Raw genomic sequence first — 113349 nt, 5'->3', positions numbered from 1 at the left:
GCGGAGGAGGCGCCGGTCGTCGCCTGACGCTTTCCCTGTCCCCGGGCCCTGCCGGAACCGCGCGCGAGCCGCTATGCTGGCGGGATTCGTTCCCGACGTGAACCGACCCGGACCCTTCGACGTGCGCCTGACCCAGATCACCCACCACGACCTCGACGGCTACGGCGCCGCGACCCTCGTCGCCTCCTATGCCGAGCCCGCCCGGATCGTGCACGTGCCGCGCTACGGCGATGTCGGTCCCGTCGTCGACGACGAGTTGAAGCGGCTGACCAAGACCAAGGCGGCCGAGATGGTGCTGATCACCGATCTCGGCATCGAGGAGCCGACGATCGCCTTCCTGCGCCGCTTCGCGGCCATGAACCGCAAGCGCGAGCCGGAGGCCCAGCACCGGCTGATCGTCCTCGACCACCACACCTCCTCGATCGACCAGATGCGGCGCCAGAACCTGGAGCCGAAGCCCGACGCCGACAATCCGCGCCTGTCGCGGTTCGACCTCGGCGATCCGTCGGTCACGGTGCTGATCGACGAGAATTCCAGCGCGACCAGGATGGTCGACACCCACCGCGCCCTGTTCGCCACCCGCGAGGCCGATCCGGCCCGGGCCGAGGATCTGGCGCTGCTGGTGGCCTCCGTCGACGCCCTCGACCTCTGGCGCAAGGAGGATCCGCATTTCCCCGGCGGCTTCGCCCTCGACGAGATCTTCTGGGACAATGTCGGCACCCTGGTGCCGGTCGGGCATCCCGCGCACGACCCCTTCGTCGCCCGCCTGCTGCTCGAGGCGACCGCCAAGCTCCGCGCCGGCGCGACCCCGGCCGAGCTGGAACGCGCCGTGCCGGCGATCCGCGGCGCGATCGTCGACGACCTGATGCGCGACGCGCCCGACGACGATGCCCGCCTGACCACCCGGCAGCGGATGGCCCGGGCGCTCGCCCGCTCCGACGCCCTGTTCCACGCGCTGCCCGACGGCACCCTCCTGTCCTTCGCCCTCGATGCCGGCACCTTCCAGCGGGTCTCCGACCTGGTGATGGCGAGCGGGCGGGCCAAGCGCCTCGTCAACGTGCAGCGCGCCGGCACCCTGTCGTTCCGCTCGATCGACGGCACCGCCCTCGACGGCGCCCGCCTGTTCCGCGGCGGCGGCCACCAGGACGCCGCCGGCGGCAAGCTGCCGAGCGGCACCGCCTTCTCGCTCGGCGATGCCGTGGCCCAGGTCGAGCCGGTGCTCAACCCGCCGAAGAGCGCCGCCGCCAACAGCCCGTTCGCGGCGCTGAAGAACTGGAAGGGCTGAAACCCTGCCTCAGCGCAGGGCCGTCAGCAGGCGGCCCTGCACCGGCGACCAGGTGAAGGTGCCGCCCGTCGCGACCAGGTCCTCGGCGTGGACGAGCCCGACCTGGTCGTGGCGGCTGTCGAGGCTGTTGTCCCGGTTGTCGCCGAGCACGAACACCGCGCCGGGCGGGATCGTCCGCGGCGGCAGGTCCCGCACGCCGGCGGCCTCGTCGAGCCGGGCGATGCGGTAGCCGGGGCTGCCCGGCAGCCGTTCGACGACAACGCGTGCCGTCTGGCCGCTCCCGACCGTGATGCTCCCCTCCGCCTCCTCCGGCACAGGCCGGCCGTTCAGGATCAGGGACCCGTTCGTCATCGCGACGGTGTCACCGGGCAGGGCGACCGCGCGCTTGACGTAGACCTTGTCGGGGGACGCCTTCGGCCTGAACATCACGATGTCGCCCCGGGCCGGAAAGGGGCGGTCCGGGCGGGCATCCGACAGGAACACGTCGCCCACCACCAGGCCGGGATTCATCGAGGCGGAGGGAATGGAGAACGAGCGCCAGCCGAACGGCAGCGTGGAATCCAGCCCGGCCTGGAGCGGGACGACCACGAGGGCCGCGAGCCAGGCCGAGCGCCACCAGGGCGGCCGGGGCCGCGTGGCGGACGACCGGGCCCGCCGCATCGCATCGAGGGCGGTGCCGATCCAGACCAGGATGGCGAGCGCGAGCAGGACCAGCCACGCCGTCACCACCGGCGGCGTCGGCGGCCACAGGGCGGTGATCCCGCACAGGACCACCGTCGCGACGGTCCAGACGACCACCAGGGCCGCGCCGAGCGGCCAGGCCCGCGCGCGGACATGGCCGAGCCCGGGGCAGATCAGCGAGAGCAGGCCGGCGAGGGCCATGCCGCCCCAGCGGCGCAGGCGGTTCGGTGGCGGCGCGGTCGGATCGGTCATCGGTCTCCTGTCGGCGGGAGGGCCGGGCGGTCCCGCCGTCGCCAAGCGCCCTCGCGATCTTGGGAGAGGATGATGAACGGGCCGTATCGCGCTTAGGATCCCGCGCGTGCCGCCCCCCCGATCGCCGCACCGGCCGGATGGGAGACACCGCCGGGTGCGCGAAGCAGGGATTTCGAAACCCGAACGCGGGCACATCTGCGCGATGCGCCCGTTCGATGCCCGCCACGCCGCCCGCTATCCCGTCCTGATCGGCTGCGACGAGGTCGGCCGCGGCGCGCTCTGCGGCCCGGTGATCGTCGCGGCGGTGCATTTCGATCCCGCCCTCCTGCCGGGGGACCTGCTGGAGGCCCTCGACGACAGCAAGCGCCTCGACGCCGCCACCCGCGAGCGCCTGGCGCCGCGGATCATGGCGGAAGGGCGCGTGGCGCTGGCCGGCGCCTCCCGCGACCTGATCGACCGGATCAACGTGCGCGCCGCCACCCTCGACGCCATGCGCCGCGCGGTGGCGCGCCTCGGCATCGCCGCGGAGGTGGCGGTGGATGGGCGCGACGTGCCGCCCGGCCTGCCCCTGCCCTGCCGGGCCTTCATCGGCGGCGACCGGCTGGTGCCCCAGATCGCCGCGAGCTCGATCGTCGCCAAGGTGGCGCGCGACCGGCTGATGCGGGCGCTGGCGCGGCGCCACCCGGCCTATGCCTGGGAGCGCAACGTCGGCTACGGCACCGCGGCGCACCGGGCCGCGATGGCGAGCCTCGGCCTCACCCGGCATCACCGGCTGAGCTTCAAGTCCAAGAGCCTGTGATTAAGAGCCTGTAACGATGCCCGCGTGACGGCTCCCGGCGAGGCGCCTCACCCCGGCAGGACCGGCGTCTTGCCCGTCGGCAGGCCCGCCAGCACCGATTCGTCGATGGCGAGATGCGCCCGCACCAGGGCGTGCGGGGTGAGCGCCATCCACTGGTTCAGCGACACGTCGGCGTAGACCGGGCTGCGGAACAGTTCGAGGAAGCGCAGCGGCGTCGTGCCGGTATTCTCGATGTAATGCCCCATGGCGAAGGGCACGTAGCCGACGTCGCCGGCCTGGTAATCGAAGGTGCGGGCCTTCGATTCGGAGCCGAACACCGTCATCCGGCCCTGACCCGAGAGGTAGTATTGCCACTCGTCGCCGTTCGGGTGCCAGTGCAGCTCGCGCAACGCGCCCGGCTCCAGCTCGACGAGGGCCGCCGCGATGGTCTTCGAGGCCGGGAAGTTCCTGGAATCGGTGATGCGGACGGTGCCGCCCTTCGTCCGGATCGGCTCCTGGGCCAGCATCCGATGGCTGAAGGCATCCGGCACCGGCCCGGCGCCGCCGGTGCGGTCGCCGGCGAGCGGCCCCGGCATCGGCGCCGGGAAGATGTACTTCTCCTTTTCCGGCAGGTGGGCGAGGGCCGATTCCGGCACCCCGAAATTCTTCGCCAGGATGTCGCGCGGGGTGTGGGCGAGCCAGTCGGTGATCAGGAATGTCGAATCTTCGGAGAAATGGCCGTCGTCGAAGACGAGCAGGAATTCGCAGCCGTCGACATCGCCCGACAATCCCTGGATCGAGTGCGGGATGCCGGACGGGAAGTACCAGAGGTCGCCCTCAGCCACATCGTCCACGAAGGTGCGGCCGGCCTGGTCGACGGCAGTGATGCGGGCGCGGCCCTTGAGCATGTAGGCCCACTCGGCCTCCTTGTGCCAATGCATCTCCCGGGCGACGCCGGCCTTGAGCCGCATGTTGACGCCCGCCATGGCGGTCGAGATCGGCAATTCGCGCACCGTGGTCTGGCGCGCCCAGCCGCCCTCCTCCAGCCGCATGTGGCTGTCGGCGAACGACCATTTCAGGTTCGGCATCGTGCCGTGATCGGTCCTGGGCGGGAGCGTGGTGAACGGCTCCTCGGCCTGGCGCGCCGGGTTGGTGGGCCCGAGGATGTCCGCCCCGTCCTTGCCGCGCACGGGCTGGGCGGCGGTCTGCGCCTGCGCGCCGGCGGCGGTGCCGACGAGACCGGCCGCCGCGGCGGCCAGGGTGTCGCGGCGGGAGATGAGCGTCATGGGTGGCCTCCACCGGTGGGCGGGGCGAGGATGCGCGGCCCCGGACGACGCCCGACAATGCGTCGCCCGGCCATGGGTTCCGCAGCAGGGATGCGGCCTGACGCAGGGCTGGATGGCAGGGCGGCAGGTGTTTCGCGCGGACGATGTCGGTAGTGCGAAGTCTCGGGGCCGATTTGCTCTAGAACACCGACTTGAAACCCACCGCGTCATCCCGGGGCCGCGAAAGCGGAACCCGGGATCCATACCCGCTGACGATACAGGATGAGGCGGGATGCAGTCCGCCGAGTCCTTCGCCGTCAGCGGTTATGGATCCCGGGTTCTCGGCTACGCCGAGCCCCGGGATGTTGGGGTGGACGGCCCCCGCCGGCATCATAAGTGCCAGGTTGAGGTCGTCTGACACCCAACCGAGGAGACCGTCCGTGACGCAGATTAGCATCATCGGCCTGGACATCGCCAAGTCCGTCTTCCAGTTCGAGGCTCAGGACGCGCAGGGCGCCGTGGTCCGCACCGAGCGCCTCTCGCGCGACAAGCTGCTGCCGGCGATCAAGACGATCCCCGCCACCGTGGTGGCGATGGAAGCCTGCGCCACCGCCCATTACTGGGCGCGCCAGATCCGCGATCTCGGCCACGAGGTCCGCCTGCTGCCGCCGGCCTACGTCAAGCCGTTCGTCCAGCGCAACAAGACCGATGCCCGCGACGCCCATGCCATTGCGGTGGCCGCGACCCGCCCCGACATGCCGCGGGTGCCGGTCAAGAGCGTCGCGCAGCAAGGCGCGCGCGGCCTGCACACGGCGCGAGACCTCCTGGTGGGCCAGCGCACCCAGCTGATCAACGCCCTGCGCGGTCACCTGGCCGAGTTCGGGCTGGTGGGGGCCCGGGGCGATGCCGGCGCCAAGGCGGTGATCGGGTTCGTGGAGGCGGGCCACCCCGACATCCCGCGGACGCTCCTGGCGGCCCTGCGGGTGCTGGTCAGGCATTGGCACGAGAAGGTCGAGGCGATCGCCGAGATCGAGGCGCAGATCAAGGCCGAGGCCAAGGCGGACGCGGTGGCCCAGCGGCTGATGACGATCCCGTTCGTCGGGCCGATGATCGCCCATGCGACGCGCGCGGCGATTGGCGAGGGTCAGCAGTTCGACAGCGCGCGCGACTACGCGGCATGGCTGGGGCTGACGCCACGCACCTCCGCCAGCGGGCAGACGCGGCGCACGGGGCGGATCAGCAAGGCGGGCGACCAGCGGCTGCGCCGGCTCTACGTGCTGGGGGCGACGGCGGCGCTGGCCAAGGCCAAGCGTCACCCCGACGACATGGACCCGTGGCTGGCCGAGTTGCTGAAGCGGCGCCCGGCCCGGGTGGCGGCGGTGGCGCTGGCGGCCAAGCTGGCGCGCACCGTCTGGGCGATCCTGACCACCGGCGAGGCGTACGACGCGACGCGCCGGCGCGGTCAGGCAGGTCGGCTTCGTCCCGCCGCCGCTTGAGGAGCGGCGGGACGAAACCTTCGGTGAGCAAGGAGCTGTAAGCACGGCCAAGGCCAGAGCAGGATGAGGGACCCTGGGACCGGGACACTCCGCCACGTCATTGCGCGCAACAGCGCGTCGGAATGTTGGGAGCCTGGTCCTCGCAAGGAACGCTTGTGCGAACCCCTTGGTGGCCCGCCATCGTCCTCGTCCCTTCACGGGGGCGACACGATGGCATCAGAGGCCGGATACATGACTGCTCCTGAACCGACTGGCTCAAACCGATGCTCACAAACCCTTGCGAAACGGGGGCCGTCCATACATGACGAAGAGGGTGTAAAGACTGTCGATTCGGCCCAACAGGCCCTCAAACACCATCACCCGCCCGGTACCGCTCCGGCCGGCTGCCATCCTCGTCGGTGAAGCCGTAGGCCCGCGCCAGGTCGGCGGCGTGCAGCACCCGTCCCGCCTGGGACGCGACCGCGGGATCGCCCGCCAGCGCCGCCAGCGCCCGCCCGGCATAGAGCGGGCTCTCCCCGGCCTCCTCGCCCATCCCGGCCTCCAGCACCCGCTCGGTCCGCACCAGGCCGGGCGCGAGCGCCAGGGCCGTGACGCCGTAGGGCGCCAGTTCCTGCGCCATCGCGAAGGCCAGGCGGTTGGTGGCGGCCTTGGCGAGGTCGTAGAACAGGTCGCCGAGGTAGTCGTCGGTGCCGAACGAGACCAGGGCGAGGAGCCCGCCCTTGGCCGAGACCATGGCGGGGGCGACGGCCCGGGCGAGGATCAGCCCGGCGAGCGGGCCGGTCTCGAGGTTGTGGCGCAAGGGGGCAAGACCGCGGCGCCAGAAGGCGGTGCCCCAGGTGGCGCCGTCGGGGTAGCGCACCCCGTCATAGCCCTCGTTGCCACCCCAGATGCTCGACACCGCGACGTCGATGCGGCCGAAGCGGCGCAGCACCCAATGCACCATCGCGTCCACCTCGGGCTCGCGGGTATGGTCGCAGAGGTAGTGGTGGCCGCGCCCGCCGGCGAGGTCGACCTCCCGGGCGGTGTCCTCCAGGGCCTCCGCCCGCTGGTCGGTGCGGGCCCCGGTCTCGCTGGAGCGGGCGGTGACCACCACGGTGGCACCGGCCTCGCCCAAGGCCCGGGCGATGCCGCGGCCGACCCCGCGCGAGGCGCCGGCGACGAGGCAGACCTTTCCCGACAGGTCCGGGACGCCCGGGGGCCTCACCGGGTGCCGCGGGACAGGAAGCGCTGGAACGCGGCTTGCGCCTCGGGCGAGCGGAGCGCCGCGTCGAAGGCCTGGGCCTCCGCATCCATCGCGGCGCGCACGGCCTCGTGGTCGCCGCGGATCAGCCGGCGGGCGGCGGCGAGCGCCTGGCGGGGCTTCGCCGCGAGCTTGGCGCCCTGCGCCAGGGCGTGTTCGAGGAGCCCGTCGGCCGGCACGACCGCGTTGGCGAGCCCGAGCCGCACCGCCTCGTCGGCGCCGTAGGCCTCGCCGAGGAGCAGCAATTCGGTCGCCTTCACCAGCCCGATCCGGCGCGGCACCAGGTAGCTGGAGGCAGCCTCCGGCACGAGGCCGAGATCGACAAAGGGCATCCGGAAGGTCGCGGCGGGCGCCACGTAGACGAGGTCGCAATGATAGGTCAGCGTCGTGCCGACCCCGACCGCGAGCCCGTCCACCGCCGCCACCATCGGCGTGCGGGTCACGGCGAGCTGGCGGATGAAGCGCAGCGACGGCGCCTCGCCGAAGGATTTCTCCGCCCGGGCGACGAAATCGGCGATGTCGTTGCCGGCGGTGAACACGCCCTCGGTGCCGGCGAAGACCACGGCGCCGACGCCCGACCCTTCACGGTCCGCGCCTTCGAGCGCCTCCCGCATGGCGTCGTACATCGCGCCCGTGAGGGCGTTCTTCTTCTCGGGGCGCACGAGCTGGACGAGGCGGACGCCGCCGGGCTGGTCGGTGATGCGGACGTGGTCGGTCATGGGAAGCTCACCAGTAGATGCTCGGACGGGCGACGATGGGCCCAATCAACGGAATGACACCCACCATGTCATTCCGGGGCCGCGTAGCGGAGCCCGGAATCCAGACACTCAGTTTTCTCAGGAGATGCCGGGACGGTCTCCTCCGCATTCTGAGCCAACTGCGGTTCTGGATCCCGGGCTCCGCTTCGCGGCCCCGGGATGACGCGGAGGGTTCGAAACAGGGGATTTGAACTCTCTTTCGAGAGAGTCCCTCACCCCGCCAGCGCCAGCCCCCCATCCTGCAGGAAGCCGCCGCCGCCGATCACCGTCTCCTCCAGCCCCCGGCTCGCCGTGGCGAGGTTCTCGGCGAAGAAGCGCGCGAGCGCGATGCGGGCCGGGTGCGCCGGATCGCCGTCGCCGGCCTTCGACGCCGCGTTGGCGGCGAGCGCGCTTTGCGCCAGGCAGGTGCCGCCCTGGGCGAGGCCGAACAGGCGGAGATACGGGGTCGCGCCGGCAAGCGCCTCGTCGGGCCGGTTCGAGCCCAGCGCCTTCAGGAGATAGCTTGTTGCCCGGTCCAGCGCCTCGATCGTCTCGCGCAGGCGCGGGGCGGTGTGGCCGAAGGCGGGACCGCCCTCCTTCAGCACCCGCTCGGCGACGAGCCGCATCGCGCCGATCTGGCCGCGCACCACCGCGCCGTTCTCCAGCGGCAGCTTGCGGGTGACGAGGTCGATCGCCTGGATGCCGTTGGTGCCCTCGTAGATCGCGGCGATGCGGGCATCGCGCAGGTGCTGGGCGGCGCCGGTCTCCTCGACGAAGCCCATGCCGCCATGGACCTGGATGCCGAGCGAGGCGACCTCGATGCCGATATCGGTCGAGAAGGCCTTGGCCACCGGGGTCAACAGGGAGGCCCGGGCCTGCGCGCTTCTCCGCGCCGCCTCGTCCGGCGCCCGGTGGGCGCGGTCGATCGCCTCCGCCGTCAGGTAGCAGATGCCGCGGGAGGCCCCCGTCAGGGCCTTCATGGTGAGCAGCATCCGCTGCACGTCGGGATGATCGATGATCGCGCTCGCCCCGTCGGCGGCGGTGCTCGCCCGGCCCTGGCGGCGGTCGCGGGCATACGACAGCGCCTGCTGGTAGGCCCGCTCGGCGATGGCGACGCCCTGGAGGCCGACGCCGAGGCGGGCATTGTTCATCATCGTGAACATGCAGGCCAGGCCGCGGTTGGCCTCGCCGACGAGCCAGCCGGTCGCGCCGTCATACACCATGGTGCAGGTCGGCGAGCCGTGGATGCCGAGCTTGTGCTCGATGCCGGCGCATTTGAGCGTGTTGCGCGACCCGTCCGGCCGCACCTTCGGCACCAGGAACAGCGAGATGCCGCGGGTGCCGGGAGGCGCGTCGGGCAGCCGGGCGAGCACCAGATGCACGATGTTGTCGGTCAGGTCGTGCTCGCCCCAGGTGATGTAGATCTTCTCGCCCGAGATCCGGTACGAGCCGTCGCCGACGGGCTCGGCCCGGGTGCGCATCACCGAGAGGTCCGAGCCGGCCTGCGGCTCGGTGAGGTTCATGGTGGCGGTCCACTCGCCCGAGACGAGCTTCTCGAGGTAGCGCGACCGCAGCTCCTCGCTGCCGTGGCGGCTCAGCGCCTCGACGCCGCCGGCGGTGAGGAGCGGCCCGAGGCCGAAGGCCATGGCGGCGGAGTTCCACATCTCGATGCAGGCGGCGTTGAGCAGGATCGGCAGGCCCTGGCCGCCATACTCGACCGGGCCCGGGAGCGCGTTCCAGCCGCCCTCGGTCCAGGCGCGGTAGGCCTCGCGGTAGCCCGGCGGCATCGTCACCACGCCGTCCTCGAGCGGGGTGCCGTGGCGGTCGCCGACCTTGTTCAGGGGCGCCACCACGTCGTTGGCGAAGCGCCCAGCCTCCTCGAGGATCGTGTCGACGAGGTCGTCCGAGAGGTCGCCGTGCAGGCCCTCCGCGATGGCGCGGTCGAGCCCGGCGACGTGCCGGAGGGTGAAGGCCATCTCGGCCACGGGCGCGCGATAGGTCATCGAGGGCTCCTCCCGGGAGCGGGTCGGCCTCGCCGCGGGAACCGCCGCACGGGTCCCCGGAAAACCGCCCTTTGGATTTGACGTGTGGCTGCCGCCGACGCTACGGCCGGCGGCATGGCGACCGACAGTTTAGACGTGAACGATCCCGCGGGGTCAATGCCGACACGGCGGCTGACCGCCGATGCCGCGGGCATCCTGGAGGCCAGCGCCCTGCTGCGCGCCGGCAAGCTCGTGGCGATCCCGACCGAGACGGTCTACGGGCTCGGCGCCGATGCGGGCGACCCGGCGGCGGTGGCGGGCATCTACGCCGCCAAGGAGCGGCCGCGATTCAACCCGCTGATCGCCCACCTGCCCGACCTTGAGACGGCGCGGCGCGAGGGGGTGTTCGGCGAGGATGCCCTGGCCCTGGCGCAGGCGTTCTGGCCCGGCCCGCTGACCCTGGTGGTGCCGGTCGCCGAGACGGCCCGCGTCTGCGACCTCGCCCGGGCGGGCCTGGGAAGCGTGGCCTTGCGGGTGCCGGCCAGTCCCGTGGCCCGCGCGGTGCTGGCGGCGGCCGGCTGCCCGGTGGCGGCGCCCTCGGCCAACCGCTCGGGGCGGGTGAGCCCGACGGACATCGACCACGTCCTCGGCGATCTCGACGGGCGGATCGCGGCGGTCCTCGACGGCGGCCCCTGCCCGGTCGGCGTCGAATCGACCATCGTCGCGTGCCTCGACGGGCCGCCGGCGCTGCTGCGCCCGGGCGGGGTGTCGCGCGAGGCGATCGAGGCGGTTCTGGGCCGGACGCTGGCGCTGCCGGGTGCGCCGGCGGGGGCGGCTCCGGTCTCCCCGGGGCTCCTCGCCTCGCATTACGCGCCCCGCGCCGCGGTGCGGCTCGACGCCGCGGAGATCCGGCCCGGCGAGGCGGCGCTGCTGTACGGCCCGGTCCCACCGGACGGGCTCGATCGGGCCGCGCTCTCCCTCAATCTCAGCCCGGCCGGCGACCTCGCCGAGGCGGCGGCCCACCTCTTCGCCTTTCTGCGCCGGCTCGACGCGAGCGGCGCGGCGACGATCGCGGTGGCGCCGATCCCGGAGAACGACCTCGGCGAGGCGATCCGCGACCGGCTGGCGCGAGCGGCGGCACCGCGGTGAGCGACCTCATCCTGAATGCCTGTCCGAGGTGACCGATCGAATTGAAACCCGGGATGACGTTTCGAGGGGGCGATGTGGGCGCCAGATCGCACGGCGTGACCGCTCGGACACTTTCCGAGCCGCCGCCCCAAAAAAATTTGCGAAACCCACGGAACCGATCCCGCAGGCCTCGCGTTGATGGGTCCTAGAAGGTCACCTAAGCCCCCATCGACCTTCCGCCTCAGAGGCCCGGATTCGCGTCCGGGCTTTTTTCTTGCGCGGACCGTCAGCCGGCGAGCTTCGCCGCGATGCCGGCGACGTGACGGCCCTGGAAGCGGGCGCCGTCCAGTTCCACCGCGCTCGGCTGGCGGCTGCCGTCGCCGCCTGCAATGGTCGAGGCACCGTAGGGCGAGTTCCCCATCACCTCGGCCGTGCCGAGCTGGCCCTGGAAGCTGTAGGGCAGGCCGACCACCACCATGCCCTGATGCAAGAGCACGGTGTGGAAGCTCAGGATCGTCGATTCCTGGCCGCCATGCTGCGAGGCGGTCGAGGTGAAGACCGCGCCCGCCTTGCCGACCAGCGCGCCCTTCGCCCACAGGCCGCCGGTCTGGTCGATGAAGTTCTTCATCTGCGCGGCCATGTTGCCGTAGCGGGTCGGCGTGCCGAAGATGATCGCGTCGTAGGTGGGCAATTCATCGACCGTAGCGACCGGCGCCTTCTGGTCGAGCTTGTAATGCGATTGCCGGGCGATCTCCTCCGGCACCAGCTCGGGCACCCGCTTGACCACCGCCTCGGCCCCCGCCTCGCGGACGCCCTCGGCCACCGCGTAGGCCATCTGCTCGATATGGCCGTAGGTCGAGTAGTAGAGGACCAGAACCTTCGCCATCGCTTGGATCTCCCGGAGGGTTGCTCGGCGCGGACCATCGCGGATCGCGGGCGCGGGGGAAATGGCCTATGGTGCAAGCCCGCGCTTGCAGGCGCGCAAGGTCGGGAGTTCGATCGCGTGACCGCCGCCCTCGCCTGGGACGATTTCCGGCTGGTGAAGGCCATCTCCGACCAGCGCGGCCTGACCCAGGCGGCCGAGCGGCTCGGCATCAACCATTCCACCGCCTTCCGGCGCCTCGGCCAGATCGAGGCGGCCCTGCGCACGCCGCTCTTCGAGCGCCACCGCACCGGCTACGTGCCGACGCCGGCCGCCGAGGAGATGGTGCGCATCGCCGCCCGGATGGAGGAGGACGTGCTGGCCTTCACCCGGCGGATCGAGGGCCAGGGTCTGAGCCCGGCGGGAGAGCTGCGCATCACCACCGCGGCCTCGCTGCTGAACGGCCTCCTGACCCCGATCCTCGCCGCGTTCTGCGCCCGCTGCCCGGAGGTCCGCCTCGACGTCGTTGTGTCGGAACAGGCGCTCAACCTCGCCAAGCGCGACGCCGACGTGGCGCTTCGCGCCACCAACGACCCGCCCGACACCCTGGTGGGACGGCGCCTCGCCACCATCGCCTGGGCGCTCTACGCCCGGGCCGACCTCGACCCGGAGATGCCGCCCGGCGAGCGGCGCTGGGTCTCGCCGGCACCGCGCCTCGGGGCCGCGGCGGCGGCGCGCTACGTCCAGGAAAGGACCGTGCCTGAGCAGCTGGTCCTGCGCCTCGACACCGTGCAGGGGCTGGCGGATGCGGTGGAGGCCGGAATCGGCATCGGTCCCCTGCCCTGCATGATCGGCGACCGTCGCCCGGACCTCGTGCGGCTGTCGGGACCGGAACCCGAGCTTGCCGCCGGTCTCTGGCTCCTCACCCATCCGGACCTGCGCCGCGCCGCCCGGGTGCGGGCCTTCCTCGACTTCGTCGGCGACGCGATCACCCGCGAGCGCGACCTGATCGAGGGGCGGGCGCCTCAGCGGACCGAGACGATCTCGACCTCGTGACCCGCCACCGTGACGGCGTCGCCCGCCTGCTTGCCGGTGAGCGCGCGGGCGAGCGGCGCCACGTAGGACAGCGTGCCCCTGGCCGGATCGGCCTCGTCCTCGCCGACGATGCGGAAGGTCTGCTCGGTCCCGTCCTCGCGGGCGATCGCGACGGTGGAGCCGAAATGGATCGTGTCGCCGGGCGGCTGCTCCACCACCTGGGCGGAGTTGCGCCGGGCGGTCCAGTAGCGCAGGTCGCGGTTGACCCGGGCCATGTCGGCCTTGTCGTCGGGCGACAGGCCGGCATGCTCGGCGTGCAGCCGGTCCAATTCGGCGTCGATGAGGGCGAGGCCCTCCGGCGTGACGAAGTTCGGGTGCGGGGAGACGGGACGGTCGGGAAGATCCTCGAAGGCCTCCCCGCCCTCCTTCTCGCGAACGAAGGCAATGCTCATGAAACGGGCAATGCGCGGGACGTCGCCAGGGTTCCGCGCATCGCGTCCGCTTACGCGATCGTCACCACGGTGCGCCCGCGGGTGCGCCCGGCCAGGATCTCCGGCCCGCGCTCGATCACCCCGGCGAGCGGCACGGTGGTGGTCATCGCCGAGAGCGCGGAGGGGTCGAGGTCGCGGGCGAGCCGCGCCCAGGCCTCCCGGCGCAAGGGCAGCGGCGCCATCACGCTCTCGATCCCGTAGAGCGCCACCCCGCGCAGGATGAACGGCGCCACGGAGGTCGGCAGGTCCATGCCGCCGGCGAGCCCGCAGGCCGCGACCGCGCCGCCGTACCGGGTCATCGCCAGGGCGTTGGCGAGCGTCGTCGCGCCGACCGCGTCGATCGTCGCGGCCCAGCGCTCCTTGCCGAGGGGCTTGCCCGGGGCGCTCAGCTCGGCGCGGTCGATGATCTCGGCGGCGCCCAGGCCGCGCAGGTAGTCGGCCTCCTCCTCGGCCCGCCCGGTCGAGGCGATGACGTGCCAGCCGGCCCGCGCCAGGAGCGAGACGGCGACCGAGCCGACGCCGCCGGCCGCGCCGGTCACCAGGGCCGGGCCGGCCTCGGGGGTGAGGCCGTGGCGCTCCAGGGCCAGCAGGGCCAGCATCGCGGTATAGCCGGCGGTACCGATCGCCATCGCCTGTTCGGGGGTGAAATTGGCCGGCAGCGCCACCAGCCAGTCGCCCTTGACCCGCGACTTCTCCGCATAGGCGCCGAGATGGGTCTCGCCGGTGCCCCAGCCGTTGAGCACCACGGCGTCGCCGGGCTTCCAGTCCGGGTGGGACGAGGTCTCGACCACGCCGGAAAAGTCGATGCCGGGGATCATCGGCCAGCGCCGCACCACCGGGGCCTGGCCGGTGAGCGCCAGCCCGTCCTTGTAGTTGAGGGTGGAATGGGTGACCCGGACGGTGACGTCGCCGTCCATCAGCTCGGATTCGTCGACGTCCTTGAGCGCGACGCGCTGCCCGCCCTCGCCCTTCTCGATCACCACCGCCTTGAAGGTACCCACGTCGTCGCCTCCCAGCCCGCGCGCGGCGTTCCGGCCGCGTTCGCTCGACGGGGTTTCTGGGGCGCAGCCCCCATGGTGGCAAGGACTCTCGGCAAGGACCCGCCGACGAGACGGCCCGGGGGAACCCGGGCCGTCATGCGGCCAAGCGGACTTGCGCTGGCAGGCCAACGCAAGTCCGCTTGGTTTATTGTTGTCTCGCAGATTTTTGCCGCAAAACCGGCGGCCACTTTTGCGAAATCTGCTCAGTAACCGTCGTAGATGCTGCCGCCGCCGAAGACGAGGCCGGTACCGGCGCCCACGGCCGCCGCGCCGAGCCCGATGCCGGCGCCCGCCAGACCCAGGCCCGCGCCGACGATCCCGCCCGGGGCCGGGCCGGCGGCGTAGCCGCCATTGGCCGGCACCCAGCCGGAGCGGGCGGGCTGGACCAGGACGCGGCGGTTGTAGGAGGCGTAGGCCGGCGGGATCACCTCCGGCACCACCTGGGCCGGGCGCACCAGCACCCGGCGGGTCTGGGTGGCGTAGCGGGCCGGGATCGTGACCCAGCAGCCGACGGTCTGGCCGTAGGCGTCGATCGAGGTCTGCCACACCCGGCGGGCCGGCGCGACCAGCACCTGCTCGGAGACGGTGTCGTAGACCGGCGGGACGACATGGTTCACCCGGCGCGGCGGGCGCACCATCACCTGCTCGGACACCGTGCCGTAGACCGGCGGGGTCGAGACCTGGCGGTAGCAATCGGTGGTGCAGCCATAGCCGCCGGCGACGGCCGGAGCGGCGAAGAGCAGGCCGGCCGCGAGGGCGGTCGCGGCAGTGGCACGGGTGACCCGGGCGGTCATGATTCAGGCTTTCTCGGAGGGTGGCGGGGAAAGGGTCCGCGCAGCACTCTCCAGCGCCACGCTTGTCCGTGAGAGAAGCCGTTCGGGCGCCATCCAGGCAAGCCGATTCCCGGAAGAGGGTAAAATTGCCCTCGGGATTTACTACGTATTTCGGTCGATTACGGAGGGGATCGCGCAAGCCTGAGAGTCGATCGGCGGGCAGGACTCGGGAACCCTCGACTTGTCTTGGCCCGATAGTGTCGCCGTAAACCGTGCCCGCCGATTTTCCGGGGGAAGACGGGCATCCGGAGCCTTGGACAGGCGCGAAGGGCTGCCGATGCCGGAACGCCGATTCACGAAAAAGCCCTCCGGGTTGTCCCGGAGGGCGGCGTCGATCCACGTCTTTGTCGCGTGCTCGGGGCGGCACTTGTCCTGGTGTGACGTGCAGGTTCTAATGGCACAGGCGGGATCGCCCGGAATTTCTTGGGATTTCGCGAGTTCGCCTTATGGCACTGAGGGTTGGCGACCTTGAGGCGGCTGCCGGCATCGGGGTGGCGCGCAGGTTCTAATACCAACGGCCCTAAAGTTTGACCTGTGCCCAGTCCCGCGCGGTGATGGAGGTGACGAGGTCTGGGTCGTTGGCGAAGAAGTTCCAGGCGTCGCAGCAGGCGTCGACGATCTGCTGGTAGGTGCGGTAGACCCGGTGGGCGAGCTTGTTCTGGCGCAGGTACTGCCAGACCAACTCGATCGGGTTCAGCTCTGGAGACGAGGCCGGCAAGTGTAGCAACGTGATGTTGTCCGGCACCACCAGGCCGCGCGGGCGAGGCTTCTTGGCGGTGCCATGATAGCCAGCCCCGTCCAGCACCAGGATCGCGTGCGCGCCGGGCGCCACCTGCCGGCTGATCTCGGCCAGATGCAGCGACATCATCGCGGTGTTGACCGTCGGCAGCACCAGAGCCGCGCTGGTGCCCCGCGCCGGGCAGGCCGCTCCGAACAGGTATGTCCACTTGTAGCGCTGGTCGCGCGGCGCTCGCGGGCGTGTCCCCTTGCGCGCCCAGACCCGCGTCAGCGTGCCCTGCTGGCCGACGCGGGCCTCGTCCTGGAACCAGATCTCGAGCGGCTTGCCGTGGGCGGTCTCGGGGAGGAGTTCCGTCACCCGCGAGGCGAAGGTTTTTTAAAAGCCTCCTGTGCCGCCTCGTCGGCCTTGGGATGCTGCGGGCGCACCGAGAGCCGCACGAAGCCGAGCTTGGCCAAGTGCTTGCCGACCGTACGCTCGTGCATCTCGACCCCGAACAGCTCCCTGATGCGCGCCTGCAGGTCGACCCGGCGCCAGCGCACCACGCCATCCGTGTCCACGTCCGGCCCCGCCTCGACCAGGGCGGCGAGTTGCTGCATCTGCTCGGGCGTCAGCTTGGCGGCGCGGCCCGGCGCCTTACGGTCGCGCAGACCCGCCAGACCCTCGGCGTTGTAGCGATGCACCCAGTCGCGCAGGGTCTGGCGGTCCATCCCACAGGAGCGGGCCGCTCTGGTGCGGTCGGCGCCCTCCAGCACCAGAGCGAGCGCCAGCATCCGACGGGCCGCCGGAATGCTCGGTGCCTTGGAGGAGGCCGCGCGCAACTCCTCGGCGGTCAAATCCGTGCGGGTGATAGCGATCCCGGCCATGGCGATCTCTCCTGATCCGGCAACCGAATCAGAAGCCAAGCCGCGGAGCAACACGCCGAGTCACACTCACCGGCCGTTGGTATAATAAGTGGGATGCTGAGGTCGTACCTGCGGAGGTGGTTCGACATCGCTTTGGATGGCCGGCACCTCCCCGTGGACAGCGAGGATCACCGGCTCAGTCTGCTCGCTGCCGCCGCCCTCGGGCGACTGCTTGGCCACCACAACACCAGCGCTTGTTACGGCCAGCCGTTCTCAGAGCCGTAGCGCCGCCCCTTCATCCATCGTTTCCCGGGCGACCTCCGCCTCAAGCTTGCTGCCGCGCTTGCGAAACGGCTGAACTGTAAATCTGCTCCGCCTGCACGCTACCATGGCGCTCCTCACCACTCCGACGGACGACAGGTTGTAATGAGAACAAAAAAGAACAAGCGCCTGTGTGTCGCGGTCGATTACGGGGATGCCTCAGCGGATTGATTTATTAGGGGTCGTGTCCCTTGGAGTGGTGTAGCTGACCGAGAGCGGGAGATCCCGCCTGCGCGCCCTCCACAGCGCTGTAGCAGGCGGATCTCTCGCGGGGGTGGCCATCGGCGGTGACGGGTTAGGATCGGGTTGCTGACACCAACCCCGAACCCGGGAGACCTCCGATGACCGATGCCGTTATGAGCCTGCGGGCGCTGGCTGAGAAGAGCGCGGACGCGGACGTGCTGCGCGAGATGATCGGCTTTGCCGCGCAGCGCCTGATGGAACTGGAGGTGGGCGGCCTGACCGGCGCGGCCCACGGCGAGAAGAACCCGGAGCGGCTGGCCCAGCGCAACGGGTACCGTGACCGGGACTGGCAGACGCGGGCCGGCACCGTCGAGCTGCGCATCCCGAAGCTGCGGACGGGGAGCGACTTCCCGAGCTTCCTGGAGCCGCGCCGGATGACCGAGAAGGCGCTCACGGCAGTGATCCAAGAGGCCTACATCCAGGGCATCTCGACCCGCGCGGTCGACGATCTGGTCCAGGCGCTGGGCGGGACGGGCATCTCCAAGAGCCAGGTCAGCCGGCTGTGCCAGGAGATCGACGAGCGGGTGAACGCCTTCCTGGAACGGCCGATCGAAGGCGAGTGGCCCTACCTGTGGATCGACGCCACCTGCGTGAAGGTGCGCCAGAACCACCGCATCGTCTCGGTCGCCGTCATCGTGGCGGTGGGCGTCAACACGGACGGGCGGCGCGAGGGGGCACCCATCGTGGCCTGCCACGATGGGAACCCGTGCTGGGCCTCGACATCGGTCCGTCCGAGGCCGAGACCTTCTGGACCGAGTTCCTGCGCAAGTTGGCCCGGCGCGGCCTGCGCGGGGTCAAGCTGGTGATCTCCGACGCCCACGAGGGCATCAAGGCGTCCGTCGCCAAGGTGATGACCGCCTCCTGGCAGCGGTGCCGGGTGCACGTCATGCGCAACGTCCTGGCCCATGCCGGCCGCTCGGGCCGACGCGTCGTCTCGGCCTTCATCGCCACCGCCTTCGCCCAGGAGGACGCCGAAGCTGCCCGCCAGCAATGGCGGCGGGTGGCCGATCAACTCCGGCCCAAGGTGCCCAAGCTGGCTGCCCTCATGGACACAGCCGAGACCGACGTCCTGGCCTCCATGGGCTTCCCGGCCGCCCACCGTGCCAAGCTGCACTCGACAAACCCGCTCGAGCGCCTCAACGGCGAGATCAAGCGCCGCACCGAGGTCGTCGGCATCTTCCCCGACGAGCCCTCGATCCGCAGGCTCGTCGGCGCGATCCTGCTGGAGCAGAACGACGAGTGGGCCGTGCAGCGTTGCCGATACATGACCCTGGAAAGCATCGCCCCGATCGGCGATGATCCCCTCGTCAGCCTGCCAAATCTCGCAGTCTGATCAGTCCGGCCCTGCCGGTCAGCGTGGTGGACTACCATCAGCTACACCACGCCCTGGGACACGATCTCCGTGCGCTGGTACTTCTTGCCTGCCTCGGGCTCGTACCGGGAAAGGAACCCCACCTCGACGAGGACCGCGAGGGCGCCGCGCACCCGGGCTTCCGTGAGCCCAAGGGCCTCGTGCTGGGCCAGGGCCCGCCGGTCGACCGGGATCGCACATAGGAGCCGCCTGGGGCTGCTCCAGAACCGAGCCAGGAACACCGCGAGGGCGAAGGCTGCATCTCGGTTCTTCCGGCCTTCCAAGGCAGTGGACAGCCGATCGCGAACACCGGCCGGCAGCCTGTACGGGCCAGCACTGTCGGGGCACTAGGCGGCCCGGTTGGACACCACCTCATGCCGTTGGTGCGGCTCATCAAATCTCCTTGGGGCAGGCATTTCGCCACCACCTCGAGCATAGGCGTGCGTCATCGTTCGGCCCTCGTCGGGCCGCGGGTCAGCATTCGGCGCCGCCGGTCGGGCGGTCCGTCACAGGCAAGCCGAGCCCGTCTCCGCAAGCGTGGCTTTCAGATTGACTCGCATAGCGATTTCGGGGGATGATCCGAGTTGCAACACGTCGGATCGGCCCCCTCGGGGCTCTAGACCCTGGTGGCCCTGGCAGGCCTCCGGGGTCTTGCTTTTTCAGGTGGCTGCTGTCGCGGCGGTGATCCTGGTAGCGACTCGCGGGATGCGAGCCGCCTTAATCAGCCATTCGGCACGAACGGCAACGGTTCGTCAAACTTTGGCGGGGTTGGCGACCTCAGAGGCCGCGGGATAGATGTCCCGATGGCTGTTCACCCGCTTGGCGGTGAACCAGGCGAGGCCGCGGTTGAGGGACATCCCAGAGGACAAGCGCCGACTTGCCGATGCGCTGCGGATCAGTGCTATGGCCGAGCGCGACCGTCTCGCGGCCTTCGTCCTTGACGAGGCGACGGCGTTCGCGGCCAACCCCTTCCCGTCCACGACGGCCGGCGTTGCCCGCCAGCGCTGGGGCCTGCGCGAGATTGAGTTCGAGGCGATGGAGATTGCTGCGGCAGGACTACCGTGCCTCCTGGCAGCACTGGCCTGCCTACCGTCTGCGGAACCCCTGCGACAGGAGATCCTGCGGACACCGGCCCACGTCCTCTACCTGCTGCATCGGGCAGAGGGCGGGCAGATCGTCGGAGCGGTGCTGCACGGGAAGCCTCGTCTAGCCTTGCCGCTCTTCGTCCAGCCTGATCCTGCTCCTCGCCTCGTAGCTCGGCGACAACGGCGCCGGCAGGTGAGCGCACAGCAACTCGACCTGTTCGCGATCGACGTCCCCTAAGCGGGCTGCCGGATATCAGGCCGTGCCCGCTCCATCGCTTTCGAGAACGACCCTTATCGAAAATGGCCCCTAGCGTCGCCATGCTGCAACGCTCTAATGCTGTAATGCTATAGCACTGAGACGTTAAAATGCTGCAGAATGGCAACGAGTTGGCAGCACGACCCTGAGGCGAGGGCTTACCATGCCCGATCGTGCAGAGACCGCTCAGAGTGGAGGCCGTGTGAAAACGCCGAGGGCACTAACGACATAAGGAAATCTGATCCGCCCGACCGAGGCCCTGCTTGAAGAGAGCGCGGGAACGAACACCGCCAGACCCGGCACGTTGATCACCATCAGCGGCAGGAGCACGCGAATGATCGACCCGACGAAAAGCACCGATCACGGTAAGGACCACCCGCACGACCCAAGTAAGGCCAAGGCGGATTTGGCGGCAGCCAGCGCGCCTGGTCAGCTGAAGCCAGGTGACGATCTCGAAGAGCGGCAGGACCAGTTGCTCGATCAAGCGGTGGAGGAGACGTTCCCGGCCAGCGATCCGATTTCCCCCAAGCGGATCACCAAGTAGCTCGTTCAGGACGACCTGCGACGGGGCATTCGCCGCGCCTGTGCAAGAAAGTGCCATCTGCCTAGGGATGGCGCACAATTGTGCTTGAGAGCGACAGGCACGCAGGCTAAGACCCTCATCCCAGACAGAAAAAAGGCCGCCCAAGAGAGCAGCCCGAAGTCTAGGGAGGAAACGCCCAAGAGGGCGAGCAGGACCGCGACGCCATCGCGGTCGTGCATGGGGTATGTATTCCATGCTTTTCTGCATCGCACCATACGACCTATGTCCCAGGAACCATGCGCGGGGCGCATGGTTGCACTAACGATTTGTGCACATCCAGGTTGTATATGGCGTGGCTCCAGCTAGCCCAGGAGCACGGCCTGAGGAACGGATCGCCAGCTGCCTTTCTCAGCCAGCAGGTCAACCAAGTCGGCCCGTCATTATGACTTCTATAGCGCTACAGCATGATGGCGCTGAAGCGCTATGAGCTCTGCTTCGCCCCGGCCTTCAGCGCCTCGACGGACGGATGCCCGTGCTTCTGCAGCGCGGCATCAATCCCTTCCATGATGACGTCGTGTACCTTCACGTCCCGGGTGAAGGCGATCTCGCGCAGCCGCCTGTGCACCTCGCGCGGCAGGTAGATAGACGTGTGTACCGTTTCGGGGCGCGGGCGCCGTCCAGCTGGCTTCGCGGGGGCCTCAAGCGGTGCCCGATCGGCGGGAGCCTCAGGCTTAGGCGCGGTGGGCTCAGCACCTGGCAGGGTGAGACCGCCTATCAGGGAGGGTCGCTTGCTCATGTCCGGTTACCCTTCATCTTGCGATCCACCCACGCCCACAGCGCCCGGATTTCCTCGGCGGCCTTCCCGTCCGGGGCGAACTCGGTAACGCCCTGCCCGGCCGCGATAGCGTCCTGATGGTCGGCACGCTGCGCCAGCGGCGGCTCTGCCAGGACCCCGAACATGCTCAATCCGCTGGCCGCCTCTGTCGCCCGGGATTGTCTGTTGGTTCGGTTGTAGAGTGATCCCGTTCCGCCTCGGCGGTATGCCCGGTCCGGATGGCCATCCGGACCGGGCGCGGATCGGTCGAGCGTCCCGGGATGGGGCTCGCGCCCGTCGTCATCTGGCTCGCCGGTCCGCATTCCTCGCCACGCTTGATGAGTTGCCTGGGCCTCTCCTCGACGCCCGCAGACAATCCCAAGCGGCCTCAGGATAGACCCGGATGACCCAACCCGCCACCTCACCCACCCGCTTCATCGGAGCCGATGTCGGCAAAGCCGAGATCGTCCTCCACGACAGCCGCGGCAACGCTCGTCACACCATCCCCAACAAGCCCAAGGACCTCGCCGCCTTCGCCGCCAAAGCGGACCTCGATGCGACCTGCCTCGTCATCTGCGAAGCCACCGGCGGCTACGAGGATGCTCTGCTGGCCGCTCTCCTCGCCGTCGGATGCCCCGCCCACCGCGCCGACGCCCGCAAGGTCAAGGCGTTCATCCACTCCTACGGCACCCTCGCCAAGACCGACGCCCTCGACGCCAAGGCCCTGGCGGCTTACGGCCGGGAGCGCCACACCTCCCTGGCCCGCTGGCAAGCCCCTGATCCCGATCAGGAAAACCTCCAGAGCCTGGTGCTCACCCGCGCCGACTTCGTGGCTCAGCGCACCGCCAACCGCAATCGTCTGGCCGCGCCGGGATCTGGACCCGTCCAGGCTTATCTGGAAACCCTCATCACCGCCCTGTCCGAGCAGATCGAGGCGATCGAGGAGGCGATGGCCGAGACCCTGCGCAAGGCCGCCGCGCTCAGCCGGGCCAAGAAGGCGCTGACCTCGATCAAGGGCATCGGCGACACCTCTGCCATCATCCTGCTCGCCCTGATGCCCGAGCTCGGCCGTATCGACCGGCGCCAGGCGACGTCCCTGGCCGGACTCGCCCCGCATCCCAACCAGAGCGGGACCACCGAGCGCTACCGACGCACAAAGGGCGGACGGCCCGAGATCAAGCAGGCTCTGTTCCTCCCCGCCCTGACCGCTACCCGCTTCAACCCCGTGCTCAAAGACACCTACCAGCGCCTCATCGCAGCGGGCAAAAAGCCCATCGTGGCGATCGTCGCCATCATGCGACGCCTCCTCGTCATCGCCAACGCACGCCTGCGCGATGCCTACGCCGAGGAGCAAAAAATCGCGCTCGCAACCGAAGCCAACTGAGTTGATGACGTTGAGAGGTGTCGATGTTTGCGACAGATTGACGAGATCAACCCGTCGATAACGGCTAGAGCATTTTCCGACGAAGTGGATACCGGTTCGTCGCAGAAAATGCGGCAAAATCAACGACCTAGAGAGCTTCGCGATTGCAACGCGATCGTGAAGTGCTCTAGGTGAGCTTAGCGACGCTTGTCTACCACCCGTTGATGCGCGGCCACACGGCCGTCACGCGGTTCTCGCCGTCGAGGACGTGGTAGCGGTCGTATTGCGCGCCCGTCGCGCAGGCGTGGTTCGGCAGGATGCGGACTTGCGCGCCGACGGCCAAGTCCGGCAGGGTGCCGTCCACGCCCTTGCGCAGGGCGACGATGCCGTGCTCCTGGTTGGCGTCGGCCACGATGAGGTCGGGATAGGGCCGGCCCTGCGTGTCGCAGACGAGGCCGTAGCCCTGCTCCACCGCCTGGCGCGCCGTGCCGCGGTCGCGCGAGAGTGCCATCCAGCCGGCATCGACGATGATCCAGCCCTTCGCCCGCTGGTGGCCGATCACGGTGGCGAGGACCGAGACGGCGATGTCCTCGACCGCCACCGAGCCGACTCCGGCCTGGAACAGGTCGCCGAGCATGTAGACGCCGGCCCGGACCTCGGTGATGCCGGTGAGGTCGCGGGCAAAGCGCGCCGTCGGCGTCGAGCCGACGCTGACCACCGGGCAGGGCAGGCCCGCCGCCCGCAAGGCGTCGGCCGCCGTCACCGCGGCGACCCGCTCGTTCTCGGCGGCTGCCGCCAGGGCCTCGGGATCGCGCAAGGAATAGCTGTCGCCGGCATGCAGCATCACGCCGCGCAAGGTCGCGCCGCCCGCGACGAGCGTCCGGCCGATCGCCACCAGGGTGTCGCCGTCATCGGGCGCGACGCCGGAGCGGTGGCCGTCGGCATCGACCTCGATCAGGACCGGGATCGCGTCGCCGCTCGCCCGGGCATGGGCCGCCACGGCCTGCGCCTGCTCCAGGCTGTCGAGGATGATCGCGAGGTCGGTGCCGCCGGCCCGGATCGCCGCGACCCGGGGCAGCTTCGCCGGCGCGATGCCGACGCCGTAGATCATGTCGCGCACGCCGCCCTCGGCGAAGTACTCCGCCTCCAGCAGGGTCGAGACGATGGCCGGGCCCTCGGGGAGGTCATGGCGATGCGGCCGACCTCGCGGGACTTCGCGGTCTTGAGGTGGGGGCGCAGGCGCACGCCGAGGCCGGTCAGATGGGTCCGCATCCGCTCGGCATTGGCGCGCAGGCGCGCCTCGTCGAGGAGCAGGCAGGGGGTCTGCAGGGTGTCGAGCGGCTCAGGCATGATCGCGTGCATCCTCCGGTCGCGACGGGTCCGGCCCGCAGGAAGCACGGGACCGGCCCCTTGCGCCATTAACGCCGCCTGCCTGTTACGTTAAGCTCCCAGTTAATGCTCGGACCCGACGACCTCCGCTTCTTCCTCGCCATCGCCGAGGCGCCGTCGCTCGCCGCCGCCTCGCGGACCCTCGACGTGTCGCCGCCGGCGGTCACCCAGCGCCTGCGCGCCCTGGAGGAACGGCTGGGGGTGCATCTCGTCGACCGGGGCGGTCGGCACCTCGCGCTCACCGACGAGGGCGAGCTGATCGCCGAGCGCGGCCGCGCGATCCTGGCGGCGTTGGGAGACCTCGACGAGGCGCTGGCGGCCCGGCGCGGGCAGGTGGTGGGGCACTTGCGGATCGTGGCGCCGCTGGGCTTCGGCCGGGCCTATGTCGCGCCCGTGGTGGCGGGGTTCCAGGCGGCGCACCCGCAAGTGGCGATCGACCTCATGCTCTCGGACCGCCTCGGCGGCGTGCCGGAGGGCACGTTCGACCTCGCGATCCATGTCGGCGAGATCGCCCAGGCGGCGCCCGGCCTGATCGCCCGGCGCCTCGCCCCCAACGACCGGGTGGTCTGCGCCGCGCCGGCCTATCTCGCCGCCCGGGGCGAACCGGCGAGCCCGCAGGACCTGCACGCCCATGCCTGCATCGCGTTGCGCGAGAACGACGAGGACGTGACCCTGTGGCGCTTCCGGCGCGACGGCGCCGAGACGCGGATCCGCATCGAGCCGCGTCTGGCCAGCAACGACGGCGAGGTGGTGCGCGGCTGGGCGCTGGCCGGCCGGGGCATCATCCTGCGCTCGGAATGGGACGTCGCCGCCGATTTGCGGGCCGGGCGCCTCGTCCGCCTGCTCGCCGACCACGCCCTGCCCGAGGCGCCGGTGATGGCGCTTCTCGGCGCCCCCCGCCGCGCCCGCGCCGCCCGCACCGGGCGCTTCCTCGACGCGCTCGCCGCCGCCCTCGACCCGCCGCCCTGGCGCTGATCTTGGCGGTCATCTTGGCGGTCATGACGACGGCCTCACGCGAACGCGATCCCGCCGGCCTCGCCAGCGCCGCAGAGTCCGGGTAACCCGGGATCATGCTGCCTCGCCGCCTCGCCCTCCTCCTCGCCCTTCTGGCTTCCTGCCTCGCCCTCGGCACCGCCGGGGCGCAGGTGCCGCGGCCGTCGAAATATGCCGACCTCGTCCGGGCCGAGCTGGTGACGCAGGAGAGCGCCGTCGCGCCCGGCGCCACCCTCACCGCCGGCGTGCGGCTGACGATGAAGCCGGGCTGGCACGTCTACTGGCGCAATCCGGGCGATTCCGGCCTGCCGCCGGAGATCGTCTGGACCCTGCCCCCGGGCTTCTCGGCCGGGAGCATCGCGTGGCCGGCGCCGGAGCGGATCCCGGTCGGCGACCTGATGAATTTCGGCTACGAGGGCGAGGTGCTGCTGACGGTGCCGCTCACCGCGCCGGAGACGCTCGGCGCCGGGCCCGTCCCGCTCAAGGCGAAGGTGTCCTATCTCGTCTGCGAGCGCGAATGCGTGCCGGGCGAGGCGACCCTGTCGGCGAGCTTGCCGGTGGCACCCGCCGGGACCAGCCCGCGGCCCGATTCCCGCACCGCCGCCCTGTTCGCGCAAGGCCGCGAGCGGCTGCCCGAACCCGCCCCCTGGCCGGTCCGGATGCGGCTGGATGACGGCGTTCCGGTGCTCGACATCGACGCGCCCGGCCTCCAGGCGCGGGACGTCGCGTTCTTTCCCTATTCCGAGACCGCCCTGGAGCATGCCGCCGCGCAAGGCGCGACGAGCGACGCGACCGGCCTGCACCTGCGGCTCCAGCGCAGCAGCCAGGCCGCGCCCGACGCCCCCCCGCCCCAGGCCGACGGGGTCCTGACCTTCACGGAGGAGACCGGATCGGGCCCGGTCCGCCGCGCCTACGCCCTCGGCACGGCGACGCCGGTACCCGGCACCGTCGCGGCGGCGTCGGTCGCGGCAACCCCGATCCCCGTCATCCCCGCCTCGGGGCCGGGCGGGGCCGAGGGCCTGTGGCAGGCGGCATTCCTCGCTTTCCTGGGCGGGCTCCTGCTCAACCTGATGCCCTGCGTCTTCCCGGTTCTGTCGATCAAGGTGCTGAGCCTAGTGCGCCATTCCGGCGAGAGCCCGGGCCGGGTGCGGCTGCACGGCCTCGCCTACGCGGCCGGCGTGCTGGTGACCTTCCTCGGCCTCGCCGGCCTGCTGATCGCGCTCCGGGCCGGCGGCGCCCAGATCGGCTGGGGCTTCCAGCTGCAATCGCCCCTGGTGGTGGCGGGCCTCGCCTACGGGCTCTTCGCCATGGGCCTGAGCCTGTCGGGGGTCTGGCATCTCGGCGGCCGGGCGGCGGCCCTCGGCGACGGCCTGACCCGGCGCGCCGGGCTCGAGGGCTCGTTCTTCACCGGCGTGCTGGCGACCGTGGTCGCCACGCCCTGCACCGCGCCGTTCATGGGCGCGGCGGTCGGCTACGGCCTGACGCAAGGGCCCGCCGTGGCGCTGACGGTCTTCGCGGCGCTCGGCCTCGGCCTCGCCCTTCCCTTCGCCCTGCTGGCGGCCTGGCCCGCCGGCTTGCGCCGCCTGCCGCGGCCCGGCGCCTGGATGGAAGCCCTGAAGGGCTTCCTCGCCTTCCCGCTCTACCTCACGGTGGCCTGGCTGATCTGGGTGCTGAGCCAGCAGGTCGGCTCCGCCGGACTGATGGCCGCGCTCACCGGCCTGGTGCTGGTGGGCTTCTGCGCCTGGGCGATCGAGCGCGGCCGGATGGCGGGCCCCCTCGCCCGGCGCGCGGCGCAAGGCGCGGCACTCCTCGGCCTCCTCGGGCTCGCGGGCCTCGTCGCGGTCCTCGACCGCGACCGCGCCGGCCCGGTGACGGTGGCGAGCGCCGACGGGATCGAGCCGTTCAGCCGTGCCCGGCTCGACGCGCTCCTCGCCGCGCGCCGGCCGGTCTTCGTCAACATGACGGCGGCCTGGTGCATCACCTGCCAGGTCAACGACCGCGCCACCCTGCGGGCGGCCGCGGTGCAGGATGCCTTCAGGGCCCACGACGTGGCGCAACTCAAGGGCGACTGGACCAACCAGAACCCGGAGATCACCCGGGTGCTGGAGGCCAACGGCCGCTCCGGCGTGCCGCTCTACCTGCTCTACGACGGGCGCGGCGGCGTCGCGGTGCTGCCGCAGATCCTGACCGAGGCGACGGTGCGCGAGGCCCTGGCGGCGCTGCCCGCCGGGACCGGGCCGCGGGCGGCCTTGCCGTGAGGCCCCGGTTCAGGCCAGCCATGCGCGAAAGAGCCTGAACCCGGCACGGTCCCCCGTCTTATGCTGCGATGCAGCAGCGAGGACGGCCGAGGACCGCAATGCAGCACACGATGGAACAGGCGGCCCCCGCCACGGCGACCGGGCGATCCGCGGCCCTGGCGCTCCTGGCGCTGGCCGCGGCCTCGTTCGGAATCGGCACCACCGAGTTCGTCATCATGGGGCTCCTGCCCGAGATGGCGGCCGATCTCGGCGTCGGCATCCCGAAAGCGGGCCTGCTGGTCTCGGGCTACGCGCTCAGCGTCACCTTCGGCTCGCCCCTGGTGGCGGCGGCCCTGTCGCGCCTCGACCGGCGCCGGGCGCTCCTGGTGCTGGTCGCCCTGTTCATCCTCGGCAACGTGCTCTGCGCGCTGGCACCGGATTATCGCCTGCTGATGCTCGCCCGCATCGTCACGGCGCTCTGCCACGGCGCCTTCTTCGGCCTCGGTGCCGTGGTCGCCGCCGATCTGGTGCCGCCGCACCGCAAGGCCAGCGCCATCGCGATCATGTTCACCGGGCTGACGCTGGCCAACGTGCTCGGCGTGCCCTTCGGCACCGCCCTGGGCCATGCCTATGGCTGGCGGGCGACGTTCTGGGCCGTGGTCGGCATCGGCTTCGTGGCGGCGGCCGCCCTCGTCGCCTGGCTGCCGCGGGACCTCGCGCGGGACGGCGGCAGCCTCCTGTCGGAGATGCGGGCGCTGCGCCGAACCCAGGTGGTGCTCGCGATGCTCCTGAGCGTGCTCGCCTCCGCGAGCCTGTTTAGCGTCTTCACCTACGTGGCGCCGCTGCTGGCCGCGACCGCGGGCGCCGGTCCCTCGGTGATCACCGGCGTGCTGCTGCTGTTCGGCGTCGGGCTCACCCTCGGCAACGGGCTCGGGGGCCGCCTCGGCGACTGGCGGCTGATGCCCTCGGTGATCGGTCTGGGCCTCGCCCTGGCGGGGGTGCTGCTGGCCCTGGTGCCGGCGAGCGCCGCGCTCGTCCCCGCCACCGCGCTCATCGGCCTGTGGGGCATCCTCGCCTTCGCGCTCGTGGCGCCGCTGCAGATGCGGGTGCTCACCGCCGCCGACGGCGCCCGCAACCTGGCCTCGACGGTCAACCAGGGCGCCTTCAACCTCGGCAACGCCATCGGGGCCTGGCTCGGCGGCGTGGCGATCACCGCCGGCGTACCCTACGGCCACCTGCCGGCGATCGGGGCGGTGCTGGCGCTCGCGGTGGCCGGCGTCGGCGTGGTGGCGCACCGGCTCGACCGGTGAGCACGCCGCGCCAGAAGAAGCCTGATACCAACGGTCGTTGGAAACGACCTTTGGTTCCGTTCTCGAATTTTCGTCAAGCCTCTGGCTTGGCATAGACAATTCGAGATGGCTCAATGGCCCTATGCGTCAGCATCTTGGGCCATTGGTAGTATCCATGAGAGAAGCCCCGCCGGCGGGGGCCGGACGGGGCTTGGAGTCGAGGTCCAGAGACGCGGAGCCTAACGCCTCCCCGGGGGCCGGCGCATCCTCCGTTTGCGGGACGGATCAGGCGTGCGGGCGAGCCCGGCGCCGCGGCGTCGCCCGCGCCGTCGCAGCCGGGGCGCATCGCCGCCAGCCCCAATGGTCGTAGTCGGTCGTGGCGCGGGCCTCGCACCAGCCCTGGCGGCGCAGGGCGGCGGCGTAGCGGTCGCGGTCCTCGCAGGCCTGCTCGGCGAGCGGCGAGGACGGCAGGCCGCACGCCGCATCGGCCCGCTGCCAGCGCGCGACGGTATCCTCCGCCGCCAGGACGGGAGCGGCGCCCGCGACCAGGAGGGCGAGGGCGAGGAGCGAACGCAGGGACGACATCACACAGGGCCTTGAATGGAGGAAGGGTGATCGATGAGCGTCGATCGTGGCGGGGATCGGACAAAGTCGCGCAGTCCCGTCAAGAAATGATGCACCCCGCCATCAGGCCTAATCCCTTCAGCCGAGCAATCCTGCCGGCTCTCCTCGTCGTCCGGTTTGCGCCTTCGAGACTGCTTCGCAGCACCTCGGACCCTGTTTGAGCAGCGTGATTTGACGAAAACTGAGAAAAATCAGGAGATGTCCTACCCTTCCACCTCATCCTGAGGTGTTGGCGATCAGAGATCGCACGCGATCGCAGATCGACTGACCTCGAAGGAGGCCTCCAGACGCCTCTGCGATCCCTGGAGCCCTCCTTCGAGGCTCTCTTCGTTCGCACCTCAGGATGAGGTGAGCGGGTAGGATGATCCCGCCTGCCTCAAATATTGGGTCGGAATCCTGCTCAAACAGGCTCTCAGGATGAGGTCAGAGGATGAGACGATCCCGCCTCACTCAAATCGTTTATGGAAAATCCCGCTCGAACGGGCTCTGAATGAGACCGTGACCGGTCTTCGCGTCGCGCGTGGACGGCAGCGCCCCCGGACATGCCGCGCGCGGCCTGCGGATGTCTACAGCGCCCCTTCGCGAATCGACCCCGGATCCGCCAGCGCATGGAGCAGGCCCGCCGCCGCGTGGGCGAAGCGCAGCGTCACGGCCTTGCGGCGGGCGCCGGCCAGGGGATGGGCGGGCGGCTCGCGCAGGATCTCCGCCCCGAAGGCGTCGGCGACGATGAGGCCGGTATCCTCGGGCAGGATGTCCACCGGCAGGGTCTCGGGCACCGCGAAATAGAAGCGGTCGCAGAAGTCGCGGTAATCCGGCCATTTCCGGTCGGCGCGGAAATCCGCGACGCTCGACTTGATCTCGATGATCGTCAGCTTGCCGCAGCCCCCAAGCGCGATCAGGTCGGCGCGCCGGCCGTTGGCCAGGGTGAATTCGGGGATCGTGACGTGGCCGAGTTCGGCGAACAGGCGCCGCACGCCCCGCTGCACGCTGAGCGCGGTCGGCGATTGGCGGCGGTCGACGGGGAGCGAGAGGGCGAGGGCGGCGGACAAGGTTGTGGAGGGGCGCTGCTGCGGGGTTGCCAAGAGGGCCGAACGAGAGATCGAATCGGGAACGCCATCGGACCAGCTTCGCGCGGTGTTGTCACCTGCGGCCCGTGTCGCAGGGCGCGCACCCCGCCGAGGCCGGTCGTGCGAAACCGGGTGGCGCGACGGACGAAGCGGTTGATCTCCCGCGCCCGCTCGTCGATGGTCGCCACCGATGCAGCCGCGCGAGACGGCAAGGTTCACGGGAGGGAGCGACGGGCATGGTGGGGCAGCGCGCCGCCGAGGGGCGAAAAGGGGGGCGGGCCGGCATGCGCCTGGTCGGCGGCACGGCACTCGCCCATGGCGAGGCGGTGCGGCTCGACGGCGTCAGCATCGCCTTCACCCTGAAGGGCGGCAAGCGCTACGTCGCGGTCGAGGGCATCGACCTCGCGGTGATGCCGGGCGAGTTCGTGGCGGTGGTCGGGCCGACCGGCTCGGGCAAGTCGACGCTCCTCAACGCCGCCGCCGGCCTGCTCAAGCCGGCTTCGGGCAGCGTCACGGTGTTCTCCTCGGCCCTGTCGGGGCTCAATGCCCGCGCCGGCTACCTCTTCCAGGCCGATGCCCTGATGCCGTGGAAGACGGCAATCGACAACGTCGCGGTGGCCCTGGAGCCGCAGGGCGTGCCCCGCGCCGAGGCCCTGGCGCGGGCCCGCGACTGGCTGGCCAAGGTCGGGCTCGCGACCTTCACCGACCGCTATCCGCACATGCTCTCGGGCGGCCAGCGCAAGCGCGTGGCTCTGGCCCAGATGCTGATCCGCGACCCCGAGATCCTGCTGATGGACGAGCCGTTCGGGCCGCTCGACGCCCAGACCCGGCAGATCATGGGCAACCTGCTGCTCGACCTGTGGGCCGCCAACCGCAAGGCAGTGATGTTCGTCACCCACGACCTCGAGGAGGCGATCGCGCTCGCCGACCGGGTGGTGGTGCTCTCCGCCGGCCCGGCGGCTGGAATCGTCGGCGAGTTCAAGGTCGATCTCGCCCGCCCGCGCGACATCAGCGAGATCCGCCTCGAGCCGCAATTCCACGCCCTCTACAAGGAAATCTGGTCGTGCCTGCGGGTCGAGGTGTCGCGCGCCTATGCGGGCGGCCCGGCGTGACGATGAACCGGAGAGTCCCCTCGTGAACCGCCCCGTGAACCGCCTGGGCCTCCTCGCCCTGCAGATCCTCGTCGGCCTCGTCGGCCTGGCGATCTGGCACGTGCTCACCGTCTATCCCATCCTGGGCGCGCCCAAGCAGATCCAGTTCTTCTTCTCGACCCCGGTCGACGTGCTGAAGCGGACCTGGACCGAGATGACCAATCCCGAGATCTGGGGCCATCTCTGGATCACCCTGCAGGAGACGGTGCTGGCCTTCGTCACCGGCGCGCTCGGCGGCATCGCCTTCGGGTTCCTGTTCGCCCGCAACGCGCTGCTGGCCGCCGTGTTCGATCCCTACATCAAGGCGGCCAACGCGCTTCCCCGGGTGGTGCTGGCACCGATCTTCGCCCTGTGGTTCGGGTTGGGCATCTGGTCGAAGGTGGCGCTCGGCTTCACCCTGGTGTTCTTCATCGTGTTCTTCAACGTCTACCAGGGCGTGCGCGAGGTGAGCCCGGTGGTGCTCAACAACGCCCGGATGCTCGGCATGAGCGAGCGTGGGTTGCTGCGCCACGTCTACTGGCCCTCGGCCCTGACCTGGATGTTCTCCTCGCTCCACACCGCGGTCGGCTTCGCCCTCGTCGGGGCGGTGGTGGGCGAGTATCTCGGGTCCTCGGCCGGGCTCGGCTACAAGATCCACGAGGCCGAGAGCGTGTTCGACGTCACCGGCGTCTTTGCCGGGATGCTGATCCTGACCGTGTTCGTCATCGTGATCGACACGATCGTCACCCTGATCGAGAACCGCCTCCTGGTCTGGCGCCCGCAGGCCGGCGGCCAGAGCTGAGAGAGCAAGGGAGAATGTTTCAGATGCAACGCCGCAGCTTCCTCGCCGGCGCCGCCGCCCTGGCGCTCAGCCCCGCCGTGCCGGCCCGGGCCGATACCGTGAAGGTCCGCATCGGCGTCGGCGGCAAGCCCCTGCTCTACTACCTGCCGCTGACGATCGCCGAGCGGAAGGGCTACTTCAAGGAGGAGGGCGTCGAGGCCGAGATCAACGATTTCGGCGGCGGCGCGCGCTCGCTCCAGGCGCTGATCGGCGGCTCGGTCGACGTGGTGACGGGCGCCTACGAGCACACGATCCGGATGCAGGCCAAGAGCCAGGACGTGCGGGCCGTCTGCGAGCTCGGCCGTTTCCCCGCCATCGTGATCGGGGTGCGCAAGGACCTCGCCGACACGGTGAAGTCCGCCGCCGACTTCAAGGGCCGCAAGATCGGCGTGACGGCGCCGGGCTCCTCGACCGCGCTCACCGCCCAGTACGCGATGATCAAGGCCGGGCTGAAGGCCTCCGACGCAGCCCTCATCGGCGTCGGCGGCGGTGCCGGCGCCATCGCGGCGATGAAGAAGGGCGAGATCGACGCGATCTCCCACCTCGACCCGGTGATCGCCAAGCTGGAGGCCGACGGCGACATCAAGGTCATCGTCGACACCCGCACCGAGGCCGGCACCCGGGCGCTGTTCGGCGGGCCGAACCCGGCGGCGGTGGTCTATACCAAGCAGGACTGGATCGAGCACCACGCCGCCGCGACCCAGAAGGTCGTCAACGCCTTCGCCAAGGCGCTGAAATGGATCGTCGCGGCCTCCCCGGAAGAGATCGCCGACACGGTGCCGCCGGCCTACCATTTCGGCGACAAGGCGCTGTACGTGCAGGCGGTGAAGAACTCGCTCGAGAGCTATTCCCGCACCGGCGTCCCGACGCAGGAGGGCATGGCGAGCGTGCTGGAACTGGTCCGCACCCTCGATCCCGACTTGCAGGGCGCCAAGATCGACCTCGCCACGACCTTCGAGGACCGGTTCGTCAAGCGGGCGATGGGGTGATCCCGCCCGGCGCGCGAGCGGCGCCGAGAATCGCTCACGCCCATCCAACCCGGGCCTCGGCAACGCGCGGCTCGGGCATCGCCGCCAGGCGGCCCTTGCCGGCGGCCTTGGCGCGGTAGAGCGCCGCATCCGCCTCGGCGAGCAGCGCCTCCGGGGTCATCCCCGGGGTCGCCCAGCCGATCCCGACGCTCAAGCCGACGCCGATCCCGACCTCGTAGGGGGCCTTCACGGCCTCGATCAGGCGCGCCGCCACGGCAGCGGCCTCGTGGGCGCGTGCGCCGCCGGCCAGGATCACGAACTCGTCGCCGCCGAGCCGGGCCGCTTGCCACTCCTCCGGGATCACCGCGGCGATCCGCCGGGCGACCTCCACCAGCAGGACGTCGCCGGCGGCGTGGCCGAGGCCGTCGTTGACCGCCTTGAAGCCGTCGAGGTCGAGATACAGCAGGGCGAGGTCATTGGTGCCGCCCCGCATCCCCGCAGCGAGGTCCTCCATCAGCCCGGGGCGGTTGCGCAGGCCGGTGAGGGCATCGTGGGTGGCCCGGTGCTGGCTCTCGCGCTTGGCGAGCAGCACCTCGACATAGGTGCGGTTGAGCCGGACCGTCGTCGCGTTCATCGACATCATGAACAGCAGGCCCAGGGCCACCCCGACGAGGAACCAAGCGTCGCGGTAATGGACGAGGAGCATCAGCGTCATCGGCAGGCTGCACAGGGCGAGCATCGCGACCGCGTGGCGCGGGGCCGCATAGTTGCGGGTGACGATGCCGTTGAGGATTCCCATCATGGTCAGCGGCGCCAGGACCTGCAGCACCAGATCGCCGCTCAGCACGCACAGGACCGTGGCGAGGCTGATCATGGCGGCCCAGGCGAGGCTCGAGGCGAGCATCAGGTCGGTCGGTGCCGGCCGCCCGGCCGCGACGGCGCGGTGAAGCCGCCGGATCAGGACCACGCGGAACCCGAGCAGGGCGGCATCCGTCGCCAGCACAGCCAGGAAGACCGGTCCCGGATGCCGGATCGCCGCCATGACCTCGATGGTCAGCATCCCCAACGCGCCCAGCACCATGGTCGGCGGGGAGGACAGGAGCGTCGCGATCAGGCGGATTCGCAGGTCGCTCGGCAGGTCGAGGCCGGGATCCACCAGCCAGCGCAGGAGCGCGGCCCGGGGCAGCTGGTAGGTCGGCAGGGCGTCGGGCATGGAACCGCCTTCGGATGCGGCCTCTTTGGCACGGCACGCCGCGAGTATGCGGTCCGGACTTAAGACTTCATGATAATCCGGGGCCACGGCGGCGAGATAGGACAAGTTTCTCTTCGCCGTGACGCTGCGTCCACAGCTCTCCTGGTCCGGATGTGACGTTTCGTCAGGTCCGCCGCAACCATTCGATCAGGCCTGCCCCGGGGGCGAGCCAGACGAAGGCCCAGAGGAAGGCCGAGGACAGGTTGGCGAGCTGGAACCAGAGCCGCGGCAGCAGCGCCACCCCGGCGATCAGCGGCACCACCGCCCGGGCCGGCCCGATGAAGCGGCCGACGAAGATCGCCCAGGCGCCCCAGCGCTGGCAGAAGGCCTCGCCCTTGGCGACCATCTCGGGGTAGCGCCCGAGCGGCCAGATCCGCTTGGCGCCGTCCTTGTAGTAGCGGCCGATCTCGTAGGAGACCCAGTCGCCCAGGATCGCCCCGATCGCCGCCCCGACCATCACCGGCAGGAAGGGGATCGCGCCCGAGCCGATCAGAGCCCCGATCCCGATCAGGATCACGGTCGCCGGCACCAGGAGCGAGAGCACCACCAGGGATTCGCAGAAGGCGATGATCCCGGTGATCACCGGCGCCCAGGCCTGGTGGTCGCGTACGAACTCGATGACCGTGTTGCGTAAGCTCTCGAAATCCATGGAACCTTGACCTTGGGTGAGTGCCGGCGGGACAAGTCGGGGAGCCGGGCGGGTGTTCCGCCGCTCCCCGGTCTACCGGAGGCGGGTGAGCGCGGTGTGAACCCGGCCCCGGCCCGGGCGGCCGCGTGCTTTTGCGGCACGCGCGCGGTTGCCAGGAGCGCCCGGTTCCGGGAATCGTGCGGGCCTTGAGCGCCCCCGGCCGGGGGTCCTTCGCATCTCTCGCGGGGTCTCGTGTCGCGATGAACGTCCTGTCGATCCAGTCCCACGTCGCCTACGGCCATGTCGGCAACGCCTCGGCGGTCTTCCCGATGCAGCGGCTCGGGGTCGAGGTCTGGGCGGTGCATACCGTGCAGTTCTCCAACCACACCGGCTACGGCGCCTGGCGCGGCCGGGTGTTCGACGGGCCGGCGATCGAGGAGCTGGTCGAGGGTATCGCCGAGCGCGGCGTGCTCCCGACCTGCGACGGGGTGCTGTCCGGCTACATGGGCTCGGCCGATATCGGCACCGCGATCCTGCGGGCGGTGGCGCGGGTGCGGGCGGAAAACCCCGCGGCGCTCTATTGCTGCGATCCGGTGATCGGCGATATCGGCCGCGGGGTGTTCGTGCGGCCCGGCATCCCGGAATTTATGCGCGACCACGCGGTGCCGGCCGCCGACATCATCACCCCGAACCAGTTCGAGCTCGATTTCCTGAGCGGGATCGAGACCCGCACGCTCGCCGACGCCAAGGCCGCTGTCGCCGCCGTGCAAGCGAGCGGGCCGAAGGTGGTGCTGGTCACCTCGCTCCACACCGAGGAGACGCCCGACGACAGCATCGACATGCTGGCCGGCGCCGACGGGCTGTTCTGGCGCCTGCGCACGCCCCGCCTGTCGCTCGACATCAACGGAGCGGGCGATGCGACCGCCGCCCTGTTCCTGGTGCACTACGCCCGCAGCCGCTCGGCCGGCGAGGCGCTGGGCGCCGCCGCCGCCTCGATCTTCGGCCTCCTGCGCCGCACCGCGGAAGCCGGGTCGCGGGAGATCCTGACCGTGGCGGCCCAGGACGAGTTCGTCGCGCCGAGCCGCACCTTCCCGGTCGAGGCGGTGTAGGTCATACCAACGGTCGTTGGAAACGACCGTCGGTTCCGTTCTCGAATTTTCGTCAAGCCTCTGGCTTGGCACAGGAAAATTCGAGATGGCTCAATGGCCCGATGCGTCAGCATCTTAGGCCTTGGCATCACATGCCTCCAAGGGGTCGGGCTACGCCTCCAGGGCGAGCAGCGCGAAGCTCGCCAGCCAGTGCTCGCCCATGTAGTCGTCGGCGAGGTGGGGCAGCGCCGCGTCGAGATGGGCCTGCGCCGTCTCCCGCAGCACCGGCACCCGGGCATCGTTCGCCGGCAGCGCGCCGGCGAGCGCCCGCAGGCACCAGGCGCGGCTGAGGTTGAGCCCGTCGAGATGGGCGATCTTGCCGTCGCTGCGGTCGGTGACGGTGGCGGGCCGGAACAGGGTGTCGGGCCGGCGCTCGGCGAGGCGCGGCAGGAAGCGGTCGAACCAGGGCGAGAACTCGTCCGCCGGCATCAGGCGGCGCAGGGCTTCGGCCTCGATCAGCGCGGAGGACAGGAAGTCGTCGCCGCTCGGCTCGCCCCAGGCCGGGCAATCGGCATCCGCGCCGTACCAGCGCAGGGCCGTGGCGCGCAGCAAGTCGGTCAGCCCGGCATCCCCGGTTCCGTCGGCGTAATCCGCCGCCATGCGCAGGCCGAAGGCAGTGTTGAAATGGGTGCCGACCCGCACCGGATAGGGCGAGAGCGGCAGGAACTCGCGGAAGCGCTGCGCGACGATCTCCGCCATCGGCGCCAGGGCCCGGGCCCAGCGCGGGTCGGGCAGCCGTCCGAGCTCGTCGGCGAGCTTGAGCGCCCAGGCCCAGCCATAGGGCCGCTTGAAGCCCCGGGCCGTCGGCGCCGCGAGATAGGCGCACTCGCCCGCGACCTTCTCGGGCGTCAGCTGCCGGTCGAACAGGGACCGGATCGCCCCGGCCTGCGGCCCCTCGGGGAAGCGGCGCAGCACCCGGGCGAGCAGCCAGTAGCCGTGGACGCAGGAATGCCAGTCGAAGCTGCCGTAGAACACCGGATGCAGCGCGGCCGGCGTGCGGGCATCCTCCGGGCCAGCGAGCGTGTGGTCCGGCTTGTTCGGGTATTCCCGGGTGACGTGGCCGAGGGTGAGGGCGGCAAAGCGCGCGGCGGTCTCGGGGGTCAGGGTGTGGGGCATCGGTCGGGCGCTCCGTCGGATCGTGCCGCTCGCCTACACCATCCGTCGACGCCGGTGCAGCTTGCCACCGGGATTTCCTGGAGTTACAACAAATACGTGCGAATGGTCTGGGACGAGCCCAAGCGAAAGAAGAATCGCCAGCCCCCTCCCGCCGGGCACGGGCTCGACTTCGCCGATGCCCGCGATCGCTTCGAGTGGGAGACCGCGGCGATCAGCGAGAGCTACAGCGGCAAGTCCGGCGGCGCACGATACATCGCGACCGGCTACCTCGACGGCAAACTCGTCAGCCTCACCTTCTCGCTCCTCGGCACGGAGGCCGTGTCAGCCATCAGTCTGCGGACTGCCAGCAACCGCGAGAGGAGAGCCTATGCCGGACGATTCGAGTAAGCGAGCGGTGCCCATGCTGAGCGATGCGGAGGAAGCCGAGCTTCAGGCACGGATGGCCGCGGATCCGGATGCCCGAGAGATGACAGACGAAGAACTCGGCCGGATGCGGCCCGCCCGCGAGGTCCTGCCGCCGGCTGTCTTCGCTGCCTTGACTAAGCGTGGGCGGCCGAAGTCGCCGAGCCCGCTCGTGCAAGTCACGCTGCGACTCGATTCAGAAGCCCTGGCAGCCTTCAAGGCCACCGGCCCGGGCTGGCAGACCCGGATCAACGAGACGGTCAAACGCGCCGCAAAGCAGCTCTGACAGGATCGCTGAAAGCGCCGCCAAGGCAGTTTCGCGAAACTGCCTTGGCGGTCACGCGTGGCGCTTCCCATCCGCCACCAGGGCTTGCGCCCCCCACCCGTTCCGTGCTGCCTCGCCCCCGAGCCCCGGCAAGGACGAGACGACGATGCCCGCACGCCGCTACGCCACCCTGGACGTGTTCACCGAGACCCCCCTCGCCGGCAATCCGCTGGCGGTGGTGCTCGATGCCGAGGGGCTGGACGATACCGCGATGCAGGCCATCGCCGCCGAGTTCAACCTGTCGGAGACGGTGTTCGTGCTGCCGCCCGCCGAGGCGCGGCACCGGGCGCGGCTGCGGATCTTCACGCCGACCCAGGAACTCGCCTTCGCCGGTCATCCGACCGTCGGCACCGCGGTGCTGCTCGCCCTCGGCGACACGCGGGCGGAGATCGCCGACGCGGTGGCGTTCGGGCTCGAGGAGACGGTCGGGGTGGTGCCCTGCGTGGTCGAGACCGCGGAGGGCACGGGCGGGGAGAGACGCGGCCGTGCGCGCTTCCGCCTGCCGCGGCTGCCGGAGAGCTGGGGCGAGGAGCCCGACGCCACGGCGCTTGCCGCGGCCCTGAACCTGTCGCCCTCCGAGATCGGCTTCGCCCGCCACCGGCCGAGCCGCTACAGCGCCGGCACGCCGTTCCACCTCGTGCCGGTCCAGGGCCTCGACGCCCTGGCGCGGGCGCGCACCAGCGCCGACGCGATGGTGCAGGCCCTCGGGGCCGGCGCGAAGGTCTTCCTCTATACCGGCGAGACCGGGGATGCGGCCCACAGCTTCCGGGCGCGGATGTTCGCCCCCGCCGCCGGCATCGCCGAGGATCCGGCGACCGGGGGCGCCGTCGCGGCCCTCGCCGGGGCGCTCATGCAGTTCGAGCCCTTGGGCGGCGGCACCCACGATCTCGTCGTCGCGCAAGGGATCGAGATGGGCCGGCCGAGCGAGATCGCGCTCCAGCTCACCATCGAGGACGGCGCCCTGCGGGCGGCCGAGATCGGCGGCAGCGCCGTGCTGGTCTCCGAGGGCGTGCTGCACCTGTGATACCAACGGTCGTTGGAAACGACCTTTGGTTCCGTTCTCGAATTTTCGTCAAGCCTCTGGCTTGGCATAGACAATTCGAGATGGCTCAATGGCCCGATGCGTCAGCATCTTGGGCCATTGGTATGACACAACATCCGGACGATCACGTCCGGATGCCGTGTCACGAGCCCGCGCGGCGCTTGAGCGGAGCCGAAACATGACGAACCTCACCCTCACCCCGGCCCGCCGGATCGACGCCCGGATGGTCGCGCATGACTGGGCCTGGGCCCGCGACAATCGGGCGGCGATCCAGGCCCATTGGGAGCGGCGGCGGGCGGAACGGCCGGCGATGTTCAACGGCACGGTGCTGATGCTGCGCCGCTGGTCGCTCGCCGCGGGCGTGCTCGAGGCCGAGCTGTTCGAGGCCGAATACGCCGCCCTCACCGCCCTGAAGGATTGGGGCTTCCCGGACGGGAGCGTGCTCAACGTCTTCGCGGCAGCGGTGCCGCGGACCCGGGACGGCACCTTCCTGCTCGGCGAGATGGGCCCGCACACGGCCGCCGCCGGGCGGGTCTACTTTCCCTGCGGCACGCCGGACCCGACCGATATCGACGCCGGAGGCCGGGTCGACCTCGCGGCGAGCGCCTTGCGCGAATTGCGGGAGGAGACCGGCCTCGTCGCTCCCGAGGGGCCCGATCCGGGCTGGATCGTCGTGCGCGACGGCGGCCTGATGGCGCTCCTGCGCCCGGTGCAGCTCGCCGAGGACGAGGCCCTCCTGCGCGAGCGGATCGCCGGGCACCTCGCGGCGGAAGCGGAGCCGGAACTGTCGGCCATCGTCGGGGTGCGTGCATCCGCGGATCTCGATCCCGCCCGGATGCCCGGCTTCGTCCGGCACTACCTCGCGAGCGTCCTGGCCGGGGCCTGAGCCGAGCGGGGCAGCCCGGCGGCGGAATCGGTTCACAGCCCGCCTCCGCACGGCTAGGGTTCCGCCGAAGGCGCCCGCCCGTGGCGCCGCCAGGGGGGAATCAGCGATGACCAGGATGCCGAGGGCCGTGGCCCTGGCGATGCTCGGATGCGGCCTCGCCGCCGGGCGGGCCGGGGCGGAGGTGACGCGGTTCGAGACCGTCGCGGCGGAGAAGCCGGCCCTGCAGGGCCGCAGCTTCGGCGAGCGCGGACAGGCGGAGAAGATCACCGGCCGGGCGACCATCGCCCTCGATCCGACCGACCCCCACAACGCGATCATCGCCGACCTGGCCCTGGCGCCCCGCAACGCCGAGGGCCGGGTCGAGGCCACGGCCGACGTGGTGCTGCTGCGGCCCGAGCGCCCCAACGGGCTCCTCCTGGTCGAGATCCCCAATCGCGGCCGCAAGCTGATCGGCCCGCTGGTCGAGGGTTCCTCGACCGCGGCGTCGGGCCGGCTCGACCAGGCCGGCGATGCCGGCCGGGGCTTCCTGCTGTCGCGGGGCTACACGCTCGCCTGGATCGGCTGGCAGGGCGACATCGCCCCCGGCGCAGGGATGGGCATCCGCCTGCCGGTTCTGTCCGGGATCACCGGGCCGTCGCGCGAGGAATGGAGCTTCGAGACCACGCAATCCCCGGTCGAGGCGCCGCTGACCTGGCCGGCCGCCGATCTCGCCCCGGAGAAGGCCCGCCTCACCGTGCGGGCGAAGCCTGACGATCCGCGCACGACGCCGCCCGGCCTGTCGTTCCGCTTCCTCGATCCGACGCGCATCGCGATCACCCGGCCCGAGGGCTTCGACGGCAGCGCCCTCTACGAGCTGAGCTACACCGCCCGCGACCCGGCGGTGATGGGAATGGGCCTCGCGGCGATCCGCGACGTGGCGACCTTCCTGCGCCACGATGCGAGCGACCGGAACCCCCTCGCCGCGAACGGCCGCAGCACCATCGACCGGGCGGTCGGCTTCGGCATCTCGCAATCGGGGCGGGTGCTGCGCGATCTCCTCTATCTCGGCCTCAACGAGGACGAGCGGGGCCGGATCGTGTTCGACGGGATGATGCCGCACATCGCCGGCAGCCGGCGCAGCTTCACCAATGCCCGCTTCGCCCAGCCCGGGCGCAATCCCGGCCCCCATCTCGACCGCTACTACCCGGCCGACCAGTTCCCCTTCGCCTACGAGACGACGACCGACGCCCTGACGGGGCGGCGCGACGGCCTCCTCCTGCGCTGCCGCTCGTCCAATACCTGCCCGCTCCTGATGCATGTCGACAGCGAGTACGAGCTGTGGGGCTCCCGCGGCGCGCTCGTGACCACCGACACGCGGGGCGCCGACTTGGCCCAGCCGCCGGAGGTCCGGGTCTACATGGTCACCGGGGCGCCGCACTTCGCCGATCCGGACGCCAGGACCGCGAGCGTGCCCGGTTGCGCCCTGCCGGCGAGCCCGGTCCATGCCGGGGCCGCGTCGCGGGCGCTCCTCGTCGCGCTCGAGGGATGGATCACCGATCGCGTCGCGCCGCCGCCGAGCCGCTATCCCTCGCGGGCCGACGGCACGCTGGGTCAGCCCGCGCATCTCTACCCGCCGATTCCCGGCCTGCCCTATGCCGGCCTCTACAACCCGGCGCAGTGGGTGGAGCCCGGCGACCCGCCGGTGGTGCGCGGCACCTACCCGCTGCTGCTGCCGAAGGTCGATCCGGACGGCAACACGCTGGCGGGGATCCGCCTGCCGCTGATCGAGGCGCCGCGGGCGACCTACACCGCCTGGAACCCGACCCGCGGCGTCGCCGCCGACACCCTGTGCAACCAGAAGGGCGGCGTGCTGCCCTTCGCGGCGACGAAGGCGGAGGCGCAGGCCGCCCGCGATCCGCGGCCCTCCCTCGAGGAGCGCTACCCGGATCCGGACGCCTACGCGGCCGCCGTCAGGGCGGCGGCCGAGCGGATGGTGGCCGAGCGCACCCTGCTGCCGGCGGATGCGGAGGAGATGGCCAAGGCGGCGGCGGAAGGCCGGCTGGCGCGGTAAGCGTTCCGCCCTGGGACCCGCGAGCCGATTCGCGGGTTCCCGCTCCACACCGTCACTGCGGATAGGCCATGGTCGCCAAGCTCGTCGAACTCGTCCGGGAGGCCGCGGCACAGGCCCGGCTCGTCGCCCGGGGCTATCCGTCGGGGTGCGGCGCCGACGCGCTGCCCTGGACGATCGTCCGGCGATTCGACGACGACGTGCGCGGCAACGTCGAGCGCGATCCCCGGATCGAGGATGCCCGCGACGGGGTGCTGATCGCCGCGGTGAACCTCGCCGAGGCCAGACCCGACGAGGAGGCCGAGATGCCCGAGCGCGAGCGCCTCGTGAAGGCGATCAACGACCTCGAATGGACGGTGCTCAGCCGCGGCATCGCCAACCGCGCCGCGGCCGCGCTCGGCTACGGCGAGGCCGGCGAGCGGCTCCGCGACGCGGGCTGACGCCCGGCGCGGAAGACCGCCTTCAGCCCAGGAAGTCGCCGCATTTCGGCGGCGGCTCGGTCCCCCACGGCATCAGCGGCACCGTCGAGGTCGAGTTCTTCGGCGAGCCCTGCACCACCTTGTCCGAGTAGACCATGTAGATCAGGGTGTTGCGCTTGGCGTCGCAGCCGCGCACGATCTGCATGCTCTTGAAGATCAGCGAGCGGCGCTCGCTAAACACGACTTCGCCCTGCTTGATCTTGCCCTTGAACTTGACCGGCCCGACCTGCCGGCAGGAGAGCGAGATGTCGGAGACCTCTTCGGCAAGGCCGAGGGTGCCCTTGATGCCGCCCTTCTCCGGCTGGGTGTAATGGCAGGCGACGCCGGCCACGTCCGGATCGTCGATGCCGTAGACCACGAGCTTGTCGTTCGGCGTCAGCGGCCGCCAGACCGTCGACTTGTCGAAGATCCGATCCGGCTCCTGCGCGAGCGCCGCACCCGCCGCCAGCCCGAGACAGACCGCCCCGCAGAGAGCCGTGAGACCCCGCCGCCACACCATCGCGTCAACCTTTCCGCAAAGAAGCTTAACGTATGTAGGGAGGCTGTCGCGCGGCGGCGAGGGCGGCTAGAACGGGGCCGTCCCGCCCCGCCACGCTTGGATCCAGGCCCACCGGGCCCGGCGTCCCCGCCCATGGGGCGGCTCGTTCTCGTCCGCCGCCCCTGTCGGGCGGATCGTCCCCGCATAACGGCCGGTCCCCGAACACCATGCCGCTGCTACGCTTCACGGTCCGGCTCCTCGCCGGCATCCTTGCGACCCTTTCCTTGTGTCAGGCTGCCCTGGCCGAGCCCAATGCGGCCGCCTGCCAGCGCTTCCGCGCCGAGCTCGCCGGCCTGCAACGCGAATCGAACCGCGGCCAGGTCGAGGAGATCCAGCAGCTCGTCGCCTACCGCCAGTCGATCGGCTGCGAGGGCGGGCGCTTCCTGTTCTTCGACATGCGGCCGCCGCAATGCGCCCAGGTCGAGCAGCGCATCCGCGCCCTCAATGCCGGCTACGGCGCCGGCGCGCGCGAGGTCTCGAACGCGCGGCGCGAGCATCTGATCGCCGCCGTGAAGGAATCCTGCATCGGCCTGCCGAGCGCCGCCGCGCTCCAGTCGAAGCCGGCCGAAGGGTTCGGGCGCGGCGGGTCGCAGGTGATCTGCGTGCGGATGTGCGACGGCGCCTATTTCCCGATGCCGAACCTGCCCGACGGGCGGGAGGGCGCCAACGAGATGTGCCAGGCCCTCTGCCCCGGGACCGAGGCCGCCGCCTACTCGATGCCGCCGACCGACGGCGGCCTCGCCCAGGCCGCCGCGATCCAGACCAAGCGCGCCTACTCGGCCCTGCCGAACGCCTTCAAGTTCCAGAAGACCTTCGTGCCGAACTGCTCGTGCAAGGGCACCCAGACCTGGGCCCAGGCCCTGGTCAAGGCCGAGAGCATGCTGGTGCGCCACAAGGGCGACATCTTCGTCACCCCGGCCCAGGCCGAGGCGATGTCGCGGCCGAAGGTGCGCCTGACCCTGGTCGGCCGCGCCGACCGGGCCGCCGCGACGCTCGCCGCCACCGCGGCGACCCGGGTCGAGGAGGCGTCCGAGGCCGCCGAGACGCCCCGGACGGCCGGGCCCGAGGAGCGCCCCGCGATCCGGATCATCGCCCCCAACCTGATCCCGGTGCCGCTCGTCGCGAAGGCGGACGGCCCGCAGGCGGCAGTGACCGTCGCAGCCCCGGGCACCGCCCCGGTCGCCACGCCCTGACCGGTCGGGTCCTCTGACCGAAGGGAACCAATCGGCCGTCGCGGTGTTCGAAGGGACCGACGACGGACGAGAGGTTTTCCCTTGATGCGCCCTGCCCGCGCGCTGCTGCTGACCGGCACGATCCTGCCGGCCCTGCTGCTCCAGCCCGTTCTCGCGAGCCCGGTTGCGGCGCGAGGCGACGACGTGATCCGGCTGGCCCAGGGTGGCCCCGGAGGCCCCGGCGAGCGCGGACCCGGCGGGCCAGGAGGCCCTGGTGAGCGCGGCCCTGGCGAGCGTGGCCCCGGCGGCCCGGGCGGCGGTCCCCGTCCGGAGCGGGGCCCGGCCGAGCGGCCGGAGCCGCGCGAACGTCCCGAGCCGCGGCAGGAACGCCCTGAGCCGCGCCAGGAACGGCCCGAACCTCGTCAGGAGCGCCCTGCCCCCCGGCCCGAGCCCCGCGAGCGCCCCGAGCCGCGGCAGGAGCGCCCGGAACCGCAGCGCGAACGTCCCGAGCGGCCGGAGCCGCGCGAGCGCACGGGCCCGCCCCGCGAGCGTCCCGAACCCCAGCAGCGCGAGCGGCCCGACCAGCCGGAGCGTGGTCCGCAAGGACGCCCGGAGCGTCCCGACCGACCGGACCGTCCCGACCGGCAGGATCGTCCCGACCGGCAGGATCGTCCCGACAGGCAAGAGCCGCGCGCCCCGCGTGGCGAGGAGCCCGGCCGTCCGCCGGCCCCGCCGCAGGATCGCGGCCCGGCCGGACGGCCCGAGCCGCGCGAGCGTCCGGCCCCCGATGCGCGGCCGGACCGCCGCGACGACCGTCCCGACGCCCGCGAGGATCGCCCCCGCGAGGATCGTCGCGGACCCGATGCGCCGGGGCAGCGCGGCCAGGGCCAGCCTCCCGCGCCGGGCCAGGGCGCGGCTCCGCAACCCCCGGCGCCCGGCCAGCCTCCTGCCCCGGGCCGCGCGGCGCCGCCCCCGCCCGACGCGCCGCAGCCCGGCGGCCCCGGCCGCGGCCCGGGCCGGCCGGATGCGCCCGGGGCCGGCCCGAACGGTGCGCCGCTTCCCCCGAACCAGCAGCCCGGCGTGCCCGGACGGCCCTTCGTGCCCGGCGGCGCGGGCGGACCGCCCGACGACCGCGACGACCGCGGCTTCGACCGGCGCGATCCGCGCGATCAGGACCGGCGCGACTTCGACCGCCGTGGTCCGGACGGCCGCGACTTCGATCGGCGCGATGGCGACAGGCGCGACTTCGATCGCCGTGACGGCGACCGCCGCGGCTTCGACGACCGGGGCGACTTGCCCGGCGGCTATCGCCGCGACGCACCCGACTACGTTCCGGGCGGCTTCCGCCGCGGCGACATCGACGTGCGCAGCTACGACGACGTCCGCCGGGCCCGGCGCGAGTTCAACGAGGGCGGCCGCCTGATCGTCCGCGAGCCCGGCCGCGTGATCGTCCGCGACGACGACCGCTACTACCTGCGCCACGACGAGACCGAGCGCTTCCGTCTGCTCGACCGCGACGCCCGCATCGAGCGACGCGGCCGCGACACCGTGACGATCATCGACCGCCCCGGCGGCTACCAGGTCTTCACGGTGGTGGACGACGACGGCCGCCTGCTGCGGCGCTACCGCCGCGGGCCGGACGGGCGCGAGGTCGTGCTGATCGACAATTCCTACGCCGGCCCGCCGCGGTCGATCGCGCAGGACGTGGTGGTGCTGCCGCCGCCCGACATCCGCATCCCCCGCGAGCGCTACGTGGTCGAGGCGGACCAGGCCGACGAAGGCGCGATCTACGAGGCGCTGACCGCCCCGCCGGTCGCCCCGGTCGAGCGGCGCTACACCCTCGACCAGGTGCGCTACAGCCCGACCCTGCGCGCCCGGATGCGCAGCGTCGACATCGACACGATCACCTTCGATACCGGCTCCTGGCAGGTGACGCCCGACCAGGCCCGCCGCCTCGCCACCATCGCGGCGGCGATCAACCAGGCGGTCAAGAACAACCCGCAGGAGGTGTTCCTGATCGAGGGCTACACCGACGCAGTCGGCAGCGACGTCGACAACCTCTCGCTCTCCGACCGGCGCGCCCAGTCGGTGGCCGAGGTGCTGACCCGCGACTTCGGCGTGCCGCCGGAGAACCTGACCACCCAGGGTTACGGCGAGCAGTACCTGAAGGTGAACACGCAAGGCGCCTCGCGGGAGAACCGCCGGGTGACCGTGCGCCGGATCACCCCGCTGATCCAGCAGCAGCAATCGCAGGCACAGCCGCCCCAGCAGCGGCAGTAGCGCGACGAGAAAGACGGGCCGCCCCCTTGCCGGGGCGGCCCGGCACCGATGTCACGGGTCGATCGGGTCGGCGGCCCCATCCCGAAACCATGCGCCGTCCCGGGAAGACGACGCGGCGCACCGACTCTGCTTCCTGTGATGTCGACGGCCCACGAGGCCGACGCAACGATTCGATCCTGGTCGGGCCCGGATGTCCGGGACGTTGGGCCTGGCGACGATCCCAAGGATCGTTTCCAACGACCGTTAGAGTGGAACGAGTGCCTCCAAGAGCCTGTTTGAGCGGATCGGTCTGACCGGAGCTGAAACGGATCATCGGATATCCTATCCTTCCACCTCATCCTGAGGTGTCAGTCGATCGGAGATCGACTGACCTCGAAGGAGGCTTCCAGAAGCCTCTGCGATCCCTGGAGTCCTCCTTCGAGGTCAGCCGATTTTCAATCGGCTAACACCTCAGGATGAGGTGAGGGGATGAGACGATCCCGCCTCGCTCAAATATTTTATGGAAAATCATACTCAAACAGGATCTCACACCCCGAACCGCAACCCCTCCCGCTCGTAGTCGTCCTTCACGCACTGCAGGATCAGCCCGATCTCCGGTGACGGATCGTTCTTGCGGTAGCTCATGATGACCGGGATCAGCGCCCGATCCTCGTCGAGCGGCCGGTAGGCGACGCCGTCGCGGCGCAGGCGCTCGATCGAGGCGGGCACCACGCAGATTCCCGCTTCCGCCGCGACAAGGCCGAGGGCGGTCTGGAGTTCGCGCACCTCGTGGATCACCGGCGGGCGCACCCCGTGCTCGCGAAACAGCGCCAGGATGCGGTCGGCGTTGTTGGGCCGCGCGCTCTTCGGGTAGAGGATCAGGGCCGTCTCGGCGAGGTCGCGGAGCTTCAGGGGCCCCGGCGGGCGGGCGGCGTCCCAGGCCATCGGCACGGCGACGATCAGGCGCTCGTTGCGCAGGAGGACGCGTTCGATCGCCGGGTCCTCGATCTCGACCCGGCCGAAGCCGACATCGATCCGGCCCTCCTTCAGCGCCGCGATCTGCTCGAGCGTCAGCAATTCGAGGAGCGTCATGTCGACGTCCGGGCGCTTCGTCCGGTAGCCGCGCAGAATCTCGGGCAAGCGCCCGTAGAGGGTCGAGGCGACGAAGCCGATGCGGAAGCTGTTGCGCTCGGCGACGCGCAGGCGCCGGCCGGTCTCGCGCAGGTCGTCGACCCGTTCCAGGATCTGGAGCGCCTGCTCGTAGATCACCCGGCCCGGCTCGGTCAGCCGCACCGGGCGCGAGCCGCGCTCGATCAGTTCGAGGCCGAACTCCTCCTCGAAGTGCTGCACCTGCTTGCTCAGCGCCGGCTGGGCGACGTGCATCGCCTCCGCCGCGCGGGTGAAGCTCTGCGCGCGGGCGACGGCCACGAAGTAGCGCAGGTGGCGCAGCTCCACTCATTCCTCCCCAAGGATTCCTGCCCAAGGATTCCTGCCCGATGATTCCCGCCCGATCATTCCTGCCAGGAATGGTTTTGTTCCCAATCGGTCTTGGACCTCCTTATGGCGCTTCCTTAGAACCGGAAAAAGAGGAAACGCTCAGGGCGCGAGCGAGGCCCGGGACGAGACACTCCCGAGACCACACCACCCTGCGCAAGACGAGAGCGAGATCAGAGCCAGCCCGCACAGCGCGTGGACCGGCAACGACCGCCCTCGTCTCGAAAACAGCCGGTGCGGTAGGGAGACGAACATGCTGGACGATCTGCATCAGGTGGTCGAAGGCGCGGTCGAGGAGAACCCGGAGACCGGCGTGTTCCGGTGTCGGCGCGACATCTTCACCGATCCCGACATCTTCGAATTGGAGATGCAGCACATCTTCGAGGGCAACTGGATCTACCTGGCCCACGAGAGCCAGATCCCGAACCCGAACGACTACTTCACCACCTTCATGGGCCGCCAGCCGGTGGTCATCACCCGCAGCCGCAAGGGCGAGCTGCAGGCCTTCGTCAATGCGTGCAGCCACCGCGGCGCGATGGTGTGCCGGCACAAGCGCGGCAACAAGGCGACCTTCACCTGCCCGTTCCACGGCTGGACCTTCAGCAACGGCGGCAAGCTCCTGAAGGTCAAGGACCCGGATGGCGCCGGCTACCCCGAGAGCTTCAACCGCGACGGCTCGCACGACCTGACCAAGGTGGCCCGCTTCGAGAACTATCGCGGCTTCCTGTTCGGCAGCCTCAACCCCGACGTAAAGCCGCTGACCGAGCATCTCGGCCAGGCGACGCGGATCATCGACATGATCGTCGACCAGTCGCCGGACGGGCTCGAGGTCCTGCGCGGCTCCTCCACTTATGTCTTCGACGGCAACTGGAAGCTCCAGACCGAGAACGGCGCCGACGGCTACCACGTCAGCGCGACGCACTGGAACTACGCCGCCACCACCAGCCGGCGCAAGGAATCGCACGTCGTCGACAAGACCCGCGCCATGGATGCGGGCGGCTGGGCCAAGCAAGGCGGCGGCTTCTACTCGTTCGAGCACGGCCACCTGCTGCTCTGGACCACCTGGGCCAACCCCGAGGACCGGCCGAACTGGGACCGTCGCGGCGAGTTGGCCGAGCAGCACGGCCAGGCGATGGCCGACTGGATGATCAACCGGTCGCGCAATCTCTGCCTCTACCCGAACGTCTACCTGATGGACCAGTTCTCGTCGCAGATCCGGACCTACCGGCCGATCGCCGTCGATAAGACCGAGGTGACGATCTACTGCATCGCGCCGCGGGGCGAGGCGCCGGAGGCCCGGACGCGGCGGATCCGGCAATACGAGGATTTCTTCAACGCCAGCGGCATGGCGACCCCGGACGACCTGGAGGAATTCCGCGCCTGCCAGATCGGCTATCGCGGCCGCGCGGCGCGGTGGAACGACCTCTGCCGCGGCGCCCAGCACTGGATCGAGGGGGCGGACGAGGGCGCGCGGGCGATCGGGCTGAAGCCGCTGCTCAGTGGCGCCAAGACCGAGGACGAGGGCCTGTTCGCGATCCAGCACCGCTACTGGATGGACACGATGCGGCGGCACCTGCCGTAAGCCAACGCCTCCCGACCCCTCCCCCCTCTGCGGGGGAGGGTGCCCCACGGAGTGGGGCGGGAGAGGGGACGCCGCTTCCGGAAAGGTCGCGCGATCCATGCAGGGCGCCTCCTGAATCAACGTCGCGCTGCCCCTCTCCCGGCCCCTGCTGACGCAGGGACCACCCTCCCCCGCAGAGGGTGGAGGGTTCGGGAGCCTGACTCATCGACCGACCCGGAACACCCACGGCGCCGCCCCCACCGGGGCTTGAGCGCCCCCGCACGCCCACACGGAGCCCTCCGATGCCCCTCACCCTGGAGCAGGTGCAGCAATTCCTCTACCGCGAGGCCCGCTTCCTCGACGACCGCGACTTCGACGCCTGGCTGGCGCTCTATGCCCCCGATGTCGAGTTCTGGATGCCGTCCTGGGACGACGACGACCAGCTCGTCACCGATCCGCAGACCGACGTCTCGCTGATCTACTACGACAGCCGCTGCGGCCTGGAGGACCGCGTGTTCCGCATCCGCACCGAGCGGTCGAGCGCCACCAGCCTACCGGAGCCGCGCACCTCGCACAACATCTCCAACGTCGAGATCCTGGAGCAGGACGAGACCAGCTGCAGACTCCGCTTCAACTGGCTCACCTTCAACTACCGCTACAAGACGGTGGATACCCATTTCGGCACGTCGTTCTACACCCTCGACACCAGCGGCGAGGCTCCGCTGATCAAGAGGAAGAAGGTGATCCTCAAGAACGACTACATCCACCACGTCATCGACGTCTATCACATCTAGGGATGGCGCCGTGAACACTGTCGCGCTCAACTTCGAGGACGGGGTCACCCGCTTCATCGCCTGCCGGCCCGGCGAGACCGTGGCCGACGCCTCCTACCGCCTCGGCATCAACATCCCGCTCGATTGCCGGGACGGGGCCTGCGGCACCTGCCGGGTCCATTGCGAATCCGGTCGGTTCGATCCGGGCAGCTACATCGAGGACGCGCTGACCGACGACGAGGCCGCGCAAGGCTACGGCCTCGCCTGCCAGATGCGGCCGCGGACCGATCTGGTGCTGGCGGTGGCGGCTTCGTCCGAGGTCTGCAAGACCAAGGCCGCCGCCCTCAAGAGCAGAGTTTCAGCGGTGCGGCGCCTGTCCGACACCACCTTCGGGCTGTCGGTCGAGACCGATGAGCCGGTCGGCTTCCTGCCGGGCCAGTACGTCAACATCGCGGTGCCGGGCAGCGGTCAGGCGCGGTCCTACTCGTTCAGCTCGGTCCCGGGCAGTCGGCAGGCCGAGTTCCTGATCCGCAACATCCCGGGCGGGCTGATGAGCACCTACCTGGCGGAAGGCGCGCAAGCCGGGGCGAGCCTCGACCTGACCGGCCCCTCGGGCAGCTTCTACCTCCGCGAGATCCGCCGCCCGGTCCTGATGCTCGCCGGCGGCACCGGCCTGGCGCCGTTCCTGTCGATGCTCGGCAAGGTGGTGGAGACCGGCACCGACCAGCCGATCCACCTCGTCTACGGCGTCACCCACGATGCCGACCTCGTCGAGACCGGGGCGCTGGAAGAGGCGCAGGCGAAGATCCCGGGCTTCAGCTTCGAGACCTGCGTCGCCTCCCCCGACAGCCGGCACGCGAAGCGGGGCTACGTCACCGAGCACCTCGCCGACGCCCACCTGCATGGCGGCGCGATCGACACCTATCTGTGCGGACCGCCCGCGATGGTGGACGCGGTCCGCAAGACCTTCGCCGAGCGCGGGCTCACTCCGGCGAGCTTCCACTACGAGAAATTCGCGGCGAGCGGCGCCGGGGGTGGAGCATGACGGGCTTCGTCTCGCCCGGCCGCTTCTCGGCCAAGGTTGCGGTGGTGACCGGCGCCGCGCAGGGCATCGGCCGCGAGGTCGCCCTGCGGCTCGCCCGCGAGGGCGCCGCCCTCCTTCTCACCGACCGCTCGGCGATCGTCGAGGAGATTGCGGCCGAGGCGCGCGATTGCGGCGCCAAGGCCGCGGTGCAGCTCGCCGACGTCGAAACCTTCGAGGGCTGCGAGGGCGTGATGGCGGCGGCCGTCGCGCGGTTCGGCCGGCTCGACGTGCTGGTCAACAATGTCGGCGGCTCGATCTGGTTCAAGCCGTTCGCCCACTACGCCCCGCACGAGGTCGAGGCCGAGATCCGGCGCTCGCTGTTCCCGACCCTGTGGTGCTGCCGGGCGGCGCTGCCGCACATGCTGGCGGGTGGGGGTGGCAGCATCGTCAACGTGTCGTCGGTGGCGACGCGGGGCGTCAACCGCGTTCCTTACGCCGCCGCCAAAGGCGGGGTGAACGCGCTGACCGCCTGCCTGGCGTGGGAATACGCCGAGCACGGCATCCGGGTGAACGCGGTCGCGCCCGGCGGCACCGAGGCGCCGCCCCGGCGCGTGCTGCGCAACCCGACCCCGCCGAGCGACCAGGAGCGCGCCTGGATCGCCGAGGTGGTGGCCCAGACCCGGGCGTCGAGCCTGATGCACCGCTACGGCACCGCCGCCGAGCAGGCCGCCGCCATCCTGTTCCTCGCCTCCGACGAGGCCTCCTACGTCACCGGCCTGACGATGCCGGTGGCCGGCGGCGACCTCGGCTGATCCCCCCACAACCAAGCAAAGAAAGGAAACGCCAAATGACCACGAAGATCGCCGATTCCGCCGAGGCCCAAACCCTGTTCGACAAGGTCGCGGGCCTCTCGACCGAGGCCGGCAACCCGCGCATCAAGCAGATCGTGCGACGCGTCGTCGAGGATGCCTGCCGGATCGTCGAGGATCTCGACGTGACCCCGAGCGAGTTCTGGACCGCGATGAGCTACCTGACCGAGACCGGCCAGGCGAACGAGTTCGGCCTGCTGATGCCGGGGCTCGGGATCGAGCACTTCATCGACCTGTGCATCGACGCCAAGGAGCGGGCGGCCGGGATCGAGGGCGGCACGCCGCGCACCATCGAGGGCCCGCTCTACGTCGCCGGCGCACCCCTGGCCAAGGGCGAGGCGCGCCTCGACGACGACCCGGAGGACGGCGAGGTGCTGATCGTCGAGGGCCGGGTGACGGGGGATGGCGGCGCGCCGGTGGCCGGCGCCATCGTCGATGTCTGGCACGCCAACACGCTCGGCAACTACTCGGTCTTCGATCGGAGCCAGAGCACCTGGAACCTGCGCCGCCGCATCGAGACGGACGGGGAGGGCCGCTACCGCTTCCGCAGCATCCTGCCGAAGGGCTACGGCTGCCCGCCGCAGGGCCAGACCCAGAAGCTCCTCGACCAGCTCGGCCGCCACGGCCAGCGCCCGGCCCATATCCACTTCTTCGTCTCCGGCCCCGGCCACCGGCAACTGACGACGCAGATCAACCTCTCGGACGACCCCTACCTGCACGACGACTTCGCCTTCGCGACCCGCGACGGGCTGATCGCCGAGGTGGTGCCGGTCACCGATCCGGCGGCGATCGCGGCGGCGGGGCTCGCGGCACCATTCTCGACCATCCGGTTCGATTTCGCGCTCAACCCGGAGGTGGCGCATGCGCCCGACCCGGTGGTGGTGCGGCCGCACGCCGAGGCGGCCTGAAGCGCGACGCCCGAACCCTCCCCCCTCTGCGCAAGGCCGTTCGGGGAAGGAGAAGGCACGGGCAATCTCCTCTCCCCGCGGGCGGGGAGAGGCCTGAGCTCCAAAGGGGCTCAGGGAGCTGCGAACCGCAGGTTCGCCGCGAGGGTGAGGGGGAGGCGCCGGATGTAGCTCCTCCGGAAACACCCCCTCACCCCCGCTCCGGCTGCGCCTCCGCTTGCTACGGACCCGACAAGGGGTCCGTAGCCCTCTCCCCGCCCGCGGGGAGAGGGGAAACCCGCGCCTTCTTCTTCCCCGGACAGCCCTGCGCGGAGGGGGAGGGCTGGAACCGCGCGCCTCACGCCCGAACCGACCCCACCCCACACATCCCGAGACCCCCATGCTCGCGAAGAACCAGCTCCACGACACCGTGCGCCACACCCCGGCCCGAGACCTGGCGGTCGCCGACATCCGCACGACGATCGTCGACGTGCCGACGGTGCGAAAGCACAAGCTGTCCCAGACCTCGGTCACCGCCCAGAGCTACGTCATCGTGCAGCTTCGCCTCGCCAACGGCGTCGAGGGCATCGGCGAGGCGGCGACGCTCGGGGGGCCGCGCTGGAGCGAGGAGAGCGTCGAGGGCATCAAGGCCACCATCGACACCTACCTCGCCCCCGCGCTGATCGGGCAACCGGCCGACCGCTTCGTCACCGCCGGCGAGCGCCTGGACGCGGCGGCCAAGCGCAACAACGCCGCGAAGGCGGCGCTGGAAACCGCCCTGTTCGATGCGGTCGGCCAGACTCTCGGATTGCCGGTCGCCGCCCTGCTCGGCGGGGCGGTGCGCACCAGCTTCCCGGTCCTGTGGACGCTCGCCTCCGGCGATCCCGACCAGGAGATCGCGGAAGCCGAGGGGAAGCTCGCGGCACGGCTGCACCGCACCTTCAAGATCAAGATCGGCGCGCAATCCCCCGAGGCCGACCTCGCCCGGCTGACCCGCCTGGCGAAGGCGCTGTCCGACCGCGCGACGCTGATCGTCGACGCCAACCAAGCCTGGGACGAGACCATCGCCCGGCGCTGCCTGCCCCGTCTCGCCGATCTCGGCATCGCCCTCGTCGAGCAGCCGCTGCCGGCCTGGAACGTCGCCGGGATGGGCCGCCTGCGCGCCAGGGACGGCGTGCCGCCGCTGCTCGCCGACGAATGCGTGTTCACCCCCCACGACATGATGGGCGTCGCGCAGGCCGCCGCAGCCGACGCCGTGTCGCTCAAGCTCGTCAAGCATGGCGGTCTCGTGGGACTCCGCAAGGTCGCGGCGGTGGCGGAGGCCGCCGGCATCGGGCTCTATGGCGGCTGCCTGCTGGAGAGTTCGGTCGGCGCCGCGGCGCATCTCCACGCCTTCGCGGGTTTGCGCGATCTCGCCTGGGGCTGCGAGCATTTCGGGCCGCAGATCCTCACCGGCGACCTCGTCACCGAGCCGCTCGCCTTCCACGACTTCGCGGTTCACCTGCCCGAGGGCCCCGGCCTCGGCGTGACCCTCGATCCCGACAAGCTGCGCCACTACGCCCGGAGCTGATCCCATGCTGTACTGCGTCGAGATGGACGTCGCGATCCCGCACGGCCTCGATCCCGATCATGTCGCCAAGCTGAAGGCCGACGAGAAGGCCCGGGCCCAGGATCTCCAGCGCCAGGGCAAGTGGGTACACTTGTGGCGGGTGGCCGGCCGCTACGCCAATATCAGCGTGTTCGACGTCGAGAGCCACGACGAACTGCACGACATCCTGTCCGGCCTGCCGCTGTTCCCGTTCATGACGATGCGGGTGACGCCGCTGGCGCGGCATCCGTCGGCGATCGGGTGACCGAATGTGGGCGGAGAGCGCGCCACTCCTGCCCCTCACAACCCTCGGGGTCATCCCGGGGCCGCGCAAGCGGAGCCCGGGATCCAGACGCATAGGTGGTGCCGGACGAGGCGGAACGCGCTGCGCTTTGTTCTGACAGTCCCGCGGCTCTGGATTCCGGGCTCCGCTACGCGGCCCCAGAATGACGCGGAGGATGAAAGATCTGTCGATGATCTCGACAGTACAGACGCCCCCGGCGCAAAACCAAGAAATCCCAAAAAACCATCCAGGAGGAACCCGACGCCATGCCCCATCCCCGCAGCATCGACGTCCAGGACGTCATCAACCGCCACGGCGTGTCGCGATTCCAGATGCGGATCGTGCTGCTGTGCTTCCTCGTCGTCGCCATCGACGGGTTCGACACCGCCGCCATCGGCTACATCGCCCCGGCGCTCCGCAGCCAGTGGGGCGTGACCCAGGCGCAGCTGGCGCCGCTGTTCGGGGCCGGGCTGTTCGGCCTGATGATCGGCGCCTTCCTGTTCGGCCCGCTCGCCGACCGGGTCGGCCGCAAGGGCACGCTGATCGTCACCACGGCCTTCTTCGGGCTCGCCAGCCTCGCCTCGGCCTGGTCGACCTCGATCGAGATGCTGACGATCCTGCGCTTCATCACGGGTCTGGGCCTGGGCGGCGCGATGCCGAACGCCATCACGCTGACCTCGGAATACTGCCCCGAGCATCGCCGGTCGTTCCTCACCATGGCGATGTTCTGCGGCTTCACCGTCGGCTCGGCGCTCGGCGGCTTCGCGGCGGCGCACCTGATCGCCGATTTCGGCTGGCCCTCGGTGCTGGTGATCGGCGGGGTGCTGCCCCTCGTGCTGGTGCCGGTGCTGGTCCTCGGCCTGCCGGAATCGGCGCGCTTCCTGGTGCTCAAGCAGGCCCCGGCCGAGAGCGTGGCCAAGCTCCTGCGCCGCATCGCCCCCGCGGAAGATTTTTCCGGCGCCGTCTTCACCGGCATCGCCAAGCCGAAGGGCTCGCCGATCGGCCAGCTGTTTCAGCCCGGCCTGGTCGCCGGCACGTTGTGCCTGTGGCTCACCTTCTTCATGAGCCTCCTGATCTTCTACCTGCTGTCGAGCTGGCTCCCGACCATCATCAGCAGCGCCGGCCTCACCCTCAAGGAAGCCTCCCTCGTCACCGTGATGCTCGCCTCCGGCGGCACCGTCGGCGGGCTGGTGCTCGGCGCACTGATGGACCGGGCGAACCCGCACGTGGTGCTGGCGCTGTCCTACCTCGCGGCGGCCGGCTTCGTGGCGCTGATCGGCAGCGCCACCGGCTCGATCGCCCTCCTGGTGGTGGCGGTGTTCGGCGCGGGCTTCTGCGTCGCCGGCTCGCAGATCGGCATCAACGCCCTCTCGGCGAGCTACTACCCCACCGCCAACCGCGCCACCGGCGTCGCCTGGGCCAACGCCGTCGGCCGCGTCGGCTCGGTGGTCGGCTCGATGATCGGCGCCTCGCTGATCGGGCTCGGCATGGGTCTGCCGGCGACCTTCGGCATCGTGGCGGTGCCGGCGCTGATCGCCGCCGCGAGCATCATGCTGAAGGGCCGGCTCGGCACGCCCGCCGCCCGCCTCGCCCCGGCGCTCCAGAGCACCTGACCCGTCCCCTCCCCGCGCGGGCATGCCTCGCGCGGGGTCCATCGATTCCGCGAGTCGTCCAGGGAGATCCGACATGCCATCGCCATCACCCGCTCCCCGAAAGCCCCTGCGCGTCGCCGTGATCGGCGGCGGCATCGGCGGGCTGACCCTCGGCCTCGCGCTGCGCGCCCATGGCCTGCGGGCCGAAATCTACGAGCAGGCGGCGGAACTGGCCGAGATCGGCGCCGCCGTGGCGCTCTCGGCCAACGCCACCCGCGAGCTCGCGCGGCTGGGCCTCGGACCGGCGCTCGCCGCCGTCTCGACCGAGCCGACCGAGCTGATCTTTCGCGACGGCCGCAGCGGCGCCCGGATCGCCGCCCATCCCGTCCGCGACGGCGGCGCCTATCGAACCCGGTTCGGCGCACCGTATTACGGCGTGCACCGGGCCGACCTGCAAAAGGTTCTGAGCGGGGGCCTCGCCGGCGAAGGCCTGCATCTCGGCCACCGCCTCGCCGCCCTCGACCAAAACGGCGACGTGATGGCACTGACCTTCGCGAACGGCGTCGAGGTCGAGGCCGACCTCGTCATCGGCGGCGACGGCGTGCGCTCGGCCGTGCGGCGCTGGATCACCGGCGGCGAGAGGGTGCGCTACTCCGGCACCAGCGCCTTCCGGGGCGTGGTGCCGATGGGCCTGCTGCCTTCCCTCACCGACCCGGAAGCGATCCAGTTCTGGATGGGGCCGGACGCGCACCTGCTGCACTACGCCATCGGCGGGGAGGCCGATTCCGTGAACTTCTTCGCCGTCGTCGAGGGGCCGGAGACCTGGACCTCCGAGCGCTGGCTGACCGGCATCGCGGCGGGTGAGCATCGGGCGGGCTTTGCCGGCTGGCACCCTGCCGTGATCGAGATGATCGATGCTATCCCCCAGACCCAGCGCTGGGGCCTGTTCGTCACCGATCCCTTACGGCGCTGGCATCGCGGCCGGGCGGTGCTGATGGGCGACAGCGCACATGCCATGCTGCCCCATCACGGCCAGGGCGCCAACACGACGATCGAGGATGCCGTGACGCTGGCCGAGCTGCTGGCCGCGGGCGGGGCGCGGGACCTCGACGGGATGATGCGGCGCTACCAAGCCTTGCGCCGAACCCGCACCCGCACGATCCAGCGCAGCGCCTGGGCGACGAACCGGCTCCTGCATTTGCCCGATTCCATCGGTCCGGAGGGGCTGGCGCGACGCGACGCCCGGATGGCGCGCTTCCCCGAGGATTTCGGCTGGATCCACGCCTTCGATGCGCGGGACGCCGTGGCCGAGGCCGTCGCGGCGGAGCCGCGTGCCGCCTGATCCCCCACCGCCTGCGGCTCCCCGGCGCCGGGCCGTCAAGAGCGAGCGGCGAAGACCCTCAAGGGCAGTTCCGGCTCCCGGAGCCGGGCTGCCCGCCCTCCGGACGGGCGGCTTTTTCGCAGCCTGTCAAGCCCGGTTCGCCGGTGTCCCGGTCCACCCGGCAAGCCCCGACCGTTCTCGCCCTCACGCGCATTAGGCCGGATGGCGGCGTACAAAAGTCGCCGTGCCCAGATATTCGGAGGCGGACGGCACAATAATCGTTCATTCACGTCTATCTTTCGATCGTGACATCTGGCGAACCTGCCAAATATCGTTTATCGATAACCGCACATAAAATAAAACGAACTTTGGTAGTTTTCCTATAGGAAAAAATTTTGTCTGATTGATACTATATCAACCCGAATTACGTGGCATCATGATAAACCCAACGATATCCCGCAACGTTCAGGCCGGATACCCTTTGCCAGAGATGGAACAGAAGCGTCACAGCCGCACTACGCCATACGGCCTAGGCTGTGTGTCCGGGTATTTCCAGCATAGATCAAGTACTACCTGCGCGGGCATGATCCTGGCATATGACGAGATGACGGCCGCCAAGGGCCGTCCCCCCACCCCTCCCCCCGCCGCGGAACTGCTCGCGCATGTCCTGCGCGATCTCGCCTTGTCCTACGAGGCCGAGTGTCCGGGAGGCTTCGCGCGCTTCCGGCAGGCCCTGTCGGTCGAGTCGCTCGCGGTCATCGCCCGCTTCGGCGGCTCGGGGCTCAGCGACGAGGCGGCGCTCGCCCTGGCGCGGCAGGTCCACGAGACGCTGCTCGACGTCGAGGAAGACGTCTGGGCGCTCCACACCGCCGCGCACTGACCGCCCCGACACCGGAGAGCGTCACGATCGCGCCGCCCTCGCGGCGCTCTCCGGATCCTCGATCTCGCGGCGTTTTTTCGCGACGAACCGGCAACCGGCTCGTCGCAGGATGCGCCAGGCCCTACTCCGCCGCGGCGACTCCGCCCTGCGCCGCGTGCAGGCGCCGGTAGGCGCCGTTCGCCGCGACCAGTGCCTCGTGCGAGCCCTGCTCCTGGATGCGCCCGTTCGCCACCACGGCGATGCGGTCGGCGTGCCGGATGGTGGCGAGGCGGTGGGCGATGACGAGCGTCGTGCGGCCCTCCGCCAGCTCGGCCAGCGCCTGCTGGATCTCGCGCTCGGTCTCGGTGTCGAGCGCCGAGGTCGCCTCGTCGAGGATCAGGATCGGCGGGTTCTTGAGGAAGACCCGGGCGATCGCCAGGCGCTGCTTCTGCCCGCCGGAGAGCTTGACGCCGCGCTCGCCCACCACCGTGTCGAGGCCGTCGGGCAGCATCGCGATCAGGGCGTCGAGCCGGGCGCGGTGCGCCGCCTCCCGGATCTCGGCCTCGCCCGCGTCGAGCCGGCCATAGGCGATGTTCTCGCGGATCGTGCCGGCGAACAGGAACACGTCCTGCTGCACGATGCCGATCTGGCCCCGCAGGGAGGCGAGCGTCAGGTCGCGGATGTCGTGCCCGTCGATGGTGATGCGCCCGGCCTCGACGTCGTAGAACCGCGGCACCAGGGAGCACAGGGTCGTCTTGCCGGCCCCCGACGGCCCGACGAAGGCGACGGTCTCCCCCGCCCGCACCGCGAGGTCGACCCCCTCCAGCACCGGCCTTCCGTCGCCGTAGCCGAAGCGCACGCCCTCGAACCGGATCTCGCCACGCAGTGCCGGCGCGGACACCGCGCCCGGCCGGTCGACGATGTCGGGAGCGGTCGCGAGCAGCTCCCTGTAGCGGCGGAAGCCCGCGATGCCCTTCGGATAGGTCTCGACCACCGCGCTGATCTTCTCCAGCGGCCGGTAGAACACCCCGACGAGGAGCAGGAAGCCGACGAAGCCGCCGGGGCTGAGATCGCCCCGCACCACGAAGGCGGCGCCGCCGAGCAGCACCACGATCTGGACGAGGCGCATGCCGAGATAGTTGAGCGACAGGCTCGCCGCCATGATCTTGTAGGCGTCGAGCTTGGTGGCGCGGTAGCGCTCGTTGTCGGCGGCGAACAGGCGGCGTTCGTGGGCCTCGTTGGCGAAGGCCTTCACCACCCGGATGCCGCCGACATTCTCCTCGATGCGGGCGTTGAACGCGCCGACCCGGCCGTATTGCGCCTGCCAGTTCTGCGTCATCCGCCCGCCGTAGCGCACGGTGACGAAGGCGATGACCGGCAGGATCGCGGCGGTCATCAGCGCGAGCGGCGGGTGGACGTACAGCATGAGCCCGAAGGCGCCGAACAGCGTCATCACGGCGATGAACAGGTCCTCGGGCCCGTGATGGGCGACCTCGCCGATTTCTTCCAGGTCCTTCGTCACCCGGGCGACGAGGTGGCCGGTCTTCTGGTTGTCGAAGAACCGGAACGACAGCGTCTGCAGGTGGTCGAAGGCCCGCGCCCGCATCGTCGTCTCGATGTTGATGCCGAGCACGTGCCCCCAATAGGTCACCACCACCATCAGCCCCGCATTGGCGACGTAGAGCAGGGCCAGCCCCGCGGCGGCGAGAACGATCAGGTTCCAGTTCTGCTGCGGCAACAGCACGTCGACGAAGGCCTTCACCGCCATCGGGAAGCCGAGCTCGAGCAGGCCCGACAGGATGGCGCAGCCGAAATCGAGGAGGAACAGGGCGCGATAGGGCCGGTAATAGGCGAGGAAGGCCTTCAGCATGTCGATCCGGCGGGGGTGGGACGCGGGCCGAGGCGGCGCGCGGGGCCCTGATACGCGGGAACCCGCCTGCACGGCAAGGTCACGGCGCGTGCCATAGGGCCGCTCCGGGCGATTGAGTTGGGACACGGGAAGGACAGGGCGGGTCGGGGGCGGCTTCGCCGCTGTTTCGGAACCGATCTCGATATTATTCTAAATCGAGAGTGCTGCGGTCTTCTGCTCCCCGATGAGGAGGACAGGCGATGCTCTACTTGCCGGCAGTCTGGGATGAGAGCCGGTCCGGTGGCGAAACGGATTGCGTCCCGGGGGTGGAGACGCGCTGTCGAGAAAAGAAATAGCGCGGATTTCCCCTCCCCTCTCTGCGGGAGGGTGCCCGGCGGAGTGGGGCGGGAGAGGGGACGCCGCTTCCGGACAAGACTGAACCGTTCTGACAGGCTCCCGCTGGACCAGCGTCGCGCTGCCCCTCTCCCGCCCGGCTCCGCCGGGCACCCTCCCCCGCGGGCGGCAGGGCTGTCCGGGGAAAAGAAGAGGCGCGGGAACCCCCCCTCTCCCCGCGGGCGGGGAGAGGACTTCATCGACCTTGTCGTCGATGAAGTGAGCGGAGGCGAAAGCCGGAGCGAGGGTGAGGGGGAGGTTCCGGAAGAGCCTCATCCTGAGCCCCCCTCACCCTCGCCCTGCGGGCTCCCTTCACCCCCGACGAGGGGGGTGAAGGCCTCTCCCCGCCCGCGGGGAGAGGGGGAAAACTCGCGCCTCAATCTTTCACCGGACAGCCCTGCCGCAGAGGGGGAGGGGGAAAGCCTGCGCCATGCCTGTCCCCGGAGAGCCCTCCCCCACCGCCCCTCACGCCGCCGCGTCGCGGGCACCCTCGACGGTAAGCACGCCGCGGCGGATCTGGTCTTCCTCGATCGATTCGAACAGGGCCTTGAAGTTGCCCTCGCCGAAGCCGTCGTCGCCCTTGCGCTGGATGAACTCGAAGAAGATCGGCCCGATGGCGTTGGCCGAGAACAATTGCAGCAGGATCTTCGTCATCCCGCCCTCGACCACGCCCTCGCCGTCGATCAGGATGCCGTTCTGCTCCATCCGCTCCAGCGGCTCGCCGTGCCCGGGCAGGCGCCTGTCGATGCGGCGGTAATAGACCGAGGGCGGCGCGGGCATGAAGGCGACGCCGCGCGCGCGCAACGCCTCGATCGTCGCGTAGATGTCGCGGCAGCCGCAGGCGATGTGCTGGATGCCCTCGCCGTTATAGGCGTGCAGGTATTCCTCGATCTGGCTCTTCTCGTCAGCCGATTCGTTGATCGGGATGCGGATCTTGCCGTCGGGCGAGGTCAGCGCCTTCGAGAACAGTCCGGTCTGCTTGCCCGAGATGTCGAAGTAGCGGATCTGCCGGAAGTTGAAGATCTTTTCGTAGAACCCGGCCCAGACGCCCATCCGGCCGCGATGCACGTTGTGGGTCAGGTGATCGAGGTAGAACAGGCCGAGCCCTGCCGGCCTCGGGTCACGCTCGGCCAGCCATTCGAACTCGGCCTCGTAGGGCGAGCCCTTCTCCCCGTAGGTCTCGACGAAGTAAAGCAGCGAGCCGCCGATGCCCTTGATCGCCGGCACGTCCAGGGTCTTTTCGCCGTCGGCCGGCTCGGCGCCGAGCGCGATCGCCCGATCGTAGGCGGCCTCGGCATCGACCACCCGGAACGCCATCGCGGGGGCGCAGGGGCCGTGGGCGGCGACGAAGCGGTGGCCGTGGCTGCCGGGCTCCTCGTTGACGAGATAGTTCACGTCGCCCTGGCGGTAGACGGTGATCGCCTTGGTGCGGTGGCGCGCGACCGCCGAGAAGCCCATGGCGCGGAAGAGGTCGTGCAGCGCCTGGGGCTCGGGATGGGCGTATTCCACGAACTCGAACCCGTCCGTGCCCATCGGGTTGGCGGCGGTGACCTGGGCGGCCGGGGCGTCGTGCGGATAGGGGCCCATCGTTCCACTCCTGGTGAATGCGTGTCCTGAATTCCTGATGCGCATCACAGCATGGACGGCCCGCGCGGGGCGTGCGAAACCCGGGCGCCGACCGGGCTCACATGCACGGTTCGTGCATGGATGGCGCTCGCGATGACCGATTCCCTCCCCCTCGACGGGTTCGACCTGAAGATCCTCGCGGCACTCCAGGAGGATGGCCGGCTCGGCAACCAGGAACTGGCCGAGCGGGTCCACCTCTCGGCCAGCCAGTGCTCGCGCCGCCGCCTGCGGCTGGAGGAGCGCGGCGTGGTGCGGGGCTACCGGGCGGAGCTGGCGCCGGGCCCCCTCGGCCTCACTGTGACGGTGTTCACCAAGGTCGCGCTCGCCACCCACAACCGCGACAATGCCCGCCGCTTCGCCGAGCTGGTCCGCGGCCTCGATTGCGTGCTCGAGGCCCACGTCATGACCGGCGACAGCGATTACCTCCTCAAGCTGATCGTGCCCGACCTGAAGGCGCTGTCGGCCGTCATCAACGACGTGCTCCTGCCTCACGAGAGCGTGGCGCACGTCCATTCCTCGGTGGTGCTCGACACGCTGAAGGAGGCGGCGGCCCTGCCGCTGCCGCGCGGGCCGGTTCCCGGGTGACGGCGCCTGCCCCGGATGTCGGCCCGCACGATCTTCGACGAATCGGCGATGCAACCTCCACCGTTGACGAACGCTTGAGAGTTCCAGGCCACACTTGTGTCCTGGGACAAGCCCGGCGGAGGTCAGGCGCCATGATGTGGGACGGCATCGCACTCTTCTCCGGCGCGCCGATCCGGCGCTCAGCGGACGGCGTGCTGGGTGCCGCGGGTGTTCCTCCCCTGCGCGAGCCCGAGCGGCCGCGGCGGGCCAAGGTCGGGCTCGCCCTCGGCGGCGGCGCCGCCCGGGGCTGGTCTCACATCGGGGCGATCGAGGTGCTGCGGGAGGCCGGGATCGCCATCGACGTGGTGGCGGGATGCTCGATCGGCGCCGCGGTCGGCGCCTGCCACGCCGCCGGCAAGCTCGGGGAGCTGCGCGACTTCGCCCTCACCCTGACCAAGCGCCGGGTGATGGGCCTGCTCGATTTCCACATCAGCGGCTCGGGGCTGATCGCCGGCGAGCGCCTGCGGCGGCTCCTCGAGCGCGACCTCGGACAGACCCGCATCGAGGAACTGCCGCTCACCTTCGCGGCGGTGGCGACCGAACTCGGCACCGGGCACGAGATCTGGCTCACCCGCGGCGGCCTCGTCGAGGCGGTGCGGGCGTCTTATGCGCTGCCGGGCATCTTCGATCCGGTGAAGATCGCCGGGCGCTGGCTGATGGATGGGGCGCTGGTCAACCCGGTGCCGGTGACGGCGGCCCGCGCCCTCGGGGCCGACGTGGTGCTCTGCGTCAACCTCAACGGCGACATGCGGGTGCGCGGCACGGTGATCCAGTCGCACGGGGCGGAAGGGGCCGATGCGGTGATGGAGGCCGCGGCCGAGGCCGCCGCCGCGCCGGCGGAGGAGGCCCGGCGCTGGCCGCTGATCGGCGGCCGGCGTGCCAAGCCGAAGCCCAGGCCGGAGGCCGGCGCCCCGAGCGGCATCGCCAGCGTGATGGTCGATGCCTTCAACATCACGCAGGACCGCATCTCGCGCTCGCGGCTCGCCGGCGACCCGCCCGACGTGATGATCAACCCGAAGCTCGCCCAGATGGGCCTGTTCGAGTTCCACCGCGCCGAGGAATGCATCGAGCTCGGCCGCCAGGCCACGCGGCGGATGCTGCCGGAGATCCACGAGATGATCTCGGCCGCCGTCACGCCGGTGTGAGGCGGCCAGCTGGCGGCGGCCGACGTGGTCGCCGTCAGGCCGTGGCGATGTATTCGCGCAGGGCCTGGTGCTCGGCCTCGACCGAGGCGATGCGGTGCTTGACCACGTCGCCGATCGACACGAGGCCGACCAGGCGGCCATCCTCGACCACCGGGACGTGGCGGAAGCGCCCGTCGGTCATCAGCTCCATCACCTCGTCGACGCCGGTGCCGCGGGTGCAGCACACCACCTTGGCGGTCATGTGCCGGGAGACCGGCGCGTCGAGCGCGGCGCCGCCGCCGCGGACCACCGCCCGGATGATGTCGCGCTCCGACAGGATGCCGAGGACGGTCTGGCCGGCATCGCTCACCACCAGGGCGCCGATGCCCTTCTCGGTCAGGAGGGATGCCGCCTCCGCCAGGGTGCGGTGGGGCTGCACGGTCACCACGGTGCGGCCCTTCTGCGACAGGATGCGCGCAACGGTCATCAACACCTCCCTGCTCGGGCCCCGCCGGCCTCGCGGTCCGGGCGGGACGCTCGTTTGCAGCCCGAGTGTGTGACCGTGCGCCGGGCGAGGCAAGCACCCCGGAAGTCCAAAGGAAACAATCGGAATGGAATCGATCGCTTGGGTGACGATCCCTTTGGCGATCGATTCCTTCGGCGTCAGCGCCGCCCGATCCGCTCGACCAGGGGAAGCAACAGGAACCCGACGATGAACCCGCCGAGATGCGCATCCCAGGCGACCGCGGAATCGGTGAGGCCGAGCGGCATGGCGGCGAGGCCGAACAGCAGGTTGGTGACGAACCAGATGACGAGGAAGACCACCGCGGAGCGGTTGCGCAGGAGCTCGGGGATGGTCTGGAGCCGGGTCGGCACCGGGCGCTGCCAGGGCACCGCCCCGGAGCCCGCCATCTCGACCGGCTGGAACGCGAAGCGCACCGCCGCCGCCATCAGCCCCGACACGCCGGCCGAGGCGCCGATCAGCGGTACGGTGCTCAGGGGATCGATGAGGACGTGCAGGAAGCCGCCCGCGGCGGTCGAGACGAGGGCGATCAGGCCGTAGCGCCAGGCGCCGCAGCGCCGCGCCACCGGCGTGCCGAAGGCGGCGAGCCAGACGCTATTGAGGAGCACGTGGGCCCAGGAGCCGTGCAGCAGCGCGTAAGTGACGAAGGTCCAGGGCATCGCGCCCGGATCGGCCACCAGGTAGGCCGCGAAGGCCTTGCGCGCCTCGATCTCGAGGGCGCTGCCGCCCGAGGCCGCCGCGGCCCGCAGCACGTCCGCGGCCCGGTCGGGGTCGAGGGCGAGGGTCCAGCGCGCCGGCACCAGGGCGAGGTTCAGGAGGAGCGTGATGTCCGTGACGTCGGGCAGCACCTGCCGCACGGCGTGGATCAGCACCAGGATCCCGACCGAGGCGGTGACCACGGCGGGCATGTTGAACACCGGCACGCGCGGCGGTCGCGGAAGGTCGGGGGTGGCATCCATGGAGGCACCATTGCGGGCGCCCGGGGCCGACCGCAAGGGCGAGGGATGACGCGGGCGCGCGCTTCACCGCGAAAAGCCGGCCCGCGCACCAAAAAAGGCCGCGACGGATCGCTCAAGAAAAAAGGGGAGAGCGTTGCCGCCCTCCCCGAAGAGAGTGAATCGCACCACGCCGCGCGGATTGGCCATGCGGATCGCGTGCAGGACGCCGCCAGGACCGTGACGACGCGGGCCCGGGGGCCCTCACTCCTTTTTCATGCGAGCGTGCTTAGGGCGCGCCTCACGCCCCGGCCAGCCCGAAATCTCTGCCGTCCACGAGGATCGCGCAGGTGTGGGCCAAACGCAACATTTATGAGTTGGTAACCCTAACGAAACCTTACGCTCTCGCCGCCCCGCCATTCGGCATACGGTCTGCTGAACCGAATCAGCTCAGCCGGCCGCCGTCCCGCTTCGGAACGGCGGCGGGCCGCCCCTGGACCGCCCGACCCCAAGACCGTGCCAGACCGAGACGCCATGAAGCACCCGACCAGCCGCCTGCTCCACGCCTACTGGAACGGCCTGCGCGGCGCCCGCGCCGCGCCGGAGCGGGGCGAGATCGAGCCCGGCGAGATCCGCCACGTCCTGGCCGACAGCCTGATCCTGGAGATCGACGCGCCCCGGCAATCCGCCACGGTGCGGCTCGCCGGCACCCGGCTCTGCGCCCTGTTCGGGGCCGAATTGCGGGGCTTCTCCTTCGCGGCCCTGTGGGGCGAGGCGCCGGCCGCCGATCCGTGGCGGCTCGTCGAGGTGGTGATCCAGGAAACCACGGGCGTCGTGGTCGGCCTCGTCGGAGTGACGGAGGCGGGTGAGACGATCGATCTCGAATTGCTGCTCCTGCCGCTGCGCCACCGCGGCAAGACCCAGGCCCGGGTGATCGGCTCGCTCTCGCCGGCGGTGATCCCGACCTGGCTGGGCTTGCGCCCGATCGTGGCCCTGCGCACCGTGTCGCTGCGGATCCTCATCCCCGAGGCGAACGCCGCCGCCCCCGCCCCCCTGGCCGCCCCCCCGCCCGCGGCCAACGACGAGCCCGGGCCGGAGCGCCGCAAGCGCTTCGTGGTGCATCGCGGCGGCAGACTCTGATACCAATGGCCCAAGATGCTGACGCATCGGGCCATCGAGCCATCTCGAATTTTCTATGCCAAGCCAGAGGCTTGACGAAAATTCGAGAACGGAACCAAAGGTCGTTTCCAATGACCGTTGGTATGAGACGCGATTGCTTAACCATTCCACGGCACCCTCGCCGGACCGTTCCGCTCCGCGGTGCGAGGGGGCGAGCGTGATGGGTCGGGCGTGATGGCGAACGGGGTGGCGAAGGAGGGGCCGGGCGGGCCGGGTCGGGCCGCGTCGCTGCGGCTTCGTCCCCTCCCCCTCCAGGTGGTGGCGGAACGGCGCCGGCATGGCCGCGTCGCGGTCGCCCTGCTCGGGCGCTACATGCTCGCCGACCGGCAGGAATATCCGTGCCAGACCGTCGACATGTCCCCGGGCGGCGTGCGCCTGACCTGCGCGGCCGGCGGCGGGATCGGCGAGCGCATCGTGATCTACCTCGACCATGTCGGGCGGATCGAGGGCACCGTCGCCCGTCTCCTGCCGGACGGTCTCGCGGCGGCGATCCAGGCCACGTCGCGCAAGCGCGACAAGATCGCCTCGCAGCTCACCTGGCTCGCCAACCGGGCGGCGCTCGGCCTGCCGGAGGACCGCCGTCACGAGCGTCTGGTGCCGCGCCATACCCTCACCACCCTGCGACTCGCGGACGGGCGCGAGATCGCCGCCCGCATCGTCGACGTATCGCTCTCGGGTGCGGCCATCGCCTGCGACGTCGCGCTTCCCCCCGATTCCGCGGTGATCGTCGGCCGCATGCCGGCGCGGGTGGTGCGCCCGTTCCGGGGCGGCGTCGCGGTCGAGTTCCGGCTGCCGCTGTCGCCGGACCGGTTCGACGAGACCCTGGTGCTGTGATCCCGCGCCGGCACGCCGTCGATGAGTGCCGGGCGACAGGAGGTCGACGATCGGTCGGTGGGCAGCGGGGCGAGGCTGCCTCACGCACCGTTCCCTGCGGCAACCGTCTCGATCAGGCGCAGATGGGCCGGCAGGCAGATCCGCTTGAGGTCGTAGGCGAGCGCGGTCCGCCGGGCCGCCGCCCGCAAGGGCGCGACGAGGGCGGGATCGGCCAGGGCGCCGACCACCGCCTCGGCGATCCCGGCCGGCGAGAAGAAATCGACTAGGAGCCCGTTCTCGCCCTGGCGGATCACCTCCTGCACCGGCGGGGTCGCCGAGCCGACGATGCAGGCGCCGAGCGCCATCGCCTCCAGCATCGACCAGGACAGGACGAACGGATAGGTCAGGTAGACGTGGGCCGCCGAGACCTGCAACAGGTTGACGTAGTCGCGATACGGGATCTTGCCGACGAAATGGACCCGCGACAGGTCGAGCTCCGCCTTGACCTCGTCGAGGAAGATCTCGCGCCATGTCCGTCCCGCGGGAGGCCGGGCGCCGTAGCTGGTATCGCTGCCGCCGACGATCACCGCCCGGGCCTTCGGCCGCCGGCGCAGGATCTCGGGCAGAGCCCGCATGAAGCTGTGATAGCCGCGATAGGGTTCGAGGTTGCGGTTGACGAAGGTGACGACCTCGTCCCTGCCCCCGAGGGACAGCCGGTCGCGGCCGAGGGTGATGCGGGCGCTCGCATCGGGCCGCAGCAGGTCGGTGTCGATGCCGTCGTGGATCACGCTGAGCCGGTCGCGGAACGCCGCCGGGATGCGGCTGGCCTGCCAGGCGGTGGGGCTGACGAGCCGGTCCGAGGCCTCGAAGGCGACGAGCTGCCCGGCATTGCGGGCGCGGGTGCGAAAGGCGGCGCCCTCGCGCGCCGGGAATTCCGGATCGAAGCCGGAATCGGCCCCCGTCGCGCTGTAGAAGAATTCCGCGAAGGTCAGGAGCCGGGCCCGCGGCCAGACATCCTTGAGGAACAGGGTCTCGCCCCAGCCGGAATGGCCGCAGATCACGTCCGGGACGAAACCCTCGGCCTTGAGCGCGAGCGCCGCCCGCGCCGCCGCCTCGCCCCGCAGGGTCGCGGTCTCGAAATCCGCCGCCGGGGGATGGATGCCGGGCGTGGAGCGGCCGGCGACCGTGTAGCGGACGTGGCGCACCCCCGGCATCGCGGGCGCGGGGTTGATGCCGAGCGCCACCACCTCGGTGCCGGGCCGCGCGGCCAGGGCCGGGGCGACGTGGCGGTACTGGCCGGGGAAGTTCTGGTGGACGAAGAGGACGCGCATCGGGTCTCGGGTCGATTCTCGGAGGCGCGGGCTCGCGCGAGCGCCCGTGTAGCACCGGCCCGGGCCGCCGCGGAACGAACCCGGTCCGCATTTGCTTCGCGCCGGCATTTCCGCCCATCTGGGGCGAGGCCGCGCCAGGACGAATGACGAAGGACGAAGGATGCTGACCCTGCGCCAGATCGAGGTCGCCCGCGCCGTGATGGTGACCGGCACCATCGCGGGCGCGGCACGGCTCCTCAACGTCTCGGCGCCGGGCATCAGCCGGCTGATGAAGTACACCGAAGCCTCGCTCGGCATCCGCCTGTTCGACCGGCGGGCCGGGCGGCTGGTGCCGTCCGAGCAGGCGCGCCACGTCTTCGAGCAGATCAACGCCGTCTTCGACAAGATCGAGGACCTGCGCTTCGTGCTGGAGCGCACGCAGGGCGGGGCGGGCCAGGAACTGCTGATCGGCTCGGTGCCGTCGATCTCGCACGTGATGGTGCCGCGCGCCATCGAGCGGGTGCGGGCGGCCTATCCCCATCTCGTCATCGACATCAACATCCTCAAGCTCGAGGAGGCGATCGACTACCTGCTGCTCGGCAAGGGCGAGGTGGTGGCGATGAGCTACCGCCTCGACCACCCGGCGCTCGCCTTCGAGCCGCTCGCCCGCGGCGGCCTGTTCTGCATCGTGCCCCTCGACCATCCGCTGGCCGCCCGGACCTCGATCTCCGCCGAGGAGATCGTGCGCCACCCCCTGATCGGCATCGATCCGAACGACCCCTACGGCCGGATCATGTCCGACATCTTCCGCGAACGCGGCCTGTCCTACGGGATCACGATCCGGGCCCGGTTCGGCTCGACGGTGTGCTCGCTGGTGCGGGCGGGCCTCGGCATCGCGGTGATCGACCAGTTCACCATCGCGTACGACGCCTTCCCGGGCATCCGCGTGCTGCCGATCGACGAGGCGCCGGTCTTCGAGACCTGGATTGCCATGAAGGCCGGCACCGCGCTCAGCATGTTCGCGGGAAGCTTCGTGCGGCTCCTACGCGAGGAGATGGCGCGGCCGGGCCAGGCGGGCCGTCCGGACCTGCGAACCGTAACATGATGTTACGATCGGCGCGCAACTTGGTACTCCGGATGCGGGCCAGGTGGAGATATCGTGCAGCCCAGGGAGAGCTCGCCACGGGCGAGTGCCAGAATTCGAGGGGCCGAACCCCATGGCTCACGGACATGCCAGACCCATCCTGCTCGGCCTGATCGGCTCGCCGATCGCCCATTCGGCCTCGCCGGCGATGCACGAGGCCGCCGCCGAGGCGGTCGGCCTCACGGCCCATTACCAGCTCGTCGACGTTCCGGGGGCCGACGACGCGCGGCTGCGCACCCTGCTGTCGTCCCTCGCCCCGATCGGCTTTGCGGGCGTCAACGTCACCTTCCCGTACAAGGAACGGGTCCTGCCCCTCCTCGACGACCTGTCGCCGGGGGCGCGGGCCGTCGGCGCGGTCAACACGATCGTCGTCCGGAACGGACGGCTCAACGGCCATAACACCGACACGACCGGCTTTGCCCGCGCCCTCACCCAGGCCTTCGGGCCGAGCCCCGAGGGCCCGGTGGCGCTCATCGGCGCCGGCGGCGTCGGCAAGGCGGTCGCGGTGGCGCTGAGCCATTTCCCCGGCCTGGAGGTTCGGCTGGTCGATGCCGATCCGGCCAAGGCCGAGGCGGTGGCGGCGCTCCTCGACGGGCACGCCGCCCTGCGGGTCTGTCGCCGGGTCGAGGAGGCGCTCGAGGGCGCGCGCGGCGTCGTCAACGGCACGCCGGTCGGCATGCTGCCGGATCGCGGCACGCCGGTGCCGTTCGCGCTGCTCCGCCCCGGGATGTGGGTGGCCGATGCGGTCTATTCCCCGCTCTGGACGCCGCTCCTGACGGAGGCGGCCCGGATCGGCGCCCGCACCATGACGGGGCGCGAACTCGCCATCCACCAGGCCCTCGACGCCTTCGCGCTGTTCACCGGCCGCGAGGCGCCGGCCTGCGCCATGGAGCGGGCCTTCGACCGCGCGGTGGCGCCGCTCGCCGCCTGATCCCCGGGACAAGCGCGGCCGCGCCCTTGCTTTTCGGGAACGGATATGGAATGGCGCGCAACAGACCTTAATTGATCATTACTTTACGCCATACAGCTTACACACACAAAGAAAAACCAGGCTGACCCAATGCCGCCCGACCCCCGAAGGCGGCACCGATCCTGTCGAACCATGGAGGAACACCCGATGAGTGCGGTACCCCGCGACCACGTCCACGACCGTCAGCAATCGAAGAAGGCCGCCGCCAGCGCCTGGATCGGCTCGGCGCTGGAATATTACGACTTCTTCATCTACGCGACGGCGGCCTCGCTGATCTTCCCGCAGCTGTTCTTCCCGTCCAGCAACCCGACCGTGGCGATCGTGGCCTCGCTCGCCACCTACGGCGTCGGCTATGTCAGCCGGCCGATCGGCGCCTTCGTGCTCGGCCATTGGGGCGACACCCATGGGCGCAAGCAGGTGCTTGTCCTGTGCATGTTCCTGATGGGCTTCTCGACCATCGCGGTCGGCCTGCTGCCCACCTACAGCCAGGTCGGCATCCTCGCCCCGATCCTGCTCGTCATCCTGCGCCTGATCCAGGGCTTCGCGGTGGCCGGCGAGATCTCGGGAGCGAGCTCGATGACCATGGAGCACGCGCCGTTCGGCCGCCGCGGCTTCTTCGCCAGCTTCACCCTCCAGGGCGTGCAGGCCGGCCAGATCCTCGCCGCCGCGGTGTTCCTGCCGCTCGCCGCCTACATGCCGACCGAGGCGTTCAATTCCTGGGGCTGGCGGATCCCGTTCCTGCTGAGCTTCATCGTCATCATCATCGGCTACATCATCCGCCGCGAGGTCGACGAGACCCCCGCCTTCGCCGCCGAGGAGACGAAGGGCGAGGTCGCCCGCGCCCCGGTCGTCGAGGCCTTCGCCACCTCCTGGCCCGACATGCTGCGGGTGGTGTGCATGTCGCTGATGAACGTGATCCCGGTGGTCACCACCATCTTCGGCGCGGCCTACGCGGTCCAGGCCGCCTACGGCATCGGCTTCCACAAGGACGTCTACCTGTGGATCCCGGTGCTGGGGAACATCCTGGCGGTGCTGGTGATCCCGATGGTCGGCAACCTGTCGGACAAGATCGGCCGTCGCCCGCCGATCATCGTCGGGGCGCTCGGCTCGGGCCTCCTGTCCTTCGGCTACCTCTACGCGATCAGCATCGCCAACGTGCCGCTCGCCATCGCGATGTCGCTGCTGATGTGGGGCATCGTCTACCAGGGCTACAACGCGGTCTTCCCGAGCTTCTACCCCGAGCTGTTCCCGACCCGCACCCGCGTCTCCGCGATGGCGATCTCGCAGAACGTCGGCACCGCCATCACGGCGATGCTGCCGGCCCTGTTCGCCACCGTGGCGCCTCCCGGCTCGGCGAACATCCCGCTCACCATCGGCTCGATCGCCCTGGCGATCACGGCGATCTCGGCGGTCGCGGCCTTCTCGGCCCGGGAGACCTACCGCGTCCCGATGAAGGATCTCGGCCAGCCCAACGCGGTGCCGCTGCCGAAGTCGGATTACGACCGGCTGCGCAACGAGGCGACGGCCTGACGAGAACCGGCCCGGGCGCGGCCCGGGCCGATCGGCAAGACAGGGGCGGGCCGGGCTCGATAAGCGTCCGGCCCGTTCGTCGTTTCGGCCCGCGGCGGGCTCCGGACGGGTCCGGTGCGCACGGCACGACCCGCGATGCTGGATTTCGCCGGCCAGATAGGGCATCGGGCATGGCATCCCCTTCGAGACACGGCGCCTCATGACCGAGACCTCCCCGATCCCGCAGGCCGCGCGCCCGAAGCTCATCCTCGCCTCGGCCTCGCCCCGGCGCCTCGCGCTGCTCCAGCAGGCGGGGCTGGAGCCGGACGCCCTGCTGCCGGCCGACCTCGACGAGGCGCCGCTGAAATCCGAGAAGCCCCGCGACCTGGTGCGCCGGCTCGCCCGGGCCAAGCTCGACGTGGCGGTGGCGGCGGCGCGCGGCACCGAGGAGCTGCGCCAGGGCTACGTCGTGGCGGCCGACACCGTGGTGGCGGTGGGCCGGCGCATCCTGCCGAAGGCCGAGGTGACCGACGAGGCGGCGGATTGCCTGCGGATGCTCTCCGGCCGGGCCCATCGGGTCTACACGGCGGTCTGCGTCGTCGGCCCGAAGGACAAGCCGCGGGAGCGGCTGGTCGAGACCCGGGTGCGGTTCAAGCGCCTCTCGGCCAAGGAGATCGAGGCCTATCTCGCCAGCGGCGAGTGGCGCGGCAAGGCCGGCGGCTACGCGATCCAGGGGCTGGCCGGGTCCTTCGTGGTCAAGCTCGTCGGCTCCTACAGCGCGGTGGTCGGCCTGCCGCTCTACGAGACGGTCGGGCTGCTCGAGGGCGAGGGCTACCCGGTCCGCGGTGCCTGGCGCGACGCGGGCTGAGCACCGAGATCCCGTTCGATTGCCGAGGCGCTGAGGCGGTTTCCCCCATCCTCAACCTCATTCTGAGGTGTTGGCGATCAGAGATCGCACGCGATCGAAGATTGACTGACCTCGAAGGAGGGCTCCAGAGATCGCTGTGGTCACTGGAGCTCTCCTTCGAGGCTCACTTCGTTCGCACCTCAGGATGAGGTCGTGGGTAGGATGGAACCGATTTTTTACGTCGGAGAGGGTTCGAGAGGAGGCGCGATCGATGACGCGCGATGACGAGATTGTTTCGCCGGCCTGCCCGATCTGCGGCAAGCCGGCGACCCGGGCCTCCAAGCCGTTCTGCTCCCCGCGCTGCGCCGACGTCGACCTGCAGCGCTGGCTCAGCGGGCGCTACGCGATCCCCGGTCGGGAGGACGACGCCCTGGGCCAGGACGACGGCACGCGGGAGGAGTGACGGGATACTGCGGGAGAGCAGGGAACGGCCGGGCGCCTCCCCGGTTGACGGCGGCCTGAACACACCGACAGCCGGAGCCCCCATGTCGTCCGACTTCCCCAATCCCCTCACCAAGTATCCCCGCCCGCCCTTCGAGAGCCAGCCGCAGGGCTTTCCCGGCCTGACCGGGCGGATGAAGCCGGAGCCCGACCACGGCGAGGCGAGCTACAAGGGGGCGGGCAAGCTCACCGGCCGGGCGGCCCTGATCACCGGGGGCGATTCCGGCATCGGCCGGGCGGTCGCCATCGCGTATGCCCGCGAGGGCGCCGACGTGGCGATCTCCTACCTGCCCTCCGAGCAGGGCGATGCCGAGGCGGTGGCGCAGTGGGTCGAGAAGGCCGGGCGCCGCGCCCTGCTGCTGCCGGGCGACCTCAAGGACCGCGCTTACGGCCGCGAGATCGTCGCCCGCACCGCCGAGACCTTCGGGCGGCTCGACGTGGTGGTCAATAACGGCGCCTTCCAGCAGCCGAACCAGGCCCTCGACGCGATCGACGACCAGGTCTTCGAGGACCATTTCCGCACCAACGTGTTCGGCTCGTTCTACGTGACGAAGGCGGCGATGGCGCATCTCAAGCCCGGCGCCTCGGTGATCTTCACCTCCTCGGTGAATTCCAAGCACCCGATGCCGTCGCTGCTGGCCTACAGCGCCACCAAGGGGGCATTGAGCAACCTGGTGCTGAGCCTGGCCCAGCTCTTGGCCGAGAAGGGCGTGCGGGTGAACGGCGTGCTGCCGGGCCCGATCTGGACGCCGTTCATCCCGTCCGGGATGGAGGACGAGTCCGTCAAGTCCTTCGGCAGCCAGGTGCCGTTCGGCCGCCCGGGCCAGCCGGCGGAACTCGCCTCGGCCTACGTGATGCTGGCCTCGGACGAGAGCAGCTACACGTCGGGGGCGCTGGTGACGGTGGCGGGAGCGATGCCGGTCTTGTGAGGCACGGAGTTGCTTGCGGGCTTGGTGCAAGCACACGACCACCAACTCACAGGGTCATCCCGGGTCCGCGCAAGCGGAGCCCGGGATCCAGAACCGCCGAGCGTTGAGGATAAGGCAGACAGCGTGCCGGCTTATTCTCCAAAAACTGCTTGCCTGGATTCCGGGCTCCGCTTTCGCGGCCCCGGAATGACGCGGAGGGTGTCATCTCATCCGGTGGCTCCCGGAAAACCTCACCGCCCGCAGGCCGGCGCGCCGTACCCGGCATAGACCACCCGCACGCTCCGGCACGCCGGCGCCGGAGCCTCCGCGGCCACCGTAGACTCGGCGGTGACGGCGGTGACGGCGACCGGCTCGCTCCTCGGGGCGTCGGCGCCCGCCCGCACCACCAGCGGGGTCGCGACCAGGGACAGGAGCGCGGCGGCGGCAAGCAGGGTCAGGCGCTCGGTCACGGTCGGTCTCCTCTGGTCTTGGGCGGTGAATCTTCCGCACCGGCGTTTTGCACTGCGGGATGCGGCGGCTTCGTCTGATCTGTATTGTCAACGAGCTTGACCGTTGTCCGGTTCCGCCGCCCCGGCGAACCGGTGCGGCGGCGCACGCCTCGCTTGACTCGGGGGCTGCCGGTTCTAAGGCTCCCCGCCACGACAGCGCCCGAGCCGAACCCGCGAGACCATGACCACCACCGACGCCGACCTCCAGCCGACCCGCTCGTTCCAGGGGCTGATCCTGACGCTCCAGCGGTTCTGGGCCGCGCAGGGTTGCGTGATCCTCCAGCCCTACGACATGGAGGTCGGGGCCGGCACGTTCCATCCGGCCACCACCCTGCGGGCGCTGGGGCCGAAGCCCTGGAAGGCGGCCTACGTCCAGCCCTCGCGCCGGCCGAAGGACGGGCGCTACGGCGAGAACCCGAACCGGCTCCAGCACTATTACCAGTTCCAGGTGATCCTGAAGCCGAACCCGCCGAACCTCCAGGAACTCTACCTCGATTCGCTCCGGGCGATCGGCGTCGATCTCGGGCTTCACGACATCCGCTTCGTCGAGGACGACTGGGAGAGCCCGACGCTCGGCGCCTGGGGTCTCGGCTGGGAATGCTGGTGCGACGGGATGGAGGTGAGCCAGTTCACCTATTTCCAGCAGGTCGCCGGCTTCGAATGCTCGCCGGTCGCCGGCGAGCTGACCTACGGCCTCGAGCGCCTGGCGATGTACGTCCAGGGCGTCGAGAACGTCTACGACCTCAACTTCAACGGCCGAGACGGCGACGAGAAGGTCACCTACGGCGACGTGTTCCTGCAGGCCGAGCAGGAATATTCGCGCCACAACTTCGAGGCCGCCGACACCGAGATGCTGTTCCGGCAATTCCGCGACGCCGAGACCGCCTGCCGCACCTACCTGAAGGCCGGCGAGCCGGGGCCCGAGAGCAACGATCCGCGCCACCGCATGGCGCAGCCGGCCTACGACCAGTGCATCAAGGCCAGCCACGTCTTCAACCTGCTCGACGCGCGCGGGGTGATCTCGGTCACCGAGCGCCAGAGCTACATCCTGCGGGTGCGCGAGCTGGCCAAGGCCTGCGGCGAGGCCTGGCGGCGCACCGATGCGGGCGGTCTCGCGGGCGAGGCACCCGCCGCCTGACATCCGCGCCGCCCGGCGCTACACCGCCCGCAACACCCCTTTCCCGATTCCGGGCTCTTCCCAGGAGAGCCTTGAGGCCGCCCGATGCCCGACCTGCTGCTCGAACTCTTCTCCGAGGAAATCCCCGCCCGCATGCAGCGGCGCGCGGCCGAGGACCTGCGCAAGCTCGTCACCGACGCGCTGGTCGAGCGCGGCTTCCTGTACGAGGGCGCCAAGGCCTTCGCGACGCCCCGCCGCCTCGCCCTCCACGTCGCCGGCCTGCCGGCCCGCGGGCAGGACGTGCGCGAGGAGCGCAAAGGCCCCCGCGTCGGCGCCCCCGAGGGCGCGGTGCAGGGCTTCCTGAAGAGCGCCGGCCTCGCCAGCCTCGCAGACGCGAAGATCGTCTCCGACCCGAAGAAGGGCGAGTTCTACGTTGCGGTGATCGAGCGGCCCGGCCGCGAGACGATCGAAGTCCTGGCCGAGATCATCCCGACGATCGTCAGGAGCTTCCCCTGGCCGAAATCGATGCGCTGGGGTGCCGCCTCGCGCGAGCCCGGTTCGCTCCGCTGGGTGCGGCCGCTGCACTCGATCGTCGCGAGCTTCGGCCCCGAGACCGAGACGCCCGAGCTGGTGCCCTTCGCCATCGAGGGCGTCGAAGTCGGCTTCACCACCCGCGGCCACCGCTTCCTGGCGCCGCAGGCGATCGAGGTGCGCCGCTTCGCCGATTACCTGCCGGCCCTCGAGCGGGCCTTCGTGGTGCTCGATGCGGACCGGCGCAAGGACATCATCCTGCACGATGCCCGCGACCTCGCCTTCGCCCGCGGCCTCGACCTCGTCGAGGACGAGGGCCTGCTGGAGGAGGTGGCGGGCCTCGTCGAGTGGCCGGTGACCCTGATGGGCGCCTTCGACGAGCGCTTCCTGGCGATCCCGCCGGAGGTGATCCGCGCCACGATCCGGGCGAACCAGAAGTGCTTCGTGCTGCGGGGCGCTCCCGGCCCGGACGGGCGCGAGCGCCTGGCCAACGCCTTCATCCTGGTCTCGAACCTGGTGGCTTCGGATGGCGGCGCGGCGATCGTCGCCGGCAACGAGCGGGTGGTGCGCGCCCGCCTCTCCGACGCGGCGTTCTTCTGGGAGACCGACCGCAAGGTGCGGCTGGAAGACCGGCTCGTTAAGCTCGAGAACATCGTGTTCCACGAGAAGCTCGGCACGCAAGGAGCGCGGATGGAGCGCATCGCCGCCCTCGCCCGGGCGCTGGCGCCGTCGGTCGGGGCCGATCCCGTCCTCGCCGAGCGCGCCGCGCGGCTCGCCAAGGCCGACCTCGTCACCGAGATGGTCGGCGAGTTCCCCGAATTGCAGGGCCTGATGGGCCGCTACTACGCGGCCGAGCAGGGCGAGGACCCGGCGGTCGCCGCGGCGATCGAGGACCATTACAAGCCGCTCGGCCCCAGCGACCGGGTGCCGTCCGAGCCGGTCTCGGTGGCGGTGGCGCTCGCCGACAAGCTCGACACCCTGGTCGGCTTCTGGGCGATCGACGAGAAGCCGACGGGGAGCAAGGACCCCTATGCGCTGCGGCGCGCGGCGCTCGGCGTCATCCGGTTGATCCTCGCCAGCGAGGCGCGGCTGCCCCTGCGGGCGCAGATCGCCGCGGCCGCCGCCGGCCACGGCCAGGCCTCGGACGCCTTCGCGGGCGACCTGCTGGCTTTCTTCGCCGACCGGCTGAAGGTCTACCTCCGCGACCAGGGCGCCCGCCACGACCTCATCGACGCCGTCTTCGCCCTGCCGGGCCAGGACGACCTGCTGATGGTGGTGCGCCGGGTCGAGGCGCTCGGTCGCTTCCTCGACACCGAGGACGGCAAGAACCTGCTCGCCGGCTCGCGCCGCGCCGCCAACATCCTGCGCATCGAGGAGAAGAAGGACGGCCGCGCCTACGACGCGGCGCCCGATCAGGCCCTCCTGACCCTGCCCGAGGAGACGGCCCTGGCCGAGGCTCTGCGGAATGCCGGTGCCGAGGCGGGCCGGGCGGTGGCGGCGGAGGATTTCGAGGGGGCGATGCGGGCGCTCTCGAGCCTGCGCGCGCCGGTCGACGCCTTCTTCGACAAGGTGACGGTGAATGCCGACGACGCTCTCTTACGCGCCAACCGCCTCGCCCTGCTCCACGCGCTCCGGGCAGCGACCCGGGACGTGGCGGACTTTTCCCGCATCGGCGGCGAGGGCCGGTAAGTCCGGAAACTAACAAAAGTTGCGTTGCACAAGAGCCTCAGCACTTCGCCAGGGAACGGTTTAACGACTTTTTCATTGTTTGTCGGCGCCGAGGAACGGTACAACCTTAAGCGGTTCGATTCTCATCAGTCGGGCGTGTCGTGCTCCGTGGGAGGGGGATGGCCTGTGCCGCAGCGCACCATGAGGTGGCGCGGGCCGGGCCTCCCGTCGCACGGAAGGCCGGAGAGCCGGACTGGGGATCACAGGCAGGAGACAGGCAGGATGTCGCTCGGCGGTAAGGCTCGACCCACGGCGCAGAATGCCTCCCGGACGCCGGACGCATCGGCACCGCAGGCGGGTGGACGGGACGATGCGGGCGCGCGGATTCGTGCGCATGTGCGCCAGATCCTGCTTCAGGCGGGCTCCGGTCGCTCACTCCAGGGAAATTGAGCGCACCAGCCGGCCAGCCCCGTCGCGGATCTCGAGCTGCCAGTCCTCCTCGAGGAGCGGCAGGTCGCCGCTCAGGCGCATCTCGGCGATGACCGCCCGCGCCTCGGCCTCAGCCTGGTCCGGCGTATCGGCCTCGACGCCGGTCGGGTCCTCGATCGCGCGCGCGGGGCCGACCAGGTTGAAGAAGTAGCGCTGCGCCATGAGAATCTGACCACGGTCGGTGATCGGAACGGGGTCGGGGTCTCTCCGGCCGGTTCCGTCCGATCGAGTGCGAGGGCAACGCCCAGGACGTTACCAGCCCGGTTCCGGGCTGGCATGTCAGGGAAAAGGCGAGCTACCTCCGCAAGCGTGAGCGATTCCGCGCCTGCCGCGTTCCTCCGAAGGGAGAGGGCGGCCGCCCCCTTGCTCCCGCCGCCCGCGGGCGGCCGACGGATCCCGGCGCGGCGAAGGCACCGACGATGCAGCATGATTCCGCCAGACCGCACCCCGAGAAGCGGGGCCGCCCGGACAAGCCCGGGGCCTCGGCCCGCAGCATCGTCCTCACCCTGCTCGGCGTCGTGATCGGGACTGCCGGCTACTACGCCTCCTGGCGCTTCCAGACCCCGATCGGCACCCTCGCGGGCATCGCCGGACTGGCGCTCTGCGTGATCGGCACCAGCCACGGGCATGACCCCCAGGTCGGCTGATCCGCCGGTGCGGCGATACGCAGCCCGGCCGTGATCGATCGACGGAGCGCGGGGGACGTTGGTCCGGAAGTCCTCGATGGTGAGGATCGTCGATCAGGAGCCTCCCATGACCGCCAATTCCCCCGAGCACCGCACCGGCCACGACGTCGAGTCCGTCGATCAGGTCAGCAGCGTCACGCTTTTAGGCTTCGCCGTCGTCGGCGCGGCCCTGACGGTGGCGCTCAACGCGATGCTGGTCTGAGGGTTTGTTCGAGTTGTTGCGCACGATCGTCCCGCGCTCGGCCCCCCGCTAGGCAGGGATGTCCGGGGGTACAATTCTTTCAAGATTAGGCGCGGGATCCCCTCTCCCGAGTGGGAGAGGGGAGGCACGCTATAATCTTCCTCAGACAGCCCTGCCGCAGAGGGGGGAGGGTTCATGCTCTCGACCGTCGCTCCCACACTGCGCTGCCTCCTGCGTCGTGGACTGTGTTCCGCTTGAGCGGAGTGCCGCCGGCCGCCCCCTCGCGAGCCCCCTCCCCTCCGCCCCGGCCCCCCACTCCCGCACCAAGGAAAAAACCCGTCCGCCACGCTCGAACCACCCCACCGGCAGGGCGTTGGTCGGCGATTCCCATACCCATACTGAGTATATCTAACTCGGGATGGCGTCGGCGGCGCACCGCGCCCGGGATCACCGCGACGAGAGGTCAGGAGACCCCGATGTACTATCACGACAAGCGCCTGCAGTACCCGGTCAAGGTCGAGACGCCCGATCCCCTGTTCGCCCGCCAGCTCCAGCAGGCGATCGGCGGCATCGAGGGCGAGATCCGCGTCTGCCTGCAATATTTCTTCCAGGCCTGGGGGCCCGGGGCCCGAGCACGAAGTACCGCGACGTGCTGCTCAACACCGCCACCGAGGAGATCAGCCACATCGAGATGCTGTCGACGGCGGTGGCCCTCAACCTCGAGGACGCGCCGGCCACGCTCCAGGAGACCTCGGCCCAGGCGAACCCGATCGTCGGCGCGGTGATGGGCGGCGAACGCCCGCGGCACGTCGTCGAGGGCATGCTCCAGCGCCACCTGCTCTCCACCGGCCTGGCGGCCCTGCCGGTCGATTGCGACGGCACGCCGTTCGACTGCTCGCACGTCTATGCCAGCGGCAATCTCGTCGGCGACATGTTCTGCAACGTGGCGGCGGAGGCGACCGGGCGCACCCTGGCGGTGCGGCTCTACAACTCCACCCATGACAAGGGCATGCAGGACATGCTCAGCTACCTCATCGCCCGCGATACGATGCACCAGCAGCAATGGCTGGCGATCATCGAGGACATGGGCGGGCTGAAGGAGGGGCTGCCGGTGCCCAACAGCTTCGACCAGTCGAAGGAGGCGCAGGAATTCAGCTACATGTTCATGGGCACCGAGCGCAACGGCACGCCGGTTCCCCCCGGCCGCTACTCGGAAGGTCCGTCGATCGACGGCAAGGGCCAGTTCCACTTCAAGGCCTTCGAACCGCTCGGCGAGGAACCGGTGCTCGGGCCCGCCCGGCCCGATTCCGGCGCCCAGAAGGAGCAGATGACCTCGGCCCCGGTCACCAACACCAAGACCTGAGGTAGCGGGACCTCAGCGAGCGGAACCTGAGCGCGCAAGACCCGCGCGGGACGGGCCCGGTCCCCGCGGGGCCGGGCCCGTCCCGCGCGGACCGTGCGCCAAGATTGAGCTTGACCTGCGCGCCCCGGATGGGGGATCGATTGCCGTTCCTTAGGGACAGGGCGGCATTCGATCACCAGACCCGACGTCGCCCGGGCCGTCCGCGCGCCCCGGACGAGACGGATCCCCGGTCGGGGAAGGCACATCATGGATTACCAATACGTCGACGGGCGCCTCCAGATTCGCCGCACGGAGGAGGAGAAAAAGCCTATCCTCCAGCGCCTCAAGCGCATCGAGGGCCAGGTGCGCGGCCTCCAGGCCATGGTGCAGGAGGACCGCTACTGCCTCGACGAGGTGCAGCAGATGAACGCCATCACGGCGGCGGTGCGCGAGGCGGTGCTCCAGCTCATCAGCACCCATCTCGACGCCTCCGTCGATTACGCGGTGAGCGCCAAGGACCACGACGGCGCCGTCGAGGAGATGATCCGGGTCCTGCGCGCCGCCCTCCGGCAGACCTGAGGGCCCCTCCCCCGCGCTGTCCGGTCGCCCTGGCGGTCCCGGAAGCCAGGATTATCTAGGGCTCCAAGACCGGCGCGCAGCGATCTGCGCGCATCCTCGCACGAGCCTCATCCCGCATGTCCGCCTCCGACAGCGAAGCCAATCGCTTCTCCGCCCGCGCCGCCCGCTACGCGAAGGTGGGCGCCAATGTGGGCGGCGTCGCCGCCCGGATGGCAGGGGCACGGCTCCTCGGCCGCAAGGGTGAGGACGTGACGAGCGCCGCCGCCCTCGCCCAGGCGCTCGGCGGCCTGAAAGGGCCGATCATGAAGGTGGCGCAGCTGCTCGCCACCGTGCCGGACCTGCTGCCGCCCGAATACGCCGCCGAGTTGCAGAAGCTGCAATCCGAGGCGCCGCCGATGGGCGCGGCCTTCGTCAAGCGCCGCATGGCCGCCGAGCTCGGGCCCCAGTGGAAGGACCGCTTCGGCAGCTTCGACCTGCGCCCGGCGGCGGCCGCCTCCCTCGGCCAGGTCCACCGGGCCGAGACGCTGGACGGCACAGCCCTCGCCTGCAAGCTGCAATATCCGGACATGGAATCCGCCGTCGAGGCGGACCTGAAGCAGCTCGAGATCGCCTTCGCCCTGCACCGGCGCATCAGCTCGGTGATCGACACCCGGGAGATCGCCAAGGAGATCGGCGACCGGGTGCGGGAGGAGCTCGATTATACCCGCGAGGCGAGAAACGCCGCCCTCTATGCCGACGTGCTCCAGGGCGTCGAGACGGTGCGGGTCCCGGTCGTCCATCCCGACCTCTCGACCCGGCGCCTGCTCACGCAGGGCTGGCTCCAGGGCGAGAAGATCCTGACCTTCACCGGCGGGCCGCTGGAGGTGCGCAACCGCCTGGCGCATGCGATGTTCCAGGCCTGGTGGCACCCGTTCAGCCGCGCCGCGGTGATCCACGGCGACCCCCATCTCGGCAATTACACGGTGTTCTCGGACGGGGACGAGCCCGCCGGCATCAACCTGCTCGATTACGGCTGCATCCGCATCTTCCATCCCCGCTTCGTCGGCGGCGTGGTCGATCTCTACAAGGGGCTTCTGCACGGCGACGAGGCCCGGATCGTCCACGCCTACGAGACCTGGGGTTTCCGCAACCTCACCCGCGACCTCGTCGACATCCTCAACATCTGGGCCCGCTTCATCTACGGGCCGCTGCTCGAGGACCGGGTCCGCACGGTGGCGGACGGCGTCAAGCCGAGCGAGTACGGCCGCCGCCAGGCCTTCGAGGTCCACCGCGCCCTCAAGGAGCGCGGGCCGGTGACCGTGCCGCGGGAATTCGTGTTCATGGACCGGGCGGCGGTGGGCCTCGGCGCGGTGTTCCTGCACCTGCGCTCGGAGCTGAACTACCACCGCCTGTTCGAGGCCCAGATCGACCGCTTCTCCCTCGACGACCTCGCCGCGCGCCAGCACGCGGCCCTGGACAAGGTGGGCCTGCCGCAACCGGTCTGAGGGCCCGCGCCCGCAGGCTGGAACCGGAAAAAGGTGCGGTTTGGCACTTCGACCTTCGACGGACGCGGCGCCGACGGACCGCTTCTGGCCGCCGCTTGAGCCGAAGACGCGAACATCCACAGGGATTTGCAGGAAGGCCGACGGGATCCGCTGTCCGCTCGCGGCCTTGCTGCGGCTGATTGCCGGGGGCTTGGGCATGCGCTAAAGCCCGGCCAACGAGCACAAGACGGGGTCTACCGCATCATGGCCGACATCACTCACGCCACCGACTCCGCCGCCTACCGCCCGGAGATGGACGGCCCGTCGCACGAGGCGACCTATCGGGGCTTCGTCACCTTCGTCGAGATCGCCACCGGCGTGGTGATCTGCTGGGTGCTGTCGCTCGCCGTCGGCGGCGTGCGCGAGGCCTGGATCACGGCCATCGTCGGCGTGGTGCTCGGCGGCGTCGCCGGGGCCATCGGGGCACTCGCGCCCGGCATCGGCTGGCGCGCGCCGGCCGTGGTGGCCGCGCTCCTCGCCCTGATGCTGGCCTTCTACTGAGGGACGGGCGGCCTGCCCGCCCTTTCCGTTGTCGCGCCTATAAATTGGGCACGACTCAATCGTTAAAGATTTGTAACGAAAGCCGTTCCCTGGCGACAGGGAGCGGCTTTACAGTTGTGGGGCAGGCGTGGCCTTGTACATGCCGACCCTGGAGGGGGGATCGGCGCGTCGCGCCGTGTATCGACCAGAGGAAGCCTGAATGCGGATCGCGGTCCTATCCGAGACCGATCCGGCGGAGCCGCGTGTCGCGGCAGTCCCGGAAACGGTAAAGAAATACAAGGCTCTCGGGGCCGAGGTGACGGTGCAGTCCGGCGCGGGCCTGAAGGCCGGCGTGCCGGATGCGGATTACGAGGCCGCCGGCGCCTCGATCGCGCCCGACGCCAAGGCCGCGGCCGAGGGGGCGGATATCGTCCTCAAGGTGCGCCGCCCCGCCGCCGACGAGCTGCCCGCCTTGAAGCGCGGCGCGATCGTGGTCGCGATCATGGACCCCTACGGCCACGAGGCCGAGGTGAAGGCGATGGCCGATGCCGGCGTCTCGGCGATCGCCATGGAGCTGATGCCCCGCATCACCCGCGCCCAGGTGATGGACGTGCTCTCCAGCCAGGCCAACCTCGCGGGCTACCGCGCCGTGGTGGACGGCGCCGCCGTCTACGGCCGGGCCCTGCCGATGATGATGACCGCGGCCGGCACCGTGCCGGCGGCCCGCATCTTCGTGATGGGCGCCGGCGTCGCCGGGCTGCAGGCCATCGCCACCGCCCGCCGCATGGGCGCCGTGGTGACCGCCACCGACGTGCGGCCCGCCGCCAAGGAGCAGGTCGAGTCGCTCGGCGCCAAGTTCGTCGCCGTCGAGGACGACGAGTTCAAGCAGGCCGAGACCGCCGGCGGCTACGCCAAGGAGATGTCGGCCGAGTACCGCAAGAAGCAGGCGGAGCTGGTCGCGAGCCACATCGCCAAGCAGGACATCGTGGTCACCACCGCGCTGATCCCCGGCCGGCCGGCGCCCAAGCTCGTCACCGCCGACATGGTGGCGGCGATGCGGCCGGGCTCGGTGCTCGTCGACCTCGCGGTCGAGCGCGGCGGCAACGTCGAGGGCGTCAAGGCCGACGAGGTCGTCGAGACCGAGAACGGCGTGAAGATCGTCGGCTACGCCAACGTGCCGGGAAGGCTCGCCGCCACCTCGTCGAGCCTCTACGCCCGCAACCTCTACGCCTTCGTCGAGACCCTGGTCGACAAGGCCGCGAAGACGCTGGCGGTGAAGTGGGACGACGAGCTCGTCAAGGCGACCTGCCTGACCCGTGACGGCGCCGTCGTCCACCCGAACTTCCAGCCCAAGGCGGCCTAAAGCCGCTCGTCCCGCAATCGGAGGAGACCTCATGGCTACCCTTCCCCCCGACCAGGCGGCCGAGCAGGCACGTGCCGCCGCCGCCGCTGCCCGCAACGCGGCCGACATCGCCGCCCGCGCCGCCGACCAGGCGGCGATCATCGCCGACAGCGTCGGCCACGGCGTCGCCGCCGCGACCCACGGCGCCATCGACCCGACCGTGTTCCGCCTCGCGATCTTCGTGCTGGCGATCTTCGTCGGCTACTACGTGGTCTGGTCGGTGACCCCGGCCCTTCACACTCCGCTGATGTCCGTCACCAACGCGATCTCCTCGGTGATCGTGGTCGGCGCGCTGCTCGCCGTCGGCGTGCCCTACCTCGAGCACGGAACCGGCTGGGCCCGCTTCTTCGGGTTCATCGGCCTGGTCTTCGCCAGCGTGAACATCTTCGGCGGCTTCCTCGTCACCCAGCGCATGCTCAGCATGTACAAGAAGAAGGCCTGAGGCGATGTCGGAGAACGTCTCCTCGCTCCTCTACCTCGTCTCCGGCGTCCTGTTCATCCTGGCGCTGCGGGGCCTGTCCCACCCGACCACCTCCCGGCAGGGCAACCTGTACGGCATGATCGGCATGGGCATCGCCATCCTGACGACGCTGATCGGCCATCCGCCGGCCGGCGTCGGGGCGTGGTTCCTGGTGCTGCTGGGCATCGGCATCGGCGGCGGCGCCGGCGCGGTGATCGCCAAGCGCGTGCCGATGACGGCGATGCCGCAGCTCGTGGCGGCCTTCCACTCCCTCGTCGGCCTCGCGGCCGTCGCGGTGGCGGCGGGCGCGCTCTACGCGCCGCAGGCCTTCGGCATCATCGAGAACGGCGCCATCCACAAGCAGTCGCTGTTCGAGATGGGGCTGGGCGTCGCCATCGGCGCCATCACCTTCACCGGCTCGGTGATTGCGTTCCTCAAGCTCGACGGGCGCATGTCGGGCAAGCCGATCATGCTGCCGCAGCGCCACGCCATCAACATCGTGCTGGCCGTGGTGCTGGTCGCGCTGCTGATCGGCTTCATCGGCGGCGGCAGCAAGGTGCTGTTCTGGCTGATCGTGATCCTGTCCTTCGTGCTCGGCGGCCTGCTGATCATCCCGATCGGCGGCGCGGACATGCCGGTCGTGGTCTCGATGCTCAACTCGTATTCGGGCTGGGCGGCCGCGGGCATCGGCTTCACGCTGGGCAACCTCGCGCTGATCATCACCGGCGCGCTGGTCGGCTCCTCGGGCGCGATCCTGTCCTACATCATGTGCCACGCGATGAACCGCTCGTTCATCTCGGTGATCCTCGGCGGCTTCGGCGGCGACGCCGCGGCGGCCTCCGGCGGCGGCCAGGTCGAGACCCGGCCGGTCAAGCAGGGTTCGGCGGACGACGCGGCCTTCATCATGAAGAACGCCGAGAAGGTCATCATCGTGCCGGGCTACGGCATGGCGGTGGCGCAGGCCCAGCACTCGCTCCGCGAGATGGCCGACCAGCTCAAGAAGGCCGGCGTTGACGTGAAGTACGCCATCCATCCGGTGGCGGGCCGCATGCCGGGCCACATGAACGTGCTGCTCGCCGAGGCCAACGTGCCCTACGACGAGGTGCACGAGCTGGAGGACATCAACGGCGAGTTCCCGCAGGCCGACGTGGCCTTCGTGATCGGCGCCAACGACGTCACCAACCCGGCCGCCAAGACCGATCCGCAATCGCCGATCTACGGCATGCCGATCCTCGACGTGGAGCGGGCCAAGACCGTGCTGTTCATCAAGCGCGGCATGGGCTCCGGCTATGCCGGCGTCGAGAACGAGGTGTTCTTCCGCGACAACACCATGATGCTGTTCGGCGACGCCAAGAAGGTGGTCGACGAGATCGTCAAGAACTTCTGATGCGGACCGCCCCGCGAGGGGTGGATGAGACGGGGCTTTGCGCCCCGGACGGTGAAGCGGGGCCTCGTGCCCCGCTTTTTTCATTTCGAGGACAGCGCGGGTGAACCCTCCCCCCTCTGCGGGGGACGGTTCACCCGCGCGCCTAGGAGCGAACGCCCCCCACTGTCGCCCGGCTGCGGCAGCGCGATCCTGCGAATCCCGCTACACTCCGCCCCGTGTCCATGCTCCTCGACCTGCCCCGCCCGCTCCTCGACGTTCACCGCTCCGCGCTCGGGCGGCCCTGGCACGAGCGCTGCGCCTCGGCGCCGGCGCAGAGCCTCGCGGTCGCCATCGCGCAGGGCCACGGCCTGCCGGAGGTGCTGGCCCGGGTGCTGGCCGGCCGCGGGGTCGATCTCCACGCGGTGCCGGGCTTCCTGGAGCCGCGCCTGCGCGACCTGATGCCCGACCCCGCCGTGCTGGTCGACATGGAGGCGGCGGCCGACCGCCTGGCCGCGGCGATCCTGAAGCGCGAGAAGGTCGCGATCTTCGGCGACTACGACGTCGACGGCGCGGCGAGCGCGGCGCTGCTGGCGAGTGCGCTGCGCGACCTCGGCGTGCCCTACCGGCTCCACATCCCCGACCGCATCACCGAGGGCTACGGCCCCAACGTCGCGGCGGTCAGGATGCTGGCCCAGGAGGGGGCCACACTTCTCGTCACCGTCGATTGCGGCACCGCCGGCCACGAGCCCCTCGCCGAGGCCGGCCGCCTCGGCATGGACGTGGTGGTGCTCGACCATCACGGTGCGCCGGAGGTGCTCCCGCCGGTGCGCGCCCTCGTCAACCCGAACCGCCTCGACGACATCTCGGGCCTCGGCCATCTCTGCGCCGCCGGGGTGGTCTTCCTGACTCTGGTGGCGCTCAACCGGCGCCTGCGCCGCGACGGGCTCGCCATTCCCGACCTGATGGCCGGGCTCGACCTCGTGGCGCTCGCCACCATCGCCGACGTGGTGCCGCTCCACGGCCTCAACCGGGCCTTCGTGCGCCAGGGCCTCGCGGTGATGCGCGGCCGCGGCCGGCGCGGCCTGTCCGCCCTTCTCGACGCGGCCGGCCTCGGGGAGGCGCCGCAGGCCTGGCATCTCGGCTTCCTGCTCGGCCCCCGGATCAATGCCGGCGGGCGCATCGGCGATTCGACGCTCGGCGCCCGGCTGCTGCTCTGCGAGGACCCGATCGAGGCCGCCGGCATCGCCGCCCGGCTCGACGCGCTCAACCGCGAGCGCCAGGCGATCGAGGCCGCTGCGGTGGCCGAGGCCGAGGCCGAGATGGGGATGCGGCTCGAGCGCGACCCCGACCAGCCGGTCCTCGTCGCCGGCAGCCCGGACTGGCATCCCGGCATCGTCGGGCTGATCGCGGCGCGGCTCAAGGAGCGCTTCGGCCGCCCGGCCTTCGCCTTCGCGCTGCGCCAGGACGGCACCGCCACTGGCTCGGGCCGCTCGATCCCCGGCGCCGATCTCGGCCGGGCGGTCCGGGCCTGCGTCGAGGCGGGGCTCGCCGCCAAGGGCGGCGGCCACGCCATGGCGGCGGGCGTGACGCTCGCCGCCCTCGATCTCGACCGATTCCGCGAGGCGCTGTCGGGCGACCTTGCGGCTTCCGTGGCCGAGGCGCGCCTCGGCGAGGCCCTGCTGGTCGACGGCCTCGTCTCGGCCGGCGGCGTGCAGCCCGATCTGGCCGATGCCGTCGAGCGGGCCGGCCCCTTCGGCCAGGGATCGCCGGAGCCGGTCTTCGCGCTCGCCCGCCACCGCGTCGCCGATGCGCGGGTGGTCGGCACCGGCCACGTCAAGGCGCAGCTGCGCGGCCGGGACGGCGTCGCCGTCGGCGCCATCGCGTTCCGGGCGGCGGAATCGCCGGTCGGGCGGCTGCTGCTGTCCCATATCGGCCGCGACATCCACGCCGCCGGCACCCTGTCCCGCGACCGCTGGCGCGGCGCCGACCGGGTCGAGCTGCGCCTGTGCGACGTGGCGGAGGCGAACGGATAAAGCTCCGGTGAGCCGGCCATCGATCGCGGCTTGACACCCCCCGAGCACCCCACCATAAGGGCCCCGTCGCCGAGAGGCGGCCCCTGCCGGCAACGGCAGCGTGGGGGAATGTCCCGAGCGGCAAAGGGGGCGGACTGTAAATCCGCTGGCTATGCCTTCGTAGGTTCGAGTCCTACTTCCCCCACCATTTCGTTTTTCAGGTGTTGCCCGCAGTCACAGGTGCCATCCCGGCGCTGGAGATGCGGGATCGTTGGGGTCGCCGAGCCTTGCCGTGACAAGGTCGAGCTGTCCCAGCATCACGGACCCGCCGCTCGCGCGGCGGCCCCTGCCGGCAACGGCAGCGTGGGGGAATGTCCCGAGCGGCAAAGGGGGCGGACTGTAAATCCGCTGGCTATGCCTTCGTAGGTTCGAGTCCTACTTCCCCCACCACCTCACCGCCTCGCCTCGGTCAGGCGGTTCGGGCCATATACCGGATTCGCCCTCGGATCAGTGATCCACCACCTCCCCCAGAGCGGCCAGCAGGGACGAGCGCGCCCGGCTCACCCGGCTCTTCACCGTGCCGACCTGGCAGCCGAGCTTCACGGCGGCTTCCTCGTAGGTGTAGCCCTCGGCGCCGATCAGCAGCAGCGCCTGGCGCTGGGCCTCGGGCAGGGCCTGCATCCGCTCCCGGACCACCCGCAGGGTGCTGGCATGGTCCTGGTCGGCGGGCGCGGCGAGCTGGCCGGCGAGGATTCCGTCGCCATCCTCGACCTCCCGGCGCCCCTTCCGCAGTTCCGTGTAGAACTGGTTGCGCATGATCGTGAACAGCCAGGCGGTGAAGTTCGTGCCAGCCTGGAACCGATGCTGGTTGGCCCAGGCCCGGGCGCAGGTCTCCTGAACCAGGTCGTCGGCCCGCACCACGTCGTGCGACAGCGAGAGGCCGAAGGTGCGCAGGGCCGGCAGCGCCGTCATCAGGGCGTTACGGAAGTCGAAGCTGATCGCCTCCCCGCGCGCCGCCAGGGCGGCCTCGAACCGGGCCAGCAACTCGGCGAGGCGCGCCGGCAACTCGGTCTCGGCGACCGGGCTGAAGTAGTGTTGCAGAGATTGTCTGAGGTGATCCTGAATGACGTGGGCGGGAAATGGGTCGGAGGGCGGTGGCGGCGCGGGCGGCACCGCGGTCGAATTGGTCTTCATTGTCGGGAGAGGGCCCCTGATCCCGTCGGATGCCTTCTTTTTAACGGTTCGAATTTCGATGGCAATAGAAGCTTGACCGATGCTCGATGAAGCCGGGGCCCTCGCGGCCCTCACCGCCCTGGCGCAGGAGACGCGGCTGCGCGCCCTGCGGACCCTTCTGCACGCCCTGCCCGACGGGATGCCGGCCGGGCGGCTCGGCGCGGCGGTCGGCTGCGCTCCCTCGACCCTGACCTTCCATCTGCGCCAGTTGCAGGAGGCCGGCCTGGTCGAGTCGCGCCGGCAGGGCGCCTCGATGATCTATTCCGCGCGTCCCGCCGGGCTGACCGGCCTGACCGACTACCTGGTGCAGGCCTGCTGCGGCGGCCGGCCGGAGGCTTGCCTTCCGGCGCCGTCGCCCTGCCGTGGGGCCTCGACGCCGGCCCTCGCCGCCCCGGACACCCCCGCGCCGCTTGACGAGCCGGCCGGGAGTGGCCGGGGCTGAGCCTGCGCGGGGGGCCTGCTCGCTCAGTAGCGATAATAGGACCGCCGCTCCTCGCGATAGCGCATCGCCCGGTACGGACGGTCGTCGCCCCAGCGCTCCATCTTGCGGCGCCAGCCATGCGCCGGGGCCCAGGCCGGCGGTCCGCCGCGGACCTCGCCATAGCCGCCACGACCCCAGGAATCGCCACGACCCAACCCGGGTCGGCCTGCGCCCCGGTCGTGGCCCCGAACAGCCCGGCCGCCGCGGTCATGGCGGCGAAGGCGAGAGGAAGAAGGGTCCTGCGCATCGGCACATCTCCAGTGATCCGCGTGATCGCGGATCGGATGACGCCAGCAACGGCGATGCCGCCGAAACCGTTCCGCAATCTCCCGGCCGGATCGCGACCGACTTTGTTTCTATGTCATTACTGAACAGCCATTCGATCCCCCGGAACCACTTCGCCGGGAATGCCGTTCCTGGCCACCTTCAGCGAGGAGACAGCCATGAAGCGGATCATGATTGGCCTGGTGGCCGCGACGACCCTGGTGGGTGGTGCGATGGCGGCGGAGCAGAGCGGCGCCTCGGCGCGCTCGCCCGGCCACGAGATGCAGGACCATGGCAGCCGGAAGGGCAGCCCCGGTGCCTCCGGCTACGCGCCGGGCCACGAAATGAAGTCCGACACGACCGGAACCACCTCACGCAGCGGCACCGGCGACCGGACCTCCGGCACCGCCGGGTCGACCCGCCACTGACCGATCCGGCCACGGCGCCGCGCCGTGGCCCCCGCACGCTTCTCACGCCTGTCACGGACCGCTGCTGTAAGGCGGGGCGACACGAGTCTGAGGGGCGGAGACGGTCATGAGCGCGTTCGAGGCATCGCAGCAGGCGGCCACGATCGAGGCGCTGCGGCGCGAGATCGCCGAGGCCTACGACGAGGAACTGGAGCTTGAGATCGAGGAGGAACGCCTCGCCGGGCTGGTGGCGCCGCCGGAGGGCGCCACCCCGGGCCTCGACCGCCGGCTCTACTTCCGCGAGCTGCTGCGCCTCCAGCACGAGCTGGTCCGGCTTCAGGACTGGGTCCACACCAACAAGCTCAAGGTCGTGGTGCTGTTCGAGGGCCGCGATTCCGCCGGCAAGGGCGGCGTCATCAACCGCATCACCCAGCGCCTCAACCCGCGGGTCTGCCGGGTCGCCGCCCTCCCCGCTCCGAGCGAGCGCGAGCGCGGCCAGTGGTATTTCCAGCGCTACGTCAGCCACCTGCCGACCGGCGGCGAGATGGTGCTGTTCGACCGCTCCTGGTACAACCGGGCTGGTGTCGAGCGGGTCATGGGCTTCTGCACCGAGGCGGAGGTCGAGGAGTTCTTCCGCTCGGTGCCGGAATTCGAGCGCATGCTCGTGCGCTCGGGGATCGTCCTGGTGAAGTACTGGTTCTCGATCACCGACGCCGAGCAGTCCTACCGCTTCGAGATGCGCATCCGCGACCCCCTCAAGCAGTGGAAGCTCAGCCCGATGGACGTCGAATCGCGCCGGCGCTGGGAGAGCTACACCCGGGCCAAGGAGGACATGCTGGCCCGCACCCATATCGCAGAGGCGCCGTGGTGGGTGGTCGACGCCGTCGACAAGCAGCGCGCCCGCCTCAACTGCATCAGCCACCTCCTGGAGCAGGTGCCCTACGGCACCGTCGAGCGCCCGCCCGTCCATCTCCCCGAGCGGGTGCGCAATCCCGACTACGTCCGCGGGCCGATCCCGGCCGACATGTACGTGCCGGCGCGGTACTGAGCCCGGAATGGCGGGAGGGAACTGGCGCGCGGCGTTGCTCGGCATCCTCGGTCTCGCCGCGGGCGAGGCCGCGGCGCAGCAGGCCGCGCCCTCCCCCGTCCTGCCGATCCTCGCCCGCGTTCCCCTCACGGGGGCCGGCGGCGACCCGCAGACCGCGATCGCCCAGGCGCGCACCTCCGATCAGGTCTCGGTGACGATCGGCGGCTCGATCCAGTCGTCGCTCGGCCCCTACGGCGACCCGTTCGGCGCCCGCGCCGTCCTCGCCGAGCGCGGCATCGCCTATACCGTCACCTATATCGGCGAGGGGTTGGCCAACCTGCGCGGAGGATTGCGGCGCGGCGTCACCTATGGCGGGCGCCTGGATACGTCGCTGGACATCGACCTCGACAGGCTCGCCGGCTGGACCGGGGCGAGGTTCCACACCGACTTCTTCCAGATCCACGGCCACGGGATGTCGCGCTCCTACGTCGACAACCTGACGACGGTGAGCGGCATCGAGGCCCTGCCGGCGACCCGGCTGTTCGAGCTGTGGCTCGAGCAGAGCGTCTTTAACGGCAAGCTGTCGATCAAGGCGGGCCAGGTCTCGGCCGATACCGAGTTCGCCATCGCCCAATCCGCCGTGGTGTTCTTCAATGCCGGCTTCGGCTGGCCCAATATCGGCGCCGTGGTGCTGCCGAGCGGCGGGCCGATCTATCCCCTCGCCACGCCGGCCGTGCGGCTGAAGTACGTGCCGGACGAGCGCCTGTCGGTCCAGGCCGCGATCTTCAACGGCGACCCGCGGGCGTTCGCCGGGGCGACGACACCGACCCGCAGCGGATCAACCGCACCGGCACAAGCTTCCGGACCGGCGACCCGCCGCTGCTGATCGGCGAGGTCGCGTATGCCTACACGCTCGACCTCTGGGGCGAGGCCCTGCACGGCACCGCGACGCTCGGCGGCTGGAATCACCTCGGCGGCTTCGACAGCCCGCGCCTCGACAGCGTCGGCGGCCGGCTGCTCGCCGACCCGGAGGCGAGCGGCATCGCCCGGCGCTTCCGCGGCGACCGCGGCGTCTACGGCATCATCGACCAGACGCTCTACCGCGAGCCCGACACCGAGGACGAGGGCGCCAGCGCCTTCCTGCGCCTCTCCAAGGTGCCGGCCGACCGCAACCTGATCGATGTCTATCTCGACGCCGGCCTCGCCTATAAGGGCCTGCTGCCCGGCCGCCCCAACGATACCGCGGCGTTGGGCGTGATCTACTCGCGCATCAGCCCGGCCGCCCGGGCCTTCGACCGCGACACGAACCGGTTCGGCCAAGGTACCGGTCAAGGCGCCGGCCCGCTCCGCAGCAGCGAGGTGGTGATCGAGGCGACCTACCAGGCGGAGGTGGTGCCCGGATTCACGCTGCAGCCGGATCTGCAATACGTCATGCGCCCCGGCGGCGGACTCGCCGGCAATGACGGCCGGCGCTTGAAGAATGCGACCGTGATGGGCCTGCGGGCAACGATCAACTACTAGAGCATTTTCCGATGAAGTGGATACCGGTTCGTCGCAGAAAATGCGGCAAAATCAACGACCTAGAGAGCTTCGCGATTGCAACGCGATCGTGTTGTGCTCTAGGCGTACAGGTCCCGGTGCTGCGGGCCGATGCCGGCGCCAGCCAGGCGCTCGGTGTCGCGCAGAGATCGGTCTTGCGAGGAGCCATGCACCACAACGGGTGTGATCGACTGGGATCCCGTGCGTTGTTCGGGCGATGACGCCGGGACCGCAAGGGGCGAGCGGCCGGCGCGGACTGTCCGCCGCGCCGGCTTCGGGCCGCTGTGTCAGCCGCGCCCCTTGCGACCCTTGTATTTCGGCTTCTGGCCCGGGAACCCTTGCGTCGAGCGGCCGGTCGGGCGCTCGGCATAGGTGAACGGCACCTCGCGGTCGGTGCCCGGGCCCATGTCGTCGAGGTCGGGCTGGCGGATGCGGGTGCCCTCGTCGGAGACCCCCTTGCCGCCGGGGCCGTAGCCGAGCGGTTCGGCACCGCGGCGCTTGCGCTTGGCGCCGAAGCGGCCGGCCTCGCGCTCGACGTCGGCCTGCTCGGCCATCGGGTCGTCGGCGATGGCGAGTTCGGTCGCCTGGAGCCGCTTGAGCTCGTCGCGCAGCCGCGCCGCCTCCTCGAAGTCGAGATCGGCGGCGGCCGTCCGCATCCGCTTCTCGAGGTCGGCCATCACCGCCTTGAGGTTGTGGCCCACCGTGACCGCGGATTTCGCCAGGCCGGTATCGACCTGGACGTGGTCGCGCTCGTAGACGCTTTCCAGGATGTCGGAGATGTTGCGCTTCACGCTCTGGGGCGTGATGCCGTGCTCCTCGTTATAGGCGAGCTGCTTCTTGCGCCGGCGCTCGGTCTCGGCCATCGCCCGCTCCATCGAGCCGGTGATGTGGTCGGCGTACAGGATGCAGCGGGCGTCGGCGTTGCGGGCGGCGCGGCCGATGGTCTGGATCAGCGAGGTCTCGGAGCGCAGGAATCCTTCCTTGTCGGCGTCGAGGATGCCGACCAGGGCGCATTCCGGGATGTCGAGGCCCTCGCGCAGCAGGTTGATGCCGATGAGAACGTCGAAGGCGCCGAGGCGCAGGTCGCGGATGATCTCGATCCGCTCCAGCGTGTCGATGTCCGAGTGCATGTAGCGCACCCGCACGCCGTTCTCGTGCAGGTATTCGGTCAGGTCCTCGGCCATGCGCTTGGTCAGCGTGGTCACCAGCGTGCGGTAGCCGGCGGCGGCCACCTCCTTCACCTCGCCCAGGAGATCGTCGACCTGGGAGCGGGCCGGGCGCACCTCGATCACCGGGTCGACGAGGCCGGTCGGGCGGATGACCTGCTCGGCGAAGACGCCGCCGGTCTGCTCCAGCTCCCACTTCGCCGGGGTCGCCGAGACGTGGATCGATTGCGGGCGCATCGCGTCCCATTCCTCGAACCGCAACGGACGGTTGTCGAGGCAGGAGGGCAGCCGGAACCCGTACTCGGCGAGCGTCGCCTTGCGGCGGAAGTCGCCGCGGTACATGCCGCCGATCTGCGAGACCGTGACGTGGCTCTCGTCGGTGAAGACCAGCGCGTTGTCGGGCAGGTACTCGAACAGGGTCGGCGGCGGCTCGCCGGGCTTGCGGCCGGTGAGGTAGCGCGAATAGTTCTCGATGCCGTTGCAGGCGCCCGTCGCCTCGATCATCTCGAGGTCGAAGGTGCAGCGCTGCTCCAGGCGCTGGGCCTCGATCAGCCGGCCCATCCGGGTCAGCTCCTCGACCCGCCACTTCAGCTCGTCCTTGATGCCCTTGACCGCCTGCTGCAGGGTCGGGCGCGGCGTCACGTAGTGGCTGTTGGCGTAGACCTTGACGAATTTGAGCGTATTGAGGGTCTTGCCGGTGAGCGGATCGAACTCGGAGATCGCCTCGATCTCGTCGCCGAACAACCCGATGCGCCAGCCGCGATCCTCCAGGTGGGCCGGCCACAGCTCGATCACGTCGCCGCGGACCCGGAAGGTGCCGCGGGCGAAATCGGACTGGATGCGCTTGTATTGCAGGGCCACCAGGTCGGCGACGAGCTGGCGCTGCTCGATCTTCTCGCCGAGGCTGACCGTGAACGACATCGCCGTATAGGTCTCGACCGAGCCGATACCGTAGATGCACGAGACCGAGGCCACGATGATGACATCGTCGCGCTCCAAGAGCGCCCGGGTGGCGGAGTGGCGCATCCGGTCGATCTGCTCGTTGATCGACGATTCCTTCTCGATGAAGGTATCGGAGCGCGCGACATAGGCCTCGGGCTGGTAATAATCGTAGTAGGAGACGAAGTACTCGACGGCGTTGTCGGGGAAGAAGCCCTTGAACTCGCCGTAGAGCTGCGCCGCCAGGGTCTTGTTGGGGGCGAGGATCAGGGCCGGGCGCTGGGTCTCCTCGATGACCTTGGCCATCGTGAAGGTCTTGCCCGACCCGGTGACGCCGAGGAGGACCTGGTCGCGCTCCTGGCCCTGCACGCCGGCGACGAGCTCGGCGATGGCGCGGGGCTGGTCGCCCGCCGGGGTGAAGTCGGATTTCAGGCGGAACGGGACGCCGCCCTCGGATTTCTGCGGCCGGTCGGGGCGGTGCGGGCGCCACAGCTCGCCGTTCTTGAACAGCGGGTTGCCCTCGGTGAGGAGCTTGGTCAGCGCGTCGACCGTCGCCGAGACGCCCTCGGCGGCCAGCGACCCGCGCTCCTCCACCGCCTCGCCGTCCGGCTCGCGCAGGCCCAGCGCCTGGGCCAGCGCCGGCTCGACGTCGGCGGCATCGCCATGGGTGAAGGCGGCCTGCGGCGCCTCGCCGAAGCCCTGCGTGCCGTCCTGGCGCCCGGCCTTGCGGGCGGGCTTCGACGGGGTCGTCGCGGCGGCCTTGGCCTCGGCCGCGTCCTTGCGCGGACGGCCGCGCTTCGGCGGTTCGGGCGGCGGCGGCTCGACCGCGGGCAGGCGGTCGCGGTTCAGCGCCGGGTTCAGCAGCTCGGCGAGGAACGGGTCGAGCGGCTTCAACTCGGGCTTGGAGGCCTTGCCGGTCGACAGGCGGGGCTTCTTCGGAGCGGGCATGCCCCCGATATGGCAAGCCCTGCCGGGGCCGGAAAGGGCCCGCATCACCGCAGCCCGCGCATCGTCTCCCGGATCGGCGCATCTCGAGGTCGGCGCCATCTCGAGATCAGCGCACCTTGGCCACCGCGATCGTGTCGCCCTCCACGAGCACGAAGCCGATGCCGGCGCGGCGCAGGGCCTCGATCGCGGCGTGACGGCTGCGGGCCGCCGGCCCCTCGCTCCCCTCCTCCAGGCGCCGGATGGTCGAGAGCGAGAGGCCGCTGGCCTCCGCGAGGTCGGCCATCGACCAGTCGAGGAGGCCGCGGGCGGCGCGCAGATGCGCCCCCTGGACGGCCTGCTCCAGGCCGCGCCGCGCCAGCCCGGTCGGCACCGGCCGGATCCCGTCGACCCGGGAATTCAGGCTGGCCCAGGTCTCGATCCGGCCGTCGGCGTCGCGCACTGGGACGAACACCCCCGGAACCGGCCGCTCTCGCCGTTGGCCAGCGCCAGGCGATGCTCGACCACGAAGGGCCGTCCGGCCAGGATGCGCTCCCGGAGCGGGCCACGGGCGTGCAGGCGCTCCTCCGGCACCAGGATCCGGGACCAGTCGTCGTGGTATTCCTGCTGGGTCAGGCCGGTCAGGGTCAGGAGTTCCCACGAGGCGATGCGGAACGTCTCCGTGTAGGGCGAGGCGTGCATCCAGGTCTGCGCCTGCTCGAACAGCGCCCGCCGCCGGCGCTGCTCCTCGCGGTGCAGGGCGGCCAGGCGCTCGGTGTCGGTCACGTCCAGCACCACGCCGGCGACCCCCGCGGCCGCCCGTCGGGGAAGAAGTAGGCCGTGCCGCGGTTGGCCAGCAGCCGCAGCGACCCGTCCGGCCGGATGACGCGGACGGTGTGGTCGTTGAAGGCACCGTCCCGCATCACCTGGGCGTTGTTCTCGATCGCCGGCCGGTCCCCCGGATGGACGAGGCTCAGGAACAGGTCGTAATCCGGTCGCACCGCCCCCGGCTCGAAGCCGAGCAGACGGAACAGGCCCGGGGACCAGCGATGCTCGTCGTCGGAGAAGGTCCAGGTCCAGCTGCCGGTCAGGCCGTGCGCCTCGACCAGGCGAAGGAAATCCCGGTCCGGGATGGCCGGCGCGTCGGAGGGATCGGGATCGACCGGAAGGTCGTGCAGCGGGAGGCGCCGGCTCATGACGGCCTCGCGGGCGCCGGGCCGGTCTCCGGCCGCGGAATTTCGCAAGCCTCCTGGCGGGCATGGGAAGCCCCCGGCAGGGCATCGGAAGCCCCCGGCAGGGGATCGTGCGGTCCGAGCGGGGCGGGCAGGTCGCGGTCCCAGGGCGGATCGGCGAAGCGGGCCGCCACGAATTCGACCAGCGCCCGGACCTTGGCGGGCGGCCGGCGGCGCGAGGGCATCACCGCGTGGATCGGCAGGGACGGGATGATCCCGAGATCGAGCGCCACCAGGCTGCCGCGGCGCAGGGCCTCGCCGACCAGGAAGGTCGGCTGGTAGATCACCCCGAGCCCGGCCGCGGCGGCGGCCACCAGGGCGTCGCCGTTCGAGGCGCGCAAGCTCCCCGCCACCGTCACCGTGCCCCCTCGAAGCGCCAGCCGTCACTGCTGGCGAGGGTGTAGCCGAGGCAGTTATGCGACGCCAGATCCTCCGGGCGGCGCGGCCGGCCCCGTGCCGCCAGATAGGACGGGGCGGCGCAGACCCGCATCCGGCACGGGGCGAGCGCCCGGGCGACCAGGCGCGAATCGCGCAGGTGGCCGATGCGCAGGGCGAGATCCCAGCCCTCCTCGATCAGGTCGACCGGGCGGTCGTTGAGGCCGAGCTCGACGGTCAGCGACGGGTGGGCCCGCCCGAAATCCGCCAGGGCGGGGGCGACCTGCAGCACCCCGAACGAGACCGGCACGTTGAGCCGCAGGGTGCCGCGGGGCTCCGCCGCCTCGGCGCCGGCCGCCGCCTCGGCCTCGTCGATCTCGGCCAGGATGCGCTCGCAGGCCTCCAGGTAGTGCCGGCCGGCCTCGGTCAGGGTCAGGCGGCGGGTGGTGCGGTGCAGGAGCCGGGCGCCGAGCCGGTCCTCGAGGGCGGCCACGTGCTTGGTGACCCCGCTCTGCGACAGGCCGAGCGCCCGCGCGGCGGCCGAGAAGCTGCCGGCGGTGGCGACGCGCACGAAGATCTCCATTCCGGTCAGCCGGTCGGGCACGGCTCGATCTCACTCTGGGCGTGTGAAGTGATGCCACGAGATGCCGGATTTTCGGACGTTCGCAAAGGATGCACTCTGCGCAGGCCGCGAGAAGGACCGCGAGACGCGGGCCGCCGGAGGAGTGCCGCATGACCGGACCGATCGACCCGCTGACCCGCATCGGGCACGTCCACCTGCGGGTGGCCGACCTCGACCGGGCCCTCGGCTTCTATTGCGGGGTGCTGGGCTTCACGCTGATGCAGCGCTACGGCACCCAGGCCGCCTTCGTCTCGGCGGGAGGCTACCACCACCATATCGGGCTCAACACCTGGGACAGCGCGGGCGGCTCGGCGCCGCCGCCCGGCAGCACCGGTCTCTACCACGTGGCGATCCTCTACCCGACCCGGGCGGCGCTGGCCGATGCACTGGCCCGGCTCGACGCCGCCGGCATCCCGCTCACCGGGGCGAGCGACCACGGCGTCAGCGAGGCGCTCTACCTCGACGACCCGGACCGCAACGGGGTGGAATTGTACCGCGACCGGCCCGAGGGCGAGTGGCCGCGGGACGCGGCGGGCGGCCTGCAGATGGTGACCCGCCGCCTCGATCTCGCCTCCCTGCGGGCGGAGGCGGCGCAGGCCCGCTGACGCGGTCTGCAGCCTCGCGAGAGGAATCGCGCGGCGACCGGCGAGCGGACACGTCGAGAACCGCAAATCGAAAACCGCATGACGCAGCGTGCATTTGCCAGCACGAGCGGGCGCCCCTACCAGACGACGATCAGGCTCGTAGGCCAGGCTCGTCAGGGATCCGCCATGCGCATCACCGCCATCCGCGACATCGTCGCGCCGATCAAGTCGGACATCGCCAACGCCTGGATCGACTTCTCGACCATGACGGCGAGCGTGGTCGCGGTGGTGACCGACCGGGTGGTCGACGGCCGCCCGGTCGTCGGCTTCGGCTTCAACTCCAACGGCCGCTACGCGCCGCAGGGGCTCCTGCGCGAGCGCTTCATCCCGCGCCTGCTGGCCGCCGGCCCGGACGATCTCCAGGGCGAGGACGGGCTGATCGACCCGCACCGCGCCTGGGCGGCGATGATGAGGAACGAGAAGCCCGGCGGCCACGGCGAGCGCTCGGTGGCGGTCGGCGTGCTCGACATGGCCCTGTGGGACGCGCTCGCCAAGGCGAAGGGCGTGCCGCTCTGGCGGCTGCTCGCCGACCGCTACCGCGGGGGCGAGGCCGATCCGGCGGCCTGGGTCTACGCCGCGGGCGGCTACTATTATCCGGGCAAGGGCCTCGACGCCCTCAAGGACGAGATGCGCTCCTATCTCGACCGCGGCTACAGCACCGTGAAGATGAAGGTCGGGCTGGTGCCGTTGGAGGACGACGTCGCCCGGATCGAGGCGGTGCTGGATGTGCTCGGCGGCGACGGCGCCCGCCTCTGCGTCGACGTCAACGGCCGCTTCACCCTCGAGGAGGCGATCCGCTTCGGCCGGGCGATCGCGCCCTACGGGCTGCGCTGGTACGAGGAGCCGGTCGATCCCCTCGACTACCTGGCCCATGCGGCGCTCGCCACGACCTATGACGGGCCGCTGGCCACCGGCGAGAACCTGTTCTCGCACCAGGATGCCCGCAACCTGATCCGCCACGGGGGCTTGCGGCCGGACCGGGACATCCTGCAATTCGACCCCGCCCTGTCCTACGGGCTGGTCGAGTATCTGCGCACCCTCGACGTGATGCGCGCCCATGGCTGGTCGCCGCGGCGCTGCGTGCCCCATGGCGGCCACCAGTTCGCCCTCAACATCGCGGTCGGCCTCGGGCTCGGCGGCAACGAGAGCTACCCGGACGTCTTCGCCCCCTTCGGCGGCTTCGCCGATGCGGTCCCGGTGCAGGACAGCCGCGTCGCGATGCCGGACCTGCCCGGCATCGGCTTCGAGGCGAAGTCGGCGCTCTACGCCGTGATGCGGCCGCTGGAGCAGGGGTGAGGCGAGCACGCCGACCGGGTCGCAGGCGCGCGGCAACCGACTTCGGCCGGTTGCCGCGCGCCTAGTCGACGCCGGGATGCCCGTCAGGCGGCCCGCACGCTGGCCAGGAAGCCGTCGACCTCCTGGCGCAGGCGGGCGCACTGGTCCGACAGATCCTCGGAGACCTGCGCCACCTCGGCCGCCGCGCGGCCCGCCGTGCCGGCGGCGTCGGCGACCTCGTTGATGTCGCGGGTCATCGCCGAGGTGCCGTCGGTCGCCTCGGCCATCTGGCGCACGATCTCGTGGGTCATCGCCCCCTGCTCCTCGATCGCCGAGGCGATGCCGGTGGTGACCTGGCTCATCGCCTCGATCTGCGCGGTGACGCCGGCGATCGCATCCCCGGCCCCTGGCTGGTGGACTGGATCGCCGCGACGTGGCGGCCGATCTCCTCGGTGGCGCGGGCGGTCTGGCCGGCGAGTTCCTTCACCTCGGCCGCGACGACCGCGAAGCCACGTCCCGCCGCTCCGGCACGGGCCGCCTCGATGGTGGCGTTGAGCGCCAGGAGGTTGGTCTGGCCGGCGATCTGCGAGACGAGGCCGACGACGTCGCCGATGCGGGCGGCCGCCGCGGACAGGTCCGCCATCGTGCCGCCGGCGGCCTGGGCCTGGGCCACCGCCTCGGCCGACATGCCGGCGGCCTGCACGACCTGGCGGCCGATCTCCGCCACGGTCGCGCCGAGTTCCTCGGCCGCCGCCGCGACCGCGCCGACGTTGCCGCTGGTCTGCCGGGCGGTGGCCGCGACGCTGACCGAACGGGACGAGGTCCCGTCGACCGCCTGCGTCACGGCGCCGGAGGCCCCGCTCAGGCCCTCGGCCGCGCCCGAGACGCGCGCCACGATGCCGCCGACCGAGACCTCGAACCGGTCGGCGAGGTCGCGCAGCATGCTGCGGCGGGCCTGCTCCTCGCGCATCCGCGCCGCCTCGGTGGTCCGGAGCTGCTGGGCCGCCTCCTCGAGAGACACGTCGCGGATCATCACCACGGCGCGGGCGATGTCGCCGATCTCGTCGCGCCGCCGCTGGCCGGGCACCTCGTCGAGGACCTGGCGGGCGGCCAGGGCCTTGAGGGCCGTCGTGAGCGCGCCGAGGGGACGCACGATCGCCCGCGACATCAGGAGCCCGAGCACGGCCGTGCCGGCGAGAACCGCGAGGCCGATCATCACGAGGATGCGGGACAGGGCGTTGACGGCCTGGAGCGCCTCGGCGTCCGACTGCTCCGCCAGCATGGTCCAGTGGGCCCCGAGCACCGGCACGGTGGCGCTGACCGCCCGGTGGCGGCCGTCGGGCGCCTCGTAGGTGAACGGCGCCTTCGCGGCGAGCCGGTCGGGGGAAATGCCGATCTCGCTCACCGGCGCGCCGGCCGCGATCCCCGCCGAGAGCGGGGGCTTGCCGCGCAACAGCCCGTCGGCGCCGACGATCAGGGTCTGCCCGGTCTCGCCGAGGCCGGCGCGCTGCACCAGGGTCGCGTCGAACAGGGACGGCGTGACCCGCATCACGATGTAGCCGGCGCGCTCCACCGCCTGCGCGGTGCCCATGGCGACGTTGGCCCGACGGCTCATCGCCTTGCCGAGGAAGGCCGCGGGGGCGCCGCCGACCGGATAGGCGGAGAAATCCGCGAACGAGACGGCGTCGGGGGCGGCGCCCTTCATCTGCTCGAACAGGCGGGCGAGGCCGGTGTCGCGCAGGGCCGGGTCGGTGACCGAGGCGGCGAAGTCGTCGCCCTTCGTCGCCGTGTAGACGATCCGTCCGTTCGGATCGAGGAACAGCAGGTCGGCGTAGCCGGGCTGGCTCAGGAGCTTGCGGGCCACCTCCTGCACCTTGACGTGCCGGCGGCCATACATGGTGTTGGTGGTGGTGCCGTCGAAGGCGAGCCGTGCCTCGAGGGTCGGCGGGGCGCGGAAGGCCGCCAGGAGCCCGGCATAGTCCGGCTTGCCCGGATCGAGGTTCTCGATCAGGTCGGTGAAGTTCGAGGCCACCTGGGGGTGACCGGCGGCGGCGGCGAAGTCGACCCTGGCCTGATCGGCGACGATGGCGATGCCGTGGCCGGTCGCCGTCGCGGCGAGCGCCAGACGGTCCTCGACGGCCGAGACGAGGCTGTTCTTGGCGGAATACCAACTCAGGCCACCCATCACCGTCGCGCTGACGAGCGCGAGGCCGACGATGGTCGAGGGCAGCCGGACGGCCAGCTTGGACAGGATGAACATGCAGTGATCCAGCTCGCGACGCGATGCTTGCCTTCCAGGGCCCGGCAAAGGCCTGTCCGGCTTGGAGCGGAGGCTCCTTGATCGCCACGGAACCAGAGTCGCGATAATTTTTAGTGAAGGGGTTACGGCACGGCAGTTAGGTCAAATACTTAACTCTGCCCAAAAGGCTAAGCAGCACATCCGCCGGCACAACCTTCACAGGCACGGCGATCGGGATCGGCTGAACAGGGTCTGCGGCCGTGAGAGCTACGCCCGATCGCATGGCCATCGAGGATCGGTCCAGGATCCCGACTTCGCTCACTTGTCTTCGATCGATCGACATCCGCTTCGTCGAACGATACGTCGGGCGGTGCGGGAACACCCGGAGTGACGGACCGGCCACCTCGCGCGGGAAGCCGCGATCGGCGCCCGGGACGGCCTCGACGGTGTCAATCCGGACGGCCAACTCGAACAGGCTCTCAAGGATGCCGTTGGAGGCGGGAGAACCCAGCGCCGGCAGGCGCCGGGCCGCCGCCCTTCATGGTGGGCCGCCGCTCACCCCGTCTGCAACAACCCCGCCAACGCCGCCACATCCCCCGGATTGTCCGACAGGAGCGCGTCGATCTCGCCGTTCGCCAGGGCCCGGACGTGCCGGCAATCGGGCCGGAACCGCGCCCCGGCGCAGGTGCAGCGCAGGCGCGGGCCGTCGCGGGTCTCCACCAGCCGCACGTCGTAGGGCGTGCCCGAGCTGCCGCGGACGACGAAATGCAGCAGCGGCACGCGGGGGCGGCTCGGGGCAACCCCGCGCAGGGCCCGGGCGGCGATGCCGTCGGGCGAGCGCGCCTCCTGCCCGGCCCGCTCGCGGGTGAGATTCATGCGGCGGGCGAGGCTCGCGATGTCCGGTGCGCCGGCCTCCCGCATCACCGCGAGCGCGATCTCCGCGCAGGCATAGGCGTCCTCGCCGGCATCGTGGTGGCGAAAGGTCACGCCGACCCGGGCGGCGAGCGCCGAGAGCCGGTAGGTTCCCTGCCCCTGTCCCCCTCCCCGGCCAGTGCCGGCGGGCGAGCTGCACCGTGCAGAGCGAGGTGTAGACCGGCTGCTCCAGCCCGTAGGCCTGGAGCGTCGCCGCGAGCACCCCGACATCGAAGCTGGCATTGTGGGCGAGCACCAGGCTGCCGGCGATCTCCGGCAGGAACGGCGCCATCGCCTCCGGGAAGGACGGTGCGCTCGCCACGTCCCGCGGCCGGATGCCGTGGACCCGGATGTTGCCGGGGGAGAAGCGCATCTCCGCCGGGCGGATCAGCCGCGATTCCCGCCGCACCACCCGGCCGTCCTCGATCCAGGCGAGGCCGACGGCGCAGGGGCTGTCGCGGCGCTCGTTGGCGGTCTCGAAGTCGATCGCGAGGGTACGGGGGAAGGTCATGCCCGCGCTCTCCCCCGCGAAGGCGCCGAATTTCAGGCGCTCGCCACCATCGCCAGCCACTCGTCCTCCGAGACCACCTTGACCCCGTGCTTCTCGGCATCCTTCAGCTTGCTGCCCGCCCCCGGCCCGGCCACCACCAGATCGGTCTTGGCCGAGACCGAGCCCGAGACCTTGGCGCCCAGGCGCTCGGCCGTCGCCTTGGCCTCGCTGCGAGTCATCTTTTCGAGCGTGCCGGTGAACACCACGGTCTTGCCGCTGAACGCCGCGGCTTGCGCGACCGGCGCCGCCCGCTCGGTCTCGACCTCGGCCAACAGCGCCTGCACCGCCGCGACGTTGTGCGCCTCGGAAAAAAACTGGATCAGCGAGGCGGTAGTCACCGTGCCGATCTCGCCGTCATCGGCGAGCGCCCGGTAGGCGTCGCCGGGGACCTGCGCCACCGCCCGCTCCACCGCCGCGCGCACGCCGGCGGAATCGCCGTAGGCCCCGACCAGGGACTCGCGCTGCGGCGCCGACAGGCGGGCCACCGCGCCGCCGGCCAGGAGATCGACATCGGGGTCCTTGGCCGCGTCGAGCAGCCGGTCGCGGGTGGTGGCGCCGACGCGGTCGAGGCTGGCGAGCGCGATCCAGTCCGGCCCCGGCTGGCACCCGGCCGCCGCCGCGACCCCCGCCATCAGGGCCGGCATGTCCGAAAAATGCTTGGCCAGCGCCTTGGCGGTGGCCTCGCCGACCTGCTCGATGCCGAGGGCGAAGATGAACCGGTTCAGCGGAATTCGTCTGCGCGCCTCGACCCCGGCGAGCAGGTTCTTGATCGCTTTGTCCTCGTCGTCCTTCTTCTTGGCCGCCTTCTTGATCTCCTTGCCGGCCGCGAGCGCCCGCTCCGCCGAGAGCGCCTGGCGCCGCGCCACCACCGCTTCCTTCAGGGGCTCGAAATCGAGGCGGAACAGGTCGGCGGGCTGGCGCACCAGGCCGGCCTCGAACAGGGTCTCGATATAGGTCTCGCCGAAGCCCTCTATGTCGAAGGCGTTGCGCGACACGAAGTGCTTCAGCCGCTCCTGGCCTTGCGCCGGGCAGATCAGCCCGCCGGTGCAGCGGCGCACCGCGTCGAGCTTGCCCGTACGCGGGTTGAGGCCGCGGACCGCATGGCTGCCGCAAGCCGGGCAGGTCTCGCGGAAGCGGTAGGGCACGGCGTCCTTGGGCCGCTGCGCCAGCACCACGTCGGCGACCTTCGGGATCACGTCGCCGGCGCGCAGGACCACCACCGTGTCGCCGACGCGCACGTCCGACCCTTGCGCCAGATCGACGTCGTCGCGCAGGGATTGGCCCTTCCAGATCGCCACACCGCTGCGGATCGGATGGCCGTCGGCATCGACGCCGTGGACGTAATCCTCGTTGTGGAGCGTCGCGTTCGACACCACCACGCCGCCGACCGTGACCGGCTTCAGCCGCGCCAGCGGGTTGAGCGAGCCGGTGCGCCCGACATTGATGTCGATCGCCTCGACCACCGTGGTGGCGCGCTGGGCCGGGAACTTGTGGGCGAGCGCCCAGCGCGGCGCGCGGGCGACGAAGCCGAGGCGGCGCTGGAGCGCGAAGGCGTCGACCTTGTAGACGACGCCGTCGATGTCGTAGCCGAGATCGGCGCGACGCGCCTCGATCATCCGGTAATGCGCCAGCATCGCCGGCGCGTCCTGGCACAGGACGGTGAGCGGATTCACCGGCAGGCCCCAGTCGCGGAACGCCTCGATCATCTCGAACTGCGAATCGGCCGGCTGGTCCGACATCTCGCCGGCCGCGTAGGCGAAGAACCGCAACGGCCGCGAGGCGGTGATGCTGGAATCGAGCTGGCGCAGCGAGCCGGCGGCGGCGTTGCGCGGATTGGCGAAGAGCGGCTTGCCGGCCGCCTCCTGGCGGGCATTGATCCCGGCGAAATCGGCGTGCGACAGGTAGACCTCGCCGCGGATCTCGCACACGTCGGGCCAGCCCTCGCCCCCGAGCTGCTCGGGAATCTCCTTGATCGTCCGCACGTTGGCGGTCACGTCCTCGCCGACCTCGCCGTCGCCCCGGGTCGCCGCGGTGACGAGGCGGCCGCCCTCGTAGCGCAGGGACAGGGACAGACCGTCGATCTTCGGCTCGGCCGTGAAGGCGACCGGCTCATCGCCCGAAAGGCCGAGGAAGCGGCGCACGCGCTCGACGAAATCGCCGATCTCCTCGTCCGAGAAGGCGTTGCCGAGCGACAGCATCGGCACCGCGTGCCGCACCTTGGCGAACTTGTCCGACGCCTTCGCGCCGACGCTGGCCGAGGCCTCGCCGGTGCCGGCGAGATCGGGGAAGCGCGCCTCGATCGTCTCGAGCCGGCGACGCAGGGCGTCGTACTCGGCATCCGAGATCGTCGGCGCATCCTCGCCGTGATAGCGCCGGTCATGCTCCGCGATCTCCGCCGAGAGGGCGGCGTGGAGGCTCTGCGCGGCCTTCGGGTCGAGGTCGTCGAGGGCGGTGTCGCGGGTGGGGGGCATGGACGCTCTTAACGCGGGAAGCGAGGGCGGGCCTGACGGCCGGCGCGAATCGGGACCTGTCCTGCCCTAGGATGGCGTGGATTTCGTTAACCAGGCCACCCCGCGCGGAGAAGACCGCTTCAGGGCCTGCGTTTGATTGAATCGGCGGCTCTCTCCCACCTTCCACCTCATCCTGAGGTGCCGGCCGATCGAAGATCGGTTGGCCTCGAAGGAGGGCTCCAGGGATCGCAGCGACTTCTGGAGCCCTCCTTCGAGGCTCCCTGGCGGGCGCACCTCAGGATGAGGGTGCGGGTGGGGTATCGCAGGCTCATTTCCAGCCTTTGAAAAGATTGGGCAGTCAAACAGCCACTCAGATCAGCTTCAACCCGCGGAAGCTCGCATGGCCGTCGCGGCCGACGATGATGTGGTCGTGGACCACGATGCCGAGGGGGCCGGCGACCGCGATGATGTCGCGGGTCATCTTGATGTCGGCCTGGGACGGGGTCGGATCGCCGGACGGGTGGTTGTGGACCAGGATCAGCGCCGTGGCGGAGAGTTCGAGCGCCCGGCGCACCACCTCGCGCGGATAGACCGGGGTGTGATCGACGGTGCCGCGGCCCTGCACCTCGTCGGCGATCAGGCGGTTGCGCTTGTCGAGGAAGAGCAGGCGGAATTCTTCCCGCTGCGCGAACGCCATGGCGGCGCGGCAATAGTCGATCACGGCGGCCCAGGACGACAGCAGGGTGCGCTCGGCCACCGCGCCGCGGGCGAGCCGCCGCCCGGCCGCCTCCATGATCTTGAGGTCGGTGACCACAGACGGCCCGATGCCGTCGATCTCCAGCAAGCGTTCGGCCGGAGCGCTGATCACCTCGGCGAAGCTGCCGAAGCGGGCGATCAGCGCCTTGGCGATCGGCTTCACGTCCCGGCGCGGGATGGCGCGAAACAGCACCAGTTCCAGAAACTCGTAATCCGGCAGCGTGTCGCCCTGCGCGAAGCGGGCGCGCAGGCGGTCGCGGTGGCCGTGGTAATGCGGCTCTTCCGCTTTGGTCTCGTGGACCTTGCCACCTTGCGCCTTGAGGCCGGGTTCCGGCCCGCCGGCCTCCGCGAAACCGGGGGTGGTGCGGCGGGCCATGGCCGTCAGGCGGCGACGGTGTCGCGCGGCTTGTCCAGCCCCTTGGGCGAGAGGGTGAAGATCTCGACGCCGGTCTCGGTCACCGCCACCGTGTGCTCGAACTGAGCCGAGAGCGAGCGGTCGCGGGTCACGGCGGTCCAGCCGTCGGCCAGCACCTTCACGGCCGGGCGGCCGAGATTGATCATCGGCTCCACGGTGAAGAACTGCCCGGGCTTCAGGGCGACGCTGTAGCTCGGCTCGACGTAGTGCAGGATCGTCGGCGCGTCGTGATAGGTGCGGCCGAGGCCGTGGCCGCAGAAATCGCGCACCACCGAGCAGCGCTCGCCTTCCGCGAAGGCCTGGATCGCCGCGCCGATGTCGTTGGTGGTGCCGCCGGGCTTGATCGCCGCGATGCCGCGCATCATCGCCTCGTGGGTGATCTCGCACAGGCGCGCCGCCTTGCGCGGCACCTCGCCGACATAGGCCATGCGGCTCGAATCGCCGTGCCAGCCATCGACGATCAGGCAGATGTCGAGGTTGACGATGTCGCCCTCGCGCAGGGGCTTGTCGTTCGGGATGCCGTGGCAGACGACGTGGTTGATCGAGGTGCAGATCGATTTCGGGTAGCCGCGGTAATGCAGCGAGGCCGGAAACGCGCCGTGATCCATCGCGAAGGTGTAGGCGAGGCGGTCCAGCGCCTCGGTGGTGACGCCCGGCGCCACCGCCTCCATCAGCAGGTCGAGGGCCTCGGCGGTGAGCCGGCCGGCCTTGCGCATCGCCGCGAAGGCCTCGGGGCCGTGGATCGGCGGCTCCTGCCGGCGGCCATCCTTGACCGCACTCTGCTCGTCACGACTCATCGGGGCCCGGAAATGGATGCTGGCGGCGCTCTGGATACTTGTCGATGTAGGCGCTTCCGGCCCGAAGCCAAGGAGGAAGGCGAGGAGGAACGGGTGCCTCAGCGCGGATCGACCCAGGCGCGCGGCCGGGCCGGCGCCGCGGCAGGCGCCCGCTGCGCGACCCGCACCGGCCGGGCGGAGGGCTGCCGCACCGCATGGTGGCGCCGCACCCGGCGGCCGGCCCGGCGGTGGCCCCGCCCGGACTCGCCCCAGGCGGCGCCGACGACCCCGCCCACCACCGCGCCGATCGGCCCGGCGACGAGGGCGCCCGCCACCGCGCCGGCGCCGACGCCGACCATCGTGCGGCTCTGGGCCTGGGCGGCGGAGGCGCCGAGAACGGTCGCGCCGCTCAGGGCGGCGAGGAGGGCGAGCCTCGGCAGGAAGCGGGTCACGGGCGATCCTCTCGTGTCGGTGACGCTCATCGGCGCCCCGATGTCGCAAGACATTGTCGAAACGGCGGCGCAGGCGCCGCCTACGGTCGAAACGGCGGCGCAGGCGCCGCCTAGGGACCAAACCGCGGCGCATGCGCCGCCCCCTAGGCGCGGCGCTGCCGAGGGGCTAGGAGAACCCGATCTTCCGGGGGCATCTTGCCCCGCACAGCCAGGAACTCTGAGGCGATGGCAGACAAGGCGGTCCCGCACTTCCACAACCAGGACGGCGTTCCGGTCATCCAGGTCGGCTCGAAGGAGTTCATGTGCATCGGCGCGCTGCCGCCGTTCGACCATCCCCACGTCTTCCTCGACATGGGCGCCGACCACGAGATCATCTGCCAGTATTGCTCGACCCTGTACCGCTACAACCCGGCCCTGAAGGCCGGCACGGCGGAGCCGGCCGCGAGCGTCTGGGACGATCGCGCCCGCCTCGCCGCCGAGTAGACCTTGCCCCCAAGTCCCTTGGCACCGGGCCCTCTGCCGGGGAACCGGCCGGTCCCGGACCGGCCGGGCCTGCGCGTCGCGATCGTCGGGGCCGGCATCGGCGGGCTCACGGCGGCCCTCGCCTTGAGCGCCCGCGGGCACGACGTGACGCTGATCGAGCGCCGCACCGCCTTCAGCGAGGTCGGAGCCGGCTTGCAGCTCTCGCCCAATGCCAGCCGGATCCTGACCGAGCTCGGCCTCGCGCTGCCCCTGCGCCGCGTCGCCGGCGAGCCGGCCCGGGTGCGGATCCGGAGCCTCGCCACCGCCCGCGCGATCGGCGAGATCGCGCTCGGCGAGGCGATGCGCGAGCGCTTCGGCGCGCCCTACTGGGTGGTGCACCGGGCCGACCTCCAGACCATCCTGCTCGAGGCCGCCCGCGGCCGGCCGGGCATCCGGCTCCTGATCGGCCGCGCCGTCACCGCGGTGCAGGAGAGCGCCTCCGCCACCACCCTGACGCTCGCCAGCGACGGCGGCCGCACCGAGACCCTCGACGCCGACCTCGTGGTGGCGGCCGACGGGGTACGCTCGACCTTGAGGGCCCGGCTCGACCGGCGCCCGTTGCGCCCCCGCGGCGAGTCGGCCTGGCGCGCCACCCTGCCCCGCGAGGCGGTGCCGCCCGAGTTCCTGGCCGACGAGACCGGCCTGTGGCTCGGCCCCGGCCGGCACGTGGTGCATTACCCGATCAATGGCGGGCGCCGGCTCAACCTCGTGGCGGTCGTGCCGGACAAGGAGCGCAGCGAGGAGTGGGGCGCCCGCGGCGAGCCCGCCCGCCTGCGCGCCGCCTTTGCCGATGCCGCCCCGCCGCTCGCCGGCCTGCTCGCCCGGCCCGAAACCTGGCTGGTCTGGTCCCTGGTCGACCGCCCGGCGGCCCGCCCGATGGCACGCTGCCGGATCGCGCTGCTCGGCGACGCCGCCCATCCGGTGCTGCCGTTCCTGGCGCAGGGCGCGGCCCTGGCGATCGAGGATGCCGCGGTGCTCGCCGCCTGCCTCGATCCCGGCCAGCCGGTGCCGGCGGCGCTCGCTCGCTACGCCAAGGCCCGGGCCGAGCGGGTCGCCACCATCCAGGCCCATGCCCGCCGCAACGGCCGGATCTACCACGCCGGCCCCCTGGTCGCGGCCGCCCGCGACGTGGTGATGGGCCGCCTGGGTCCTGCCCAGATGACCGAGCGCTACGCCTGGCTCTACGGCTGGCGCCCGGTCGGTTCGGGCTGACGGGCCTTGATCTGCGCCTCAGCCCCGGCTAACCCGGACGGGCTGGGCTTGAGCGCCCTTAGCGGACGTGGCGGAATCGGTAGACGCACGAGACTTAAAATCTTGCGACCTCTGGTCGTGCGGGTTCGAGTCCCGCCGTCCGCACCAAAGTCTTGAAATCGTCAGTATCGTCAGCAACATACTGCCACTGTGATGTTTTTAGGCGCCCACCGCTACAAAGGGCGCTACAAAGTGGCAATCCCCATGACCTCCCTGAGCCGTGCCCCGAACGGCGATTGGTTCGCTCGCAAAGGCATCCCGAAGGACGTTCGCGAGGCTTACAAGCGAGCCTACGGCGTGTCTCAGGAGGAGCGGTTCAGGCGTCCCAAGAGCCTGTCCGCAGGCACCGCGAAGGCCGAGCTTCGCGATTGGGACGCGACGGTCACCGGCCGCATCGAGACCCTAAGGGCTGCCGCCAGGGGCGAGGGTCGCGGGCTGACGCATCGTGAGGCTCATGGACTGGCGGGGCAGTGGTATGCGTGGTTCGTTGCCAAGCATGAGCAGGACCCTGGGGCAGCCCACCCAATGGGGCCTGCATTACGGCCAGCTTGTGGACGCCCACAGCAAGTTTGGGCGGTCGTTGGGCGGGCCTGACGAGGACCCTGCTGACGAGGCGGAGAGCCCCGCGGCACGCCGTCATATCCGACAGGTGGTCACTGAGCTTGGTCAGGTGGCGAGCTTCCTCGGAGAACAGGGGCTAAGGCTCACCGATGAGGCGACAGCCACATTCCTGGACCTTGTTGAGCGCGAGCTTGGTCCTGCCCTGACAACGTTGGGCCGCAGGGCTGAAGGCGACTACAGCCCCGATGTCCGCGTTGAGCGCCACCCTGAGTTCCGTAAGGCTGCCCCGGAGAAGCGCGCGGGCCTGTCGCCCTGGTCCCTGTTTGAGGCGTGGGTGAAGGAGCGGAAGCCCGGGGATGCCACCGTCAACCGATGGCGGGCCGTAATGCGGGGCTTGGACGCCTTCTTTGAGGGACGCGACATCGCAGCGATCACCGCTGAGGACGCCCTTGCGTGGAAGGATACCCTCGTCACCCCGGAGCGATCGGCAGGCGTGGTCAATGACGTGTGGCTGAGAGCAGCCCGGGTGAACTTCGGGTGGGCGCTGGACAATAAGCGCATCGCCTCAAACCCGTTTGAAGGCGTCTCAGTCGCAGTCGGTAAGGCTGCTCCGAAGGTCCGTGAACGGGAGTTCGAGGAAGCCGAGTGGTCTATCATCCTGAAGGCGACCACCGGGCCTCAGCCGGGGCGCATCGCCGCTCACAACGCCGCTGCCCGTAGGTGGGTGCCGTGGCTCTGCGCTTACACAGGCTCACGCCCGGGGGAAGTCACGCAGCTTCGCGCTGAGGATATTCAGCACCACAAGGCGGGCTTTTGGGTCATGAAGATCAGCCCAGAGGCTGGCGCTGTGAAAGGCGGTCAGGCTCGCACGGTCCCCATCCACCCGCACGTTATCGAGCAAGGCTTTGTCGAGTTCGTTCAGAGTGTCGGGAAGGGTCCGCTGTTCTATGACCCGAACGGGCAGCGTGTGAAGCGTGATGATCCCACCAACCCCGTTCAGGCACCGTGGGTGAAA

General features: G+C 70.8%; 101 protein-coding genes, 3 tRNA genes and 7 pseudogenes (2 of these 111 cut by a window edge). 69 read left to right on the top strand and 42 right to left on the bottom strand.

Annotated elements, in window-relative coordinates:
- Together F1D61_RS20295 and F1D61_RS20290 are read left to right on the top strand one after the other, a co-directional pair.
- Positions 1-27: the end of a LysR family transcriptional regulator gene (locus F1D61_RS20295; protein ID WP_203153577.1), read on the top strand. 906 nt of this gene lie to the left of the window's left edge; only the last 27 of its 933 coding nucleotides appear in the window; its start codon lies off the left edge, out of view; the stop codon is at positions 25-27.
- Positions 28-121: 94 nt separating this feature from the next.
- Complete coding sequence (locus F1D61_RS20290) at positions 122-1285, top strand: dimethylmenaquinone methyltransferase (protein ID WP_203159176.1); 1164 nt, start codon at positions 122-124, stop codon at positions 1283-1285.
- 9 nt (positions 1286-1294) lie between these two features.
- On the opposite strand, the gene lepB is transcribed toward F1D61_RS20290, so the two are convergent.
- Entirely contained in the window at positions 1295-2218 is a 924-nt protein-coding gene (gene lepB / locus F1D61_RS20285) for a signal peptidase I (RefSeq protein ID WP_203153575.1), read from the bottom strand.
- A 202-nt stretch (positions 2219-2420) separates the two neighbouring features.
- Between lepB and F1D61_RS20280 the strand changes: the two genes are divergently transcribed.
- Entirely contained in the window at positions 2421-3017 is a 597-nt protein-coding gene (locus F1D61_RS20280; RefSeq protein ID WP_203153573.1) for a ribonuclease HII, read from the top strand.
- 47 nt (positions 3018-3064) lie between these two features.
- On the opposite strand, the gene F1D61_RS20275 is transcribed toward F1D61_RS20280, so the two are convergent.
- Positions 3065-4282 carry an oxalate decarboxylase family bicupin gene (locus F1D61_RS20275; protein ID WP_203153571.1) on the bottom strand — a complete coding sequence of 406 codons (1218 nt, stop codon included), beginning with the start codon at positions 4280-4282 and terminating at the stop codon, positions 3065-3067.
- Between the two features lie 419 nt (positions 4283-4701).
- On the opposite strand from F1D61_RS20275, the gene F1D61_RS20270 reads away from it, so the two are divergent.
- The gene (locus F1D61_RS20270) at positions 4702-5757 is read left to right on the top strand and encodes an IS110 family transposase (protein ID WP_246775433.1); all 1056 of its coding nucleotides are present in this window, start codon (positions 4702-4704) and stop codon (positions 5755-5757) included.
- A 346-nt stretch (positions 5758-6103) separates the two neighbouring features.
- On the opposite strand, the gene F1D61_RS20265 is transcribed toward F1D61_RS20270, so the two are convergent.
- From F1D61_RS20265 to F1D61_RS20255, 3 genes are all read right to left on the bottom strand, one after another.
- Complete coding sequence (locus tag F1D61_RS20265) at positions 6104-6961, bottom strand: SDR family NAD(P)-dependent oxidoreductase (RefSeq protein WP_203153569.1); 858 nt, start codon at positions 6959-6961, stop codon at positions 6104-6106.
- Positions 6958-7716, bottom strand: a complete 759-nt coding sequence (locus F1D61_RS20260) for an enoyl-CoA hydratase-related protein (RefSeq protein WP_203153567.1) — start codon at positions 7714-7716, stop codon at positions 6958-6960. Before F1D61_RS20260 ends, F1D61_RS20265 begins: the two co-directional genes overlap by 4 nt.
- Positions 7717-7967: 251 nt before the next feature.
- A complete protein-coding gene (locus F1D61_RS20255) occupies positions 7968-9737 on the bottom strand; it encodes an acyl-CoA dehydrogenase (RefSeq protein ID WP_203153566.1) in 1770 nt (589 codons plus the stop codon).
- A gap of 156 nt (positions 9738-9893) precedes the next feature.
- Here F1D61_RS20255 and F1D61_RS20250 point away from each other — a divergent pair, with 156 nt between their 5' ends.
- Positions 9894-10865: an L-threonylcarbamoyladenylate synthase gene (locus F1D61_RS20250; RefSeq protein ID WP_432443156.1), complete on the top strand. Its 972-nt coding sequence runs from the start codon at positions 9894-9896 to the stop codon at positions 10863-10865.
- Between the two features lie 265 nt (positions 10866-11130).
- On the opposite strand, the gene wrbA is transcribed toward F1D61_RS20250, so the two are convergent.
- A complete protein-coding gene (wrbA, locus tag F1D61_RS20245; RefSeq protein ID WP_203153562.1) occupies positions 11131-11730 on the bottom strand; it encodes an NAD(P)H:quinone oxidoreductase in 600 nt (199 codons plus the stop codon).
- A gap of 117 nt (positions 11731-11847) precedes the next feature.
- Between wrbA and F1D61_RS20240 the strand changes: the two genes are divergently transcribed.
- Positions 11848-12762, top strand: a complete 915-nt coding sequence (locus tag F1D61_RS20240) for a LysR family transcriptional regulator (protein ID WP_203153560.1) — start codon at positions 11848-11850, stop codon at positions 12760-12762.
- Here the strand turns inward: F1D61_RS20240 and greA are convergent.
- The 4 genes from greA to F1D61_RS20220 form a co-directional block, all read right to left on the bottom strand.
- Positions 12732-13193, bottom strand: a complete 462-nt coding sequence (gene greA / locus F1D61_RS20235) for a transcription elongation factor GreA (protein ID WP_203153558.1) — start codon at positions 13191-13193, stop codon at positions 12732-12734. The two genes, F1D61_RS20240 and greA, sit on opposite strands and share 31 nt — an antisense overlap.
- Positions 13194-13243: 50 nt before the next feature.
- Positions 13244-14233, bottom strand: a complete 990-nt coding sequence (locus tag F1D61_RS20230; protein ID WP_203153556.1) for an MDR family oxidoreductase — start codon at positions 14231-14233, stop codon at positions 13244-13246.
- Positions 14234-14475: 242 nt separating this feature from the next.
- Positions 14476-15066 carry a hypothetical protein gene (locus F1D61_RS20225; protein ID WP_203153554.1) on the bottom strand — a complete coding sequence of 197 codons (591 nt, stop codon included), beginning with the start codon at positions 15064-15066 and terminating at the stop codon, positions 14476-14478.
- 559 nt (positions 15067-15625) lie between these two features.
- Positions 15626-16707 (bottom strand): IS630 family transposase gene (locus tag F1D61_RS20220; protein ID WP_203153552.1). Its coding sequence is split into 2 segments (ribosomal slippage): positions 15626-16215 and positions 16215-16707, totalling 1083 coding nucleotides; the frame shifts between segments, so codons are not numbered across the junction.
- A gap of 641 nt (positions 16708-17348) precedes the next feature.
- Here F1D61_RS20220 and F1D61_RS20215 point away from each other — a divergent pair.
- A pseudogene (locus F1D61_RS20215) lies at positions 17349-18583 on the top strand (IS256 family transposase).
- A gap of 41 nt (positions 18584-18624) precedes the next feature.
- On the opposite strand, the gene F1D61_RS20210 reads toward F1D61_RS20215, so the two are convergent.
- Entirely contained in the window at positions 18625-18885 is a 261-nt protein-coding gene (locus F1D61_RS20210; protein WP_348649369.1) for a hypothetical protein, read from the bottom strand.
- 619 nt (positions 18886-19504) lie between these two features.
- Between F1D61_RS20210 and F1D61_RS20205 the strand changes: the two genes are divergently transcribed.
- A complete protein-coding gene (locus F1D61_RS20205; protein WP_246775432.1) occupies positions 19505-19924 on the top strand; it encodes a hypothetical protein in 420 nt (139 codons plus the stop codon).
- Positions 19925-20276: 352 nt separating this feature from the next.
- Positions 20277-20486 (top strand): hypothetical protein, encoded by a 210-nt coding sequence (locus F1D61_RS20200; RefSeq protein ID WP_048428263.1) that lies wholly within the window; start codon positions 20277-20279, stop codon positions 20484-20486.
- Between the two features lie 460 nt (positions 20487-20946).
- Here the strand turns inward: F1D61_RS20200 and F1D61_RS20195 are convergent, their stop codons facing one another.
- On the bottom strand, positions 20947-21261 hold the full coding sequence (locus tag F1D61_RS20195) for a hypothetical protein (RefSeq protein ID WP_203153550.1): 315 nt from the start codon (positions 21259-21261) through the stop codon (positions 20947-20949).
- Positions 21258-21425: a hypothetical protein gene (locus F1D61_RS20190; protein ID WP_348649368.1), complete on the bottom strand. Its 168-nt coding sequence runs from the start codon at positions 21423-21425 to the stop codon at positions 21258-21260. The genes F1D61_RS20195 and F1D61_RS20190 overlap by 4 nt, the downstream gene beginning before the upstream one ends.
- A 257-nt stretch (positions 21426-21682) precedes the next feature.
- Between F1D61_RS20190 and F1D61_RS20185 the strand changes: the two genes are divergently transcribed.
- Positions 21683-22663, top strand: coding sequence for an IS110 family transposase (locus tag F1D61_RS20185; RefSeq protein ID WP_203153548.1), 981 nt, complete (start codon positions 21683-21685; stop codon positions 22661-22663).
- Positions 22664-22853: 190 nt separating this feature from the next.
- Here F1D61_RS20185 and F1D61_RS20180 read toward each other — a convergent pair.
- Positions 22854-24004: pseudogene (locus F1D61_RS20180) on the bottom strand (DSD1 family PLP-dependent enzyme).
- 93 nt (positions 24005-24097) lie between these two features.
- Between F1D61_RS20180 and F1D61_RS20175 the strand changes: the two are divergent.
- From F1D61_RS20175 to F1D61_RS20165, 3 genes are all read left to right on the top strand, one after another.
- Positions 24098-25006 (top strand): LysR family transcriptional regulator, encoded by a 909-nt coding sequence (locus tag F1D61_RS20175; protein ID WP_203153545.1) that lies wholly within the window; start codon positions 24098-24100, stop codon positions 25004-25006.
- A gap of 95 nt (positions 25007-25101) precedes the next feature.
- Positions 25102-27282, top strand: a complete 2181-nt coding sequence (locus tag F1D61_RS20170) for a protein-disulfide reductase DsbD family protein (RefSeq protein WP_246775431.1) — start codon at positions 25102-25104, stop codon at positions 27280-27282.
- 98 nt (positions 27283-27380) lie between these two features.
- On the top strand, positions 27381-28571 hold the full coding sequence (locus tag F1D61_RS20165) for an MFS transporter (protein ID WP_246775430.1): 1191 nt from the start codon (positions 27381-27383) through the stop codon (positions 28569-28571).
- 264 nt (positions 28572-28835) lie between these two features.
- On the opposite strand, the gene F1D61_RS20160 is transcribed toward F1D61_RS20165, so the two are convergent.
- Both F1D61_RS20160 and F1D61_RS20155 read right to left on the bottom strand, forming a co-directional pair.
- A complete protein-coding gene (locus F1D61_RS20160) occupies positions 28836-29135 on the bottom strand; it encodes a hypothetical protein (RefSeq protein ID WP_203153543.1) in 300 nt (99 codons plus the stop codon).
- A gap of 605 nt (positions 29136-29740) precedes the next feature.
- The gene (locus F1D61_RS20155) at positions 29741-30223 is read right to left on the bottom strand and encodes an MmcB family DNA repair protein (protein ID WP_203153541.1); all 483 of its coding nucleotides are present in this window, start codon (positions 30221-30223) and stop codon (positions 29741-29743) included.
- Positions 30224-30525: 302 nt separating this feature from the next.
- Between F1D61_RS20155 and F1D61_RS20150 the strand changes: the two genes are divergently transcribed.
- The 3 genes from F1D61_RS20150 to F1D61_RS20140 are packed head-to-tail and all read left to right on the top strand — an operon-like array spanning position 30526 to position 33201.
- Positions 30526-31353, top strand: a complete 828-nt coding sequence (locus F1D61_RS20150; protein ID WP_203159171.1) for an ABC transporter ATP-binding protein — start codon at positions 30526-30528, stop codon at positions 31351-31353.
- Positions 31354-31387: 34 nt separating this feature from the next.
- Positions 31388-32173, top strand: coding sequence for an ABC transporter permease (locus F1D61_RS20145; RefSeq protein WP_203159170.1), 786 nt, complete (start codon positions 31388-31390; stop codon positions 32171-32173).
- Positions 32174-32196: 23 nt separating this feature from the next.
- Positions 32197-33201: an ABC transporter substrate-binding protein gene (locus F1D61_RS20140; RefSeq protein ID WP_203153539.1), complete on the top strand. Its 1005-nt coding sequence runs from the start codon at positions 32197-32199 to the stop codon at positions 33199-33201.
- Between the two features lie 34 nt (positions 33202-33235).
- On the opposite strand, the gene F1D61_RS20135 is transcribed toward F1D61_RS20140, so the two are convergent.
- Together F1D61_RS20135 and F1D61_RS20130 are read right to left on the bottom strand one after the other, a co-directional pair.
- A complete protein-coding gene (locus tag F1D61_RS20135) occupies positions 33236-34393 on the bottom strand; it encodes a GGDEF domain-containing protein (RefSeq protein WP_203153536.1) in 1158 nt (385 codons plus the stop codon).
- Positions 34394-34556: 163 nt separating this feature from the next.
- Positions 34557-35081: a DedA family protein gene (locus F1D61_RS20130; RefSeq protein WP_203153535.1), complete on the bottom strand. Its 525-nt coding sequence runs from the start codon at positions 35079-35081 to the stop codon at positions 34557-34559.
- A 239-nt stretch (positions 35082-35320) separates the two neighbouring features.
- On the opposite strand from F1D61_RS20130, the gene pdxY reads away from it, so the two are divergent.
- Complete coding sequence (gene pdxY / locus F1D61_RS20125) at positions 35321-36169, top strand: pyridoxal kinase PdxY (protein WP_203153534.1); 849 nt, start codon at positions 35321-35323, stop codon at positions 36167-36169.
- Positions 36170-36319: 150 nt separating this feature from the next.
- On the opposite strand, the gene F1D61_RS20120 is transcribed toward pdxY, so the two are convergent.
- The gene (locus tag F1D61_RS20120; protein ID WP_203153533.1) at positions 36320-37324 is read right to left on the bottom strand and encodes a DUF2891 domain-containing protein; all 1005 of its coding nucleotides are present in this window, start codon (positions 37322-37324) and stop codon (positions 36320-36322) included.
- Positions 37325-37378: 54 nt separating this feature from the next.
- On the opposite strand from F1D61_RS20120, the gene F1D61_RS20115 reads away from it, so the two are divergent.
- The 6 genes from F1D61_RS20115 (at position 37379) to F1D61_RS20090 (ending at position 42466) form a co-directional block, all read left to right on the top strand.
- The gene (locus tag F1D61_RS20115) at positions 37379-37711 is read left to right on the top strand and encodes a BrnT family toxin (protein WP_246775429.1); all 333 of its coding nucleotides are present in this window, start codon (positions 37379-37381) and stop codon (positions 37709-37711) included.
- Positions 37712-37724: 13 nt separating this feature from the next.
- Positions 37725-38012, top strand: a complete 288-nt coding sequence (locus F1D61_RS20110) for a BrnA antitoxin family protein (RefSeq protein WP_246775428.1) — start codon at positions 37725-37727, stop codon at positions 38010-38012.
- Positions 38013-38157: 145 nt separating this feature from the next.
- On the top strand, positions 38158-39075 hold the full coding sequence (locus F1D61_RS20105; protein ID WP_203153531.1) for a PhzF family phenazine biosynthesis protein: 918 nt from the start codon (positions 38158-38160) through the stop codon (positions 39073-39075).
- A gap of 196 nt (positions 39076-39271) precedes the next feature.
- Positions 39272-39979: an NUDIX hydrolase gene (locus tag F1D61_RS20100; RefSeq protein ID WP_203153529.1), complete on the top strand. Its 708-nt coding sequence runs from the start codon at positions 39272-39274 to the stop codon at positions 39977-39979.
- Between the two features lie 115 nt (positions 39980-40094).
- Entirely contained in the window at positions 40095-42029 is a 1935-nt protein-coding gene (locus F1D61_RS20095) for an alpha/beta hydrolase domain-containing protein (protein ID WP_246775427.1), read from the top strand.
- 68 nt (positions 42030-42097) lie between these two features.
- Positions 42098-42466 (top strand): hypothetical protein, encoded by a 369-nt coding sequence (locus F1D61_RS20090; RefSeq protein ID WP_203153525.1) that lies wholly within the window; start codon positions 42098-42100, stop codon positions 42464-42466.
- A 22-nt stretch (positions 42467-42488) separates the two neighbouring features.
- On the opposite strand, the gene F1D61_RS20085 is transcribed toward F1D61_RS20090, so the two are convergent.
- Positions 42489-43004, bottom strand: a complete 516-nt coding sequence (locus F1D61_RS20085; RefSeq protein ID WP_203153523.1) for a CreA family protein — start codon at positions 43002-43004, stop codon at positions 42489-42491.
- Between the two features lie 206 nt (positions 43005-43210).
- Between F1D61_RS20085 and F1D61_RS20080 the strand changes: the two genes are divergently transcribed.
- Complete coding sequence (locus tag F1D61_RS20080; RefSeq protein ID WP_203153521.1) at positions 43211-44236, top strand: DUF2865 domain-containing protein; 1026 nt, start codon at positions 43211-43213, stop codon at positions 44234-44236.
- Positions 44237-44320: 84 nt separating this feature from the next.
- Positions 44321-46495: an OmpA family protein gene (locus F1D61_RS20075; RefSeq protein WP_203153519.1), complete on the top strand. Its 2175-nt coding sequence runs from the start codon at positions 44321-44323 to the stop codon at positions 46493-46495.
- A 525-nt stretch (positions 46496-47020) separates the two neighbouring features.
- On the opposite strand, the gene F1D61_RS20070 is transcribed toward F1D61_RS20075, so the two are convergent.
- Entirely contained in the window at positions 47021-47929 is a 909-nt protein-coding gene (locus tag F1D61_RS20070; RefSeq protein ID WP_203153517.1) for a LysR family transcriptional regulator, read from the bottom strand.
- Positions 47930-48221: 292 nt separating this feature from the next.
- Here F1D61_RS20070 and benA point away from each other — a divergent pair, with 292 nt between their 5' ends.
- The 10 genes from benA (at position 48222) to F1D61_RS20020 (ending at position 58743) form a co-directional block, all read left to right on the top strand.
- On the top strand, positions 48222-49550 hold the full coding sequence (gene benA / locus F1D61_RS20065; protein ID WP_203153515.1) for a benzoate 1,2-dioxygenase large subunit: 1329 nt from the start codon (positions 48222-48224) through the stop codon (positions 49548-49550).
- Positions 49551-49831: 281 nt separating this feature from the next.
- Entirely contained in the window at positions 49832-50323 is a 492-nt protein-coding gene (benB, locus tag F1D61_RS20060; RefSeq protein ID WP_203153513.1) for a benzoate 1,2-dioxygenase small subunit, read from the top strand.
- Positions 50324-50333: 10 nt separating this feature from the next.
- Positions 50334-51347, top strand: a complete 1014-nt coding sequence (benC, locus tag F1D61_RS20055) for a benzoate 1,2-dioxygenase electron transfer component BenC (RefSeq protein ID WP_203153512.1) — start codon at positions 50334-50336, stop codon at positions 51345-51347.
- Complete coding sequence (locus F1D61_RS20050; RefSeq protein WP_203153511.1) at positions 51344-52138, top strand: 1,6-dihydroxycyclohexa-2,4-diene-1-carboxylate dehydrogenase; 795 nt, start codon at positions 51344-51346, stop codon at positions 52136-52138. Before benC ends, F1D61_RS20050 begins: the two co-directional genes overlap by 4 nt.
- A gap of 35 nt (positions 52139-52173) precedes the next feature.
- Entirely contained in the window at positions 52174-53103 is a 930-nt protein-coding gene (gene catA, locus F1D61_RS20045) for a catechol 1,2-dioxygenase (RefSeq protein ID WP_203153510.1), read from the top strand.
- A 376-nt stretch (positions 53104-53479) separates the two neighbouring features.
- Complete coding sequence (locus tag F1D61_RS20040) at positions 53480-54649, top strand: muconate/chloromuconate family cycloisomerase (protein WP_203153509.1); 1170 nt, start codon at positions 53480-53482, stop codon at positions 54647-54649.
- Positions 54650-54653: 4 nt separating this feature from the next.
- A complete protein-coding gene (gene catC / locus F1D61_RS20035) occupies positions 54654-54932 on the top strand; it encodes a muconolactone Delta-isomerase (RefSeq protein WP_203153508.1) in 279 nt (92 codons plus the stop codon).
- 284 nt (positions 54933-55216) lie between these two features.
- Positions 55217-56563 carry an MFS transporter gene (locus F1D61_RS20030; protein ID WP_203153506.1) on the top strand — a complete coding sequence of 449 codons (1347 nt, stop codon included), beginning with the start codon at positions 55217-55219 and terminating at the stop codon, positions 56561-56563.
- A gap of 73 nt (positions 56564-56636) precedes the next feature.
- On the top strand, positions 56637-57884 hold the full coding sequence (locus F1D61_RS20025; protein WP_203153504.1) for an FAD-dependent monooxygenase: 1248 nt from the start codon (positions 56637-56639) through the stop codon (positions 57882-57884).
- 562 nt (positions 57885-58446) lie between these two features.
- Positions 58447-58743: a hypothetical protein gene (locus F1D61_RS20020; RefSeq protein WP_203153502.1), complete on the top strand. Its 297-nt coding sequence runs from the start codon at positions 58447-58449 to the stop codon at positions 58741-58743.
- A gap of 121 nt (positions 58744-58864) precedes the next feature.
- Here the strand turns inward: F1D61_RS20020 and F1D61_RS20015 are convergent, their stop codons facing one another.
- Both F1D61_RS20015 and hppD read right to left on the bottom strand, forming a co-directional pair.
- A complete protein-coding gene (locus tag F1D61_RS20015) occupies positions 58865-60592 on the bottom strand; it encodes an ABC transporter ATP-binding protein (RefSeq protein ID WP_203153500.1) in 1728 nt (575 codons plus the stop codon).
- A gap of 837 nt (positions 60593-61429) precedes the next feature.
- On the bottom strand, positions 61430-62551 hold the full coding sequence (gene hppD / locus F1D61_RS20010; RefSeq protein WP_203153498.1) for a 4-hydroxyphenylpyruvate dioxygenase: 1122 nt from the start codon (positions 62549-62551) through the stop codon (positions 61430-61432).
- Between the two features lie 132 nt (positions 62552-62683).
- Between hppD and F1D61_RS20005 the strand changes: the two genes are divergently transcribed.
- Together F1D61_RS20005 and F1D61_RS20000 are read left to right on the top strand one after the other, a co-directional pair.
- Complete coding sequence (locus F1D61_RS20005) at positions 62684-63175, top strand: Lrp/AsnC family transcriptional regulator (RefSeq protein ID WP_203153496.1); 492 nt, start codon at positions 62684-62686, stop codon at positions 63173-63175.
- A 131-nt stretch (positions 63176-63306) separates the two neighbouring features.
- Positions 63307-64359 (top strand): patatin-like phospholipase family protein, encoded by a 1053-nt coding sequence (locus F1D61_RS20000; protein ID WP_203153495.1) that lies wholly within the window; start codon positions 63307-63309, stop codon positions 64357-64359.
- A 34-nt stretch (positions 64360-64393) separates the two neighbouring features.
- Here F1D61_RS20000 and F1D61_RS19995 read toward each other — a convergent pair whose 3' ends face one another.
- Both F1D61_RS19995 and F1D61_RS19990 read right to left on the bottom strand, forming a co-directional pair.
- The gene (locus F1D61_RS19995; RefSeq protein ID WP_203153493.1) at positions 64394-64825 is read right to left on the bottom strand and encodes a CBS domain-containing protein; all 432 of its coding nucleotides are present in this window, start codon (positions 64823-64825) and stop codon (positions 64394-64396) included.
- A gap of 176 nt (positions 64826-65001) precedes the next feature.
- Positions 65002-65820: a rhomboid family intramembrane serine protease gene (locus tag F1D61_RS19990; RefSeq protein WP_203153486.1), complete on the bottom strand. Its 819-nt coding sequence runs from the start codon at positions 65818-65820 to the stop codon at positions 65002-65004.
- Positions 65821-66330: 510 nt separating this feature from the next.
- Here F1D61_RS19990 and F1D61_RS19985 point away from each other — a divergent pair.
- On the top strand, positions 66331-66936 hold the full coding sequence (locus F1D61_RS19985; RefSeq protein WP_203153484.1) for a PAS domain-containing protein: 606 nt from the start codon (positions 66331-66333) through the stop codon (positions 66934-66936).
- Between the two features lie 213 nt (positions 66937-67149).
- Entirely contained in the window at positions 67150-67809 is a 660-nt protein-coding gene (locus F1D61_RS19980) for a PilZ domain-containing protein (protein ID WP_203159168.1), read from the top strand.
- 80 nt (positions 67810-67889) lie between these two features.
- On the opposite strand, the gene F1D61_RS19975 is transcribed toward F1D61_RS19980, so the two are convergent.
- A complete protein-coding gene (locus F1D61_RS19975; protein ID WP_203153482.1) occupies positions 67890-69119 on the bottom strand; it encodes a glycosyltransferase family 4 protein in 1230 nt (409 codons plus the stop codon).
- A gap of 160 nt (positions 69120-69279) precedes the next feature.
- Here F1D61_RS19975 and F1D61_RS19970 point away from each other — a divergent pair, with 160 nt between their 5' ends.
- The 6 genes from F1D61_RS19970 to F1D61_RS19945 all read left to right on the top strand — a co-directional run bounded on the left by F1D61_RS19970 (position 69280) and on the right by F1D61_RS19945 (position 74998).
- Entirely contained in the window at positions 69280-70203 is a 924-nt protein-coding gene (locus F1D61_RS19970; protein WP_203153480.1) for a LysR family transcriptional regulator, read from the top strand.
- A 112-nt stretch (positions 70204-70315) separates the two neighbouring features.
- Entirely contained in the window at positions 70316-71173 is an 858-nt protein-coding gene (locus F1D61_RS19965; RefSeq protein ID WP_203153478.1) for a shikimate dehydrogenase, read from the top strand.
- 186 nt (positions 71174-71359) lie between these two features.
- On the top strand, positions 71360-72742 hold the full coding sequence (locus F1D61_RS19960; protein ID WP_203153476.1) for an MFS transporter: 1383 nt from the start codon (positions 71360-71362) through the stop codon (positions 72740-72742).
- A 199-nt stretch (positions 72743-72941) separates the two neighbouring features.
- Positions 72942-73589 carry a Maf-like protein gene (locus F1D61_RS19955; protein ID WP_203153474.1) on the top strand — a complete coding sequence of 216 codons (648 nt, stop codon included), beginning with the start codon at positions 72942-72944 and terminating at the stop codon, positions 73587-73589.
- A gap of 250 nt (positions 73590-73839) precedes the next feature.
- The gene (gene yacG / locus F1D61_RS19950) at positions 73840-74031 is read left to right on the top strand and encodes a DNA gyrase inhibitor YacG (protein WP_203153473.1); all 192 of its coding nucleotides are present in this window, start codon (positions 73840-73842) and stop codon (positions 74029-74031) included.
- A gap of 82 nt (positions 74032-74113) precedes the next feature.
- Complete coding sequence (locus F1D61_RS19945; RefSeq protein ID WP_203153471.1) at positions 74114-74998, top strand: SDR family oxidoreductase; 885 nt, start codon at positions 74114-74116, stop codon at positions 74996-74998.
- Positions 74999-75228: 230 nt separating this feature from the next.
- Here the strand turns inward: F1D61_RS19945 and F1D61_RS19940 are convergent, their stop codons facing one another.
- On the bottom strand, positions 75229-75447 hold the full coding sequence (locus F1D61_RS19940) for a hypothetical protein (protein WP_203153469.1): 219 nt from the start codon (positions 75445-75447) through the stop codon (positions 75229-75231).
- 220 nt (positions 75448-75667) lie between these two features.
- Here F1D61_RS19940 and F1D61_RS19935 point away from each other — a divergent pair, with 220 nt between their 5' ends.
- Entirely contained in the window at positions 75668-76624 is a 957-nt protein-coding gene (locus F1D61_RS19935) for a glycine--tRNA ligase subunit alpha (RefSeq protein WP_203153467.1), read from the top strand.
- A gap of 84 nt (positions 76625-76708) precedes the next feature.
- Positions 76709-78823 carry a glycine--tRNA ligase subunit beta gene (glyS, locus tag F1D61_RS19930; protein ID WP_203153465.1) on the top strand — a complete coding sequence of 705 codons (2115 nt, stop codon included), beginning with the start codon at positions 76709-76711 and terminating at the stop codon, positions 78821-78823.
- A 411-nt stretch (positions 78824-79234) separates the two neighbouring features.
- On the opposite strand, the gene F1D61_RS19925 is transcribed toward glyS, so the two are convergent.
- Complete coding sequence (locus F1D61_RS19925) at positions 79235-79453, bottom strand: DUF6894 family protein (RefSeq protein WP_203153463.1); 219 nt, start codon at positions 79451-79453, stop codon at positions 79235-79237.
- A 257-nt stretch (positions 79454-79710) separates the two neighbouring features.
- Between F1D61_RS19925 and F1D61_RS19920 the strand changes: the two genes are divergently transcribed.
- From F1D61_RS19920 to F1D61_RS19870, 12 genes and pseudogenes are all read left to right on the top strand, one after another.
- Positions 79711-79938, top strand: coding sequence for a hypothetical protein (locus tag F1D61_RS19920; protein WP_203153461.1), 228 nt, complete (start codon positions 79711-79713; stop codon positions 79936-79938).
- 106 nt (positions 79939-80044) lie between these two features.
- Positions 80045-80179, top strand: coding sequence for a hypothetical protein (locus tag F1D61_RS34850; RefSeq protein ID WP_281437017.1), 135 nt, complete (start codon positions 80045-80047; stop codon positions 80177-80179).
- Between the two features lie 455 nt (positions 80180-80634).
- Positions 80635-81521: pseudogene (locus tag F1D61_RS19915) on the top strand (manganese catalase family protein).
- Between the two features lie 246 nt (positions 81522-81767).
- Positions 81768-82079: a metal-sensitive transcriptional regulator gene (locus tag F1D61_RS19910; RefSeq protein ID WP_203153459.1), complete on the top strand. Its 312-nt coding sequence runs from the start codon at positions 81768-81770 to the stop codon at positions 82077-82079.
- A 116-nt stretch (positions 82080-82195) separates the two neighbouring features.
- Positions 82196-83563: an ABC1 kinase family protein gene (locus tag F1D61_RS19905; protein WP_203153457.1), complete on the top strand. Its 1368-nt coding sequence runs from the start codon at positions 82196-82198 to the stop codon at positions 83561-83563.
- A 243-nt stretch (positions 83564-83806) separates the two neighbouring features.
- A complete protein-coding gene (locus tag F1D61_RS19900) occupies positions 83807-84103 on the top strand; it encodes an aa3-type cytochrome c oxidase subunit IV (RefSeq protein WP_203153455.1) in 297 nt (98 codons plus the stop codon).
- Positions 84104-84302: 199 nt separating this feature from the next.
- Positions 84303-85445: a Re/Si-specific NAD(P)(+) transhydrogenase subunit alpha gene (locus F1D61_RS19895; RefSeq protein WP_203153453.1), complete on the top strand. Its 1143-nt coding sequence runs from the start codon at positions 84303-84305 to the stop codon at positions 85443-85445.
- Between the two features lie 31 nt (positions 85446-85476).
- Complete coding sequence (locus F1D61_RS19890) at positions 85477-85926, top strand: proton-translocating transhydrogenase family protein (RefSeq protein ID WP_203153446.1); 450 nt, start codon at positions 85477-85479, stop codon at positions 85924-85926.
- Between the two features lie 4 nt (positions 85927-85930).
- Positions 85931-87331: an NAD(P)(+) transhydrogenase (Re/Si-specific) subunit beta gene (locus F1D61_RS19885; RefSeq protein ID WP_203153445.1), complete on the top strand. Its 1401-nt coding sequence runs from the start codon at positions 85931-85933 to the stop codon at positions 87329-87331.
- 221 nt (positions 87332-87552) lie between these two features.
- The gene (gene recJ / locus F1D61_RS19880; RefSeq protein WP_203159167.1) at positions 87553-89343 is read left to right on the top strand and encodes a single-stranded-DNA-specific exonuclease RecJ; all 1791 of its coding nucleotides are present in this window, start codon (positions 87553-87555) and stop codon (positions 89341-89343) included.
- Positions 89344-89445: 102 nt separating this feature from the next.
- Positions 89446-89530: transfer RNA gene (locus tag F1D61_RS19875), tRNA-Tyr, on the top strand.
- A 157-nt stretch (positions 89531-89687) separates the two neighbouring features.
- Positions 89688-89772 (top strand) — tRNA-Tyr (locus tag F1D61_RS19870).
- 57 nt (positions 89773-89829) lie between these two features.
- Here the strand turns inward: F1D61_RS19870 and F1D61_RS19865 are convergent.
- Positions 89830-90516 carry a sigma-70 family RNA polymerase sigma factor gene (locus F1D61_RS19865; RefSeq protein WP_203153444.1) on the bottom strand — a complete coding sequence of 229 codons (687 nt, stop codon included), beginning with the start codon at positions 90514-90516 and terminating at the stop codon, positions 89830-89832.
- 79 nt (positions 90517-90595) lie between these two features.
- Between F1D61_RS19865 and F1D61_RS19860 the strand changes: the two genes are divergently transcribed.
- Positions 90596-90997: an ArsR/SmtB family transcription factor gene (locus F1D61_RS19860; RefSeq protein WP_203153443.1), complete on the top strand. Its 402-nt coding sequence runs from the start codon at positions 90596-90598 to the stop codon at positions 90995-90997.
- 23 nt (positions 90998-91020) lie between these two features.
- Here F1D61_RS19860 and F1D61_RS19855 read toward each other — a convergent pair whose 3' ends face one another.
- The gene (locus F1D61_RS19855; RefSeq protein ID WP_246775425.1) at positions 91021-91191 is read right to left on the bottom strand and encodes a hypothetical protein; all 171 of its coding nucleotides are present in this window, start codon (positions 91189-91191) and stop codon (positions 91021-91023) included.
- A gap of 288 nt (positions 91192-91479) precedes the next feature.
- Between F1D61_RS19855 and F1D61_RS19850 the strand changes: the two genes are divergently transcribed.
- The 3 genes and pseudogenes from F1D61_RS19850 to F1D61_RS19840 all read left to right on the top strand — a co-directional run bounded on the left by F1D61_RS19850 (position 91480) and on the right by F1D61_RS19840 (position 94255).
- Entirely contained in the window at positions 91480-91728 is a 249-nt protein-coding gene (locus tag F1D61_RS19850) for a hypothetical protein (RefSeq protein WP_203153441.1), read from the top strand.
- Between the two features lie 106 nt (positions 91729-91834).
- Positions 91835-92755, top strand: a complete 921-nt coding sequence (gene ppk2 / locus F1D61_RS19845) for a polyphosphate kinase 2 (protein WP_203153439.1) — start codon at positions 91835-91837, stop codon at positions 92753-92755.
- A gap of 7 nt (positions 92756-92762) precedes the next feature.
- Positions 92763-94255 (top strand): annotated as a pseudogene (locus tag F1D61_RS19840) (carbohydrate porin).
- A gap of 305 nt (positions 94256-94560) precedes the next feature.
- On the opposite strand, the gene uvrB reads toward F1D61_RS19840, so the two are convergent.
- The 5 genes and pseudogenes from uvrB to F1D61_RS19815 all read right to left on the bottom strand — a co-directional run.
- Positions 94561-97326: an excinuclease ABC subunit UvrB gene (gene uvrB, locus F1D61_RS19835; RefSeq protein WP_203153437.1), complete on the bottom strand. Its 2766-nt coding sequence runs from the start codon at positions 97324-97326 to the stop codon at positions 94561-94563.
- 106 nt (positions 97327-97432) lie between these two features.
- The gene (locus tag F1D61_RS34365) at positions 97433-97765 is read right to left on the bottom strand and encodes a helix-turn-helix domain-containing protein (RefSeq protein WP_246775424.1); all 333 of its coding nucleotides are present in this window, start codon (positions 97763-97765) and stop codon (positions 97433-97435) included.
- Complete coding sequence (locus tag F1D61_RS19825; RefSeq protein ID WP_203153435.1) at positions 97723-98100, bottom strand: hypothetical protein; 378 nt, start codon at positions 98098-98100, stop codon at positions 97723-97725. The genes F1D61_RS34365 and F1D61_RS19825 overlap by 43 nt, the downstream gene beginning before the upstream one ends.
- The gene (locus F1D61_RS19820; protein WP_203153433.1) at positions 98085-98498 is read right to left on the bottom strand and encodes a PAS domain-containing protein; all 414 of its coding nucleotides are present in this window, start codon (positions 98496-98498) and stop codon (positions 98085-98087) included. The genes F1D61_RS19825 and F1D61_RS19820 overlap by 16 nt, the downstream gene beginning before the upstream one ends.
- A gap of 125 nt (positions 98499-98623) precedes the next feature.
- A pseudogene (locus F1D61_RS19815) lies at positions 98624-99513 on the bottom strand (LysR family transcriptional regulator); the annotation flags it as partial.
- Between the two features lie 128 nt (positions 99514-99641).
- Here F1D61_RS19815 and F1D61_RS19810 point away from each other — a divergent pair.
- Together F1D61_RS19810 and F1D61_RS19805 are read left to right on the top strand one after the other, a co-directional pair.
- Complete coding sequence (locus F1D61_RS19810; protein WP_203153431.1) at positions 99642-100136, top strand: VOC family protein; 495 nt, start codon at positions 99642-99644, stop codon at positions 100134-100136.
- A gap of 165 nt (positions 100137-100301) precedes the next feature.
- Positions 100302-101471: a mandelate racemase/muconate lactonizing enzyme family protein gene (locus tag F1D61_RS19805; protein ID WP_203153429.1), complete on the top strand. Its 1170-nt coding sequence runs from the start codon at positions 100302-100304 to the stop codon at positions 101469-101471.
- A gap of 83 nt (positions 101472-101554) precedes the next feature.
- On the opposite strand, the pseudogene F1D61_RS19800 reads toward F1D61_RS19805, so the two are convergent.
- The 7 genes and pseudogenes from F1D61_RS19800 to F1D61_RS19775 form a co-directional block, all read right to left on the bottom strand.
- Positions 101555-103710 (bottom strand): annotated as a pseudogene (locus F1D61_RS19800) (methyl-accepting chemotaxis protein).
- Positions 103711-104244: 534 nt separating this feature from the next.
- Entirely contained in the window at positions 104245-104676 is a 432-nt protein-coding gene (locus F1D61_RS34360; RefSeq protein ID WP_246776026.1) for a hypothetical protein, read from the bottom strand.
- A 112-nt stretch (positions 104677-104788) separates the two neighbouring features.
- Positions 104789-105112, bottom strand: a pseudogene (locus tag F1D61_RS34355) (exonuclease domain-containing protein); the annotation flags it as partial.
- A gap of 32 nt (positions 105113-105144) precedes the next feature.
- Positions 105145-107622, bottom strand: coding sequence for an NAD-dependent DNA ligase LigA (ligA, locus tag F1D61_RS19790; RefSeq protein WP_203153427.1), 2478 nt, complete (start codon positions 107620-107622; stop codon positions 105145-105147).
- A gap of 349 nt (positions 107623-107971) precedes the next feature.
- Positions 107972-108733 carry a RadC family protein gene (gene radC / locus F1D61_RS19785; protein ID WP_246775423.1) on the bottom strand — a complete coding sequence of 254 codons (762 nt, stop codon included), beginning with the start codon at positions 108731-108733 and terminating at the stop codon, positions 107972-107974.
- 5 nt (positions 108734-108738) lie between these two features.
- Complete coding sequence (gene map / locus F1D61_RS19780; RefSeq protein ID WP_203153425.1) at positions 108739-109569, bottom strand: type I methionyl aminopeptidase; 831 nt, start codon at positions 109567-109569, stop codon at positions 108739-108741.
- A 98-nt stretch (positions 109570-109667) separates the two neighbouring features.
- Positions 109668-110000, bottom strand: coding sequence for a DUF456 family protein (locus F1D61_RS19775; protein ID WP_246775422.1), 333 nt, complete (start codon positions 109998-110000; stop codon positions 109668-109670).
- A gap of 225 nt (positions 110001-110225) precedes the next feature.
- Between F1D61_RS19775 and F1D61_RS19770 the strand changes: the two genes are divergently transcribed.
- The 4 genes from F1D61_RS19770 to F1D61_RS19755 form a co-directional block, all read left to right on the top strand.
- Positions 110226-110483: a zinc-finger domain-containing protein gene (locus tag F1D61_RS19770; protein ID WP_048435906.1), complete on the top strand. Its 258-nt coding sequence runs from the start codon at positions 110226-110228 to the stop codon at positions 110481-110483.
- A gap of 33 nt (positions 110484-110516) precedes the next feature.
- A complete protein-coding gene (locus F1D61_RS19765; protein ID WP_203159163.1) occupies positions 110517-111734 on the top strand; it encodes an FAD-dependent oxidoreductase in 1218 nt (405 codons plus the stop codon).
- A 61-nt stretch (positions 111735-111795) separates the two neighbouring features.
- Positions 111796-111881, top strand: a tRNA-Leu gene (locus F1D61_RS19760).
- Between the two features lie 388 nt (positions 111882-112269).
- A protein-coding gene (locus tag F1D61_RS19755) for a hypothetical protein (protein ID WP_203153423.1) crosses the window boundary here: on the top strand, positions 112270-113349 show its 5' portion. The gene runs 261 nt beyond the window's last position; the window shows 1080 of its 1341 coding nt (coding positions 1-1080); the start codon lies at positions 112270-112272; its stop codon lies beyond the right edge, outside the window.

It is taken from the genome of Methylobacterium aquaticum (assembly GCF_016804325.1).
In the GTDB taxonomy this organism is placed as follows: domain Bacteria; phylum Pseudomonadota; class Alphaproteobacteria; order Rhizobiales; family Beijerinckiaceae; genus Methylobacterium; species Methylobacterium aquaticum_C.
This window is presented reverse-complemented; position numbering and strand designations above follow the sequence as displayed.

Coding starts and splice junctions, on each gene's coding strand:
- glyS (WP_203153465.1), top strand. CDS start 76,709: ATGCCCGACCTGCTGCTCGAACTCTTCTCCGAGGAAATCCCCGCCCGC.
- F1D61_RS20200 (WP_048428263.1), top strand. CDS start 20,277: ATGATCGACCCGACGAAAAGCACCGATCACGGTAAGGACCACCCGCAC.
- F1D61_RS20020 (WP_203153502.1), top strand. CDS start 58,447: ATGATCCTGGCATATGACGAGATGACGGCCGCCAAGGGCCGTCCCCCC.
- wrbA (WP_203153562.1), bottom strand. CDS start 11,730: ATGGCGAAGGTTCTGGTCCTCTACTACTCGACCTACGGCCATATCGAG.
- lepB (WP_203153575.1), bottom strand. CDS start 2,218: ATGACCGATCCGACCGCGCCGCCACCGAACCGCCTGCGCCGCTGGGGC.
- F1D61_RS19925 (WP_203153463.1), bottom strand. CDS start 79,453: ATGGCGCAGCGCTACTTCTTCAACCTGGTCGGCCCCGCGCGCGCGATC.
- uvrB (WP_203153437.1), bottom strand. CDS start 97,326: ATGCCCGCTCCGAAGAAGCCCCGCCTGTCGACCGGCAAGGCCTCCAAG.
- benA (WP_203153515.1), top strand. CDS start 48,222: ATGCTGGACGATCTGCATCAGGTGGTCGAAGGCGCGGTCGAGGAGAAC.
- radC (WP_246775423.1), bottom strand. CDS start 108,733: ATGGCCCGCCGCACCACCCCCGGTTTCGCGGAGGCCGGCGGGCCGGAA.
- F1D61_RS19900 (WP_203153455.1), top strand. CDS start 83,807: ATGGCCGACATCACTCACGCCACCGACTCCGCCGCCTACCGCCCGGAG.
- F1D61_RS20030 (WP_203153506.1), top strand. CDS start 55,217: ATGCCCCATCCCCGCAGCATCGACGTCCAGGACGTCATCAACCGCCAC.
- F1D61_RS20120 (WP_203153533.1), bottom strand. CDS start 37,324: ATGCCCCACACCCTGACCCCCGAGACCGCCGCGCGCTTTGCCGCCCTC.
- F1D61_RS19955 (WP_203153474.1), top strand. CDS start 72,942: ATGACCGAGACCTCCCCGATCCCGCAGGCCGCGCGCCCGAAGCTCATC.
- catA (WP_203153510.1), top strand. CDS start 52,174: ATGACCACGAAGATCGCCGATTCCGCCGAGGCCCAAACCCTGTTCGAC.
- F1D61_RS20075 (WP_203153519.1), top strand. CDS start 44,321: ATGCGCCCTGCCCGCGCGCTGCTGCTGACCGGCACGATCCTGCCGGCC.
- map (WP_203153425.1), bottom strand. CDS start 109,569: ATGAGTCGTGACGAGCAGAGTGCGGTCAAGGATGGCCGCCGGCAGGAG.
- F1D61_RS19905 (WP_203153457.1), top strand. CDS start 82,196: ATGTCCGCCTCCGACAGCGAAGCCAATCGCTTCTCCGCCCGCGCCGCC.
- F1D61_RS19820 (WP_203153433.1), bottom strand. CDS start 98,498: ATGAGCCGGCGCCTCCCGCTGCACGACCTTCCGGTCGATCCCGATCCC.
- F1D61_RS20165 (WP_246775430.1), top strand. CDS start 27,381: ATGCAGCACACGATGGAACAGGCGGCCCCCGCCACGGCGACCGGGCGA.
- F1D61_RS20255 (WP_203153566.1), bottom strand. CDS start 9,737: ATGACCTATCGCGCGCCCGTGGCCGAGATGGCCTTCACCCTCCGGCAC.
- F1D61_RS20005 (WP_203153496.1), top strand. CDS start 62,684: ATGACCGATTCCCTCCCCCTCGACGGGTTCGACCTGAAGATCCTCGCG.
- F1D61_RS19770 (WP_048435906.1), top strand. CDS start 110,226: ATGGCAGACAAGGCGGTCCCGCACTTCCACAACCAGGACGGCGTTCCG.
- F1D61_RS20140 (WP_203153539.1), top strand. CDS start 32,197: ATGCAACGCCGCAGCTTCCTCGCCGGCGCCGCCGCCCTGGCGCTCAGC.
- F1D61_RS20090 (WP_203153525.1), top strand. CDS start 42,098: ATGGTCGCCAAGCTCGTCGAACTCGTCCGGGAGGCCGCGGCACAGGCC.
- F1D61_RS20170 (WP_246775431.1), top strand. CDS start 25,102: ATGCTGCCTCGCCGCCTCGCCCTCCTCCTCGCCCTTCTGGCTTCCTGC.
- yacG (WP_203153473.1), top strand. CDS start 73,840: ATGACGCGCGATGACGAGATTGTTTCGCCGGCCTGCCCGATCTGCGGC.
- ligA (WP_203153427.1), bottom strand. CDS start 107,622: ATGCCCCCCACCCGCGACACCGCCCTCGACGACCTCGACCCGAAGGCC.
- F1D61_RS20095 (WP_246775427.1), top strand. CDS start 40,095: ATGCCGAGGGCCGTGGCCCTGGCGATGCTCGGATGCGGCCTCGCCGCC.
- F1D61_RS19980 (WP_203159168.1), top strand. CDS start 67,150: ATGGCGAACGGGGTGGCGAAGGAGGGGCCGGGCGGGCCGGGTCGGGCC.
- F1D61_RS20050 (WP_203153511.1), top strand. CDS start 51,344: ATGACGGGCTTCGTCTCGCCCGGCCGCTTCTCGGCCAAGGTTGCGGTG.
- benB (WP_203153513.1), top strand. CDS start 49,832: ATGCCCCTCACCCTGGAGCAGGTGCAGCAATTCCTCTACCGCGAGGCC.
- F1D61_RS20135 (WP_203153536.1), bottom strand. CDS start 34,393: ATGCCCGACGCCCTGCCGACCTACCAGCTGCCCCGGGCCGCGCTCCTG.
- F1D61_RS19885 (WP_203153445.1), top strand. CDS start 85,931: ATGTCGGAGAACGTCTCCTCGCTCCTCTACCTCGTCTCCGGCGTCCTG.
- F1D61_RS20150 (WP_203159171.1), top strand. CDS start 30,526: ATGCGCCTGGTCGGCGGCACGGCACTCGCCCATGGCGAGGCGGTGCGG.
- F1D61_RS20185 (WP_203153548.1), top strand. CDS start 21,683: ATGACCCAACCCGCCACCTCACCCACCCGCTTCATCGGAGCCGATGTC.
- greA (WP_203153558.1), bottom strand. CDS start 13,193: ATGAGCATTGCCTTCGTTCGCGAGAAGGAGGGCGGGGAGGCCTTCGAG.
- recJ (WP_203159167.1), top strand. CDS start 87,553: ATGCTCCTCGACCTGCCCCGCCCGCTCCTCGACGTTCACCGCTCCGCG.
- F1D61_RS19945 (WP_203153471.1), top strand. CDS start 74,114: ATGTCGTCCGACTTCCCCAATCCCCTCACCAAGTATCCCCGCCCGCCC.
- F1D61_RS20275 (WP_203153571.1), bottom strand. CDS start 4,282: ATGACGCTCATCTCCCGCCGCGACACCCTGGCCGCCGCGGCGGCCGGT.
- F1D61_RS19920 (WP_203153461.1), top strand. CDS start 79,711: ATGCAGCATGATTCCGCCAGACCGCACCCCGAGAAGCGGGGCCGCCCG.
- F1D61_RS19810 (WP_203153431.1), top strand. CDS start 99,642: ATGACCGGACCGATCGACCCGCTGACCCGCATCGGGCACGTCCACCTG.
- F1D61_RS19965 (WP_203153478.1), top strand. CDS start 70,316: ATGGCTCACGGACATGCCAGACCCATCCTGCTCGGCCTGATCGGCTCG.
- F1D61_RS20130 (WP_203153535.1), bottom strand. CDS start 35,081: ATGGATTTCGAGAGCTTACGCAACACGGTCATCGAGTTCGTACGCGAC.
- F1D61_RS20160 (WP_203153543.1), bottom strand. CDS start 29,135: ATGTCGTCCCTGCGTTCGCTCCTCGCCCTCGCCCTCCTGGTCGCGGGC.
- hppD (WP_203153498.1), bottom strand. CDS start 62,551: ATGGGCCCCTATCCGCACGACGCCCCGGCCGCCCAGGTCACCGCCGCC.
- ppk2 (WP_203153439.1), top strand. CDS start 91,835: ATGAGCGCGTTCGAGGCATCGCAGCAGGCGGCCACGATCGAGGCGCTG.
- F1D61_RS20105 (WP_203153531.1), top strand. CDS start 38,158: ATGCCCGCACGCCGCTACGCCACCCTGGACGTGTTCACCGAGACCCCC.
- F1D61_RS34850 (WP_281437017.1), top strand. CDS start 80,045: ATGACCGCCAATTCCCCCGAGCACCGCACCGGCCACGACGTCGAGTCC.
- F1D61_RS19975 (WP_203153482.1), bottom strand. CDS start 69,119: ATGCGCGTCCTCTTCGTCCACCAGAACTTCCCCGGCCAGTACCGCCAC.
- F1D61_RS19865 (WP_203153444.1), bottom strand. CDS start 90,516: ATGAAGACCAATTCGACCGCGGTGCCGCCCGCGCCGCCACCGCCCTCC.
- F1D61_RS20250 (WP_432443156.1), top strand. CDS start 9,894: ATGCCGACACGGCGGCTGACCGCCGATGCCGCGGGCATCCTGGAGGCC.
- F1D61_RS19805 (WP_203153429.1), top strand. CDS start 100,302: ATGCGCATCACCGCCATCCGCGACATCGTCGCGCCGATCAAGTCGGAC.
- F1D61_RS20085 (WP_203153523.1), bottom strand. CDS start 43,004: ATGGTGTGGCGGCGGGGTCTCACGGCTCTCTGCGGGGCGGTCTGTCTC.
- F1D61_RS20280 (WP_203153573.1), top strand. CDS start 2,421: ATGCGCCCGTTCGATGCCCGCCACGCCGCCCGCTATCCCGTCCTGATC.
- F1D61_RS19895 (WP_203153453.1), top strand. CDS start 84,303: ATGCGGATCGCGGTCCTATCCGAGACCGATCCGGCGGAGCCGCGTGTC.
- F1D61_RS20195 (WP_203153550.1), bottom strand. CDS start 21,261: ATGAGCAAGCGACCCTCCCTGATAGGCGGTCTCACCCTGCCAGGTGCT.
- F1D61_RS19960 (WP_203153476.1), top strand. CDS start 71,360: ATGAGTGCGGTACCCCGCGACCACGTCCACGACCGTCAGCAATCGAAG.
- F1D61_RS19970 (WP_203153480.1), top strand. CDS start 69,280: ATGCTGACCCTGCGCCAGATCGAGGTCGCCCGCGCCGTGATGGTGACC.
- F1D61_RS20205 (WP_246775432.1), top strand. CDS start 19,505: ATGGCCGAGCGCGACCGTCTCGCGGCCTTCGTCCTTGACGAGGCGACG.
- F1D61_RS20025 (WP_203153504.1), top strand. CDS start 56,637: ATGCCATCGCCATCACCCGCTCCCCGAAAGCCCCTGCGCGTCGCCGTG.
- F1D61_RS20175 (WP_203153545.1), top strand. CDS start 24,098: ATGCTCGGACCCGACGACCTCCGCTTCTTCCTCGCCATCGCCGAGGCG.
- catC (WP_203153508.1), top strand. CDS start 54,654: ATGCTGTACTGCGTCGAGATGGACGTCGCGATCCCGCACGGCCTCGAT.
- F1D61_RS19985 (WP_203153484.1), top strand. CDS start 66,331: ATGAAGCACCCGACCAGCCGCCTGCTCCACGCCTACTGGAACGGCCTG.
- F1D61_RS19990 (WP_203153486.1), bottom strand. CDS start 65,820: ATGGATGCCACCCCCGACCTTCCGCGACCGCCGCGCGTGCCGGTGTTC.
- F1D61_RS20000 (WP_203153495.1), top strand. CDS start 63,307: ATGATGTGGGACGGCATCGCACTCTTCTCCGGCGCGCCGATCCGGCGC.
- F1D61_RS20260 (WP_203153567.1), bottom strand. CDS start 7,716: ATGACCGACCACGTCCGCATCACCGACCAGCCCGGCGGCGTCCGCCTC.
- F1D61_RS19910 (WP_203153459.1), top strand. CDS start 81,768: ATGGATTACCAATACGTCGACGGGCGCCTCCAGATTCGCCGCACGGAG.
- F1D61_RS20190 (WP_348649368.1), bottom strand. CDS start 21,425: ATGTTCGGGGTCCTGGCAGAGCCGCCGCTGGCGCAGCGTGCCGACCAT.
- F1D61_RS20015 (WP_203153500.1), bottom strand. CDS start 60,592: ATGCTGAAGGCCTTCCTCGCCTATTACCGGCCCTATCGCGCCCTGTTC.
- F1D61_RS19850 (WP_203153441.1), top strand. CDS start 91,480: ATGAAGCGGATCATGATTGGCCTGGTGGCCGCGACGACCCTGGTGGGT.
- pdxY (WP_203153534.1), top strand. CDS start 35,321: ATGAACGTCCTGTCGATCCAGTCCCACGTCGCCTACGGCCATGTCGGC.
- F1D61_RS19890 (WP_203153446.1), top strand. CDS start 85,477: ATGGCTACCCTTCCCCCCGACCAGGCGGCCGAGCAGGCACGTGCCGCC.
- F1D61_RS19935 (WP_203153467.1), top strand. CDS start 75,668: ATGACCACCACCGACGCCGACCTCCAGCCGACCCGCTCGTTCCAGGGG.
- F1D61_RS19995 (WP_203153493.1), bottom strand. CDS start 64,825: ATGACCGTTGCGCGCATCCTGTCGCAGAAGGGCCGCACCGTGGTGACC.
- F1D61_RS20110 (WP_246775428.1), top strand. CDS start 37,725: ATGCTGAGCGATGCGGAGGAAGCCGAGCTTCAGGCACGGATGGCCGCG.
- F1D61_RS20100 (WP_203153529.1), top strand. CDS start 39,272: ATGACGAACCTCACCCTCACCCCGGCCCGCCGGATCGACGCCCGGATG.
- F1D61_RS19860 (WP_203153443.1), top strand. CDS start 90,596: ATGCTCGATGAAGCCGGGGCCCTCGCGGCCCTCACCGCCCTGGCGCAG.
- F1D61_RS20080 (WP_203153521.1), top strand. CDS start 43,211: ATGCCGCTGCTACGCTTCACGGTCCGGCTCCTCGCCGGCATCCTTGCG.
- F1D61_RS20040 (WP_203153509.1), top strand. CDS start 53,480: ATGCTCGCGAAGAACCAGCTCCACGACACCGTGCGCCACACCCCGGCC.
- F1D61_RS20225 (WP_203153554.1), bottom strand. CDS start 15,066: ATGACCGCCCGGGTCACCCGTGCCACTGCCGCGACCGCCCTCGCGGCC.